Source organism: Streptomyces tritici (genome assembly GCF_048500665.1).
In the GTDB taxonomy this organism is placed as follows: domain Bacteria; phylum Actinomycetota; class Actinomycetes; order Streptomycetales; family Streptomycetaceae; genus Streptomyces; species Streptomyces tritici.
Genome location: NZ_CP183183.1, coordinates 5,132,501 through 5,247,843, shown reverse-complemented (window position 1 = coordinate 5,247,843; position 115,343 = coordinate 5,132,501). Strand labels below are relative to the sequence as shown.

Here is a 115,343-nt window from a genome sequence, read left to right as displayed (position 1 = left end):
CCCCTCGGCGGCGAACCGGGCCAGCTCCTCGTCGACCGCGGCCTCGATCCGCGGCACCTCGACGCCGCCGGAGGTCTTCACGTCCAGCCAGCCGAGCGAGGGCGCGCCGGCCAGCCGGAGCAGCCCGAAGCCGGCCGCGACGGCCGTGCGGTCGCGGCGGACCAGCCGGTTGTGCAGCCGGGACGACTCGCCGCCGCCGAGGACCGTCAGGGCCAGGTCGGCCGCGTCGCACTCGCGGGTGCCGTCGTGCGGGAGCCGGTAGGCGGCCATCAGGGCGCGGGCCGGGACCTCCTCCTCGACGACCTCGCGCAGCTGCTCGCCGATGATGTCCGGGAGTGTGCCGTCGCGCGGCGGCTGCTTGCCGTCGTGGCCGGGGATCGAGCCGAAGTACTTCTCGATCCACGCGAGGGTCTGCTCGGGGTCGATGTCGCCGACGACCGAGAGCACCGCGTTGTTCGGCGCGTAGTAGGTACGGAAGAAGTTCCGCGCGTCTTCCAGGGTGGCGGCGTCCAGATCGGCCATGGAGCCGATCGGCGTGTGGTGGTACGGGTGGCCCGCCGGGTAGGCGAGCGCGGTGAGCTTCTCGAACGCCGTGCCGTAGGGCACGTTGTCGTAGCGCTGGCGGCGCTCGTTCTTCACCACGTCGCGCTGGTTCTCCATGGACTCGTCGTCCAGGGCGGCCAGCAGCGAGCCCATGCGGTCCGCCTCCAGCCAGAGCGCCAGCTCCAGCTGGTGGGCGGGCATGGTCTCGAAGTAGTTGGTGCGCTCGAAACTGGTGGTGCCGTTGAGCGAACCGCCGGCGCCCTGCACCAGCTCGAAGTGCCCGTTGCCCTTGACCTGCTTCGAGCCCTGGAACATCAGGTGCTCGAAGAGGTGGGCGAGGCCGGTGCGGCCCGGGACCTCGTGGCGCGAGCCGACGTCGTACCAGAGGCAGACCGCGGCGACCGGGGTCAGGTGGTCCTCGGAGAGCACCACGCGCAGGCCGTTGGCCAGCCGGTGCTCGGTCGCTGTCAGGCCGCCGGAGCCGGCTTCGGCCGTGGCCGTGTGACCCATGGGCATGTACGTCCCTTCGATCGCGATGTGGAAGAGTCCTGCCACTGTATGCAAGCGCACCGACACCTCGCGAAGTTCCCGCCGCATCGGACTGTCCCTCTTCCGGGTCGACGTCGGCGTTGTCGGTGCGACGGTCCACAATGGTCCGCGTCAGATCAACCATGTTGGTAAGGAGCCGCAGCCGCGATGGCCCGCCGCAGCACGAAGACACCGCCGCCGGACGACGCGTTCGAGGAGAGGATCCTCGACATCGACGTCGTCGACGAGATGCAGGGCTCCTTCCTCGAGTACGCGTACTCGGTCATCTACTCGCGCGCCCTGCCGGACGCCCGCGACGGCATGAAGCCGGTACAGCGCCGCATCGTCTACCAGATGTCGGAGATGGGGCTCCGGCCCGATCGCGGCTACGTGAAGTGCGCGCGCGTCGTCGGCGAGGTCATGGGCAAGCTGCACCCGCACGGCGACGCGTCGATCTACGACGCGCTGGTGCGCATGGCGCAGCCGTTCTCCATGCGGGTCCCCCTGGTCGACGGCCACGGCAACTTCGGCTCCCTCGGCAACGACGACCCGCCGGCCGCCATGCGGTACACCGAGTCCCGGATGGCGCCCGCGGCGCTGCTGATGACGGACTCGATCGACGAGGACACCGTCGACTTCGCCCCGAACTACGACGGCCAGGAGCGGGAGCCGGTCGCGCTGCCCGCGGCGTACCCGAACCTGCTGGTCAACGGCGCGTCGGGCATCGCGGTCGGCATGGCCACCAACATGCCCCCGCACAACCTGGGCGAGGTGATCGCCGCCGCGCGGCACCTGATCCGGCACCCGCACGCGGACCTCGACGCGCTGATGCGCTTCGTGCCCGGCCCCGACCTGCCGACCGGCGGCCGGATCGTCGGCCTGTCCGGCATCAAGGACGCGTACGAGTCCGGCCGCGGCACGTTCAAGATCCGCGCCACCGCCACCATCGAGAACGTCACGGCCCGCCGCAAGGGCATCGTGGTCACGGAGCTGCCCTTCACCGTCGGGCCCGAGAAGGTCATCTCCAAGATCAAGGACCTGGTCGGCTCGAAGAAGCTCCAGGGCATCGCCGACGTCAAGGACCTCACCGACCGCGCCCACGGCCTGCGGCTGGTCATCGAGGTCAAGAACGGCTTCGTGCCGGAGGCGGTCCTGGAGCAGCTGTACAAGCTGACGCCCATGGAGGAGTCCTTCGGCATCAACAACGTGGCGCTGGTCGACGGCCAGCCGCTGACGCTGGGTCTGAAGGAGCTGCTCGAGGTCTACCTGGACCACCGCTTCGACGTGGTCCGGCGGCGCTCGGAGTTCCGCCGCGGCAAGAAGCGGGACCGGCTGCACCTGGTCGAGGGCCTGCTGGTCGCCCTGCTGGACATCGACGAGGTCATCCGGCTGATCCGGCAGAGCGAGAACTCGGCGCAGGCCAAGGAGCGCCTGATGGAGCGCTTCTCGCTGAGCGAGGTCCAGACGCAGTACATCCTCGACACCCCACTGCGCCGGCTCACCAAGTTCGACCGGCTGGAGCTGGAGTCCGAGCGGGACCGGCTCACCGGCGAGATCGAGGAGCTGACGAAGGTCCTCGACTCGGACGCGGAGCTGCGCAAGCTGGTCTCGGCGGAACTGGCCGCGGTGGCGAAGAAGTTCGGCACGGAGCGGCGCACGGTCCTGCTGGAGTCGGCGGGCGCGCCGGCCACGGCCGTGTCCCTGGAGGTCGCGGACGACCCGTGCCGGGTGCTGCTGTCCTCGACGGGTCTGCTGGCCCGTACGGTGACGGAGGAGCTGCCGGCGGCCGGCGACGGCAAGCGCTCCCGCCACGACGTGATCGTCTCGTCGGTGGCGGCGACGCAGCGCGGCGACGTGGGCGCGGTGACCTCGGCCGGACGGCTGCTGCGGATCCAGGTGATCGACCTGCCGCAGCTTCCGGACACGGCGACCGCACCGAACCTTGCGGGCGGCGCGCCGCTGACGGAGTTCCTGAGCCTGGAGCCCGACGAGACGGTGGTGTGCCTCACCACGCTCGAGGAGTCCTCGCCGGGCCTGGCGCTCGGCACGCTGCAGGGCGTCGTCAAGCGCGTGGTGCCGGACTATCCGGCGAACAAGGAGGAGCTGGAGGTCATCACCCTCAAGGAGGGCGACCGGATCGTCGGCGCGACGGAGCTGCGCACCGGCGAGGAGGACCTGGTCTTCATCACCTCCGACGCCCAGCTGCTGCGCTTCCAGGCCGCGCAGGTGCGGCCGCAGGGCCGCCCGGCGGGCGGTATGGCGGGCATCAAGCTGAGCGCGGGCGCCGAGGTCATCTCCTTCACGGCGGTGGACCCGGCCGCGGACGCGGTCGTCTTCACCGTGGCCGGGGCGACGGGCAGCCTGGACGCCACGGTCGGCACGTCGGCGAAGCTGACCCCCTTCGACCAGTACCCGCGCAAGGGCCGCGCGACCGGCGGCGTCCGCTGCCAGCGCTTCCTGAAGGGCGAGGACGTCCTGGTCCTGGGCTGGGCGGGCGCGGCCCCGGCGCGGGCGGCCCAGCGGAACGGAACCCCGGCCGAGCTGCCGGAGCCGGACCCGCGCCGCGACGGCTCGGGGACGCCGCTGGCACAGCCGGTCGCGGTCCTGGCGGGGCCGGTCGGCTAACCGGCCGGCGCGGAGGGGTCCTGCTCCTCCGTGTGCTCCGTGTCCCGGACATACCGCAGGACACCCCACATCGACGGTTCGTCGGGGGTGTCCTGCGGTCCGTTCTGCTCGCAGTCGGCGAGGGCCTTGCGGAGCGCCGGGGCGTCGACGCCGGAACCGATGAGGACGAGCTGCGTGAGGCGTTCCTCGCCGGCCGGCCAGGGTTCCGGGTAGAAGCGCAGGAAGCGGCCGACGGCGTGCACCGTGTAACGGTTGGCCGGGTCGGCGGCGCCGAAGTCGACGAAGCCCTTGATGCGGTAGAGGCCCTCGGGGCGGGAGTCCAGGAACGCCATCAGACGGCGCGGGTGCAGCGGGACGTCCGTGGCGTGCGAGAGCGTCTCGTAGGCGGCGTGCGGGTGGGCGTGGGCGTCCTCGTCGCCGTACAGGACGTCCTCGATGGACATCTGACCCTCGATCTCGCCGTCCGGGACCACCCGGTCGAAGAGCAGTTCGGGGTCGACCCGTCCGTGCGCGGCGGTGACGACCGCGGCCCGCTCCGCGAGCCGGCCGACCGTCTCGCGGACGGCGGCGAGGTCCTGCTCGGCGACCCGGTCGGCCTTGTTGACGACGACGAGGTCGGCGAGGGCGAGGTGCCGGTCCGTCTCCGGGTGCCGTTCCCGGGTGGCGTCGAACTCGGCCACGTCCACGAGCTGCACCAGGCCGCCGTAGACGATCCGCTCGTTCTCACTGGCCAGCACCATCCGCACCAGTTCCTGCGGCTCGGCGAGCCCGCTGGCCTCGATCACGATCACGTCGAGCCGGAGCTCGGGCCGGGTCAGCACCTCCAGGTACTCGTCGAGCTCGCTCGCGTCGACGGCGCAGCACAGGCAGCCGTTTCCGAGCGACACGGTGGAGCCGACCTGGCCGGCGACGGTCATCGCGTCGATCCCGATGTCGCCGAAGTCGTTGACCATGACCCCGATCCGGGTCCCGCGGGCGCTGCGCAGCAGGTGGTTGAGCAGGGTGGTCTTGCCGGAGCCGAGGAATCCCGCGAGGACGACGACGGGAATCTGCTGCGTGCCCAAGAGCTGTGCCTTTCGGTGTCTGCCGCTGTGGTCCGCCGGCCGTGGACCGGCGGCTGTGGACCGGCCCACCAGGATAGGTCGGCGTGGATCTCCGGGGCCGGTGGACGGGCCCCCGGGCCTCGTCGCGGGAGGGTCGGCCGCGCTCCTGCGGCACGTGCGGCCCCGACCCCGGAATTTCCGGTCACCGTGGCGGGGCCTTTACCGTTCCTCCCATGAGTCCGTCCTCCGCCGCCGCCCCGCCGCGCCCCCTCCGGCGGCGTCGTCTGGGCTGGCCGCGGCGGATGTTCTCGCAGGTGCTGCTGATGCAGCTGGCCGTGGCGACGGGGGTGACGGTGCTGGCCACCGGCCTCTTCCTGGCGCCGCTCTCCGCCCAGCTGGACGACCAGGCGATGCGCCGGGCGCTGGCCATCGCCGAGACGACCGGGACCCCGCGCCTCGCCGCCGACGTCGTCCGCACGCCGCCGCGCGCGGACGGGCCGGTGCAGAGCGAGGCCGAGCGGATCCGCCGGGCCACCGGGGCCGAGTACGTGGTCGTCATGGACACCCGCGGCATCCGCTGGTCGCACACCGACCCCGCGCAGATCGGCCGGCGCGTCTCCACCGACCCGAGCTCGGCCCTCGCCGGCCACGAGGTGATGGAGATCGACAGCGGGACGCTCGGCCGCTCCGCCCGGGGCAAGGCCCCGCTGCGCGACGCCGGCGGCCGCATCGTCGGAGCGGTCTCCGTCGGCATCGAGTACGACAGCGTCCGCGACCGGCTCCTCGGGGCGATCCCTGGGCTGCTCGCGTACGCCGGCGGCGCCCTGGCCGCCGGCGCCCTCGCCGCGTACCTGATCTCCCGCCGTCTCCAGCGGCAGACCCGCGATCTCGCGTTCTCCGACATCGCCGCGCTGCTCGCCGAACGCGAGGCGATGCTGCACGGCATCCGCGAGGGCGTCGTCGCGCTCGACCGGGGCGGCAGGGTCCGGCTGATCAACGACGAGGCGCAGCGCCTGCTCGGCGTGGGCCCCGAGGCGGCCGGGCGGCCGCTGGACGAGGTGCTGGGAGAGGGCCGGACCACGGACGTGCTGGCCGGCCGGGTCACCGGCGAGGACCTGGTGACGGTACGCGGCCACCGCGTGCTGATCGCCAACCGCATGCCCACGGACGACGGGGGCGCCGTCGCCACCCTGCGCGACCGCACCGAACTGGAGCAGCTCGGCCGCGAGCTGGACTCGACGCGCGGCCTGATCGACGCCCTGCGCGCCCAGGACCACGAGCACGCCAACCGGATGCACACGCTCCTGGGTCTGCTGGAACTGGAGATGCACGAGGAGGCGGCCGAGTTCGTCACGGAGGTCGTCGGCGTGCACCGGGCCACCGCCGAGCAGGTCACCGAGAAGGTCCACGACCCGCTGGTCGCCGCGCTCCTCGTCGGCAAGGCGACCGTGGCCGCCGAGCGGGGCGTCTCGCTGCGGATCGCCGCGGACAGCCTGCTGCCGGACCGCGTCGTCGACCCCCGGGAGCTGGTCACCGTGGTCGGCAACCTGGTGGACAACGCCCTGGACGCGGCCGCGGGCACCCCGGACGCCTGGATCGAGGTGGCCCTGCGCGCCGAGGGCCGTACGGCGGTGCTGCGGGTGACCGACAGCGGCCCCGGTGTGCCCGACGAACGCCGGGAGCTGATCTTCACGGAGGGCTGGACGACGAAGGAGCCGCCCTCCCACGGCAAGCGCGGCCTGGGGCTGCCGCTGGTGCGCCGGCTCGCGGAGCGGCAGGGCGGCGGCGCGCGGGTCGGCGCGGCGGCCGACGGCGGAGCCGAGTTCACCGTCGTACTGCCGGAGGCGCTCACGGACGCGCCGGAGTCCCCGTCCCCGGACGGCTCGGCCCCGGACGGTTCGGTCGCGGACGGGTCGGTCCCGGGCGCCGGGGTCCTCGCGGCGGAGGAGTCCCGGTGATCGAGGTCCTGGTCGTGGACGACGACGTGCGCGTCGCGCAGATCAACGCGGCGTACGTCGGGAAGGTTCCCGGCTTCCATGTCGCCGGCACCGCCCACTCCGCGGCCGAGGCGCTGGCCCGCCTCGACGACACCCCGGTGGACCTGGTTCTGCTCGACCACTACCTGCCGGACGGCAACGGCCTCGCCGTGGTCCGGGAGCTGCGCCGCCACGGCCGGCACACCGACGTGATCATGGTGACGGCGGCCCGGGACGTCGCCACCGTCCAGGCGGCCATGCGCCACGGCGCGCTGCAGTACCTGGTCAAGCCGTTCACCTTCGCGGGGCTGCGCGCGAAGCTGGAGGCGTACGCGGCGCTGCGTCGCACGCTGGAGGGCGGCGGGGAGGCGGAACAGGCGGAGGTCGACCGGATCTTCGGGGCGCTGTCGGCCGGTTCGGCTGTGCCGGACCTCCCCAAGGGGCACTCCCCCACCACCGCCGAACTGGTCCGGCAGGTGCTGCTCGCGGCCGAGGGGCCGCTGTCCGCGCAGGACATCGCCGACCGGGCGGGCGTCAGCCGGCAGACCGCGCAGCGCTATCTCAAGCTGCTGGAGCGCGCCGGCCGGGTGCGACTGTCGCTCCGGTACGGGGAGACGGGCCGGCCGGAGCACCGGTACGCCTGGGTCGCCTCGCGCTGAGCCCGGGGCCGCTCACACGGCGCCCGCGCCGGTGAGCGCCCTGACCTCCGTCTCGGCGTGCTTGGCCGGGTCGGGGGCCTCGCCCGAGGTGACGGTCCCGAGCCAGCCGGCCAGGAAGCCCAGCGGGATCGAGACGAGCCCGGGGTTCTGCAGCGGGAAGACATGGAAGTCGACACCGGGGAACAGGGCCTCGGGGCCGCCGGAGACGACCGGCGAGAACAGCACCAGGAGGATCGCCGGGACCAGCCCGCCGTAGACCGACCAGACGGCGCCGCGCGTGGTGAAGTTCCGCCAGAACAGCGAGTACAGCAGCACCGGCAGGTTTGCCGAGGCCGCCACCGCGAAGGCGAGGCCGACCAGGAACGCCACGTTCAGATCGCGGGCGAGCAGGCCGAGCCCGATCGCCGCCAGACCGATCCCGGCCGCGGCGGCGCGGGCCACCGCGACCTCGCTGTACGGCTTCGCCCCGGCGCGGCGGCTGCGCAGCGAGGCGTACAGGTCGTGGGCGACGGAGGCGGACGAGGCGAGGGTGATGCCCGCGACGACGGCGAGGATCGTGGCGAAGGCGACCGCGGCGACCACCGCGAACAGCACCGTGCCGCCGGTCGAGCCCGCGCCGCCGCCCAGGTCGAGCGCGAGCAGGGGGACGGCGGTGTTGCCGGCGGTGTTGGAGGCGCGGACGGCCTCCGGGCCGATGATCGCCGCGGCCCCGAACCCGAGGACGATCGTCATCAGGTAGAAGCTGCCGATGAGTCCGATCGACCAGACGACCGAGCGGCGGGCGGCGGCCGCGGTCGGCACGGTGTAGAAGCGCGACAGGATGTGCGGCAGCCCGGCCGTGCCGAGGACGAGAGCCAGGCCGAGGCTGATGAAGTCGAAGCGCGCGGTCCAGTCCCCGCCGTAGCGCAGTCCGGGCGCGAGGAAGTCCGTGCCGTGGCCACTGCGCTCGGCGGCGGTGGTGAGCATCAGTCCGAAGTCGCCGTGGAAGCGGACCAGCACGAGGATGGTGAGCGTGATCGAACCGGCCATGAGCAGCACGGCCTTGACGATCTGGATCCAGGTCGTGGCGCGCATACCGCCGAGCGACACGTAGACGACCATCAGCGCTCCGACGCCGATGACGGTCCAGGAGCGCGCCGCCCCGCCCGTCTCGCCGAGCAGCAGCGCGACGAGGCTGCCCGCGCCGACCATCTGCGCCACCAGGTAGAGCACGGAGACGGTGACGGACGAGGTGCCGGCGGCGATGCGCACGGGCCGCTCGGCCATGCGCGCGGCGACGACGTCGGCGAGGGTGAAGCGGCCGCAGTTGCGGACGAGTTCGGCGACGAGCAGCAGCACCACGAGCCAGGCGACGAGGAAGCCGACCGAGTAGAGCATGCCGTCGTAGCCGAAGAGCGCGATCAGCCCGGAGATGCCGAGGAAGGACGCGGCGGACATGTAGTCGCCGGCGATGGCGAATCCGTTCTCCATGGGCGAGAACAGCCGGCCGCCGGCGTAGAACTCCTCCGCCGAGCCGTGCCGGTTGCGGCTCACCCAGGTGGTGATCGCCAGGGTGACCGCGACGAACACGCTGAACAGGATCAGCGCCAGGGTCTGGTGGTCGCCGCTCACCGGGTGGTCCCCCGCGTGGCTCCGTCGGTCGTCGCGTGCGCCGGGTTCGTCGCGTGCGCCGCCGCGGGGGTGCTTCCTCGTGCCATGCCTCGGGTCATCTCCTGGGTGTCCCAGCGCAGTTCGAGCGCCGCCGGGTCCCGGCGCAGCCGGGCGTGCCGGGCGTACGCCCAGGTCAGCAGGAAAGTGGTGAGGAACTGGGCGAGCCCGGCCAGCATCGCCACGTTCACCGCCCCGGCCACCGGCCGGCCCATCAGGCCGGGGGCGACGGTGGCGACGACGACGTACGCGAGGTACCAGAGCAGGAACGCGCCGGCCGCCGGGAAGGCGAAGCGCCGGTAGCGGGCGCGGACCTCGCGGAAGGCGGGGCTGCGCTGCACCTCCAGGTAGATGTCCGCGGCGGTGTGGGGCTTCGCCTGGCGGGGGATCCGCCCCGGGCCCGCGGCCGGGTCCTCGGCGGTCGCGGCGGCCGGGTCCTGGCCGGCCGCGGCGCCCGGTTCTCCCCAGCCGGACGCGAGCGCGTCGTACCAGGGGTCGTCGATGCGACCCGCCGGGGTGTTCGGCCCTTCCTGCTTCTCCACCGGTGAACTCTCCTTGTCAGCGAACCGTTTCGGCCGCGTGCCCAAGGATGGACAGAGCGGGAAGATCCCGGACTCTTCTCCCGGTCACTTCACCCCATCAGGTGATGGGGTCTCCCGGTGGCCTGACAACTCCGCGCTGATAGGCGTACCGGACCGCCTGGGCGCGGTCGCGCACCCCGGTCTTGGCGAAGAGATTGTTGATGTGGGTCTTCACGGTGGCCGTGGAAATGCGAAGCCGGCCGGCGATCTCCTGGTTGGAGAGCCCGTCCGCGACGAGCGCGAGCACCTGCGCCTCGCGCTCGGTGAGACCGTCCGGCGGCGCCGCGGCGCGCGGGCGGGTGCGCCTCGGGCCTCTCCGGCCGGTTCAGCAGCCGTTCCAGGAGGCGTCGTTGGACGGCCGGTGCGAGCCCGGCGCGTCCGTCGAGCACGTCGCGGACGGCGCGGGCGATCTCCTCGCCGCCGGCGTCCTTGGTGAGGTAGCCGCGCGCCCCGGCCCGCAGCGCCGGGAACAGCGAGTCGTCGTCGGCGTACGTGGTGAGCACCACGACCTCGGTGCCGGGGTGCTCGGCGCGGATCCGCCGGGTGGCCTCCACGCCGTCGCAGCGCGGCATACGCAGGTCCATCAGCACCACGTCCGGGGCGAGTTCGGCGGTCAGGGCGACGGCCTCCTCGCCGTCCCGGGCGGCGCCGACGACCTCGATGCCGGGGAGCAGCCCGAGCACGAGGACGATGCCCTCGCGCACCATGGCCTGGTCGTCGGCGACGAGCACCCGGGCGCTGCGCCCCCCTTCGTCCGTCATGCCGGCACCCTCAGCCGCACGGCGAAGCCGTCGCCCTCGGGGGCCGCCTCCAGCGTGCCGCCGAGGAGTTCGGCGCGCTCGCGCATGCCGAGCAGCCCGTAGCCGGAGCCGGAGGCCGCCAGGCCGCTCCCGCCGGAGGGGCCGGCGGCGGCCCGCGCCGCGGCGGGCGCGCCCGAGTCGCGTATCTCCAGGGCGATCTCACCGGACCTGTACGCCAGCAGCAGCCGCGTCCGGGCCCCGGGGGCGTGTTTGCGCACATTGGTGAGCGCTTCCTGCGCCACTCTGCGCACGGCCTGGGATGCCTCCGCCGGCAGCGGCCGGGGCTCGCCGGAGACCCGCACCTCCGCCCCGTCCTCGCGGGCCAGTTCCCGCAGGTAGTCCTCGACCGGCGCCAGGTCGCCGCGGAGCGCGGAGAGCGCCTGCCGGGTCTCGGCGAGCCCTTCGCGGGCCATGGAGCGGGCCGCGACGACCCGCCGGCGTATCTCCTCAGGTTCCGCGCCGGCGTCGATCTGGAGCCGGGCCGCCTCCAGGTGCACCAGCTGGGCGGAGAGGCTGTGGGCGAGGACGTCGTGGATCTCGCGGGCGATCCGGGCGCGTTCGGCGAGCGCCGCGGAGGCCGCCTCGGCGTCCCGGGCCGCCCGCTCCTGCGCGAGCAGCCGGAAACCCGCGCCGCGCGCCTGGGCGTCGAGCCGGAGCGAGTACCCGGTCAGGAGCACGGCCGCGGTGGTGACCGCCGCCCCGCGCGGCCCGGTCTCGTCGGCAGCGACGAACCCTCCGACGAGGACGGCGACGGTGAGCACCCCGGCGGCGAGCGGCAGCCGCTCCATCGCCAGCACCCCCGCCACGATCCAGGTCAGCGTCGCGGGCACGGGCGCGCCGGCCAGGTACGTGCCGAGGGCGCAGCCGGCGAGGACGCCGAGCAGGCCCAGCGAGGGAAGCAGCCGGTGGGCCAGGGTCGCGCGGCGGAAGGCGGCCACGGCCGCTCCGCACAGCGCCAGCCCGAGCGCCGGCAGGAGCCCGTACGCGCCGGGGAAGGCGCCGGAGAGGTGGGCGCTGATCAGCGCCCAGGCGCAGAGCGCGGTGAGCAGCAGCCCGTCCAGGACGAGGCGGCCCCGGGGCACGCCGACCCTGCTGAGCGCCTCGCGCGTCGGCCAGGCGAGCCACCGCCCGGCGGCCACGGTCCCGTCCAAGTCCGGCCCCCCTCCGTCGTCTCGATGCTACGGCGGAAGGGGGTTCGCGTGATCGGCCTGTGGACGGAGCCGGCCCCTCCACCCGCGGGTGGAGGGGCCGGCGGACCGGTGCCTGTGGATATCCGGCTCAGGCGTCGATGCGCGAGCGGTCCAGGGTCGCCGCGGAGCTGGTGATGAACTCCTTGCGGGGCGCCACGTCGTTGCCCATGAGCAGGTCGAAGACCTGCTCCGCCGCCTCCAGGTCGCCGATGTTGATCCGGCGCAGGGTGCGGTGGCGCGGGTCCATCGTGGTCTCCGCCAGCTGGTCGGCGTCCATCTCGCCGAGGCCCTTGTAGCGCTGGATGGCGTCCTTGTAGCGGACGCCCTTGCGCTGGAACTCCAGCAGCGTCTGCCGCAGCTCGTTGTCCGAGTACGTGTAGACGTACTTGTCCTGGCCCTTCTTGGGCTGGACGAGCTCGATGCGGTGCAGCGGCGGGACTGCGGCGAAGACCCGGCCGGCCTCGACCATCGGCCGCATGTAGCGCTGGAACAGGGTGAGCAGCAGCGTGCGGATGTGCGAGCCGTCGACATCGGCGTCGGTCATCATGATGACCTTGCCGTAGCGGGCGGCGTCGATGTCGAAGGTGCGGCCCGAGCCCGCTCCTATGACCTGGATGATCGCGCCGCACTCGGCGTTCTTCAGCATGTCCGAGACGGACGACTTCTGGACGTTGAGGATCTTGCCGCGGATCGGCAGCAGGGCCTGGAACTCGCTGTTCCGGGCGAGCTTGGCGGTGCCGAGCGCGGAGTCTCCCTCGACGATGAAGAGCTCGCTGCGCTCGACGTCGTCGCTGCGGCAGTCGGCCAGCTTGGCGGGCAGCGAGGAGGACTCGAGCGCGGTCTTCCGGCGCTGCGCCTCCTTGTGCTGGCGCGCGGCGATACGGGTCCGGGCGGCGGCGACGGCCTTCTCCAGGACCGCCCGGGCCTGCGCCTTGGCGTCGCGCTTGGTGGAGGTCAGGAAGGCCTTGAGCTCCTTGGCGACCACGTTGGCGACGATGCGCCGGGCCGCGGAGGTGCCGAGCACCTCCTTGGTCTGGCCCTCGAACTGCGGCTCGGCGAGCCGGACGGTCACGACGGCGGTGAGGCCCTCCAGGGCGTCGTCCTTGACGATGTCGTCCTCGGCGACGCGCAGCAGCTTCGCCGAGCGCAGCACCTCGTTGACCGTCTTGGTGACGGCCTGCTCGAAGCCGGAGACGTGGGTGCCGCCCTTGGGGGTGGCGATGATGTTCACGAAGGAGCGCACCGTGGTGTCGTACCCGGTGCCCCAGCGCAGCGCCACGTCGACGCCGAGTTCGCGGGTGACCTCGGTGGGCGTCATGTGGCCGCGGTCGTCGAGGACCGGGACGGTCTCCTTGAAGGTGCCCTGGCCGGTGAGCCGGAGCACGTCGCAGACGGCCTTGTCCTGGGCGAGGTACTCGCAAAACTCGCTGATGCCGCCGTCGAAGCGGAACGTCTCCTCGCTCTTGCCGATCCCGTCGAGGTCGCGCTCGTCGCGGACGACGATGGTGAGACCCGGCACGAGGAAGGCCGTCTGGCGGGCGCGCTGGTGCAGCGTCTCCAGGGAGAGCTTGGCGTCCTTGAGGAAGATCTGCCGGTCGGCCCAGTAGCGCACACGGGTGCCGGTGCGGGGCTTGGGGACGCGCTTGCCCTTGAGCAGGCCGCTCGACGGGTCGAAGGGGCTGTCGGGGCCCGGCTCGGTGAAGATGCCGGGGACGCCGCGGCGGAAGCTGATCGAGTGCGTCGCCCCGTTCCGGTCGACCTCGACGTCGAGGCGGGCGGACAGCGCGTTCACCACGGAGGCGCCCACGCCGTGCAGACCGCCGGAGGCCGCGTACGAGCCGCCGCCGAACTTGCCGCCGGCGTGCAGCTTGGTCATGACGACCTCGACGCCGGAGAGTCCGGTCTTGGGCTCGACGTCGACGGGGATGCCGCGCCCGTTGTCCCGGACCTCGACGGAGCCGTCGTCGTGGAGCACGACGTCGATGTGGTCGCAGTAGCCGCCGAGGGCCTCGTCGACGGAGTTGTCGATGATCTCCCAGAGGCAGTGCATCAGACCGCGGCTGTCGGTGGACCCGATGTACATTCCGGGCCGCTTGCGGACCGCTTCGAGCCCTTCGAGTACGAGCAGGTGCCGCGCGGTGTAGTTGGAACCGTCACGGTCTGCGGTCAGCAGCGCACTGGACGGCACGGACGTTTCGGCGGTCACGCGGTTCGCTCCTCGCTGAATTTGAATCTGGCCCTCTGGGGGTAAAGGCCCGGCGTCGGTCGCCGGTCAGAGGGTACCGAGGCCTGGTAGAGCCGTTCTCACGCCACCCTCGTGATTCGCCATGCTAGTCCAGAGTCGTAAGGATGTTCGATCACTCGGACGAGTGACGTGGACATCACGTTCCCTTCCAGGCATGAACCATTTAGGCTCCGGGCACGTCCTCATGAACAACCGGCAAGCCAGCCGGGGAGGACCGACCGACCTACAGCAATGCGAAACCCGTAGTGCGACGCAATACGGCCCATTCGCCGCCAACCGGCAGCAGACAGCCACCTCGGCCAAGAAATTTCGAGGAAAAGCCACGAGCGGGAACGTTTTCGGCCTGGTTGGATGTTGACCCTGGTACGACAGCTCGTCGAGCTAGAGAAGAGGCGACGTGACTACTGTTCTGACCCCCGCGAGCCCGCTGACGGCCGCTGACCGCTGCGACCGTTGCGGCGCCCAGGCGTACCTGCGCGTCGTCCTGACCAGCGGCGGTGACTTGCTCTTCTGCGCTCACCACGGGCGCAAGTTCGAGCCGGAACTCAAGAAGATCGCCGCAGAGATACAGGATGAGACGGACCGGCTCACCGACGTGCCGGCCCACACGGTCGACGAGGACCGCTGACATCTCGCATCCACCACTGGCACCACGACGAGCCAGAGCCGGTCCTGAACCGGACGCCGGGCGGCCGTCCCCGCATTCCAGGGGGACGGCCGCCCGTCCTCGTACCCTCCGGGCGTCAGCCCCGGGAGACCGTCTGCGGCAGCGGATCGGGCAGCACCGCCGAGATCCGGGTGTACACGCCGGGGTTCTCCGCCTCCGCGCAGCCGCTCCCCCAGGACACCAGGCCGACCAGCCGCCCCCTGGCGACCAGCGGGCCGCCGCTGTCGCCCTGGCAGGCGTCCCTGCCGCCCGCGGGATCGCCCGCGCAGAGCATGGTGGCGGGCTGGTAGTCCCCGCTCGTGTTCCCCGGGTACGCGCGCTCACAGGCCGCGTCCTCGAGCACCTGCACGCGCGCCGCGCGCAGTGAGGTCGCGTACGTGCCGTTCCCGGTCGTGTCGCCCCAGCCGTACACGGTCGCGATCGTGCCCGGCGCGTACGCCGAGTCGCCCGGCCCCGCCGTGGCGAGCACGTACGACTCCGGCAGCGGGCTGCTCAGGGTCAGCACGGCCAGGTCGCCGGCATTGGTCGCCGGCCGGTACGCCGGGTTGATCCACGTCTCGGCGACCCGGATCTCGCGGCCGCCCTTGTCCGTGAGCTCGGTGCGGCCCGCGATCACCGCGAGGTCGGACACGTCCTCCGGCGCCCCGCCGAGCACCTCCGGGCCCAGGCAGTGCGCCGCCGTGAGGACCTTCGTGGGGGCCACGACCACCCCGCCGCAGAACTGCCCGGCCCGCATACCGCCGAACCGGTCACGGCTGGACAGCGCCACGACCCAGGGCGTGTCGGCGACCTCGACCGGCTCACCCCCGACGATCACGCGGTCGGCGCTCGCGACCCCGGGCGCGGCCAGCGCTGCGGCGGCCGCAGAGACCAGGCCCAGGGCGCCGGTCACTGCTCGGGCGATGGAACGACGCATTGGCTCTCCTGACTCTCCGGGGTTCTCGGTTCACCCAGAGTCGTGCAGCTACCCAGCGCGCGCACCCGCGCACAGCCGAAGGGCCCGGTTCCCCCTTTCCGGGGAACCGGGCCCTGAAGACCGGCGCGCCGCGGCGCGTCGCGCTCCTAGTCGAGGTAGTCGCGCAGCACCTGCGAACGGGACGGGTGGCGCAGCTTCGACATCGTCTTCGACTCGATCTGGCGGATCCGCTCACGCGTGACGCCGTAGACCTTGCCGATCTCGTCCAGCGTCTTCGGCTGGCCGTCGGTGAGACCGAAGCGCATGGAGACCACGCCGGCCTCGCGCTCGGAGAGGGTGTCGAGCACCGAGTGCAGCTGCTCCTGGAGGAGCGTGAAGCTGACCGCGTCGGCCGGGACGACCGCCTCGGAGTCCTCGATCAGGTCACCGAACTCGCTGTCGCCGTCCTCGCCGAGCGGGGTGTGCAGCGAGATGGGCTCGCGGCCGTACTTCTGGACCTCGATGACCTTCTCCGGGGTCATGTCGAGCTCCTTGGCCAGCTCCTCCGGGGTGGGCTCGCGGCCCAGGTCCTGGAGCATCTGGCGCTGGACGCGCGCGAGCTTGTTGATGACCTCGACCATGTGCACCGGGATACGGATGGTGCGGGCCTGGTCGGCCATGGCGCGGGTGATCGCCTGACGGATCCACCAGGTGGCGTACGTGGAGAACTTGTAGCCCTTGGTGTAGTCGAACTTCTCGACCGCGCGGATGAGACCGAGGTTGCCCTCCTGGATCAGGTCCAGGAAGAGCATGCCGCGGCCGGTGTAGCGCTTGGCCAGCGAGACCACCAGACGGAGGTTGGCCTCCAGGAGGTGGTTCTTGGCGCGGCGGCCGTCCTCGGCGATGATCTCCAGCTCGCGCTTGAGCTTCGGGGCGAGCTTGTCGGAGTTCGCCAGCTTGTCCTCGGCGAACAGACCGGCCTCGATGCGCTTGGCGAGCTCGACCTCCTGCTCGGCGTTGAGCAGCGGGACCTTGCCGATCTGCTTGAGGTAGTCCTTGACCGGGTCGGCGGTGGCGCCGGCGACGGCGACCTGCTGGGCGGGCGCGTCGTCCTCGTCCTCGTCGGACAGGACGAAGCCCTTGTTCTCGCCCTCGGTGTCCTCGTCGTCGCCCTTGCCGGGCGCGACGTCCTCGAGCAGCTCCTCGCCCTCGAGGATCTCGTCGTCGTCCTTCTTGGCGGTGGTCTTCTTCGCCGCGGTCTTCTTGGCGACGGTCTTCTTCGCCGTCGTCTTCTTGGCCGCGGTCTTCTTCACGGCCGCCTTCTTGGCCGGGGCTGCGGCCTCCTCGGCGGTTTCCGCGCTCTCGGCCGCCGGGGCCGCCGGGGCGGCCGCGACGGTCCTGGTCACGGTCGTCTTGGCGGTGACGGTCTTGGTGGCGGTGCGCTTGGCCGGGCTCTTCGCTGCGACGCTCTTGCGGGCGCGCTTCGGCGACTCCGCTGCACTGACCATCAGCGTCACACCCTCTTCCTCGAGGATCTGATTGAGGCTGCGCAGAACATTCTTCCACTGGGTTGGCGGAATCTGGTCAGCCTCGAAGGCCCGACGCACGTCATCGCCGGCGATCTGCCCATCAGCCTTTCCCCGCTCGATGAGCGCCATCACAGACTCGGACTCGGCGATCTCCGGCGGGAGCGTACGGGATGTGCTGGCCGACACGAACAACCTCTCGGAACGATGGAAAACGGCTTCCGGCCCCGCCCATGATCGGGCCGGAGCCGACGACCGACGGCTGGGGATGTGCCGACGGCGCGGGCTGGACCGGGGAACTGCACAGCGCCTCGCGGGGCTGCTGTATTCCTTCCTCGGCTGTCACCTCTTAAGTCATCGCACTGCCTCGAAGAGCGTTACGCCCATTCCGCGTGGCCCGAGTCACACCCCAAAGGAGACGAACCGGTACAGACCGGTCGTTCACCCCATGATCGCGCCGCCGGAGCCCCTGACCGGCGCCTTCAGTGCTCGCGCGGGGCGGGCACGACGCCGCCGCCCTCCGGGTGGACCGTGAGCAGCTGCCGCATGGCCGTCTCGGCGCCCTGGGCGTCGCCGGAGGCGAGGCAGTCGACGATCCGGGCGTGGTGCGCGAGGCAGGACTCGCCGGGGCGCTCGCAGCCGGTCGCGGTGGCGCCGGAGACCTGGAGGGCGGCGCCGACGATCCCGGAGAGGTGCTCCAGCATGCGGTTGCCCGCGAGCTGGATGAGCAGGGAGTGGAACTCGGCGTCGGCCCGGGAGAAGGTGAGGCCGTCTCCCTGGGCGAAGGCGTGGCCCATGATCTCGACCATGTCGGCCAGGCGCTGCTGGACGTCCTCGCGGCCGTGTCCTGCGGCGAGCCGGGCGGCCAGGGGCTCGATGGTCCAGCGCAGCTCGTTGAGCTCACGGCGCTGGTCGTCGCGCTGCGGCCCGAAGGCGCGCCACTCGATGATGTCCGGATCGAGCAGGTTCCAGTCGCTGACCGGGCGGACCCGGGTGCCGACGTTGGGGCGGGCGCTGACGAGACCCTTGGCCTCCAGGACGCGCAGGGACTCGCGCACCACGGTGCGCGACACCTCGAAGCGCTGGCCGATCTCCTCGGGGACGAGGGGGCGGTCGGCACCGAGGTCGCCGGAGACGATCATCTGGCCGAGCTGCTGGACGAGTTGGCCATGCAGTCCGCGGCCGCGGCTTCCGGCACTGCGGCGGCCCACCCGGCCGAGGTCGGTGTCCGCGGTCTCCCAGGAGGGCGGGCCGACCCGCTCGGCGGGCGCCTCCGCGTAGGGGTAGCGGTCGAGATCGCCCGTGGCGGCCAGGCCGGAGTCGGCGGAGCGGGCGGCGGTCATCATGGTGTGCGCAAGGGTACTCACGCATCCTTTGTCGGCGCGGCTTCCACGCCCCTTGAGGTCTTTGGTGAAAAGCACACGAAAGGGTGATCGCCACCTCATGCACAATTGACGCTTAATCGGTGCTAACCGGGCATTTTCAAGGCAGTTGCGTCGAAAGATCGTCGGAAGTGGAGGCGATCATTCCAGAGGTGATCACCAACGGGCCCCTCGGCGAAGGCCGGTGAGCAGATACGCGCCCAGCAGCGACGCCAGCGACAGGACCAGAGCCACCCCGACGGGCTGCCCCACCACCCGCAGCGCCCCGTCGAGCCACCGGTCGCCTGCGGTCGGCCACTGCGTGGGCAGCAGTTCGCGCAGCCGCGCCGGGAGCCCGGTGACCGGCCGGGTCGGTACGCGGGTGAGCACGGCGCGCAGCGCGGGCACGACGGCCACCGGGACGGCCAGCACCGCGGCCACTCCGGCGGCGGTCGCCCGGAACACTCCGGCCCCGAGCACCCCCGCCCAGGCGCAGCCGACCGCGAGTCCGAGCCAACCGGCCGCGAGCGAGGGCCAGTTCCCGGGCACGGGAATCAAGTCGCCGCCGTAGACGAGGCGGAGGGCCTCGAGGTCGAGGACGACGGTGAGCACGCCGAGCAGCAGCGCGACGGCACCGCTGACGACGAGCTTGGCGACCAGCAGGCCGAGGCGGCGCGGCACGGCGCCGCGGCCCGAGGTGAGGGCGGGGTGGCGGTACTCGTCGCCGAAGGAGAGCGCGCCGAGCAGCCCGGCGCCGAGGGCTGCGGGCGGCAGCGGGGAGAGCTCGGGCCAGCCCGCCACGGCCACCGGGACCGGCGTGCCGCCGCCGCGGGCGAGCAGGACGGCGAGCACGGCCGAGACGACGAGCGTGGCGGCGGCGACGAGCCAGGTGGAGGGCAGGCCCAGGAGCCGGCGGATCTCGTAGCGGACGGGGCGGCGCGGGGCACGGACGGGGCGGCGCTGGGGTGTGGCGGGGAGGTCGGGTGCGGTGTGGCGGTTGGGGCGGGCCGTCGCCTCTCCCGGGCCTTCGGCCGCGGGTACGACCTCCGTCAGGGCGGGGGAGGCCGAGGGCGGGGTGGCGGGGACGCCGGTGTCGCCCACTTCTTCGGCGAGGCGGTGCACGAGGACGCCGTGCCGGAAGGCGGTGTCGCCGACGGCGGCGCAGTCGCTGCCGTAGACGGACAGCCGGCTGCCGCCCTCGACGACGACCTCGACGGCGCGGCGGGCGGCCCGGGCCTCCTGGTTCAGGACGGCGGCGAGGCGGGCGGCGTGCGGGGTGCGGACGGCGACCCGCGGACGCAGCCGCGTGCGCGCGAACTCGGCGGCCCGCTGGTCCGCCACGAGCCGGCCCGCGTCGAGCGTGACGACGCGGTCGGTGTTGCGCGCCGCCTCCTTGGGGTCGGCGGTGGTGAAGAGAACCGTTCCTCCGTTCTGTGCGTGGGCGCGCAGGAGTTCGTGGAGCCAGAGGGTCTCCCGGGCCGGCAGACCGGCGCCGGGGTCGTCGAGGAGCAGGGTGTGCGGGTCTCCCAACAGGGCGCAGGCCAGGCCGAGTCGGCGGTCCATGCCGAGCGGCAGGCCGCCGAGGCGCAGGTCGCCGGCGCCCGTGAGGCCGACCGCCTCCAGCACCTCGTCCGCGCGCGCGGCGGGGGCGCCGAGGGCGGCGCCGAGCATCCGCAGCTGGCCGCGCAGGGTGCGCGAGGGATGGCCGGGCACGTCGCCGAGGAGCACGCCGACCTCGCGGCCGGGGTGGGCGATCTGGCGCAGGAGCCGCCCACGGTAGTAGGTGAGACCCCGGCCGGGCTCGAGTTCGAGCATCAGCCGCAGCGCGGTCGTCTTCCCCGACCCCGCGGCCCCGAGCAGTGCGGTGACCTGGCCGGGCAGGGCCTCCACGCTGAGGTCGCGCACGGCGGGAGGGCGGTCGCGGCGGGGGGTGCTGGTGAGTCCGATGGCCTGGAGCATCGCTTCTCTCGCGGTAGGGAAGACCGCTGCGCGGCAGGGGCGGCTACCGCAGCAAGATAACGCGACATTTCAGACTTTTGGTGCAGGGTTGCGGCCTGCGGAGCCCGGGTGTCCGGCCGCGCGGGCGGCCGGACGGGCTCCTGCGCTCAGACCTCGGGACGCAGCATCGGCGGGTTGAGCAGGGTCGCTCCGCCGGGCCGGAACAGCTGGGCGGGACGCCCGCCCTGCCGGGTGGTGGTGCCTCCGGCCGGTACCAGGAAGCCGGGCGTGCCGGTCACCTTCCGATGGAAGTTGCGCGGGTCGAGCGCGACCCCCCACACCGCCTCGTACACCCGCCGGAGCTCGCCGACCGTGAACTCCGGCGGGCAGAAGGCGGTGGCCAGCGAGGAGTACTCGATCTTCGACCGGGCCCGCTCGACGCCGTCGGCCAGGATCTGGGCGTGGTCGAAGGCGAGCGGCGCGGACTGCTCGTCCCGCGCTCCCTCGCTCTCCTGCAGCAGCTCGTCGACCGGCGCCCAGCGCGCGCTGTTCGCGTCGCCGCCGGCACGCGGCGCGGGCAGGTCGGGGGCGAGGGCGAGGTGCGCGACGCTGACGACCCTCATCCGCGGGTCGCGGCGCGGGTCGCCGTAGGTGGCGAGCTGCTCCAGGTGCGCGCCCTTGACCGGGTCGGTGGTCGGAGCGCCGGGTTCGGCGACGCACAGCCCCGTCTCCTCGACGAGCTCGCGGGCGGCCGCGGTGGTGAGGTCCTCGTCCTCCCGGACGAAGCCTCCGGGCAGCGCCCAGCGTCCCTGGAACGGCTGCTCGCCCCGGCGCACGACCAGCGCGCACAGCGCGTGGTGGCGCACGGTGAGCACGACCAGGTCGACGGTGACGGCGAAGGGCGGGAAGGCCGACGGGTCGTAGGGAGACATGCCGCGATCATAGTCGTCTTCCTGACGATAAACACGCCCCTCTCCCGCAACGGGCCCGACTTCCGGCACTCGTGCCCCTCCGGACCCGGGCACCGGCTCAGACCCCCAACTGGAGGCCCTCGGCCGCCTGCTCGACGATGGCCGTGCCGAGCCTGCCGATCCGCACCGCGAACGGCTCCCCCGCCACCCGCAGCCCCGCCAGGAGGACCGCCCCCAGCGGGGCCGACCGCATCGGGCGCAGGGCCACGGTCCGCCCGGGCGCGTCGGGCCGGATGCCCGCGAGTGCCACCAGCGCGTGGACCGCCCCGGCGGCGGCGACCGCCGCCGGCCGGCAGGCCGCCGGATGCGGCACCGGCACCGCGCCCGCGGTGCGCTGCTCCCCCGCGTACATCTCGGGCAGCCGGTACCCGAACGCCTCGGCCGCGTCGAGCAGCCCCCTCAGCAGGGCCGCGGCCTCCCGTTCGTGTCCGGCACCGGCGAGACCGGCGACGGCCACCGCCGTCTCGTGCGCCCGTACCGCCCCGGACCGGTGCCCGAACGGGTTGTGCCCCGGCTCCTTCGCCCCGAGCCCGCGCAGCCCCCAGCCGGTGTCGAGCGCCGGCCCGCCGAGCAGCCGGGCCAGCTGGTCGGTCTGCCGCTTGTCCAGCAGCCCGGGCGCCGTACGGCCGCCTCCGGTGAGGCCGGTGTCGAGGAGGTGCGCGGCCCACGAGCCGAGGAGCGGCAGGGGCGTCCCGTCCGGGAGCAGCGCCGCGACGGGACGTCCGCCGCCGAGGTCCTCCCGCCAGAACTCCCGCCGGAACCGCTGCCGCAGGGCCGCCGCCCGGTCTCGCCACTCCGCCGCCCCGGGGCGGCCGCAGAGCTCCAGGAGGTCCGCCCCGAGCTCGGCGGCCCGGTGGGCGTGCGCCTGGGTCTCCGCGCGCCGCGGGCCGGCGGGGCCCGGGTCGGGCACGAACCCGTCCGGGTCCGAGGCGGCCCGCAGCCAGTCGAGGCAGCGCTCGGCCGCGGGCAGCAGCTCGGCGAGCTCCTGCTCGGGCAGTCCCCAGCGGGCGGCCTCGGCCAGGACGGCCGGGAAGGCGAGGGTCGCCTCGGTCCCGGTGCACCGGGGCGGCAGTCCGGGGCCGGAGTCCCGCAGCGGTCCCGGGATCCAGCCGCGGTCGGGACCGCCGCCGGCCCGCTGGCCACGGGCCAGGGCGCGGAGGGTTCCGGTAGCGAGCCGGACGCCGAGCGGCAGCGCCATCCGAGCCGCCCAGAGGGACTCGGCGGTGACCGGTCCACAGCGCCACGGCACCCCCGCCGCCGCGTGCACCTCGTCCGGCCGGGCGCGGTCCCGGAGCAGCAGGCCCCGCAGATCGCCGAGGGAGGCCCCGAGAAGCGCGCCGACTCGGGGGTCGTCCCCCTCCGCCCGCGCCTCGGCGAGCACCTGCCCGCCAGGGCCCGCGACGTCGCCGGCCACGGGCTCGGAGCGTCGCTCGGCGGGCCGGTCGCCACGGACGCGCAGCTCGATGGTGCGGGTGCCGCCGGGGGCGAGGTCGAGGTCCCAGCGGAGCAGGCCCGCCACGGCGAGGGAGTCCGTCGGCGGCGGCTCGGCAGTGACGCTCGCCCACCGGCCGTCGGGCGCGGCCCACCGCAGTCCCGCCGCGTGGACGCCGGCGGAGAGTTCGGGCCCGGGCCGGCCGGCCGCCACCGCGCCCAGATCCGCGAGATCCGTGCCCAGAGCGAGCTCCACGGGGAGCCGGAGCGGGCGGGCCGCCGAGCTGCGCAGGGTGATGCGCTCGGTGCCGTCGGCGCGGCGGACGCGCTCGACCGTGAGTCCGGGATCCGGGCCGACGTCCCCCGGTGTGCGCAGCACGCCGACGAACCGGATCCGGTCGGCGGCGGCCAACCGGCCCTGGACGGCGATCGGTTCGCGCCCGTAGACCCGCAGCACACTGCGGGAGAGCAGCCGGCGGCCTGCGTGGTAGATCCCGTCGAGTCCCTCGCCGGTGAGCCGGCCGTGCTCGCCGCAGAGCACGAGCCACGGCAGGGCGACCGCGACGAGCAGGGCGTGCACGGCCGGCGGTTCCCCCGGCGGCGCGCCGCGCTGCGGGGCGGGTCCGGCGGCGGGGTGCGGGGCGGTCGGCCGTCCGGCGGCCGGGTGGGCGGCCTGCACGGCGGCCGGGGCCGGGACGCGGGGGTCCATGAGTCGTGTCCTGCGCCTTCTGTGCGGTCCGGGCTGCCCGCACGACCCGCGCCCGTGACCGGGCCGAGGAGGTCGTACGACTCCGACACCGTGGTGAACGGCGCTCCGAGGAAACGGGTCACGGTCCGTCACCCCCTCCCCGATCCGCGCCCACCCCTGTGGGGCAGGGGGTTCGCCGCACGGGTCGGCCGGATCTCGCCCCGCCGGCCGCGCCCCGGACGCGTAGCCCGTCCGACCGCGGGCGGACGTACGGATCCCGGCCGGGCCCGCCGCACCCTCCGACGAGCCGACGCCGAACCAGAGCCGGAACCGGAGCCGGAGCCGGAGGCCGAACCGGAGGCAGAACCGGAGCCAGCGGCCGAAGCAGAGGCCGAACCGGAGCCGGAGGCCGACGCCGAACCGTAGGCCGACGCGGATTCCGGCGCGGACCCGGCGACCGCCGCCACGTCCGCGACCAGCGGCACGTCCGCGGCCGGCGCCGATTCCGCGGCAGCCGCCGCCGTACCCCGCTCCTCCGACCCTGCCCCGCTCGCGCCGCCCTCCCCCGGCGCCCGGTTCCTGGCGGACCGTTCGCTGCGCAGGCACTCCCGCAACGACTCCGGATCGAGCCCCTCGTTGCATGCCTGATGAAGCAGCCGGGCGAACCGGTAGTCGGGGTCGGCCTCCAGCGCGAGGCCGAGGGCGACGCGGGCGGTGGGTTCGTCGCCGGTCGACCAGGCGGTCCAGCCGGCGAGGGTCAGGGGCGCGGCGGCATGCTCCGTGTACGGGGCGACGCAGCGCCTGGCGAGCACCCGCCAGAGCCGCAGGGCCGCAGCGCCCTCGGCCCCCTCCATCCACTCCGCCGCCCGGTCACGGGTCTCCCGGTCCTGCAGGCCCATGATCACGTCGGCTGCCTCCCGGTCCGTGACGAGCGCGTCGTCGGCGGCGTCCCCGGCCGGGCCGCCGACCCGTTCGAACCGTCCGATCAACTTGCGGGCCAGCTTCAGCGTCTCCTCACGCAGCCGCTCCAGCGCACGCGCGTCGACGATGCAGGGGATCACCGCGGCGGAAGCCGCGTCGAGTGCCCGGCGCAGCGCGGGCGCCTGCCCGCGCGCGGGCGGCTTGAGGCCGGCTTCCATCTCGCGCAGCGTGCCGCGCACCCGGATTCCGGCGTACGCGGCAGCCGCCGCCATCACGGACGTGCCGGGCAGGGCGAGCGGAGTCCCTTCCGGGGGACAGCAGCGTGCGTCGGGGCAGCAGTAGGAGAAGTGGCGGCCGTCGGAGATGCACAGAGCTTCGTACACGGGCACGTCGAGGGCTCCGCAGGCGGTGCGCAGGCGCTGGGCGAACGGGCGCAGACGTTCCATCACGCGCTGTCCGCTCTCTCCGGGCGCCGGGTCCTGGCAGAGGAACACGAGGATGCCGTCGGGGCGTTCGCCGCGCCGCTCGCAGCCGTCGACGAGGCTTTCGGCGAGATGCTCGGCGGTGGCGGGCCAGTCCACCGGTGAACGCGGGATGCCGAGCCTGAGCCGGCCGCCGAAGCGTCCGCGCTCGCCGTGCAGGGCGACGAGGACGACGGAGTCCGTGGGGTGGAAGCCCAGGACGAACGGCAGGGCGTCGGCGAGTTCGGCTGGGCCGCGCAGGGTGATCTGGTGCTGGTCCGCCGGTCCGGTGGTTGCGTGGTGCTGGTTCATGGCGACGACGTTCCCGCGACCGCACCGATCTCGCGACCCCTGTGGATAACGCCGTTGTGGTTATCGGACCGGCCGCCCGGCCCTGACCGCGTTGTCCACAGATCCGGGTGCGCGGTCGCCCGCTGTCGGTGCCGTCGGGTTGCATGGAGGCATGCAGACCGGAGAGACCCGAGAGATCCGCATCCCCCTCGACGAGGCCGTGGCGGTCCTGCGGGACCTGAACGAGTTCGTGGTGTCCCTCGACCGGCTCGGATCCCGCATGGCGTCCGGAGCGGCCGACGAGCACACCCTCGGCAGATTCGTCGTCGAATGGGACGTCGCCCGGCGTCTGTCGCACGCTCGGCACGTCATCAGCACCGCGCTGGACGGGCAGTTGAGCGCGGAGGAGAACGCCCGGATCGACGACCTGTGCGAACAGGGCCGGTTCTTCCCCTGACCGGCCCGCCGTCAGCCCGAGGCGGCGAGCACCAGCGGAAGCACCGGCCCGCTGCCGGCCCGGCGGAGGAGACGGGCCGCCACGGCCAGCGTCCAGCCGGAATCGGTGAAGTCGTCGACCAGCAGGACGGGGCCGGCGGCGGCCGCCACGGCGCCCGCCAGCTCCTCGGAGACGGTGAAGGCGTCCGAGAGACCCTTGAGCCGCTGGGCGGAGTTGCTGCGCCGTGCCGCCCGGGCGCCGCCCGGCCCGGTGTACGTCAGCGTGCCGAGGAGGGGCAGGCGGCCGACGGACGCGATGCCCTGAGCGAGGGAGCCGACGAGCTGCGGCCGGGTGAGCGACGGCACGGCCACCACGCCCACCGGCCGTGCGGAGGCGTCCGGAATTCCGGCGGCCCAACCGCCGGGCGAGCGCGCCCAGTCGGCGAGGACGGCGACGACGGCCTTCAGCACCTCGTCGGGGACCGGTCCGTCGGGCGCGTTCTCGGCGAGCAGCGGGCGCAGCCGGTTGCCCCAGCCGATGTCCGAGAGCCGGCCGAGGGCCCTGCCGGTGGAGCACTGCTCACCGGCAGGGATGCGTCCCTTGAGCTCGACGCCGAGGGCCGGCATGCCGGTCGGCCACATGCGGCGGGGCTCCACCTCCACGCCGGGGCGGTCCAGTTCCCTCGTCGCGCCGGTCAACGCGTCGGCGGAGACGGAGGAGTCGATCCACGGGCCCGCGCAGTTGTCGCACCGGCCGCACGGGGCCGCGCCCTCGTCGTCCAGCTGCTGCCGCAGGAACTCCATCCGGCACTGGGAGGTGTCCACGTAGTCCCGCATGGCCTGCTGCTCGGCGGCCCGCTGCCGCGCCACCCACGCGTACCGCTCCGCGTCGTACACCCACGGCTGCCCGGTGCTCTCCCAGCCGCCCTTGACCCGCCGCACGGCCCCGTCCACGTCGAGCACCTTGAGCATCGTCTCCAGCCGGGTCCGGCGCAGGTCCACCGCCGCCTCCAGGGCCGGCACGGACAGGGGCCGCCCGGCGCCGGCGAGGGCCGTCAGGGTCTGCCTGACCTGCGCCTCGGGCGGAAAGGCGGTGTCGGCGAAGTAGCGCCAGATCGCCTCGTCCTCCTTGCCCGGCAGCATCAGCACCTCGGCGTGCTCCACGCCGCGGCCGGCCCGGCCCACCTGCTGGTAGTACGCGATCGGCGAGGACGGCGAACCGAGATGGATCACGAAGCCCAGGTCGGGCTTGTCGAAGCCCATGCCGAGCGCGGAGGTGGCGACGAGCGCCTTGACGCGGTTCGCCTGGAGGTCGGCCTCGGCCTGGAGCCGGTCCGCGTTCTCCGTACGGCCCGTGTACGAGGCCACCGGGAAGCCGCGTTGCCGCAGGAAGGCCGTGGCCTCCTCGGCCGCGGCCACGGTGAGGGCGTAGATGATCCCGGAGCCCGGCAGCTCGTCGAGGTGCTCGGCGAGCCAGGCCAGCCGGTGGGCGGCGTCCGGCAGCCGCACGACCCCGAGCCTCAGGCTCTCCCTGTCCAGCGAGCCCCGCAGCACCAGGGCCTCGCCGGCGCCGGTCCCCAGCTGCTCCGCCACGTCCGCGGTGACCCGGGCGTTGGCGGTGGCGGTCGTGGCCAGCACCGGCACGCCCGGCGCGAGGTCGCCGAGCATCGTGCGCAGCCGGCGGTAGTCGGGGCGGAAGTCGTGGCCCCAGTCCGAGATGCAGTGCGCCTCGTCCACCACGAGCAGACCGGTCGTCGCGGCGAGCTTGGGGAGCACCTGGTCGCGGAAATCGACGGAGTTGAGCCGCTCCGGGCTCACCAGGAGCACGTCGGTCTCGCCGTTCTGGATCTCCTGGTAGATCGTCTCCCACTCCTCGGGGTTGGCCGAGTTGATGGTGCGCGCCCGGATGCCGGCCCGTTCGGCCGCCTCCACCTGGTTGCGCATGAGCGCGAGCAGCGGCGAGACGATGACGGTCGGCCCGGCGCCGCGCCGGCGCAGCAGCGCGGTGGCGACGAAGTACACGGCGGACTTGCCCCAGCCCGTGCGCTGCACGACGAGCGCGCGCCGGCGCTCCTCGACCAGGGCCGCCACGGCCTGCCACTGGTCCTCCCTGAGCCGGGCAGTGCCTCCTGGGTCGGCGACCAGTTCGGCGAGAACGGCGTCGGCCTCGGTGCGCAGATCCAGCGTGTCCATACCCCCATGCAACCCGATACCCGGGCCTGGGGGCGAACTCACGCACTGCGACCGTGTCCCTCGCACGAGTGAGCAGAGTCGCTGCGGCCGCCTGGGCGCGGATGAGCCAGGGGGCGCACGGTTTTCGCCGGTGCTCGCCGCCGAGGGGTGATCACCGGTGAACGGGGGATGAATCATGGGACAACTGGGCAGGGATATCCACACCATTCCCGCTCATACCAGTCAGCGGCCTCAATTGCTCGTTGCCCGCTCCCGCGCCCGCCAGCAAGAATTGGAATCCGCCCCGCACGGCCCGTTCGGGGACCGGAAGGGCCTTGCCGTGCATGCCCTCACTCGACTCTGCCCGCGCCCGGGCCGTATCCGAAGGGAGGACCGTGACCTTCGGATTCCACTCGCCCGCGGCCGGCTCGATCGGCCCCTCGGCCGGGGCCGCAAGCCGGTTGAGAATGCTGGAGCCCGCCGAGTGGGCGGCGGCCGGGATTCCGCTGCTGCGCAATCCCCGCGAGGTCGTCACCGGCCTGCACACACGCCACCGTCCGACGCCCGCGACGGCGGTCGTCGCGGTGCTCGATCACGAGGAACGGCTCGCCGCCAGCGCCTCGTTCACCCGCCGCTCCGCGCCGGCGGACGGCTGGGAGTTCCGCAACGCGCTGCTCGCGCAGCTGCGCCGGGTGATCCCGCACGACCTCCGGCGACGCGCCCCGGTGCGTACGGCGGTGCTGCTCTACTGCCGTGAGGGCGACGAGCGTTGGACGGAGGAGGACGGGGCCTGGATGTGGGGCCTGCGGGACGCCTGCACGCTGCACGGGCTGCGCTGCGGCGCGTACATCACGCTCACGCGGAACGGCTGGCAGGTCTTCGGCGAGGGCCGCGGCGGCCGCCAGCCGGCCATCGGCTCGCGGCCGACGGCCCTGGGGGAGATATCCACCGAGTTCGGCTCGCTCGCGCCGCGCACGGCGGGCGGAGCGGCGGAACCCCTGCGCCGCACGGCGGCGCGCTGACGCGACGTACGGAGCCGAACGGGCCTGCGGCGCGCCGACGCGACACACGGAGCCGAAGGGGCCCACGGCGCACGGTCGTTGGACACACACCGCACGCGCCGCGGCCCGGCCGCCCGCGCGGGGCAGCCGGGCCCGGAATTCGGCGCCCGTCCGCGTGACGCCGGGGCGTCGGCGCGAACGGGTCAGACGCCCGCGCCGAGCACCGCGTTGATGCGCTGCGGGTCACCACAGACGATCAGCAGCGCGCTCGCGCGGCGCAGGGCCACCGGCAGGGCGCGGGCGGTGACGTCGTCCGCGCCGCCGTTGACCGCGACCACCACGACCGGCCGGGTCGCGGCCTGTTCGACGGCCGAGGCGTGGGCGAAGAACACGTCGTCGCCGGCCTCCTGCTGTGCCCAGTAGGCGGCCTCGCCGAAGGACAGCTCGTGCGCCGCCCACGGGTGCTGCTCACCGGTGGTGAGGACGAGGACGTCGCCGGGCGCGCGGCCGGAGTCGAGCAGCAGGTCCACGGCCTCCTCGGCGGCGTCGAGCGCGCCGTCCGCGGGGGCGGGGATCAGCTGGATCTGCGGGCCGCCCTGCTGTCCGGAACGATTCTCCGGACGAGACGGCGAGGACTGCCCGGCGCCGGGGGCGGGGCGCTGCGCCGGCGGCGCCGGCCGGGCCGGGCCGGGGCCCGGACGACCCGGGCGCGGCGTGGCCGCGGAGCGCGGACCGGGTACGGGACGAGGGGTCGGCGAGGGCCGGCCGGCCGGCGAGGCGGCGCGGGGACCCTGAGCACTCTCGTGAATCTGAGGCTCCTCGGGGATGAGAGGCATGGGTGGATGTCTATCAAATGCCCCGTGGCGGGGCATAGGCGGGTGGGCACATACGTGCGGCCCGGCCGGGAGACCGGGCGGTGGAGCGGCCGCCGGAGCGGCCCGCGCCGGGGCGGTCAGAAGTCGAAGCCGAGCTGTCCCCCGCTTTCCAGTGCGGCCGCCTCGGCGGAGAGCCGCACCTTCTTCAGGTGCCGCCATCGGGGCAGGGCGTCGAGATACGCCCAGGTGAGCCGGTGGTGCGGGGTGGGCCCCCATTCCGCCAGCGCCGCCTTGTGCACCGGCGACGGGTAGCCGGCGTTCGCGCCGAACTCGTACGCGGAGTACTCCCCCGTCTCCACGCCGAGTCCCGCCATCATGGCGTCGCGCCGCACCTTGGCGATCACCGAGGCGGCGGCGACGGCTACACAGCTCTGGTCGCCCTTGATCACCGTGCGGACCGTCCACGGGCCGCCGAGGTAGTCGTGCTTCCCGTCGAGTATCACGGCGTCGGGTCGGACGGGCAGGCCGTCCAGCGCGCGGCCCGCGGCGAGGCGGAGCGCGGCGGTCATGCCGAGTTCGTCGATCTCCTCGGAGGAGGCGTCGCCCAGCGCGTACGCGGTCACCCAGGTCTCCAGCTCCAGGGCGAGCTCGCCGCGGCGCTTGGGGGTGAGCAGCTTGGAGTCGGTGAGCCCGGCGGGCGGGCGGCGCAGTCCGGTGACGGCCGCGCAGACGGTGACGGGACCGGCCCACGCCCCGCGTCCGACCTCGTCGATCCCGGCGACGATCTTGGCGCCGGTGGTGGCTCGGAGCGAACGCTCGACGCTGTGAGTGGGTGGTTCGTAGGGCATGGCGCCTGACAGATTACGCCGATGCGCGCCGCGCGCGGAACCCGGTTTCCGGTCGCCCGCCGAGGTCCAGCCCGGAGGCGACGCGTCCGGTCCGTCCCGCGAGGGGCGGGACGGACCGGACGGGTGGCCGGATCGCGCGTCGGGGCGCGAGGTGCGGGTGCGCGTCAGGGCCCTGCGGACGCCTGAGCGTCAGGGAACTGCGGACGCGTGGCGTCAGGGAACTGCGGACGCGTGGGCGTCAGGGCGCTCCGTACGGGTCGGCCGTGCTGTACGGGTCGGTCGTCTCGTACGGGTCGGTCGTGCCGTACGGATCACCGTCGTTCTCCGGGTCGTAGTCGTCGTCCAGGACGTCCCGGCTTTTCATCCCGCAGGCGTCGGGGATCCATTTCACCTTCCGCTCGGAGAGGATCTCCCGGGCGCGCTCGCGGCTCCAACTGGTCCCGTACCAGGACTCCTCGGCGCGCAGCTGCCTCTCGAGGTGCACGAGGGCGCACGACCTCCGGGGCTCGGGCAGCCGGTCCAGGGCGGGTACGGCGTCGGCGGAGAGGCCGTCCAGGTAGTCGATGTCGATCTTCCCGGTCCGCTCGAAGCGGTCGACGTTGCTCTGCGCGATGACCGCGTCCGGCGAGATCAGGCCGAATCCGAGCACCGCGACCGCCGCGCTCGCGGCGACGGCGCGGGGCAGCAGCCGGGCCCCGAAGACACCGGCGGCCATGATCAGCACGATGACGACGCCGAGCCAGATCTCCATCGCCGTGACCGAGATCCGCAGCCGCGTCAGCCCGTACGCGTCGACGTACAGGTCCATCCTGCGCAGTGCCGACGCCACCACGACCAGGGTCAGCAGGCACAGCGCGCCGAGGACGGAACGGACCAGGGTCCGGTCGCGGGCGTCGGAGCGCGGGGCCCAGCGCAGCGCCAGGCCGATGACCAGGAGCGTCAGCAGCGTCGCGACGAGCAGTTGCCAGAAGCCCTGCCGGGCGTACTCGCTGTAGGTGAGCCCGGTCTCCTTCAGCACCTTGTCGTATCCGCCGAAGAGGACGGTCAGTTGGACCGTGATGAAGGCCGCGAACAGCAGGTTGAGGACGACCAGCGGAAGCGCCCACTCCATGCGGCCGCGGGCCCGGCCCGGCTTGACCTCCATGCGGTCCCAGCGCAGCGGCGCCGCGCCGGTGCGGGCGACGGCGATCGCGCCGAAGAGGCCGAGCAGGAACAGCGCGAAGCGCCACGGGGCCTGCTCCAGCGACACGTCCGGCATGAGCGAGCCGAGCAGGTCGGCGAAGGCGGCGTCGGCGCCCGCGAAGAGCGCGCCGAAGACGACGAGGAGCACGACGGCGACCAGGACGGGGCGCAGCACCGGCCCCCAGCGGCCGCGCGAGCCCTCGGCACGGGCGCGCAGGCTCTTCCAGGTCCACACGGTTCCCGAGCCCAGCGAATGGACCAGGCCGAAGGGGCTGAACAGGACGCTGGGCCAGCCGCGGCCGCCGTGCAGGGCGAACGCGGTGAGGGCGAGTGCGGAGACGATCGCGAGGAAGGTCGGCCAGCCGGCGTCCACCAGCGCGGGCACGGCCAGCAGGGCGAGGCCGCCGAGCGCCCAGACCAGGGTCCACGGGCGCAGGCGGCGGCCGGCGGCGCGGGCGGCGAAGCCGGCGGCGAGGACGGCCGGGACAGCGATGATCAGCAGGTTGACGCCCAGGCCGCCGTCCAGGAGGAGGGCGGTGAGCAGGCCGGTCGCGAGGATCGCCCACAGCGTCGGCAGGGTCGCCCGGGCGGGGGCGGGCGGGCGCAGCTTGTCGAGCGGGCTGTTCACCGGCCCCTGGCCCGGCGGCACCCACGGCTGGTAGGCGACGTGGGGGTACGGGGGCTGAGCCTGAACTCGGGCTTGAGCCTGAGCCTGGGCCTGCTGCGGCAGCTGCGCGCCGGCGGGAGGCTGCGACGGCCGGGACGATTGCGCGGCCTGCGACGGCTGGGACGGCGGCACGGGCTGCGACGGCGGTACGGGCTGCGCCTGCTGGGGCTGCTGCGACTGCTGTGCAGCCTGCGACGGCTCCCCCTCGGTCGGCTTCTGCGCCGCCGGTCGCACCTCTGCAGGCGCCGCAGCCGCCGGCTCCGTGGCCACCGGCTCCGCCGCTGACGGCTCTCCGGCCGCCGGCTGCGCCCCGGCCTGCCTCGGTTCTCCCGGCTCCGCCCCGGCAGGACGCCGGTCCTCAGGCGTCGGCTCCTCCGGCGGCGGCGGTATGGACTCTGTGTCGGACACGGGACCCCTCCCTCCCCCGGCACAACCGGCCGGGGGTGGGGCGACGCGGCGGCTGCGGTCCGGGGTCTCTTCGGCGCCCATTTCATGATCAGCGGCGCGCGGTGCCCGTCAGGCTAGCGCCGTGACACGTTTCCGGCCCCCGGCCGGACGGGCCCCGGCCCATGCTGTGGCAGGACCGTGACAGAGCTCAGGCGCCCACGCCGCCCGGCAGCCACGCCGGCAGGTCCTCGGTCTGCTCCAGCCACGCGGCCGGGGGCGCGCCCTGGGCCGTGGCCGCGACGACGCCGCCGGCGATGGCGCAGGTCGTGTCGACGTCCCCGCCGACCTGGGCGGTGGTCCAGAACATCTGCTCGTAGTCGCCGAGCGCCCGGGCGGCCGACCAGAGCGCGTACGGGACGGTGTCGTGGGCACTGGTGCGCCGCCCGCTGCCGAGCACCGCCGCGACCGTGGCGGCGTCCGCGTAGTCGAGCATGTCGCGCGCCCGGCGCAGCCCCGCGCCGACCGCGCTGCGCGGGATCAGGGCGACGACGCCGTCGAGCAGCGCCTCGGGCGTCGGCGGGCCGGCCGGATCCGCCGCGAGCGCGGCGGCGGCGGCCACCGCCATGGCCCCGACCACGGCCTCGCGGTGCTGGTGGGTGGTGTAGGCGGAGATCTCGGCCTGGTGCGTGGCCTGCTCGGGGTCGTCGGCGTACCAGGCGCCGAGCGGGGCGACGCGCATGGCGGCGCCGTTCCCCCAGGAGCCCTGGCCGTTGAACAGCGCCGCGGCGAGTTCTCGCCAGTCGCCGCCCTCGCGGATCAGGCGCAGCATGCGGTTCACGGCGGGGCCGTAGCCGCGGTCGAAGTCGTGGTGCTCGGCGAAGGAGTGGGCGAGGGCGTCCTGGTCGATGCGCTCGTGGGCGGCGAGCACGGCGAGGACGGAGCAGGCCATCTCGGTGTCGTCGGTCCACTGCCAGGGCCCGGCGGGCACCTCGCGTCGCTTCAGCAGGGGGTAGTTCACGGGGACGAAGTACTGGGAACCCAGGGCGTCCCCCACGGCCAGGCCGCGCAGGCTGGCGAGGGCGCGTGCGAAGCGCCGGTCGGGAGAGGAGTCAGCGGTCATCTCCCTCTCACTCTATCCGGTGCCGCCGTACGGTTCCGGGCTCCGCCAGCGGTCGAACGGCCGGTCCAGGGTGTAGCGCCCGTCCTCCCCCAGGAGCAGCGTCCGGGTCTCCCCGTTGCCCGGATTGGACAGCGACTCGAACTCGGCGACCGTCCAGTGGAACCACCGCATGCAGAACAGCCGCATGGTGAGCCCGTGGGTGACGAGGAGGACGTTCGGCGGGTGGTCGGGCGCCTCGAAGCTCCGGTACAGGCTCTCCAGGAACGCGCCCACCCGGTCGTACACGTCGGCTCCGGACTCGCCCTGGGCGAAGCGGTAGAAGAAGTGCCCGTACGCGTCGCGGTAGACCTTCTGGAGCCGCACGTCCTCCCGCTCCTGCCAGTTCCCCCAGTCCTGCTCGCGCAGCCGCGGCTCCTCCCGCACCCGCACGCGCGCGGGGTCGAGCCGGAAGGCGCGGAGGGTCTCGTGGGTGCGGCGGTACGGCGAGACGTAGACGCTGACGCGTTCGTCGCCGAAGAGCGCGCGCAGCCGCTCGCCGGTCCGCTCCGCCTGGCGCAGCCCGTTCTCGGTGAGCGCGAGCGCGTGGTCGGGCTCGCGCTCGTACACCGAGTCGTCGACGTTGCCGACGGACTCTCCGTGGCGGACGAGGACGATGCGCCGTGGTCGTGCCATGCCCCGACCCTAGTTCGACCGCTCCGGGGCGGCTCAGCCGGCCGGTCGGACGGGGTACGTCCTGGGTACGGCGTACGGCGAGGAGGCCGGGGTCCTACGGAACACGGGAGCGCCGGGGAGCGCGTGGGAGGCGCGGCGGGCGCGGCGGGCGCGGCGCCTCACACCGTCCAGGCCGGCTCCAGCGCGACCACGTCCCCCGACATCGCCGCGATGTCCGCCTCCGTCTGCGCCCGCAGGCCGAGCCGTTCGACGCGCTCGGTGCGGTACTTGCCGTGCTCGGCCGCCGAGTGCCACAGCGACAGGACCAGGAACTCGTGCCCGGGCGCCTCGCCGAACAGCCCGCGCAGCATCCCCGGCGACCCGGCCATGGCCGGGTTCCACACCTTCTCCTGCATCAGCGCGAAGTGCTCGACGCGCTCCTCGTGCACCCGGCAGTGCGCCACCCGGGCCACGTCCGCGTCGGCGAAGCCCGGCTCGAAGCCCGTCTTCACGTCGAAGCGGTGGTCGAACAGCTTGACCTGCGCGTCCTTGAACGTGCCGGCCTGCGAGGCCGCGAGCCGGTCGTGGGCCCGCGCCATGAAGGAGTCGTAGAACGCCCGGCTCTCCCAGAAGGAGAAGACATGGGCGACATCGGGCCGTCGGCGGCTCCAGCCCCCGCCCTGCCCCCGGAAGCCCGGCTCCCCCAGCAGCCCCGCCCACTTCCGCTGCCCCCGTTCGAACCCTCTACGGTCCACCACGGTGCAGCGAATCCACTTGACCAGCACCGCGCCATGGTACGGCTCAGGACGACGCCCCGTCAGAGGTCCGCGGAGCGATCACCCGATAAGCGAATGCCGGCGCCCGCGCAGGCTCGCACAATGATCCGCATGACGGCACTGCACACCAATCCCCTTTTTTCCCGGCTCGGTTCGGCCGAGCGCGTCCTGGTCGCCGGGGCCGGCGGCGGCTTCGACGTGTACGCGGGACTGCCGATCGCCCTGTCGCTGCTCCACCAGGGCAAGGAGGTGCACCTCGCCAACCTCACCTTCAGCTCGATCGGCGGGCTGCCGGAGGACGCCTGGCTCGCGCCCGACGTCGCCGTGGTCACCCCCGAGAGCTCGCCCCACCAGACCTACTTCCCGGAGCGCACCCTCGCCCAGTGGCTGAAGCTGCACGGCTACCCGGCGAAGGTGCACGCCCTGGAGCGGGTCGGGGTGCAGCCGCTGCGGGCCGCGTACCGGGCGCTGATCGAGCACTACGGGATAGACGCCGTCGTGCTGGCCGACGGCGGCACGGACATCCTGATGCGCGGCGACGAGTCGGGGCTCGGGACCCCGGAGGAGGACCTGACCAGCGTCGCGGCGCTCGCCGGGATCGACGACCTGCCCGGGCTGACCGAGCGGCTCGTCGTCTCGATCGGCTTCGGCGTCGACGCGTACCACGGGGTGAGCCACGGCCTGGTCCTGGAGAACATCGCCGCCCTGGAGCGCGAAGGGGCGTACCTCGGCGCGTTCTCGGTCTCGCGCGCCACCCGGGAGGGCGCGCTCTACCTGGACGCGGTCGCGCACGCCCGGCACCGGACCCCGGACCAGCCCAGCATCGTGAACGGCTCGATCGCGGCGGCGGTCCAGGGTTCCTTCGGGGACGTCCGGTTCACCGAGCGGACCCGCGGCAGCGAACTGTTCGTGAACCCGCTGATGTCCCTGTACTTCGCCTTCGAGCTGAGCGGGATCGCCGCCCGCTGCCTGTATCTGGACCGCATCGAGCAGACCGTTCTGCTGCGCCAAGTGGCCAGTGCCATCGCGGAGTTCCGGGACGAGGTGGTACGGCAGCGGCCGCCGGTGCGCTACCCGCACTGATCCAGATGCTCCGGGCCCGGCATGACACGATGAGCAACCTGCCCGCGACCACGGGCAGTCGGTCGCATCGAGAGAGGGGATTGACGGTGGGCGGTCTCAACAAGGGGGTCGGCAAGGTCGAGGTGACGCTCAAGTGGGACCCCAGTCCGATGGGAGCGCCGGAGCACGACCTCGACATCATCGCCGGCGTGTACGGCGCCGACGACCCGTACGGGGCGCCGGTCTATCTGGTCCATTTCGGCAGCCGCTCCCCCGACGGCACGATCACGCTGAACCGGGACAGCCGTACGGGCCAGGGTTTCGGCTACGACGAGGCGCTCACGGTCGAGCTGGAGCGGATCGCCCCGGCGTACGGGCGGGTCGTGGTGGGCGTGGCGATACAGCAGGGCGGGGGCCGCCGGACCTTCGGCGACATCGCCCACACGGGTGTCCTGGTCCGCGAGGGCCATGTGGAGCTGCTGAAGGACGACTTCGCCGCTCTGGGGGACGCGACGGCGGCAACGGTGGTGGAGTTCACCCGGGACGGCGCGAACGGCTGGGAGTACCGGGCGATCCCGCGCGGCTTCGACGCCGAGCCGCAAGAGTTCGCGGCGCTGATGGGCGCGCGGCAGGTTTAGCCGCGCGACGACGACGAAGAGGCGGGCCCGGTGCGTGCACCGGGCCCGCTCCTTCAGAGGGACTCCGTGCAGGGAAACTCCGCGCAGGGGGACTCCTCTCTGTGGGACTCCTCTCCGTGGGACTCCCCGCCCGGCGCGTCGCCGAGGTACGCCCGCAGACCGAGTTCCGGCGCCACGGAGTGCGCGAGCATCCCCAGCCACTCGTCACCGGCCGCCAGGCCCTCCCGGGCCGTCGCGCACCACTCCGCACGGTCCAGCAGGCCGAGGTACGCCTTCCGGACCGTGTCCCAACCGGCCTTCAGCGCCGGGCCATCGGTCCCGACCGGGGTCTCCACGCCCAGGTGGTGGGCGACGCTCGCCCCCGTGAAGTACCGCTCGACCGTCGGGTCCGCCTTCCCGAGGTGGCGGACGTGCGCCTCCAGCACCGCGAGCGCGTGCGGGTAGTGACGCAGAGAAGTCCCCATGCCCTCGGCGTACGTCATCACATGGAGGAGCCGCCCGGCGTGGTCCATCACGTCGGTGTCCCGTCCGTGCTGGACGACCGCCTCGTGGGGCGCGGTGACGCGCAGGACGTGGTCGACGACGTAGCTGTTGAGGAATTCCCCCCGGGCCAGCGCCTTCCGCAGCAGCCACGGCCGTACGGCCGGGTGGGCGTCCGCGTGCCGGCAGAGCTCGTGCACCACGTGGACCCGCCCCCACTCGGTGACGCGGTCCGCGAGCCACAGCAGCGCCTCGACACCGCCGGGGAGGCGTTCCAGGGCGACTGCGGCAAGGTGGCCGAAGGCGTTCGCGTGCAGGCCGATGGTCTGGATCCGCGGGATGTCGTGCGCGGTCCCGGCCTCCGCGAGCAGGGCGAGTCCGGCGCAGACGGCGCCGGGCCCGGTGCCGTGCCGGACCAGCCACCGGCCGGTCTGCCGGGCCTTGGCCGCAGGCGCCCGCGCCGCGGCGCGGCCGATGTGCTCGTCGGGGCCGTAGGCGGCCGGAAGGCCGTCGAGCCGGGCGGCCAGCGCGCGGGGCGGGACCCTCGGATCGGCGAAGTACCGGTCCAGCAGCGCCGCCACCTCGACGGCGGCGCGTGTGTGGTCCGGAAGCGGCCCCTCGTCGCCGCGTGGCCGGAGGGGGAACCGCGCCCCGCCGCGCGGCAGGGGCGCGTCCGGGTTCGTCCGGTGGTACCGGAGGGCGAGGTCGAACAGCGTGCGAGGGGCGCCGGACGGCGTGGCGCCGGGCGTCGCGCTCACCGGCGGACGGAGGACTCGATTCTCTTGATCATGAAGCGCACCCTGTCACGGCCGCCCCCTCACGACAAGAGGGCGGTGGCGCCGACGCATCGGCTCCACCGCCCTCCCCCCGGGGTCACCCCCGGGCTATGCCCTCATCAGCTGCAGCCGCTGGTCGAGCCGCAGCCCTCGCAGATGTAGCAGGAGCCGGCGCGCTGCATCTTGGTGCCGCAGGAGAAGCAGAGCGGGGCGTCGGCCTGGATGCCCAGCTGCATCTCCACCAGTTCGGCGCTGGTGTGCGCCTGCTTCGGGGCGGGCTTGACCGCCTCGGCCTCGACCTTCGGCGTGGCGACGGCCTTCAGCTCCTGGGTGCGGGGCGCGGACTGGGCCAGGCCCTCGACGTCGACCTCGTCGTCGGCGGGCTCGTAGGAGCCCGTCTCCAGGTGACGCTGGCGCTCCTCGGCGGAGTGGATGCCGAGCGCCGAGCGCGTCTCGAAGGGCAGGAAGTCCAGCGCCAGGCGGCGGAAGATGTAGTCGACGATCGACTGCGCCATCCGCACGTCCGGGTCGTCCGTCATGCCGGCCGGCTCGAAGCGCATGTTGGTGAACTTCGAGACGTACGTTTCGAGCGGGACGCCGTACTGAAGGCCGACGGAGACGGCGATGGAGAAGGCGTCCATCATGCCCGCGAGGGTGGAGCCCTGCTTCGACATCTTCAGGAAGACCTCGCCGAGACCGTCGTCCGGGTAGGAGTTGGCGGTCATGTAGCCCTCGGCGCCACCGACGGTGAAGGAGGTGGTGATCCCCGGGCGGCCCTTCGGGAGGCGCTTGCGGACCGGGCGGTACTCGACGACCTTCTCGACGGCCTCGCGGATCGTCGCCTCGGTCTTCGCGGTCACCTCGGCCTTCTCGTCCTCCTTCTTCTTGGCGGAGAGCGGCTGGCCGACCTTGCAGTTGTCGCGGTAGATCGCGAGCGCCTTGACGCCGAGCTTCCAGGCCTCGTAGTAGATCTCCTCGACCTCCTCGACGGTCGCCGTCTCCGGCATGTTGACCGTCTTGGAGATCGCGCCGGAGATCCAGGGCTGGATCGCGGCCATCATGCGGACGTGGCCCATCGGGGAGATGGCGCGCTCGCCCATGGCGCAGTCGAAGACCTCGTAGTGCTCGGTCTTCAGGCCGGGCGCGTCGATCACATTGCCGTGCTCGGCGATGTGGGCGACGATCGCCTCGATCTGCTCCTCCTGGTAGCCCAGGCGGCGCAGGGCCTGCGGGACGGTGCCGTTGACGATCTGCATCGAGCCGCCGCCGACGAGCTTCTTGAACTTGACCAGGGCCAGGTCGGGCTCGACGCCGGTGGTGTCGCAGGACATCGCGAGACCGATGGTGCCGGTCGGGGCGAGCACGGACGCCTGGGAGTTACGGAAACCGTTCTTCTCGCCGAGGCGCAGGACGTCCTGCCAGGCCTCCGTGGCGGCGGCCCAGACCGGGGTGTCCAGGTCGTCCATGCGGACGGCCGTGCCGTTGGCGTCGGCGTGCTGCTTCATGACCCGGTTGTGGGCCTGGGCGTTGCGGGCGTAGCCGTCGTAGGTGCCGACGACGGCGGCCAGCTCGGCGGAGCGGCGGTAGGCGGTGCCGGTCATCAGGGAGGTGATGGCTCCGGCCAGGGCGCGGCCGCCGTTCGAGTCGTACGCGTGGCCGGTGGCCATCAGCAGGGCGCCGAGGTTGGCGTAGCCGATGCCGAGCTGGCGGAAGGCGCGGGTGTTCTCGCCGATCTTCTGGGTCGGGAAGTCCGCGAAGCAGATGGAGATGTCCATCGCGGTGATGACCAGCTCGACGACCTTCTGGAAGCGCTCGGTCTCGAAGGACTGCTTGCCCTTGCCGTCGTCCTTCAGGAACTTCATCAGGTTCAGCGAGGCCAGGTTGCAGGACGTGTTGTCCAGGTGCATGTACTCGCTGCACGGGTTCGACGCGGTGATCCGGCCGGACTCGGGGCAGGTGTGCCAGTTGTTGATGACGTCGTCGTACTGGATGCCCGGGTCGGCGCAGGCCCAGGCGGCCTCGGCGATCTTGCGGAAGAGCGCCTTGGCGTCGACCTCCTCGATGACCTCGCCGGTCATGCGGGCGCGCAGGCCGAACTTGCCGCCCGTCTCGACCGCCTTCATGAACTCGTCGTTCACGCGGACCGAGTTGTTGGCGTTCTGGTACTGGACGGACGTGATGTCGTCGCCGCCCAGGTCCATGTCGAAGCCCGCGTCGCGCAGGACGCGGATCTTCTCCTCCTCCTTGACCTTGGTCTCGATGAAGTCCTCGATGTCGGGGTGGTCGACGTCGAGCACGACCATCTTCGCGGCGCGGCGGGTGGCGCCACCGGACTTGATGGTGCCGGCGGAGGCGTCGGCGCCGCGCATGAAGGAGACCGGGCCGGAGGCGTTGCCGCCGGAGGAGAGCAACTCCTTGGAGGAGCGGATGCGGGAGAGGTTCAGGCCGGCGCCGGAGCCGCCCTTGAAGATCATGCCCTCTTCCTTGTACCAGTCGAGGATCGACTCCATGGAGTCGTCGACGGACAGGATGAAGCAGGCGGAGACCTGCTGGGGCTGCGGGGTGCCGACGTTGAACCAGACGGGGCTGTTGAAGCTGAAGATCTGGTGCAGGAGGGCGTAGGCCAGCTCGTGCTCGAAGATCTCGGCGTCGGCGGGCGAGGCGAAGTAGGCGTACTCCTCGCCGGCCTTCCGGTAGGTCTTCACGATGCGGTCGATCAGCTGCTTGAGGCTGACCTCGCGCTGCGGGGTGCCGACGGCCCCGCGGAAGTACTTGCTGGTGACGATGTTGACCGCGTTCACCGACCAGAAGTCGGGGAACTCGACGCCACGCTGCTCGAAGTTCACCGAGCCGTCGCGCCAGTTGGTCATGACGACGTCACGGCGCTCCCAGACCACCTCGTCGTACGGATGCACGCCGGGGGTGGTGTGGATGCGCTCGATGCGCAGGCCCTTGCCCGCCTTGGCCCCCTTGGCTCGGGAACCTCGTGCCGGACCGCTCGCCGTCTCTGTCATGCCGCCTCCCATATACGGGCAAAACACCCTGCGGCGCCCAGATAATCCCAGGGCACCATCTTCTGTACTGCGTTCTGTACTGCTGCCACGGACTCCGCGCTCACGACGCCCGGGGCTGGTCTCTGTGTCCGGCCGCGTCGCGGCCGGGTCGCCGGGTCCTGCTCGGCCCGGCGCCGCCGGATCAGTCGGCGGCGGTGGCGGGAACGGGGACCTCGGGGGTCGCGCCGCGCCCGTGTTCCTCAGCGGGAGGCCGCTCGCGGAGTTCCGCGATGGCGGCCTCGAAGTCCTCCAGGCTGTCGAAAGCCTTGTACACCGACGCGAAGCGCAGGTACGCGACGAGGTCGAGCTCCTGAAGCGGGCCGAGGATGGCCAGGCCCACGTCATGGGTGGTCAGCTCGGCGCTGCCGGTGGCGCGCACCGCCTCCTCGACCCGCTGGCCGAGCTGGGCGAGGGCGTCCTCGGTGACGGGCCGCCCCTGGCACGCCTTGCGCACGCCGGAGATGACCTTGGTGCGGCTGAAGGGCTCGGTGACGCCCGACCGCTTGATCACCATGAGTGACGCCGTCTCCACCGTGGTGAAGCGGCGGGAGCAGTCGGGGCACTGGCGCCGGCGTCGGATCGACGTCCCGTCGTCGGTGGTGCGACTGTCGACGACTCGGCTGTCGGGGTGCCTGCAGAAGGGGCAATGCACGACTTTCGACCCTCCCTCACGGCACGACTGAATAGCCTCACCAGGCCCGGTCAAGGCCCTCGAAGCAGCCACCAGCATAGGCGATGCACGCGCCCCCGAAAGACCGGGGACCACAACTTCTGGGTGGCCGTCAGCATCCAACCACTAGATCTGGTGTCGGTCGCCAATTTCGGAGCATGCGCGTGTCGCGCGCCGCTCGGGACGCCGGGAACACCGGGGATCGGCGAAGAGCGTACGGGAAGGGCCCGGCGGACCGGAAAGCGGGCTCCACGGACGGCCCAGCCGCCACGCCACCGCGGCGCGCCGGGCCACGGTTCCGCGACCGCCGGGTGCCACACTGACCCCGACCCCGCCCCTCCGCGGGCCGGACACGCTCGGTACCGTCGGGGCCGTGAGACCTGCGGGCGCGGGCCCGCATATACACCCAGTCACGTACAGGCGTAAGGCAATCCGCGTTTTTTCACTCGAACGTGTGTTTGGCGCAACCTTTCGAAAGCCACTACCGTTGTCCAGCTAGGGAGACCATTCGAGAGGGGCCGACGACGTGACCACCACCGCAGACAGTGCCACCATCACTGCCCAGGACCGCTCCCAGAGCCGATTCGAGCCGGTGCATGCCATGAACGACGCAGCCACGAACCCGGAAGGCTCCGAGCCGCCGCGCCCCGCGCGCTCGCTGCCAGGACGACCTCCCGGCATCCGGGCGGACAGCTCCGGACTCACGGACCGTCAGCGCCGGGTCATCGAGGTCATCCGGGACTCGGTCCAGCGGCGGGGCTACCCGCCGTCGATGCGTGAGATCGGCCAGGCGGTGGGTCTGTCCAGCACGTCGTCCGTGGCCCACCAGCTCATGGCTCTGGAGCGCAAGGGCTTCCTCCGGCGCGACCCGCACCGCCCGCGCGCCTACGAGGTCCGCGGCTCGGACCAGCCGAGCAGCCAGCCCACCGACACCACCGGCAAGCCGGCCGCCTCGTACGTCCCCCTGGTCGGCCGGATCGCGGCCGGCGGCCCCATCCTCGCCGAGGAGTCGGTCGAGGACGTCTTCCCCCTCCCCCGCCAGCTCGTCGGCGACGGAGAGCTGTTCGTGCTCAAGGTCGTCGGCGACTCCATGATCGAGGCCGCCATCTGCGACGGCGACTGGGTCACCGTCCGCCGCCAGCCCGTCGCCGAGAACGGCGACATCGTCGCCGCCATGCTGGACGGCGAGGCCACCGTGAAGCGCTTCAAGCGCGAGGACGGCCACGTCTGGCTGCTCCCGCACAACGCGGCGTACCAGCCCATCCCCGGCGACGAGGCGACCATCCTCGGCAAGGTGGTGGCCGTGCTCCGGCGGGTGTGACCTCACCCCGCCGGCTCCGACCGGGCCCCGGGACCCACTGCGCCGGTCCCGGGGCCCTGCTGTGCCCACGGCCTGTCGCCGGCGTCCGCCGCGGGCCCGCTCGGGGCCGCAGCGGAAGTGCCGTCCCTCAGGCCCCCGCCGCCTTCGAGGCGGCGTCGATCGCCGCCAGGGACTTGCGGACCTGGTTCCGGTCCGTCGTGTACCAGAAATCCGGCATCGACGCCTTCAGATAGCTGCCGTACCGCGCCGTGGCCAGCCGCGGGTCCAGTACGGCGACCACGCCCCGGTCCCCCGTCGCCCGGACGAGCCGGCCGGCGCCCTGCGCCATCAGCAGGGCCGCGTGCGTCGCCGCCACCGCCATGAAGCCGTTGCCGCCCGCCTCCTCCACGGCCTTCTGCCGGGCGCTCATCAGCGGGTCGTCCGGTCGCGGGAACGGGATCTTGTCCATCACGACCAGCTGACAGCTCGGCCCCGGCACGTCCACGCCCTGCCAGAGCGACAGCGTCCCGAACAGACACGTCTTCGGATCGGCCGCGAAGTTCTTGATCAGCTCGCCGAGGGTGTCCTCGCCCTGCAGCAGCACCGGGTACTCCGGGATCCTGCCGCGCAGCTCCTCCGCCGCCAGCTGGGCCGCCCGCATCGAGGAGAACAGCCCGAGCGTCCGTCCGCCCGCCGCCTGGATCAGCTCCGTGAGCTCGTCCAGCATGTCCGTGCGGTCGCCGTCCCGGGCCGGCTTGGCCAGGTGCTTGGCGACGTACATGATCCCCTGCTTCGGGTAGTCGAACGGCGAGCCGACGTCGATGCCCTTCCACACCGGCAGCTCGTCGCCCTGCGTCCCCTCCGGGGCGAGCCCGAGCGAGGCACCCACCCCGTTGAAGTCGCCGCCCAGCTTGAGCGTGGCCGAGGTCAGCACCACCGAACGATCCGCGAACAGCTTCTCCCGCAGCAGCCCGGAGACCGACAGCGGCGCGACCCGCAGCGAGGCCCCGAAGCGGTCGTGCCGCTCGTACCAGACCACGTCGTACTCCGAGCCCTGGGTGATCCGCTCGGCCACGCCGTGCACGGTCTCCACCGAGGCGAGGGCCTGCTTGCGCACGGCGTCCTCGTCCTGCACGGACTTGTCGCGCGTCGTGCCCAGGGCGCTGATCACATTGCGCGAGGCGTCCCGCAGCGCCATCAGCGCGTAGCCCAGGTCCTCCGGGATCTCCTCCAGGCGGCCGGGCAGGGCCAGCTCCATCAGGCGCTCGAAGCCCTCGGCGGCGGTCTGCAGCTGGTCCGCGATCTTCTCGTCCACCAGCTTCGCGGCCCGCTTGACCGCCCGGTTCACCTGGCCCGGGGTGAGCTCGCCGGTGGCGACCCCGGTCACCCGGGAGACCAGTTCGTGCGCCTCGTCGACGATCAGCACCTCGTGCTGCGGGAGCACCGGGGCGCCCTCGATGGCGTCGATGGCCAGCAGCGCGTGGTTGGTCACCACCACCTCGGCCAGCTTGGCGCGCTCCCGGGCCGCCTCGGCGAAGCACTCCGCCCCGTACGCGCACTTCGTCGCGCCCAGGCACTCGCGGGAGGCGACCGACACCTGCGCCCAGGCCCGGTCGGACACGCCCGGCGTCAGGTCGTCCCGGTCGCCGGTCTCCGTCTCGTCCGCCCAGTCCCGCAGCCGCAGCAGGTCCTGGCCCAGCTTGCTGGTCGGCGCGGCGGCCTCGAACGGGTCGAAGAGCCCGTCCTCCTCGTCCTGCGGGACGCCCTCGTGGAGGCGGTGCAGGCACAGATAGTTCGACCGCCCCTTGAGCATCGCGAACTCCGGACGGCGGCGCAGCTGCGGATGCAGCGCCTCCACCGTCCGGGGCAGGTCGCGCTCGACCAGCTGGCGCTGGAGCGCCAGCGTCGCCGTGGCGACGACCACCTTCTCCCCCTGCGCCAGCGCGGGCACCAGGTAGCCGAGGGACTTGCCGGTGCCGGTGCCGGCCTGCACCAGGAGGTGGGAGTTGCCGTCGATGGCTTCGGCGACCGCCTCGGCCATGGCGACCTGGCCGGGCCGCTCCACACCGCCGACGGCGGAGACGGCGGCGTGGAGGAGATCGGGGAGGGATGGCTTCGTCATAGCGCGACCAGCCTACGGGGCGGCACTGACACTCCGATCACACGCGCCCTTCCGCGAACGGGCGCGCGAACCGATCAGGCCAGTGGATTGGCGACGGTGCCGTGGACCGCCGCGTGCGGGCGCTCGGGCCGGTCCCGGTAGCCGTCCAGGTGCAGCCGGTTACGGTTCAGACAGAGCCGCTCGATCCGCGGGGCGAGCAGGTCGAAGAGCTCGAACCGCTCCTTCAGCTCGGGGAAGCGGGCCTGGTGGCGCAGGATCTCGTCGCGGACCAGCTCCCAGAATTCACCCTCCGGGACGTCGAGTTGCTCCTCGCAGAGCGGGGCGAGGTAGCGGAAGACGCCGACGAAGAGCCCGGAGTGGATGAACTGGGTGAGGAAGCCCGGCTCCTCCGTGAGCAGCACCGCCCGGACGTCGTCCGGCAGGGAGTCGTGCTCGGGCAGCGGCTGGGCGCTGATGTTCACGTCGTCCACGAAGTCCTTGATGGCCAGGCGTACGGGGACGTCCCGGTCGTCGTACACCACGATCGCGTTCTCGCCGTGCGGCGAGAAGACCGTGCCGTACCGGTAGAGGAAGTGCAGCAGCGGCGGGAGCAGAGCGGCGAAGAGCCGCCGGAGCCAGTCCCGGGGCGCGAGCCCGGAGCGGGCGACCAGCTCGGCGACGAAGGCCCGGCCGTCCGGGTCGGTGTGCAGCAGGGAGGCGAGGGTGCGGGCCCGCTCGCCCGGCGGCAGCCGGAGCGGCTCGCGCCAGATCGCGCCGAGCAGCTCCTTGTACTGGTACGGGACCTCCGGCAGCCGGTCGTACAGCGGATGCTCGACGGTCACCGAGGCGACCTCGCCGAGCAGGATCACCCCGCACTCGTCGCGCAGGAACGGGTCCCCGTCGCGCAGGGCGTGGACCCAGGCGGTGACGGCGGGCGCGGCGAGGGTGCGCTCGGTCGGCAGGCCGCGCCAGACGAGCGTGTTGAGCACGGACAGCGGGAGCTTCACGGTGTGCCGGTCGGGCCGGCTGGTGTTGAGGAAGGTGCGGACGGACTGCTGCGGGAGGCGCAGGTCGTCGTCGGCGGGCAGCGGGACGATCGAGCCGTCCGCGATCGCGGGGGCGAAGAGCGGGAGCAGGATCTCGTCCCACTGCCAGGGGTGGACGGGCAGCAGGAGGTACCGGGCGGGGTCCAGTCCGCGTCCGCGCAGCACGGCGTCGAAGCGGTCGCGGACGGCCGGGTCCAGTTCGCGCGTGTAGAGCCGGTCGGGCGTGGCCAGGGCATCGGTGCCGCGGTACCGGGCGAGCGTGCGGGCGACCGCGATCCAGGGCAGCCGGGCCGGGCTCCGGGCCTCGGGGCTCCAGCGGGCGGCGTCCGTGGCGGAGAAGCCGATGCGGCCCTTGTTGACGACGATCCAGGGGTGGCCGGTCTGGTGGCCTTCGAGCGCGGCGTAGTCGAGGTCGGCGAGCCGGGCGGCGTCGAGGGCGGTGTGGCCGAGGCGGGCGTCGGCGGCGAGGGTGGTGGTGAGCTCGCGGATGAGGTGGCCGAGGGTCGCCCCGTCGAGGCCGAGGGCCTGGCGGGAGCGGACCAGGAAGTCCAGCGGGTCGGTGAGGGGCCGGCCGTCGCGGGTGACCGAACCGGGGTCCACGCCCCAGTGGCCGTAGGCGCCGCGGCGGGCGGCGAAGGCGAGCGTGGAGTCGTCGTCGAGGCGGAGGGTGTACGTGCCGGGGCCGGAGGGGCGCGGTTCGAGGATCTCCTCGTAGGCGAACTCGCCGATCATCTTGGCGAGGAGCCGGGCGGCGGCCCGCGTCCAGGCCTCCGGATTGAGCTCGGGCGGGGCGAGCAGCGGCGTGGGCGGGGGTGTGGAGTCGTGGGTGGCAGGGGACGTCGGCACGGGGACTCCTCAAGGTATGGACCGCTGTGGACAGGGCGGTGTGTGCACGTCGGGGGTTCGGTTCACAGCACGTGGCGGAGGGCGCGGTCGCGGACCATGAGCGCGGCGCGCTTGTCGGGGAGCTCCAGTTCCGCGGCGTAGCGGAATCCGGCGCTCAGGAAGGCGGAGACGGACGGGGTGTTGCGGACGTCCGGTTCGGCGACGACGCGGGTGCAGCGCGGGCGGTGGTCGAGGACGAGGTCGGCGACGGCCCGCAGCAGGAGGGTGCCGAGGCCGCGGCCCCGGTCGGCTCCGCCACCGATGAGCAGGTGCACGCCGGTGTCGTGCGGGCGGGCCGGGTAGTGCCGGGCCAGCGGGTCGAGGTCGGCGCGGTAGAGCTCGAAGTAGCTCATGGGCGTGCCGTCGAGCACGCCGAGGCAGGGCACGCTGCGGCCGTCGCCGTCGAGTTGGGCCGCGAGGTGCTCGGCGGTGACGGACTCGGGTCCGGCGAGCTCCCAGAAGGCGTCGACGGCGGGATCGTTCATCCAGCGGGCGACGGTCCGCAGGTCGCGGTCGAGCCGTACGGGGGCGAGACGGAAGGTACCGGCGAGGGTCGTGGCCGCGCCCCAGGCGCCGACCGAGTCGAGCAGGTCGTCGGCCTGGGGCGGACGGGACCGGGGCGGACCGGACCGCGGCGGACCGGACTCGGGCCGGCGGTCCGCCCGGCCCGCTCCGGGCGCGCCGGGCTCGGCCGGTCCGTCCGCGGTGTCCGCGAGCAGGGCGAGGAAGCCCGCGGGGAGCCGCAGTTCCAGCGTGGTGTCGTCGGCGCCCGCGGGGGACGGCGGACGGGGCGGGGCTCCGGTGCCGGTGCGCGCATCGGTGGGAGGCATGGGCGCTCTCCTCTCGGCGGGGGACAGAGGGTGGGGTCAGGAGCGGAGCGGGTTGGCGACGGTGACGTACACGGACTGGGTGTCGACGGGGCCGACGAGTTCGTCGAGTCCGTGCAGCCGGGTCAGCAGGTTGGCCTTGCAGCGCAGCGTCGCGGCCTCCAGGAGGCGGTGCGGCAGCGGCGAGCCCAGGCCGGTGACGGTGCCGAGGAACTGGCGGCACGCGGCGAGCAGGACGCGCTCGTCGGCGAGCCGCTGGGCGCCGAACGCGCCGATCAGGCCGAGGACGTTGTTGATCCCGAGGTAGTACGCGAAGCGCTCGTCGGTGACCTGGTCGGAGACGAAGGTGTCGCTGACGGTGCCGATGCCGGGCAGGCGCTTGTCCAGCTCGTCGCGGTGCGACTCGCGGAAGTAGTAGCCCTGGTTGTCCCGGTAGCGGCCGCCGACCGGCCAGCCGTCGGCGTCGAGCAGGACGAGGGTGTTCTGCTGGTGCGCCTCCAGGGCCACGCCGGCAGCGCCGTCGAGCCAGAGCACGGGGCGGACGACCTGGTCGAGGTAGCGCAGGAACCACTCGGCGGCGACGGCCCCGGTGGGCCGGCCGGTGCGCGCGGCGAGGCGGATGACCAGGTCGGCCAGGCGGGAGCGCATCCGGGTGCTGCCGGGCCAGGGGCGCGGGGCGGTGAGCGAGGCGATGCAGACGGCGTCGTCGTCCGGGCCGAAGGGGTTGTGGCGGATCATCACGTCGAACCCGGGGATCGGTTCGCCGTCGGCGCCGTCCACGGCGAGCCAGGCGGGGTCGCGGACGATGTCGAAGCCGGGGTGGGCGGCCTGCCACTGCTCGGCGAGTCCGGTGCGCAGCAGCCGGTGGACCTCGACGCCGCGGTGGAGTTCCTTGCGGAGGTTCTCCCGGCGGGAGTTGGTGATCCGCACGCCGAGCGAGAGCTTGAGCATGGCGCGGGCGTCGGGGCGGTGCACGGTGCGCACCGAGGAGGTGGGGTGCCAGGGCCGGCCGTACGGGCCGAGGTCGTGGACGAGTCCGGCGTCGAGGAGTTCGGCGACGGCGGGGCGGTGCCGCAGTTCGCGGGCCTGCCAGGGGTGCAGCGGCAGCGGGACGGTTCCCTCGGGGACGGGCAGGCCCTCGGCGAAGCCGGTGGCGAGGCGTGCGGCGGAGACGGGGCGGCCCTGTTCGGTCCAGGCCGAGTCGGTGGCGAGGACGGTGCGGTCGACGGCCATCCAGTGGAGCGGGAAGGCGCCGTGGAGTTCCGGCGAGTAGAGCCGGGCCTCGGAGTCGGAGAGTCCTTCGCGGCTCTTCGGGGTGGGGTGCAGGGGGTGGCCGAGGAGCAGGGACTGCTCGGCGGCGAGGAAGGGGTCGGCGGCCGGGGGCGGCCCGGGCCGGCGCCGTCGCTCGGCGATGAACCCGGCGGTGCGGCGTACGGAGTCGGCGACGCGGCCGACGAGGTCGGCGCCCTCGGGGCGGCCGCTCTCGCGGCTGAGGAGCGCGGCGACGGTGACGGCGTCGACGGGCGCTGCGCTGCGCGGGGCGCCGTCCAGGACGGGCGCGCCGAAGCGGTGCCAGCCGGTGGGCGACCAGTACCGGACGGGGACGAGCAGGGCGGTGCCGCTGGCGTCGAGCGGGATGCGCAGGGTGTCGCCGGGTGCGGGGAGGTTCTTCTCGCGGGTCCAGCAGCGCAGCAGGTTCTCGACGGCGGCGGCGTCGGCGGCGCGGTCGTGGTCGGGATGGTCGAGCAGGTCGTCGCCGAGCGCGGCGGACGCCTGCACCACGGCGGGCGCGGGCGGTTCGGCGGGCTCCGGCGGTTCGGGCGCGGGCGGTTCGGCGGTGGCCGTGGGCCGGGGGTCGTACGGGCCGTGGTGCTGGCGCGGGACGGTGGCCACGTCGACGGCGAGCGTGCCGCGGCCGGCGACGGGGGGACGGGCGTCGGGCGCTTCGGGTGCGGGACTGGCGTTCACGGGGCTTCCTTGGGCTGGGGCCGGGTTCGGTCCGGTTCGGTCCGGGGGCGGGGGGAGGTACCGGTGTCGGTCCGGTGCCGCCGGCCGCGCTCGGCGGCGGCCAGGGCGTCGGCGAACCGGTCGAGGACGGCCCCGGCCTGTTCGTCGGTGAGGGTGAGCGGGGGCAGGAGCCGGACCACGGAGCTGTACCGGCCGCCGAGTTCGACGATCAGCCCGCGCTCCAGGCAGGCCTGCTGGACGGCGGCGGCCAGGGCGGGCGCGGGCGGTGGCACGGCGTCGCCGACGGGGTCCGAGGCGCGGGGGCGCTCGGCCTCCGGGTCGACGAGTTCGACGCCGATCATCAGGCCCCGGCCGCGTACGTCGCCGATGCAGGGGTGGGCGGCGGCCAGGCCCTGGAGGGCGCCCAGCATGCGTGCGCCGAGGGTGGCCGCGCGCTCGGCGAGCCGGTTCTCGCGTACGTACGCGAGGGTGGCCGCGCCGGCGGCCATGGCCAGTTGGTTGCCGCGGAAGGTGCCGGCGTGGGCGCCCGGTTCCCAGGCGTCGAGAGTCGACTTGTAGACCACGACGGCGAGCGGCAGGGAGCCGCCGATGGCCTTGGACATGACCATGACGTCGGGCACCACGCCGCTGTGCTCGACGGCCCAGAACGCGCCGGTGCGGCCGACGCCGGTCTGCACCTCGTCGGCGATGAGCGGGATGCCGCGCTCCTCGGTGATCCGGCGCATCCGGCGCATCCAGGCGTCGGGCGCGGGGATGACGCCGCCCTCGCCCTGGACGGGTTCGAGGATCATCGCGGCCGGTGTGCCGGTGCCGCTCTTGGGGTCGTCGAGGAGGTTCTCGGTCCAGCGCGCCCCGAGTTCGGCCCCGCGCTCGCCGCCGACGCCGAACGGACAGCGGTAGTCCTGCGGGTACGGAAGCCGGGTGACGCGTACGTCGGGGGCGCCGCCGGAGGCGTCGAGGGCGCCCGCCGTCATGCCGTGGTACGCGCCGGTGAAGGCGAGCAGTCCGCTGCGGCCGGTGGCGGTGCGGACCAGTTTGAGGGCGGCCTCGACGGCGTCGGTGCCGGCCGGGCCGCAGAACTGGATGCGCGCGTCGTCGGCGAGCGGGCCGGGCAGGGTGGCGAACAGTTCGGTGGTGAAGGCGTCCTTGACCGGGGTGGCCAGGTCGAGGACGTGGAGCGGGGCTCCGGAGTCGATGACCTTCTTGATGGCCTCCAGGACCACCGGGTGGTTGTGGCCCAGGGCGAGGGTGCCGGCGCCCGACAGGCAGTCGAGGTAGCGCCGGCCGTCGGCGCCCTCGATGGTCAGGCCCCGGGCGCGGACCGGGACGATGGGCAGGGAGCGCGCGTAGGTCCGGGCCGCGGACTCGCGCAGCGACTGGCGCCGCAGGATGCCCTCGTACCCCTCGCGGGTCTCCGCTCGCGCCGGCGCGTTCCCCCCGCGTGGGTGCGGACGTACCGCCGGAGCTGGTTCGGTCACGGCCACGGTGTCGCGTCCTCCGCTGTCACAGTTGCGTTGCACATCGCTGTGTCCCCCGTACGTACCAACGACGCGGACTGCCGGGGGCCACGGCCCGGGGGCAACTTCCTGGGACCGTCCGGAACCGTGGACCGGGCGGGAACCGTCCCCACCGGCGCGGGCATAGTGGGGCCCTGCATTTGTCGACGTCGTCCCAGGGGGATCACTTCATGCGACCGATTCGTCCGCTGCTGGCCGCAGCCTCCGCCGTCGCGGCGCTGGCGCTGACGGCCACCGCCTGCGGCCCGACCGAGGAGAACGCGCAGAACAAGCCCAGCGCGTCGGCCCCGGCCCCGGGCACCGAGAAGATCCAGATCCCGCAGGACCTGAAGGACCGGCTCAAGGAGCACGGCATCGATCTGGACAAGTGGCGGAACGGGGAGTGGAAGAACTGGGACCGCGAGAAGTGGCTCCGTGAGGCCAAGGACTACGTCAACCCGATCATCGAGGACCTCTGGGACGCGGACCGGATGCGGGACGCCGAGCGGCCCGACAAGCCGGTCGAGGAGGAGGACATCTCCGGCGACGCGGGCGTCACCGACCCGACGCCGCGGCCGGTGCTGGCGCGGAAGGTGAAGACGCCGTACCACGACAACGCGCCGGAGGCCGGGAAGGTCTTCTTCGACGGTCCCGAGGGCTCGATGGTCTGCTCCGCCACGGTGATCCAGGACCCGGCGCACCCGGGCAAGTCCAACCTGGTGTGGACGGCGGGGCATTGCGTGCACGCGGGCAAGAAGGGCGGCTGGTACCGCAACATCGTCTTCGTGCCCTCGTACAACGACGCCGGCCTGCCGACCTCGGAGCTGAAGAAGGCCTCGCGCGAGCAGGTCGCTCCCTACGGCGTGTGGTGGGGCGACTGGGCGAAGACCTCCGAGCAGTGGATCGCCCAGGGCGCGGCGACCGGCGGCCAGGGCGCGCCGTACGACTTCGCGGTCATCCATGTGACCCCGGAGAAGGGCAGCGGCGGCAAGTCGCTGGAGGAGACGGTCGGTTCGGCGCTGCCGGTGGAGTTCAACGCCCCCGCGGTGCCGAAGATCGCCTCGATGACGGCGACCGGCTACCCGGCGGCGCCGCCGTACGACGGGCAGAAGCTGCTGCAGTGCAAGGACAAGCCGGGCCGCCTGACCCTCAAGGCCGACCAGCCGACGATGTACCGGATCGGCTGCACGATGACCGGCGGCTCGTCCGGCGGCGGCTGGGTCGCCACGGGCAAGGACGGCAGGCCGGCGCTCGTGTCCAACACCTCCATCGGTCCGGTGACGGCGGGCTGGCTGGCCGGTCCGCGGCTGGGCAAGGAGGCGAAGGCGATCTTCGAGTCGGTCAGCGCGAAGTACGCGGGCCGGTAAACGCCCGGCCGGTGAAAGATCGGTGAAAGAGGCGGCCCCGGGCCGGGCCCAGTGGCTCGGGGCCTCGCCCGGCCCGGCATACTGGGCGCCAAATCATGACGCGTCCATGGCATTCAGACGCGCGCACGTCTTCTCAGGGGGATTTCGACTCATGCGTTCCGTACGTCCGCTGCCGGCGATACTCGTCGGCGGCCTGGCCCTGACGCTGGCGTTCACCGCCACCGCCTGCGGCCCCACCGAACCGCCCGCCGACAAGCCCGCCGCCGGGGCGTCCAGCCCGGCCGCCGGCGGCGAGGGCGGCGGCGCCACGCTCCCGAAGGACCTGGCCGACAAGCTGAAGAAGCACGGTCTGGACCCGGAGGAGTGGAAGAACGGCGCCTGGAAGAACTGGGACAAGGAGACCTGGCTCCGCGAGGCCCAGGACTTCGTCAACCCGGTGATCGAGGGGCTCTGGGACACCGAGCGCATGAAGTCGGCGAAGAGCCCCGACCCGGAGTTCACGGCCCAGGCGGGCAGCACGGGCGGCGTGACCGACCCGACCCCGCGCGCGGTCCGCGCGCAGCGGGAGAAGACGCCGTACCACAAGAACGCGGCGCCGGTCGGCAAGATCTTCTTCGACACCCCGCAGGGCTCGGCGGTCTGCTCCGGCACGATCGTGAAGGACCCGCGGCGGCCCGGCAAGTCCAACCTGGTCTGGACGGCGGGCCACTGCGTGCACGCCGGCCAGAAGGGCGGCTGGTACCGCAACATCACCTTCGTCCCGGCCTTCAACGACCTCGGCAAGTCGGCCGCGGCGCTGAACAACGCCAAGCCGCACGAGGTCGCGCCGTACGGCCAGTACTGGGCCGACTGGGCCGTGACCTCGGGCGACTGGATCAACCGCGGCGGCACCAACGCGGCCTGGCCGTACGACTACGCCGTGCTGCACGTGAAGCCGGAGCGCGGCCGCAAGTCCCTGGAGGAGACCGTCGGCGTCGCGCTGCCGATCGACTTCTCCGCTCCGACGACGGCCCAGGCGGGCTACATGGGCGCCTGGGGCTACCCGGCGGCCCCGCCGTACAACGGCCTGATCATGCACAAGTGCATCGACCGGCCGACCCGTCTGTCCACCGCCCCGGCCACGCCGACGATGTACCGCATCGGCTGCACCATGACCGGCGGCTCGTCCGGCGGCGGCTGGATCCGCACCATGCCGAACGGCAAGCCGGCGCTGGTGTCGAACACCTCGATCGGCCCGGCCGGCAGCAACGGCTGGCTCGCCGGTCCGCAGCTCGGCCGCGGCGCCAAGGACGCGCACGACATGGTCAGCAAGAAGTTCGCCCGCTGACCTCGGGCCCGCCCGGGCACGACGCACACACGAAGGCCCCGCTTCCTCCTCGCGAGGGGGAAGCGGGGCCTTCCGCTGTTCTGCTCCGGTCTGCGGGGCGTCAGTGCGCGGCGGGGACGAACGGCGCGAGCATCGCCGCCAGTTCCTCGTGCACCCGGGCCTTGAGCAGCGTGCCCTCCGGCGTGTGCTCTTCCGAGAGCAGCTCGCCCTCGGCGTGCACCCGCGAGACCAGCCCGCCCTGGGTGTACGGCACGAGCACCTCGATCTCGACCTGCGGGCGCGGCAGTTCGGCGTCGATCAGCGCGAGCAGCCGGTCGATGCCCTCGCCCGTACGGGCGGAGACCGCGATGGCGTGCTTCTCGATGCGCAGCAGGCGCTGCAGCACCAGCGGATCGGCCGCGTCCGCCTTGTTGACGACGACGATCTCGGGCACGTCGACCGCGCCGACGTCCCGGAACACCTCGCGCACGGCGGCCAGCTGCTCCTCCGGGGCGGGGTGCGAGCCGTCCACCACGTGGAGGATCAGGTCGGAGTCGCCGACCTCCTCCATGGTGGAGCGGAACGCCTCGACCAGGTGGTGCGGCAGGTGCCGGACGAAGCCGACGGTGTCGGCCAGGGTGTACACCCGGCCGCCGGGCGTCTCCGCGCGGCGGACGGTCGGGTCGAGGGTGGCGAACAGCGCGTTCTCCACCAGCACGCCCGCGCCGGTCAGCCGGTTCAGCAGGGACGACTTGCCCGCGTTGGTGTAGCCGGCGATCGCCACCGACGGCACCTTGTTCCGCCGGCGCTCCTGGCGCTTGATGTCGCGGCCGGTCTTCATCTCCGCGATCTCCCGGCGCATCTTCGCCATCTTCTCGCGGATCCGACGCCGGTCGGTCTCGATCTTGGTCTCACCGGGACCACGGGTGGCCATGCCGCCGCCACCGCCGCCGCCCATCTGCCGGGAGAGCGACTGACCCCAGCCGCGCAGCCGCGGCAGCATGTACTGCATCTGCGCGAGCGCGACCTGGGCCTTGCCCTCTCGGGACTTGGCGTGCTGGGCGAAGATGTCGAGGATCAGGGCGGTCCGGTCGACCACCTTGACCTTGACGACGTCTTCGAGGTGGATGAGCTGGCCGGGGCTGAGCTCACCGTCGCAGACCACCGTGTCCGCGCCGGTCTCGAGCACGATGTCACGCAGTTCGTTCGCCTTGCCGGAGCCGATGTAGGTGGCCGGGTCCGGCTTGTCGCGGCGCTGGATCACGCCGTCGAGTACGAGGGCGCCCGCCGTCTCGGCGAGGGCCGCGAGCTCCGCGAGGGAGTTCTCCGCGTCCTGCACCGTCCCCGAGGTCCACACGCCGACGAGCACCACGCGCTCCAGGCGCAGCTGCCGGTACTCGACCTCGGTGACGTCCTCGAGCTCGGTGGAGAGGCCCGCCACGCGGCGCAGCGCGGCCCGGTCGGAGCGGTCGAACTGGTCGCCGTCCCGCTCTCCGTCGATCTCGTGGCTCCAGGCGACGTCCTCTTCCATCAGGGCATCGGCCCGAAGGCTCTCGGTGCGGCTGGTGTCCGCGAAGCTCTGCTCGTCCTGGGAAGGGGATGAAGAGGAGGTCATTGGATCCTTTACGTCGATGGAAGTCGTTACGTCGATCACAACGGGTCACGGCCCGGAAAGATTCCCGGCCGTCCGGCCGCGTCGCCGACCCGACGATGGTGACACGGCCGGACGGCGGGCGTCATCCCGGTTTCGCGGCGGTGGCGGGCGCGCTGCGCCAGTCGGGGTGGCCGGGCATGGGCGGGGTCTTCTCGCCGTACAGCCAGGCCCGGAAGAACGCGGTGAGGTCGCGGCCGGCGAGTTCCCCGGCGAGACGGACGAAGTCGTCGGTGCCGGCCGTGCCGTCCTTGTGGTCCGCGACCCAGCGCCGCTCCAGCTCCTCGAAGGTCTCCTTGCCGATCTCCTGGCGCAGGGCGTAGAGCACCAGCGCGCTGCCGTCGTAGACCACGGGCCGGAACAGGCTGATCTTCTGGCCCGGGGCGGGCGGCTCGGGGGCGGCCGGCGGGCCGCCGTTCGCGCGCCAGCGGTCGGAGGAGGCGTACGCGGCCTTCATGCGCCGCTCCAGGGACTGGCCGGCCTTCTCGTCGGCGTACAGGGCCTCGTACCAGCTGGCGTGTCCCTCGTTGAGCCACAGGTCCGACCAGCGGCGCGGGGTGACGCTGTCGCCGAACCACTGGTGGGCGAGCTCGTGCACCATGATCGCCTCCACCAGCCAGGCGGGGAAGCGCTCGTCGGTGAAGAGCCGGCGCTCGAAGAGGGAGAGCGTCTGGGTCTCCAGCTCGAAGCCGGTCTCGGCGTCGGCGACGAGGACGCCGTAGTTCTCGAAGGGGTACCGGCCGACCTTGGCCTCCATCCACTCCATCTGCTCCGGCGTCTTGCGCAGCCAGGGCTCCAGGAGCTTCGCGTCGGCCGCCGGCACCACGTCCCGCACCGGCAGGCCGTGCGGTCCGGTGCGGTGCAGGACCTTGGAGCGGCCGATGGACACCTGGGCGAGTTCGGTGGCCATGGGGTGGGTGGTGCGGTACGTCCAGGTGGTGGTGGCGCCGTCCTCGGTGCGCTCGACGGGCAGGCCGTTGGCCACGGCGGTGAGCTCGCTGGGCGCGGTGACGCGGAAGGTGAAGTACGCCTTGTCGGCGGGGTGGTCGTTGGAGGGGAAGACCCGGTGGGCGGCGTCGGCCTGGTTGGCCATGGCCAGGCCGTCGGAGGTGCGCACCCAGCCGCCGGCCTCGCCGGGTCCGGACGGGTCGCTGGTGTGGCTGACCGTGATGTCCAGGGTGTCGCCGCTCTCGATGCGCTCCTTGGGTGTGATCACCAGGTCCTCGCCGCGGGTCGTGTACGCGGCGGGGGCGCCGTTGACGCGGACCGCGCCGACCGTGCCGTGCGTGAAGTCGAGGTTGAGCCGGTCGAGGTCCTCGGTGGCGACGGCCTGGATGCCGGTGACCGCCTTCAAGGGCTCGGTGTTCCGGCACGGGTAGGTGAGGTCGAGCTCGTAGGCGAGGACGTCGTAGCCCGGGTTGCCGAGGTGCGGGAAGAGCGGGTCGCCGATGCCGAGCGGGCCGGGCGCCGGCAGGGCGGCGGCGACCAGGCCGGCGGAGGCGGCGGCGAGCACGGCGGCCCGCAGCAGCCGGCGGCGGCGTACGGAGGGTCGGGGGGTGAGCTGCATGGATTACCGCTACCAGGGCGCCGACCGGCGCCCGGGGCGGCGCGCGCACCCGCCACCCGAAGGAGGTCAGCGCACGGCCGACCCGGCCGGGGGGCGGACGCGGCTGACGTCGTAGACGCCGGGGACGTCGCGCATGGCCCGCATCAGGGCGGGCAGCCCGGCGGCGTCGGGCAGCTGGAGGGTGTACGTGTGGCGCACCCGCTGCTCGGTGGGCGGCTCGACGGTGGCGGAGACGACGGCGGCGCCGGCGGTGGCGATGGCCTCGGTGAGGTCGGCGAGCAGCCGGGGACGGCCGAAGGCCTCGGCGACCAGGGTGACCCGGCAGGCGGCGGTGTCGCCCCAGCGGACCGGGAGCGGGGTGCGGCCGAGGGCGGCCATGCGGTCGGCGCCGGGACACTCCGCGCGGTGGACGGTGACCGCGCCGCCGCGGACCTGGAAGCCGGTGATGGCGTCGGGTGGTACGGGGGTGCAGCAGCCGGCGAGCCGTACCTGCGCGCCGGGCAGGTCGACGACGGCGCCGACGGCCCCGCCGCGGTCGGCGGTGAGCGCGGACGGCGGCCGGGGGGTCACCGCCGGGGCCTTGGCGCTCTCCGGGTGGGCCTGGAGCCAGGCGGTGATGGCGAGCCGGGCGGCGGGGGTGCGGGCGTGCTCCAGCCAGTCCGGGGAGGGGCCGGAGGCGGAGTCCTGGGCCAGCAGCAGCTGGACGGTGTCGCCGTCGCCGAGGACGGTGCTCAGGGTGGCGAGCCGGCCGTTGACGCGGGCGCCGAGGCAGGCGTGGGCGGCCTCGCCGTGCTGGGCGTAGGCGGCGTCGACGCAGGTCGCGCCGGCGGGCAGGCCGAGCGTGCCGCCGTCGGGGCGGAAGACGGTGATCTCGCGGTCCTCGGCGAGGTGGTCGCGCAGGGAGGTCCAGAAGGTGTCCGGGTCGGGCGTGGAGCGCTGCCATTCGAGGAGGCGGGCGAGCCAGCCGGGGCGGGTGGGGTCGGCCCGCTCGCCGTCCTCGGCGGCGTCGGCGGGCTCGGCGGTCGCGTGGGGGCTGCCGAGCGCGACGACCCCTGCCTCGGCGACCTTGTGCATCCGGTGCGTGCGGATGAGGACCTCGGCGACGGCTCCGTCCGGCCCGGCGACGGCGGTGTGCAGCGACTGGTAGAGGTTGAACTTGGGCGCCGCGATGAAGTCCTTGAACTCGGAGATCAACGGCGTGAAGCAGGTGTGGAGTTCGCCGAGCACGGCGTAGCAGTCGGCGTCCTCGCCGACCAGGACGAGCAGCCGGCCGAAGTCGGTGCCGCGCAGCTCGCCGCGCTTGAGGCGGACCCGGTGGACGGAGACGAAGTGCCGGGGCCGGACGAGGACCTCGGCGGCGATGCCGGCCTCGCGCAGCACGGTGGAGACGTTCTCGGCCATGGCGGCGAGCGCGTCCCCGGCGTCGCTGTTCTCCGCGATCAGGGCCCGGGTGGCCTCGTACTCCTCGGGGTGGAGGATGGCGAAGACGAGGTCCTCCAGCTCGGTCTTGAGGGCCTGGACGCCGAGCCGCTCGGCGAGCGGGATGAGGACGTCGCGGGTGACCTTGGCGATCCGGGCCTGTTTCTCGGGGCGCATCACCCCGAGGGTGCGCATGTTGTGCAGCCGGTCGGCGAGTTTGATCGACATCACGCGGACGTCGTTGCCGGTGGCGACGAGCATCTTGCGGAAGGTCTCGGGCTCGGCGGCAGCCCCGTAGTCGACCTTCTCCAGCTTCGTGACGCCGTCGACGAGGTAGCAGACCTCGTCGCCGAACTGCTCGCGGACCTGATCGAGCGTCACCTCGGTGTCCTCGACGGTGTCGTGGAGCAGCGCGGCGGTCAACGTGGTGGTCTCGGCCCCGAGTTCGGCGAGGATCAGGGTGACGGCGAGCGGGTGGGTGATGTACGGCTCGCCGCTCTTGCGGAACTGGCCGCGGTGCGAGGACTCGGCGAGCACGTACGCCCGGCGGAGCACGGCCAGGTCGGCGTCGGGATGGTGGGCGCGGTGCGCCTCGGCGACGTGTCCGATGGCGTCGGGCAGCCGGTCCCGGGCGGCGGGTCCGAGGAGTGCGGCGCGGCCCAGCCTGCGGAGGTCGATCCTCGGGCGGGCGCGGCGGCGGCTGGGGGCGTCAGGGTTGGTGGCCTCTGCGCTCATGGGGCACCTCCGGCGGCGTCGACCGGCGGTGGACGGGCAGGGCGTGCCCGGGGGGCCGGTGCTTGATGCTACCGACCCCACCACGGGCCGCAGTCCCGCTCTCGCCCAGCGTGAACCGGATCACCCATTCGAGGGATGGAGAGCGGGTGGGCCGTTTGCTTCCTGTGCGATTCGGGCCCGGCCTGCTACGCCTCCGGAGGCCCAGGCCCCGGGCCCCCGCCCCGGTTCAGGCCCGGGCGGCGAGCCAGGACGGGTCGACGACGCCCTCGGCGACGATCACGGCGGGGCCGGTCATGTCGACCCGCCCGTCCGGGTGCTCGGTGATCGTCAGCGTTCCGCCGAGCACGTCCACGGTGTACGTGACGGGCGTGCCGGTCTCGGCGGGGTCGACGCCGTCGCGGCGGGCCGTGGCGACGGCGACGGCGCACGCGCCGGTGCCGCAGGAGCGGGTCTCGGAGGCGCCGCGCTCGTGGACGCGCATGGCGACGTGCCGGGGGCCGCGGTCGACGACGAACTCGATGTTGACGCCGTCCGGGTAGACCGAGGCGGGCGCGTACGGGGGCTCCTCGCGCAGGTCGCCGGCGTCGTCGAGGGAGTCGACGAACGCGACGGCGTGCGGGTTGCCCATGTTCACGTTGCGGGCGGGCCAGCTGCGGCCGTCGACGGTGACGGTCACGCCTTCCTCGGGGAGCGCGGCGCGGCCCATGGCGACGGTGACGGAGCCGTCCTTGTCGAGGTGCACGTGCTTGACGCCGCCCCGGGTGGCCACGGCGACCTCGCCGGCGGTGACGTGACCGGCGTGCTCCAGATAGCGGGCGAACACCCGCACCCCGTTGCCGCACATCTCGGCGACCGAGCCGTCCGCGTTGCGGTAGTCCATGAACCACTCGGCCTCGCCGGCCTGATCCTTCGCCTCGGGGTGGGCGGCGCTGCGCACAACGTGCAGGAGTCCGTCGCCGCCGATCCCGGCCCGGCGGTCGCAGAGCCGGGCGACGGCCGCGGCGTCGAGCTCCAGAGCGTTGTCCGGGTCGGGGACGATCACGAAGTCGTTCTCGGTGCCGTGTCCCTTGAGGAAGGCGAGCGGCGCGTTCTCGGTGCTGGTCACGCGATCCATCGTACGGGCGGGGTACGACGGCCGGCCGGGTGCCGGGTACGGGCCTGACCCGCCGGACGGGCCCCGGGCTCCGCGGCGCTCAGCGCAGCCGGGCGACCCGCCAGACCGCGAGGGCCACGAGCACGGCGCTGATGCCCACGTACAGGGCGAGGACGCGCCAGTCGGGGCGCTCGCCGGAGCCGCGGGCGGGCAGTCCGGGCCAGGTGTGGCCGACCTTGCGGGCGGCCATCATGCCCCAGCCGGCGGCGCAGCAGCTGATGAGCAGGCCGAGCATGGCGACGACCGGTCCGCCGTCGCCGGAGCCGAAGGCGAGCGGGAAGGCGAACATCAGGGAGCCGAGCGCGGCCAGTCCGACGATGGGGGCGAGCTGCCAGATCCGCAGCCGGCGCTGGGGGCGGAGCTCGACCTCGACCTCGTCGGGGGCGACCTCGATCGAGGAGCCCTCGGCGTCGTCCGGGCCGTCCGGGGTCAGGCCCGGCGCGTCGGCGTCACGGGCGCCGCCGCGGATCGCGCCCAGGGCGCCCTCCCGGGCGTCCTGTGCCTCGTCCTGTTCTCTGTCGCGAGGGCCGGCCTCCATCGCCACGCGCCCTCCCCACTCGGACTCCACTTGGTCGATCGATGCTCGATGATGGCACGCCCCCGACCCCCGAAATGACGGGCAGTGCGTCCCGATGCCATCACGTGATCAGGCTGTAACCGCTCGTTCGACCAACGTCAGCGCCCGACGCGGGAGTTCCCCGCGGTCCTCGGCGGCGCCGCTGAGCCAGTGGACGCGCGTGTCGCGGCGGAACCAGGAGTCCTGACGGCGCGCGAAGCGCTTGGTGGCGCGCACGGTCTCGGCGCGCGCCTCGTCCTCGGTGCACTCCCCCGCGAGCGCGGCCAGCACCTGCTGGTAGCCCAGGGCGCGGGAGGCGGTGCGCCCCTCGCGCAGTCCGGCGGCCTCCAGGGCGCGGACCTCGTCGACGAGTCCCGCCTCCCACATCCGGTCGACGCGCCGGGCGATCCGCTCGTCGAGCTCCGGGCGGCCGACGTCGACGCCGATCTGGACGGTGTCGTAGACCGAGTCGGGGCCCGGCAGGTTGGCCGTGAACGGCTTGCCGGTGATCTCGATGACCTCCAGGGCGCGGACGATCCGGCGGCCGTTGCCGGGCAGGATCGCGCGGGCGGCCTCGGGGTCGGCGGCGGCCAGCCGGGCGTGCAGGACGCCGGAGCCGCGCTCGTCGAGCTCGGCCTCCAGACGGGCGCGGACGGCGGGGTCGGTGCCGGGGAACTCCAGGGCGTCGATGGCGCCGCGCACGTACAGGCCGGAGCCGCCGACGAGGACGGGGGTGCGGCCCGCGGCGAGCAGCCGGTCGATCTCGGCGCGGGCGAGGCGCTGGTACTCGGCGACGCTGGCGGTCTCGGTGACGTCCCAGATGTCGAGGAGGTGGTGCGGGATCCCGCCGCGCTCCTCCTCGGTCAGCTTGGCGGTGCCGATGTCCATCCCGCGGTAGAGCTGCATGGAGTCCGCGTTGACGACCTCGCCGCCGAGCTGCCGGGCGAGGAAGACGCCCAGATCGGACTTGCCGGCCGCGGTGGGGCCGACGACGGCGATGACCCGCGGGGCGGGAGTTGCGCTTCTCACCGGCCCAGTCTCCCAAACCTTCGGCGTCGCATGGTCCGCCCGCACGAGTACGCTGTGTATTCCGCACGATTTGGGCGTTTTCAACACCGAGGGCGGTGACCCGATGGGCTTCATGGACTCACTCAAGGCCAAGCTCACCCCGGCGAAGGACAAGGTGTCCGAGCTGGCTCAGCAGCACGAGAAGAAGATCGACGAGGGGCTGGACAAGGCCGCCCGCATGGTCGACGCGAAGACCAAGGGCAAGTACAGCACCAAGATCCACTCCGGCACGGGCAAGGCCAAGGGGGCCGTCGGGCGGCTCGCCCACAAGGAGCACGACGACGGCGGCACCCCGCCGCCGACCCCTCCGACCCCTCCGGCCGGCTAGGGCGTCACGTCCAGGCGGCCACGAAGTAGCCGACGCCGTACGGGGCGTCCTCGTGGAGCAGGCGGCCGTCCAGGCCCGCGCCCTCGGCCGCGCCGGCGAGCACCTGCCAGGGCGCGCGGCCGGCCGCGCGCAGTTCCCGCGCCAGGCCCTCGTCCAGGCCCAGCAGGGCGGCGGTGTCCGCGGCGGCCAGCGCCCGGGCCACGTCCGCGTCGAAGGGCGCGGCGCGCTCGTCGAGGTAGCCGGGGGCCTTCAGCGTGCGGCAGGCGCTGCCGTCGCCCATGACCAGCAGCGCCACGCGCTCGGCGGCGCCCGCCAGCTCGCGGCCGTCGGCCGCGCAGTCCGCGGTGCCGCGCCCTTCGCCCACCCCGAGCCCGGTCACGGGTGCGGCGGCCCACCGCTCGCGCTCCAGGAGCCAGGCGGCGACGGCGAGGGAGGCGGGCAGCGCGCGCTCCCCCTCGGGCCCCGCGCCGAGCCGTACGGTCAGGTCGACCCCGAAGCCCGCGAAGGAGCCCGCCGCGCCCTGCGGGTACTCGGTCCGGTCCGCGCCGGCGGCCGGCCCGACGACGTACAGCCGGTCCGGGCGGGAGGCGGCGAGCACGCCGACCGCGTCCGCGCAGGCGGTGCGGGCGGCGTCCAGCTCCGGCGCGGCTCCGGCCGCGACCTCGGGGACGAGCAGGGGCGGGCAGGGGCACACGGCGGCGGCGACAAGCATGATCCGCAGCCTACTGCGCCACGCCCGCCGTCAGAGGCTGCCGCGGGCCGTCTGCAGCGGCCCGCGCCGCTCGTGCCCGCCCGCCGTCAGTGGCTGCCGCAGGCCGGTGCGGAGGCGGCCGGCAGCGGCTCCGGGACGCCGATCTTCGGCAGGCCGAGCAGCACGCCGGCCGGCTTGGCCGCGGCGGCCTCGTGGCGCTTCTGCCAGGCGTCGCCGGCGCGGGTGCGGCGCACGGACGCGACCGGGCCCTCGGCGAGCAGGTGGTGCGGGGCCGCGTAGGTGATCTCGACGGTCACCACGTCGCCGGGGCGCACCTCCTCGTCCGGCTTGGTGAAGTGGACCAGCCGGTTGTCGGGGGCGCGGCCGGAGAGGCGGTGGGTGGCGCCGTCCTTGCGGCCCTCGCCCTCCGCGACCATGACCTCCAGGGTGCGGCCGACCTGCTTCTTGTTCTCGTCCCAGGAGATTTCCTCCTGGAGGGCGACCAGGCGCTCGTAGCGGGCCTGCACGACCTCCTTGGGCACCTGGTTCTCCATCTCGGCGGCCGGGGTGCCGGGGCGCTTGGAGTACTGGAAGGTGAAGGCGTTCGCGAAGCGGGCCTCGCGGACCACGTGCATGGTCTGCTCGAAGTCCTCCTCGGTCTCGCCGGGGAAGCCCACGATGATGTCGGTGGAGATGGCCGCGTGCGGGATGGCGGCGCGGACCTTCTCGATGATCCCGAGGAAGCGCTCCTGCCGGTACGAGCGGCGCATCGCCTTCAGGACCGTGTCCGAACCGGACTGCAGCGGCATGTGCAGCTGCGGCATCACGTTCGGGGTCTCCGCCATGGCGGCGATCACGTCGTCGGTGAAGTCGCGCGGGTGCGGCGAGGTGAAGCGGACCCGCTCCAGGCCCTCGATCTCGCCACAGGCGCGCAGCAGCTTGCTGAAGGCCTCGCGGTCGCCGAGGTCGGAGCCGTACGCGTTGACGTTCTGACCGAGCAGGGTGATCTCGGAGACGCCCTCGGCGACCAGCGCCTCGATCTCGGCGAGGATGTCGCCGGGCCGGCGGTCCTCCTCCTTGCCGCGCAGCGCCGGGACGATGCAGAAGGTGCAGGTGTTGTTGCAGCCGACGGAGATCGAGACCCAGGCGGCGTACGCGGACTCGCGCCGGGTCGGCAGCGTGGAGGGGAACGCCTCCAGCGACTCGGCGATCTCGACCTGTGCCTCCTCCTGGACCCGGGCGCGCTCCAGGAGCACCGGCAGCTTGCCGATGTTGTGGGTGCCGAAGACCACGTCGACCCACGGGGCCTTCTTCACGATGGTCTCGCGGTCCTTCTGCGCCAGACAGCCGCCGACGGCGATCTGCATGCCGGGGCGCTTCGCCTTCTTGGGGGCGAGGTGGCCGAGGTTGCCGTACAGCTTGTTGTCGGCGTTCTCGCGGACCGCGCACGTGTTGAAGACAACGACGTCGGCCTCGCCGTCGGACCCCTCGGGGGCCCGCACGTAGCCGGCGTCCTCCAGCAGACCGGAGAGCCGCTCGGAGTCGTGGACGTTCATCTGGCACCCGTAGGTGCGCACTTCGTAGGTTCGCTGGACGTCCACTGCCTGGCTCCGGTCGCTGATGGTCATGCCACAAGGGTAGGCGGTCCCACGCCATGGCCTGGCCGTCACGGGGAGTGAGGTGGCAGGATCGCGGCATGCCGCGCTCACTGTCCCGTTTCGCCCGCCGCCGGGCCGTCCAGGTGTCGGCCGCGCTGGCGGTGGTGTGCGCGCTGCTGGCCTGGTGGCTGCTGCCGCCGGGGAACCCCGGGCCCAGCGGGCGGATCACCTTCAGCACGGGCGTGCCCACGGGCGTGTACCAGCGCTACGGCAAACTGCTCCGGGAGGCGCTGGCCCGCGATCTTCCCGAGGTGAAGATAACGCTGCGCGACAGCGAGGGCTCGCAGCAGAACCTGGCGCGGCTCGCCTCGGGCGAGGCGGACTTCACCGTGGCCACGGCGGACGCCGTCGCCCAGTACCAGCGCGCCGGCATGCCCGGCGCGAACCGGCTGCGCGGGCTGGCCCGGCTCTACGACGACTACGTCCAGCTGGTCGTCCCCAAGTCCTCGAAGGTGACCTCCGTCGCCCAGCTCAAGGGGCTGCGGGTCGGCGTGGGGCAGGAGGGCTCCGGCGTCCGGCTGATCGCCGACCGGGTACTGAAGGCCGGGGGGCTGCGCCCGGACGCGGACGTCGTCCCGGTCTCGGCGGGCATCGACACCATGCCGGGGCTGCTGGAGCACGGCAAGCTGGACGCCTTCTTCTGGTCCGGCGGTCTGCCCACCCATGCCGTGCAGGAGCTGTCCGAGCGGCATCCGGTGCGCCTGGTGCCGCTGGACGCCCCCCTGATCGCCCGGATGCACGACGCGGGCGCGGAGACCCGGTACTACCGCTCCGCGGTGATGCCGGCCGACGCCTACCCCCGCGCCCAGGAAGGTCCGGTGGAGACGCTGGCGGTGACGAACCTGCTGGTCACCACGGACCTGACGGACCCCGCGATGGCCGAGGGCCTGACGCGCACGGTGATCCGGAGCCGTGACCGGATCGGCAGCCAGGTCCACCCGGCCCAGCTGGTGGACCTGCGGACGGCGATCTACACGGACCCGCTCCTGCTGCACGACGGCGCCCGGGAGTACTACCGGTCCGTGAAGCCCTGACCCTCAGGGCCTCTCCGGTCCTGATCCTTCGGACACGCCCTACGCGGCCGGGCCGGGCGGCCCGCTGCGCGGGAGGGTGACCGTCACGGCCAGCCCGTGCGGCTCGTTGTGCGCGTACGCGATGGTGCCGCCGCCGGCGGCGAGCAGGGCGCGGGTGATGGACAGGCCGAGCCCCGAGCCCTTCACGTTCTGGTGGCGGCCGCTGCGCCAGAAGCGGTCGCCGACGCGGGTCAGCTCCTCGTCGGTGAGTCCCGGGCCCCGGTCGGTGACGACGACGGTCGAGGTCGTGCCGTCGGCGGCCGTCCGGACCGTGACCTCCTCGCCCTCGGGGGTGAACTTCAGCGCGTTGTCGATCACCGCGTCCAGCGCGCTGGACAGCGCCACCGGGTCCGCCCAGGCGGTCACCGCGCCGCCCTCGTGCACCAGCCGCACGCCCTTCTCGTCGGCGAGCGGCCGCCAGGCGGCCACCCGCTCGGCGGCCAGCTCGCCGATGTCGGTGAGCCGCAGGTCGGCGGCGGCGTGCTCGGCGAGCGCCAGGTCGAGCAGGTCGTCGAGGACCTGCGCGAGCCGCTTGCCCTCAGTGCGCACGGAGGCGATCTCCTCGTTGCCCTCGGGGAGTTCGAGGGCCAGCAGCTCGATCCGCAGCAACAGTGCCGCGAGCGGGTTGCGCAGCTGGTGGGAGGCGTCGGCGACGAACGCCCGCTGCTGCTCCAGGACGTCCTCGACGTTGTCGGCCATCTCGTTGAACGACTTGGCGAGACGGCGCAGTTCGGGCGGGCCGCCGGCGACGGCGACCCGGGAGTTCATCCGGCCCGTGGCGATGTCGTGGGTGGCCGCGTCCAGCACCCGTACCGGCCGCAGGACCCAGCCGGTGAGCCGGAAGGCGGCGCCGACGGCGACCAGCATGGCCGCCACCTCGCCGGCGGCGATGAGCAGCCAGCCGTGCAGGATCCGCGAACGCAGCTGCCCGGTGGGCGAGTCGGTGACGACGACGGCGACGACGTCCCCGTCCCGGACCACGGGCGAGGCGATCGGGAGCCGGGCGTCGGTCTGCCACGGCCAGACCTGCGGAGGGTCGTGGCTGCGCCGGCCGAGCAGCGCCTCCTGGAAGGCGCGGCGGCCCTCGCCCTCCTTGGGCACGGTCCAGCCCTCCGGGGCCGAGGCCATGGCGCGGTTGTCGCGGAGGAAGACGCCGGCCCGGATGTCGTACACGTCGTGATAGCTCGTCAACTCGCCGGTCAGCGTGGCCCGTCGCTCGTCGATGCCGGGGTCGTTCTCGGTGACGAACTGGGCCAGCGCGGCGAACCGGGCCGCGTCGTCGAGCCGGTCGACGACCACCCGCTGCTGCTCGGCGGCGGCCAGGCTGGCGGCCAGCGGGAAGCCGAGGGCCAGCAGCACCCCGGCCATCAGCACGATGAGCAGCGGAAGGAGACGGGTGCGCACGGAGGGTTACGCCGCCGGCACGACGAGTCGGTAGCCGACGCCCCGTACGGTCTCGATCAGGGCCGGCATCCGCAGCTTGGAGCGCAGGGAGGCGACGTGCACCTCCAGCGTGCGCCCGGTCCCCTCCCAGCTGGTGCGCCACACCTCGCTGATGATCTGCTCGCGGCGGAAGACCACCCCGGGCCGCTGGGCGAGCAGCGCGAGCAGGTCGAACTCCTTGCGGGTGAGCGGCACAGGCGCCCCGTCGACGCTGACCCGGCGGGTGGGCAGCTCGATGGTGACCGAGCCCAGGCGCAGCGCGGTCTCCTCGCCGGCCGGCCCGCCGTCCTCGCCGGCGGCGGTGCGCCGGCTGACCGCGTGGATCCGGGCCAGCAGCTCGCCGGTGTCGTACGGCTTGACCACGTAGTCGTCGGCGCCCAGGTTCAGCCCGTGTATGCGGGAGCGGACGTCGGAGCGCGCGGTGACCATGATCACCGGCGTGGAGGTCAGCTTCCGGATCTTTCCGCAGACCTGGTAGCCGTCCTGGTCGGGCAGACCCAGGTCGAGCAGGATCACGCCGAACGAGGGGCGCTCGCCGTGCGCCGCGGGCAGCACCGCCTGCAGCGCCTCCTCGCCGTTGCGTGCGTGCGTGACGGCGAAGCCGTGCCGGGCGAGCACCGCGGACAGGGCGGCGGCGACATGATCGTCGTCCTCGACGAGCAGCAGTCTCATGGCCCCCCTCCGGTGGCGTGGCAGTGGTCGGTGGTCCCCGTATGCACGAGTGGATGCATACCTATGTATCAGGCATGAACGCCGATCGTCGGCGTCACAGTCAAGTGTCCCCCGCTCGCGCCCGGGTTTCTGTTATCCACCCGGTACGCCGTCGGCGGCACGGTTCACGCAGTGTGTCCGGTTGCGGCCGGATCGTTATGCTCAATTTCCGCTCAGATGTGATGACGGTCATCCCGCCGTGTCTCTAGTGTCCTCCCCAACCGAGGAGGACGGAGCTAAAAGCCGATGAGCGGAGTGTCAGTGACGAAGGGTTCGGCGGACGCCGTGCCGGCGGCCGATGACCTGGTCGTACTGTCCGACGTGAACAAGCACTTCGGCGCGCTGCATGTGCTCCAGGACATCGACCTGACCATCGCCCGGGGCGAGGTCGTGGTCGTGATCGGGCCCTCCGGGTCCGGCAAGTCCACGCTGTGCCGCACCATCAACCGCCTGGAGACGATCGACTCCGGCACCATCACGATCGACGGAAAGCCCCTGCCCCAGGAGGGCAAGGAGCTGGCGCGGCTGCGCGCCGACGTCGGCATGGTGTTCCAGTCGTTCAACCTGTTCGCGCACAAGACGGTGCTCGAGAACGTGATGCTGGGTCAGGTCAAGGTCCGCAAGGCGGACAAGCAGGCCGCCGAGACCAAGGCCCGTACCCTGCTCGACCGGGTCGGCGTCGGCACCCAGGCGGACAAGTACCCCGCACAGCTCTCCGGAGGACAGCAGCAACGCGTCGCGATCGCACGGGCGTTGGCGATGGACCCGAAGGTCATGCTGTTCGACGAGCCGACCTCGGCCCTCGACCCCGAGATGATCAACGAGGTCCTCGAGGTGATGCAGCAGCTGGCGCGCGACGGGATGACGATGGTCGTCGTCACCCACGAGATGGGCTTCGCCCGTTCCGCCGCCAACCGCGTCGTGTTCATGGCCGACGGCAAGATCGTCGAGCAGGCGACGCCGGACGAGTTCTTCAGCAACCCGCGCAGCGACCGGGCCAAGGACTTCCTGTCGAAGATCCTGCACCACTGACGACGGTCCCCGAGAATGACCAACGACCTACGACACAAGGGATGTTCACCATGAAGCTCCGCAAGACCGCGGCCGTGGCCGCCGTTGCTGTGCTCGCGCTGACCGCGACCGCCTGTGGTGGCAAGGAGGGTTCGGCCGGCGACAAGCCGACGAACGTCAAGCCGGGCGAGTCGGGCGCCCCGCAGCTTCCGACCTACACCGTCGCCAAGGACGTGAAGATCGACTCGAAGGTCCTCAAGGAGGCCCAGAAGCGCGGCAAGCTGATCATCGGCTCGAAGGCCGACCAGCCGTACCTCGGCTTCGAGGACCAGGCCACCAAGAAGCGCTCCGGCTTCGACATCGAGATCGCCAAGATGGTCGCCGCCGACCTGGGCTTCTCCGAGGACCAGATCGAGTGGAAGACGGTCGACTCCAAGCTCCGTGAGACCGCGATCTCCACGGGCCAGGTCGACTACTACGTCGGCACCTACACGATCAACGACAAGCGCAAGGCGCAGGTCGGCTTCGCGGGCCCGTACTACAAGGCCGGCGCCGACCTCCTGGTCCGCAAGGACGAGACCGCGATCACCGGCCCGGAGACCCTGAAGGGCAAGAAGGTCTGCTCCATCACGGGCTCCACCCCGCTGCAGGAGATCAAGAAGCCGCAGTACGGCGCCCAGACCACCGAGCTGGCGAAGTACTCGGACTGCGTGCAGCAGCTGCTGACCAAGCAGGTCGACGCCGTCACCACCGACGACTCGATCCTCAAGGGCTACGCGGCCGCCAACGCCGGCAAGCTCAAGGTCGTCGGCAAGCCGTTCACCGAGGAGCCCTACGGCATCGGCATGAACAAGGACGACAAGGCGCTCCGCGACGCGATCAACACCTCGCTGGAGAACCACATCAAGGACGGCACGTACAAGAAGATCTACGAGGCGACCCTGGGCCTGTCCGGCTCCGCCTTCGTCGAGCCGCCGGCGATCGTCCGCTACTGATCACCGCGCGGTGACCGGGGACCGCTCGCCCCGAGCGCCGATCACCGTCCTGTGAGAGCGCCCCGTACGCACGACCGTACGGGGCGCCCCTCCCCCTGCCCGTACGCCTTCCCCGTAGGCCGCTGACCGCCGACACGGAGTCCTCATGAACGTACTGCTCGACCATTTCGCGGAGTTCCGCGACGGGTTCATAGGAACCGTGTCGATCACCGCAGTCAGCACGGTGATCGCACTGGTCCTCGGCATCGTCGTCGCCGGTTTCCGCGTCTCGCCCGTCCCGCCGCTGCGCTGGTTCGGCACCGCGTGGGTGACGCTCCTGCGCAACACCCCGCTGACGCTCCTGTTCCTCGTGGCGATGTTCATCGTCCCCGAGATCCTCTTCCCCGGCATGAGCGCCTTCGTGCTCGGCTCGCTCGCGCTGGGCTTCTACACCTCCGCCTTCGTCTGCGAGGCGGTCCGCTCCGGCATCAACACGGTGCCGCTCGGCCAGGCCGAGGCCGCCCGCTCCCTGGGCATGACGTTCTCGCAGACCCTGCGTCTGATCGTGCTGCCGCAGGCCACCCGGACCGTGCTGCCGCCGCTGAGCTCGATCCTCATCGCGCTCACCAAGAACTCCGCCATCGCGGGCGCCTTCAGCGTCACCGAACTCTTCGGCTGGCAGACGCTGATGAGCGAGCAGGGCTACGCGATCGCCCCGATCTTCCTCTGGGTGGCAGCGGCCTACCTGGTCATCACCTTCACCATCAGCGGCGTCTTCCGCCTGCTGGAGCGCCGCCTGGAGGTCGCCCGATGAGCGCCAGCGTTCTCTACGACGCCCCGGGGCCCAAGGCCCGCGTCCGCAACCGCGTCTTCGGCGTGATCGGCTCCCTCGCCATCGTGGGGCTGATCGTCGTCAGCATCATGAGGCTGGAGGAGAAGGGCCACCTCGACTATGCGATGTGGGACATCTTCAACTACGCGGGCATCCGGCAGAACATCGCCGACGCGCTGCTCGCGACCCTGAAGGCGTTCGCCATCGCCGCGGTCGGCTCGCTGGTGCTCGGGGTGCTGCTGGCCGTCGGCCGGCTCTCCGACCACCGGCCGATCAGCTGGCTCTCCACCGGCTTCATCGAGCTGTTCCGCTCGATCCCGCTGCTCATCACGATCTACGCGGTGTGGGTCGCCTTCCTCACCGACTACTCGATGTGGGCGCTGGCGCTCGGCCTGTCGATCTACAACGGCTGCGTCCAGGCCGAGGTGCTGCGCGCCGGCATCAACTCCGTGCCCAAGGGGCAGCGCGAGGCGGCGTACGCGCTCGGCATGAGCAAGACCCAGGTGATGACCTACGTCCTGATGCCGCAGGCGGTCAGGGCGATGCTGCCGACGATCATCAGCCAGCTCGTGGTGACCCTCAAGGACACCTCGCTCGGCTTCATCATCCTCTACCCCGAGCTGCTCTACTCGGCGCGGCTGATCGCCTCCAACACGCAGGTCAACGGCCAGTACCCGTACGTCTCCGTGATCGTGGTCTTCGGCGCCATCTACATCGCGCTGTGCCTGGCGCTGTCGGCGCTGGCCACGTGGATCGAGAAGCGGGGCCGGAAGGCGAAGACCGGGATCAAGGTGGCGGGCGCCGAGCCGCCCACCGCCGACGGCGCGGCGAACGCGGGCGGCACGGGAATCCTGATCACCGGTGCCGACGGTTCCGCCGACGGGGGCGGCGGACCCGGGAACTGACACCATGTGACATCATCCGGGGGCAGTGGCGATCGCGCCGCTGCCCCCGTCGCTTGACGCATGCTTCCGCACTGGGTTGCATACGTTCTGTGACCAGACACCGGGCTCGCGCCACTCGCCTTCGTGCATTCCGCCTGACCGTACGGGCTTCTGGAGTAGCGCCGTGGACCCGGTGATCATCGTCGGCGCAGGGCCCGTGGGCCTTGCGCTCTCCCTTTCCCTGGCCGCCCAGGGCGTGCCGAGCGTCGTCCTGGACGAGGGCGACGGCGCGGAGGAGTCCCGTCCGGCCCGGACGGTGGTGCTGCGCCCGGACATGGCCGCGCTGGTGGAACGGCTCGGCTGCGCCACCCTGCGTGACGAAGGGGTCAGGTGGGCCGGCTGGCGTTCCCTGCGACGCAAGCAGCAGATGCGGCGGATCGAGCTCACCGGGGACGGCGGCCGGCTCGCCCCGCTGCACCTCCCCCAGCACGCCCTGGCGCGCGGGCTGCGCGCCGCGATCGCGCGGCAGGAGCTGGTCCAACTGGTCCCGCGGGCCCGGCTCGACGGGATCGAGCAGGACGGCGGCGGAGTGGTCGCGCACACCCGGGGGCCGGGGGCGACCTGGTGGCGCGGCAGCCATCTGGTGGGCTGCGACGGCGCCCGCTCGACCGTGCGCAAGCTGCTCGGCATCCGGTTCCCGGGGCGCACGGCGGTGGAGCGGTACGCGGTGGCCGCGCTGCGCACCGAACTTCCCTGGCACGGCGAGGCCCTGTTGCACCGTCAGCCACCGTGGCGGGGCAGCGGCGAGGAGATCACCGCCCGTCCGCTGCCGGACGGGGTGTGGCGGATCGACTGGCTGCTGCCGCCGCGCGGCGAGCTGGTCACCCCGGAGACCCTGGTGTCGCGGGTCCGGGACACGCTGTCCGGCTGGTGCGACGACTCCACCCCGCTGTACGAGCTGCTCGACACCGGGGTGCACACCCTGCACCACCGGCTGGCCCGACGCTGGCGGGTGGACCGGGTGTTCCTCGCGGGCGACGCGGCCCATCTCCTCGGCGCGGCCGGCACGCAGGGGGTGGACGAGGGGCTGCGGGACGTGGACAACCTGGCCTGGAAGCTGGCGCTGGCCTGGCATCACGGGTGTTCCGAGACGCTGCTCGACAGCTACCAGAGCGAGCGGCGGGCGGCGGTGGCGTCCCGGCTGCGGGCCGCGGACCAGGCGCTGTCCGTGCTGCGGGGCGGCGGGGGGCTGCGTACGTACCTGCCGGGCAGCGCGCGCGGGCACGACAGTCTGCTGACGGACGGCCACCTGGGGCGCGGCCCGCTCGGCGCTCCCCCCGCGTACCCGCACTCCCCGCTCGCGCCGCGGGAGGTCGCGGAGGGGCGGATCGGGGTCGGCACGGCCGACGGGGCACCGGTGGACGACGTCCGGGTGACCGCGCCGGACGGCACGACGGTACGGCTGCGGGACCGGCTCGGGCGCGGGCGGCTGCTCGTGCTGCTGGTCGCGCCGGGCACGGCGGTGTGGGACCGGCGGCACTGGCAGTCGGCCGGGGTGATGCCGCAGCTGGCGGCGGCGGTGGACGCGCTGCCGGCGCGGGCGGAGCTGCTGGTGACGGAGGCGTACCCGAGGGCGGCCGCGCACACCGTGCTGCTGGTGCGGCCGGACGGGCATCTTGTGGCGGCGTTCTCCGGCGTGCGGCCCGAGGGGCTGCACGCGGCGGCGGACGCGGCGCGGGGCGGCGGCCCCGCGGAGTCGGAGCCGGCCGCGCGAGCGGGGGCCCGGCAGGGCGACGCCCGTACGGCGGACGTCAATTGACCGTCGCGGGCGCGCGTGGTGTACTCCGGCTCATGACCGACACCGATGTGCGCCTGTGGCGGAGGGTCCATATGGACCTCGTCCGTTACGCCGGCTGCGTGTGTCGCCGTTCCTGCTGAATTCGCCCCTTCCCTCACGTGCGCGCCCGTGCGCCCGGCCGTCGGCCGTGGCCCGGCGCGCGCGTCCCCCGCGAACTCCAGGACGGTTCTCCGTGTCGTACTCCTCGCGTGCCTCCGTGTCCGCGCGCGCCTCCGTGTCCCCGCCTGCCTCCGCGTCCCCGCCTGCCTCCGCGTCCGCGGGTGTGTCCGCCTCCGAACTGCTCGACTTCGTCCGCCGCGCCGCCGCGGACTCCGCACTGATCGACTCGCTGCCCCTCGATCCGGAGGGCCGTACCTGGGTGCGGCTGGACGGGCCCGGAGGCAGCGAGGCCTGGCTGATCGGCTGGCCGCCCGGGACGGGCACCGGCTGGCACGACCACGCCGAGTCGCAGGGGGCGTTCGCCACCGCGCGCGGCACGCTGCGCGAGAACGCGCTCGCGGCGCGTTTGCCGGCGAGCGGCTGGAAGACCCTGGAACTGGCCGACGGGGTGGACCGGGAACGGGAGTTGACGGCGGGGCAGGGCCGGGCCTTCGGCCGGCACCATGTGCACGAGGTGTTCAACGCCTCGCAAACGGAGCACGCGGTGTCGGTGCACGCGTACCATCCGCCGCTGCCGTTGCTGCGGCGTTTCAGCCGGACGGGCGCGGTGCTGCGTCTGGAGCAGGTCGAGCGGCCGGAGGACTGGCAGTGACGGCGGTGACGGGGATCGACGAGCTGCTGGAGCGGGTGCGGGCCGGGCTGGACCGGATCGCGCCGCGGGACGCCTTCGCGGCGTACGAGGAGGGTGACGCGCTGCTGGTCGACATCCGGTACGCGGCGCTGCGGGACCGCGACGGGCTGGTGCCGGGGGCGCTGGTCGTCGAGCGCAACGAGCTGGAGTGGCGGCTCGATCCGCTGGGCAGCCACCGTCTCCCGGAGGCGGTGGACCACGACGTGCACGTCGTGGTGCTCTGCAACGAGGGGTATGCCTCGTCCCTGGCGGCGGAGTCCCTGCAGCGCCTCGGGCTCCACCGCGCCACCGACCTGATCGGCGGCTTCCAGGCATGGAAGGCCGCCGGCCTCCCCGTCCTGCCCCCGCGGCCGACGACGGGCTGAGACCCGGGGGCCGACGGGCCGAGGCCCGGGACCCGTGCCGTCCGTCTCCGCTACGCGTACGGTTCGTCCAGGTCCTCGGTGTCCTCGCCCTCGGCCTCCAGGGCCTGGCGGACCACGCGGAGCGCGAGGCCCTCGGGGTAGCCCTTGCGGGCCAGCATTCCGGCGAGACGGCGCAGCCTGCGGTCCCGGTCGAGGCCGCGGGTGGCGCGGAGCTTGCGGGCGACGAGCTCGCGCGCGGTGGCCTCCTCCTGCTCGGAGTCGAGCTGCCCGACCGCCTCGTCGATCAGCGCCGCGTCGACGCCCTTGGTGCGGAGCTCTCGGGCGAGGGCGCGGCGGGCCAGGCCGCGGCCGTGGTGCCGGGACTCCACCCAGGCGCCCGCGAACGCGGCGTCGTCGATCAGCCCCACGTCCTCGAAGCGGGAGAGGACCTCCTCGGCGACCTCGTCAGGGATCTCGCGCTTGCGCAGGGCGTCGGCGAGCTGCTTGCGGGTACGGGGGGTCCCGGTGAGCAGGCGCAGGCAGATCGCCCGCGCCCGCTCAGCCGGATCCTGGGGCGACAGCTCCTTCTCGGCCCTCGACGAGTCGGGGCTGTCACCCGGCCATTCGGTACGACCGGTCACCGCGTCAGCTCTTGGCCGCCGTGGCCTTGGTCGCCTTGGCGGCCTTCACCGCCGGGGCCGGGACGGACTTGGCCGCCTCGTCCGCGCCCGCGGCGGGCGCCGCACCGGCCTCGGTGGCCGCCGGCTCGGCCGCGGGGGCCTCCGGGCGGACGCCGACGCCCAGCTTCTCCTTGATCTTCTTCTCGATCTCGTTGGCGAGGTCGGGGTTGTCCTTCAGGAAGTTGCGCGCGTTCTCCTTGCCCTGGCCGAGCTGGTCGCCCTCGTAGGTGTACCAGGCGCCGGCCTTGCGGACGAAGCCGTGCTCCACGCCCATGTCGATCAGACCGCCCTCGCGGCTGATGCCCTGGCCGTAGAGGATGTCGAACTCGGCCTGCTTGAAGGGCGGCGCGACCTTGTTCTTGACGACCTTGCAGCGGGTGCGGTTGCCGACCGCCTCCGTGCCGTCCTTCAGGGTCTCGATGCGGCGGATGTCGATGCGCACCGACGCGTAGAACTTCAGGGCCCGGCCACCGGTCGTGGTCTCCGGCGAGCCGAACATCACGCCGATCTTCTCGCGGAGCTGGTTGATGAAGATCGCGGTGGTCTTGGACTGGTTGAGGGCGCTGGTGATCTTCCGGAGCGCCTGGCTCATCAGTCGCGCCTGCAGACCGACGTGCGAGTCGCCCATCTCGCCCTCGATCTCCGCCTTGGGCACGAGCGCGGCGACGGAGTCGATGACGATGAGGTCGAGGGCGCCGGAGCGGACGAGCATGTCGACGATCTCGAGCGCCTGCTCGCCGTTGTCCGGCTGGGACAGGATGAGGTTGTCGATGTCCACGCCGAGCTTGCGCGCGTACTCGGGGTCGAGGGCGTGCTCGGCGTCCACGAAGGCGACCTGGCCGCCGGCCTTCTGCGCGTTCGCCACGGCGTGCAGGGTCAGGGTCGTCTTGCCGGAGGACTCCGGGCCGTAGATCTCCACCACGCGGCCGCGCGGCAGACCGCCGACGCCCAGGGCGACGTCGAGCGCGGTGGATCCGGTCGAAATGACCTCGATCGGCTCCTGGGTGCGGTCGCCCATGCGCATCACGGCACCCTTGCCGAATTGCCGTTCAATCTGTGCGAGCGCGGCTTCGAGAGCCTTCTCGCGGTCGGTTCCTGCCATGGGTTCCACCCGGGTTGCTTGAGTCGATCGCTTCATGGGAAAGACGCTAACCCCTGCCACTGACAACGGGCCCCGGCGTCTCTCCGACCTGTGGAAAACCCATGAGAATGGATGTTCGATTTTGGTGTCAAGCGCGCCACGCGCGACGCCTGAACCGGGCCCGGTAGTCCCTCGGCCGCTCCCCGGTGTGCCTGACGAAGACGCCGCTGAAGGACCCGGCGTCGCCGTAGCCGACCTCGGCGGCGACGCTCGCCACGGTCCGGTCGGTGGTCTCCAGGAGGTGCCGCGCCCGGCGCACCCGGGCCGACTGCAGATACGCGAGCGGCGTCTCGCCGGTCTCCTCGCCGAAGCGGCGGAGCATGGTCCGCGTGCTGACGTGGAACGCCCGGGCGAGGGCGGACAGGTCGTAGCGCGCGGCGAGGTTCAGGTCGAGCCACCGCTTGACGGCCGACGAGAACTCCTCGCCCGCCGCCGGAACGAGCGCCGGGTCCACGTACGGCGCCTGGCTGGTGCGCGCGTCGTCGACGAGCGCGATCCGCGCGGTGCTGCGGGCGACCGCGGGGCCGTGGTGCTCGCCGATGAACCCGAGCGCGAAGTCGTACATGGCGCTGAAGGCCGCCGTGGTCGTCACCCCCCGGTCGGTCACGACCAGGCGTTCCGCCCGGAGCCGCACGCCCGGGTACCGGCGGGCGAACCGGTCCGCGAAGAGCCAGGACGTGGTCGCCTCCCGCCCGTCGAGCAGCCCCGCTTCGGCCGGCAGGAAGGCGCCCACGCAGATCGAGACGACGGCTGTGCCCGAGGCTGCCGCGGCGCGCACCGCCGCCACCTCGGGGCCGAGCCGCGCGAGCGTCGCGTCGAGGTCGGCCGCGGGCGCGCACGCGAAGCCCGGCACGATCAGGACGTCCACCGGGCGCAGCGCCGAGACGTCGAGGACCGGTCCACCGGCCGCGGTCACCCGTCGCCGGGGCGAGAGGACCGTCACCTCGTGGGCCGGCGCGGCCTGTCCCCGCGCCGCGGCGACGTGGGCCGCCATGGCCAGCAGGTCGGGGACCCCGTACACCTCCGAGGCGAAGCAGCCGGGATAGGCCAGGACACCGACGCGCAGCGGGTTCACGGGCGGCGATCCTACCCGCGCCCCTGGCGGGATCACCCCCGTACCTGGCGATCTCGCCGCTTCCGGTGGGCGCCCACCGCTCGCCATGCTCCCGGCATGACCGACACACCAGCAGGCCGCGGCCACCCCTTGGACGATCCCCTGGACGACTTCGCTCGGCGCACCGTCACCGTCGACGGGACCGGCAGGACCGTGTACGTGACCGGCTCGGGGCCCGCGGTGGTCCTGATGCCGGAGATGCCGGGCATCAGCCCCGACGTGGCGCGGTTCGCGCGGTGGATGCGCGAGGCGGGGCTCACCGTGTACGTGCCCTCCCTCTTCGGCGTCGACGGCGCCCACCCGCTCGCCGAGGCGGGCGAGGCGATCGCCCGGCGGGCCTGTGTCAGCGCCGAGTTCCGGGCGTTCGCGGGCGGCGGCACCAGCCCGGTCGTCTCCTGGCTCCGCGGGCTCGCCCGCCTGGCCCACGAGGAGTGCGGCGGTCCCGGTGTCGGCGCGGTGGGGCTGTGCTTCACGGGGAACTTCGCCCTGTCCATGACCCTCGAACCGGCCGTGATCGCGCCGGTGGTCAACCACCCGTCGCTGCCGCTCGACGACCCCGGCGGGCTGGAGCTCGGCGCGGAGGACGCCGCCGCCGTGGCCGAGCGGGTGGCGCGGGACGGCCTGAAAGTGCTGGCGTACCGCTTCGAGAACGACAGATGGTGCACCGGCCGGCGGTTCGCGGCCTACCGGGCGCTGCTCGGGGACGCGTTCGACGGCCGGGTGCTGCCGGCCGAGTCGGCGAACCCGAGCCCGCCGCCCTTCTTCCGGGACGTCGTCGGCTGCGCCCACAGCGTCGTCACGGCGCACCTCGTCGACCGGGACGGCCACCCGACGGTGCGGGCCCGCGACGAGATCCTCGCCTATCTGGCCGAGCGGCTCGTGAACCGTCCGGAGCCCCGCTCACTCGCCTGAGTGGGATCTCCTCACCCACAGGGTCCAGTGCTGCGAGCCGCGCGCCCCGCGCCCCCGGCGGCCGCCCAAGCTGTGCTTCCGTCACTGACAGTGGCCGACTTCGTGCGGCCCGATGCGGAGAGTGAGCACATGGCCAGATTCCATCCCCGTCGCGGGCGCGCCCCGGGTCTCGTACGGCGAGGGGCGGGCGGCGGTCACCGCGCCGCGGCCGCCCTCGCCACCGGTGGCCTCGCCCTGTCCCTGGTCCTCGCGCTGCCCGGCACCGCGGCGGCGGCGCCCGGCGACCTGGACCCGAGCTTCAGCGGGGACGGCAAGGTCGTCACGGACGTCGCCAACCAGGAGTACAGCCAGGACGTCGTCATCCAGCCCGACGGCAAGATCGTCACGCTGGGCAACGGCGCCGACTTCGAGGGCCCGCACGACTTCGTCCTGGTGCGCTACAACACCGACGGCAGCCTGGACACCACCTTCGGCGGCGGCGACGGCATCCTCTTCACCGACTTCGGCGGCCACGAGGAGGGCCGGGCGCTGACCCTGGCGAGCGGCGGCAGGATCGTCGCCGTCGGTCACAGCGACTCCCTCGAGACCGGTGCGCGTCAGCTCGCGGTCGCCCGCTACAACGCGGACGGGTCCCTGGACACCACGTTCAGCGGCGACGGCATGGTCCTCTCGACTCTGGGCGGCACCACCCCGACCAGTGCGGGCGCGGTCGTGATGGGCACCGACGACAAGATCATCGTCGGCGGGAACCAGGGCGGCAGCGGTGTGGTGGCCAACTTCACCGCCGCCGGCGACCTGGAAGCCGGCTGGGGCCTGGACAGCACCGGCAAGACCGTGTTCCCGGGCATCTCGTCGGTCAACGACCTGAAGATCTACGGCGGCGAGACGATCGTCGGCGCCGCCACCGGCCCGACCGGCTTCGCGGCCGTCCGCTTCTACGAACCGTCCGGCGGCCCGGACGGCACCTTCGGCAACGACGGCGTGGTCACCACCGCCTTCGGCACCGGCGCCGAGAGCGTCGGGCTGCAGGGTTTCGACATCGTGCTCGCGGGGTCCCACGGCAGCGGCATCGGCTCGCAGTTCGCCCTCGCCCGCTACGACGGGAACGGCACCCTGGACCCGTCCTTCGACGGCGACGGACTGGTGACCACGAGCTTCGGCGGGAACGGCGCGGCGGGCCGGGACCTGGCCGTGCAGGAGGACGGCAAGCTCGTGGTGGTCGGCGCCGCCAACGCCGACTTCGCGCTCGCCCGCTACGAGGTGAACGGCGCCCTGGACACGACGTTCGGCGGCGACGGCCGGGTGACCACGGACTTCGAGACCTTCTGGGACGAGGGCCAGGCCGTGGCGCTGCAGGCCGACGGGAAGATCGTCGCGTCCGGCAACGGCAGCGACAACCACGCCGTGGCCCGCTACCTGGTCAGCGGCGACCCGACCCCGCCGCCCACCGTGGATCTGTCGGTGAACAAGACCGGTTCGACGACGGTCAGTCTCGGTGACCAGGCCGTGTACACGATCACGGTGACGAACACGAGCACGACGACCACGGCGACGGGTGTGTCGGTGTCCGACAGCATCACCGGCGGCTCGGGCACCATGATCTCGGCCACGCCGAGCCAGGGCGGCGCGTGCACGCTGACCGCGACCACCGCCACCTGCCCGCTGGGCACCATCGCGCCGGGCGCGTCCGCGAGCTTCACGCTGCGGGTCGAGCCCCGCGCCACCGGCACCCTGTGGGACGGCGCGGCGATCGGCGCGGTCGACCAGGACGACCCCAACACCGCCAACGACAGCAGGGTCTTCGCCACCACCGTCAACAACGCCCGGGGCTGCACGATCGTCGGCACCAGCTCCTTCGAGACGATCAACGGCACCGCCGGCAACGACGTCATCTGCGCCCTCAGCGGCAGCGACACCGTCAACGCCGGCGGCGGCAGCGACACCGTCTACGCCGGACCCGGCAACGACCTCGTCAACGGCGGCAGCGGCAACGACCGCCTGATCGGCCAGAGCGGCAACGACCGCCTCAACGGCGACGCCGGCAACGACACCCTCGACACCCGCGACGGCGTCGCCTCCAACGACGCCGCCTACGGCGGCTTCGGCTTCGACACCTGCACCACCGACCCCGGCGACATCCGCAACAGCTGCCCATAACTCCCGCAGCCGGGAACGAGCGCCGTGGCCGGCCGGGCCACGGCGCTCGCCCATGTCCCGGCCGCCCCGGCCCGCCCGGCCTATCCTTCGTGGCATGGCCCTCCCCTCCCGTGCCCTCGGCGGCCGTGTGTCCCCGCGGGCGGCCGACGCCGCCGTGGCGCTCGTCGTGGCGCTGGTCGTGGTGGTCTGGGTGCTGGTCCAGAGCCGGCACACGACCGAGTCGCCGGTCCGCACCCTGCTCGGCTGGGCGCTGATCGCGGCCGGCTGCGGGGCCCTGTGCTTCCGGCGCCGGGCGCCCGTCACGGTCGCCGTCGTGACCCTGGCGGCCTGCGCGGTCTACTACCCGCTGAGCGCCTACGACGGGCCGCTGATGATCGCCTTCGCCCTCGCGCTCTACACCACGGCCGCGGAGGGCCGTTTCGCCGCGGCCGTGGCGCTCGCCGCCGTCACGCTGCTCGCCGTCGGCCTCGGCGAGATCCGGCAGCGGCCCGGGCACCGGCAGATCGACGACACCTCGCTGGCGATGCTGGCGGGCTGGCTGATCAGCCTGGTCGCGATCGGCCGCGCCCAGCGCACCCGGACCGCCTATCTGCACGAGGTGGAGCAGCGCGCGCTGGCCGCCGAGCGCGAGCAGGAGGCGCGGGCCCGGCAGAGCGCGACGGAGGAACGGCTGCGGATCGCCCGCGAGGTGCACGACGTGCTCGGGCACAGCATCAGCCTGATCAACGTGCAGTCCGGGGCCGTGCTGCACCGGCTGAGCAAGAGGCCGGACCCGGAGGTCGCGCTGGCCGCCGCCGAGGAGGCGTTGCGGGCGGTCCGGGCGACCAGCAAGGACGCGCTGCGCGAACTGCGCTCCACGCTCGGGGTGCTGCGCCGGGCCGACGAGGCCGCGCCGACGGCGCCCGCGTCGGGGCTCGGGCTCCTGGGCGAGCTGGTGGCGCGTGCCGGTGCGGCCGGCCTCGACGTACGGACGGAGGTGACGGGCGCGCCCGTCCCGCTGCCGCCGCCGCTGGACCTGGCCGCGTACCGGATCGTGCAGGAGTCGCTGACCAACGTCACCCGGCACTCCGGGGCCCGGACCGCGCTGGTGTCGCTCGACTGGGGCCCGCGCGAACTGCGGCTGCGGATCGAGGACGACGGCGAGGGCGCGCCGGAGGCCGAGCCGCTGGGCAGCGGCATCCGGGGCATGGCCGAACGCGCCCGTGCCTTCGGCGGCGAGCTGACCGCCGCGAACACCGCCGCCGGTTTCCGGGTGGACGCCCGGCTTCCGCTCACCGTTTCCGAGGGGGACCTTCGATGATCCGCGTCGTGCTCGCCGACGACCAGACGCTCGTCCGGGCGGGTTTCCGGTCCATCCTGGCCGACGAGGACGACATCGAGGTGGTCGGCGAGGCCGCGGACGGCGAGCAGGCCGTGGCGCTCGCCCGTGAACTGCGCCCGGACGTCGTTCTGATGGACATCCGGATGCCGGGGCTGGACGGGCTTGAGGCGACCCGCCGGATCACCGCCGACCAGCGGCTCGAAGGGGTCCGGGTGGTCATCCTGACCACCTTCGACGTGGACGACTACGTGTACGGGGCGCTGCGCGCCGGCGCGTCCGGGTTCCTGGTGAAGGACACCGAGCCGGAGGAACTGCTGCACGGCGTACGGGTGGTGGCGCGCGGCGACGCGCTGCTCGCGCCCGGTGTGACGCGGCGGCTGATCGCGGAGTTCGCCGGGCGGAGCCGGCAGCCCGATCCGAGCCCGCGGCTGAACGCGCTCACGGAGCGGGAGCGGGAGGTGATGGGCCTGGTCGGGGCGGGGCTCTCCAACGACGAGATCGCGCAGCGGCTCGTGCTGTCCCCGGCCACGGCGAAGACGCACGTCAGCCGGATCATGACGAAGCTGGACGTGCGGGACCGGGCGCAGCTGGTGATCCTGGCGTACGAGTCGGGGATGATCACGCCGGGCTGGCTCGCCTGACGGCGCCCCCGTAGAGGGCGTGACCCGACGGCGTACCCCTAGGGGTACGGGATCCCGTTCCGCAACTTCCGTGGTACGCCCGCGTCCCCGCTCGCAACCGGCGGGGTACGCCCGCTGACCACCCCGGGCCGACGCGGCGCCATGAGGCGTACACCGACGCTGACCGGGTGAATGACGACGTCCTCGACCTCGCGCGGCTGCAGTTCGCCCTCACGGCGGGCGGGCACTTCCTCTTCGTCGCCCTCACCCTGGGGCTGGCGACGGTGGTGGCCGTCCTCCAGACCAGGGCCACGTTCGGCGGCTCGACGCTCGACGCCCGGCTGGTGCGCTTCTGGGGCCGGCTCTACGTGATCAACTACGCGGTCGGCATCGTCACGGGCATCGTGATGGAGTTCCAGTTCGGGATGAGCTGGAGCGGGCTGACGCACTACGCCGGCAATGTCTTCGGCGCCTCGCTGGCGGTGGAGACGATCGTCGCGTTCTTCGTCGAGTCGACCTTCCTCGGCCTGTGGATCTTCGGCTGGCACCGGTTCGACAAGCGGGTGCACCTGGCGACGATCTGGGTGGTGACGCTCACCGCGTACCTCTCGGCGTACTGGATCCTCGTCTCCAACGGCTTCCTCAACAACCCGGTGGGGCACCGGGAGGAGGGCGGCGTGCTGGTCCTGGACGACCCGGTCGCGCTGCTGACCAATCCGTCGGCGCTGCTCGCCTTCGGGCACATCCTGGGCGGTGCGCTGCTGACGGCCGGGTTCTTCATGGCCGGGGTGAGCGCGTACCACCTGTTCCGGCGCTCGCCCGAGTGGGAGTTCTTCGGAAGGAGCCTGCGGATCGGGGTGTGGCTGTCGGCGCCCGCGCTGATGGTGACGGCGGTCCTGGGCGGGCTGCAGTTCGCGGCGCTGCGGGACTTCCAGCCCATGAAATCGGCCGTGTTCAGTCAGAAGACGGCAGAGATCGCCCGGATCCAGGCGGACATGGTCGCGCGGTTCGGTCCCGGCGACTACGTGCCCTCCGAGGCGTGGACCCGGGGCGCGGGCCTGGCCATGCTGATCGCCTTCGCGCTGATGATGTACCTCAGCCTGGGCGGCGCGGTCCTGGCCTGCTTCAGGAAGGTCGTCTACCGCTTCCGCCTCTGGCACGTGCTGCTCATGGCCGCGGTGCCGCTGCCGTACCTCGCCATGATCAGCGGCTGGGTGTTCCGGGAGGCCGGCCGGCAGCCCTGGGTGGTCTACGGGCTGCTGCGCACCGAGGACGCCGTCTCCGGCCTCTCCCCCGGCTCGATGCGCCTCTCCCTGATCGTCTTCACCACGCTCTTCGCGCTGCTCGCCGTGCTCAACGCCTGGCTGCTGGTCCGGCACGCCCGGCGCGGCCCGGTCGAGGCCGGCCTCGGCCACGACGAGCGCGCCGAGGACGAGGACCCCGCCGACGCCCTGACCGCCGCACGCTACTGAGGAGCGACCTCTCGTGGAGATCCTTGCGCTCGTCCTGCTCGCCTTCTTCGCGACCGGCTACTTCGTGCTGGCCGGCGCGGACCTCGGCACGGGGATGCTGCTGCCGTACCTCGGCCGGGGCGACCGCGAACGGCGGCTGGTCATCGCCTCGTTCGCCCCGTTCTTCCTCGGCAACGAGGTGTGGCTGGTCGCCACGGCCGGCATCCTCGTGGGCTGCTTCCCGGACCTGGAGGGGGAGTTGCTGACCGGCCAGTTCCCGGTGCTCGTCCCCCTGCTGACCGGCTGGATCGTCCGGGACGTCGGCCTGTGGTCGCGCAGCCGCGGACCGGGCCGCCGCTGGCGGGCGCTGTGCGACGGGGCGGTGGTGTGCGGCAGCTGGGCGGTGGTCCTCGCCTGGGGCTGGCTGCTCGCGGGGCCGCTCGCCGGCGCGCCGTACACGCCCGCCGGCGGGCTGCCCGCCGTGCTGACCGCCCTCGCCACCGCCGCCCTGTTCGGCGCGCACGGCCTCGGCTTCGCGACGCTGCGGCTGACCGGCGCGCCGTACGAGCGGGCCCGCCGGCTCGTGGGCCGCACCAGCGGCTCCTGGCACTCGTTCGCCCTCACCGCCATGCTGCTGGCGGTGCTGACGCTGCTCGCCGGGACGGCCCTGTCACCCGCCGGCGCGACGGCCGACGGGGCGACGCTCGCGTTCCTGGTGCCCGCGCTGCTCGTGCTCACGCCGCTGCTGGTCGCCGGGCAGGCGTGGACCTGGTGGACGTTCCGGCACCGGGTCACCCGGCCCTCGTACCTGTGAAGCCCGAGTGGGCCGGGCGCCGCACCCGGCCCCGCGGCTCAGGCGTCGTCGTCCCCCGCCGGGGCGTTCTGGTCCCTGCGGCCCGGCTGCAGCGCCTGCTGGAGCCGGGCCACGACCGCCTCGCCGTATCTGCGGTGGCCGTGCACCCGCGGGTCGTCCGTGACGTCGTACCGCTTCACGTACGCGCCGAGGAAGGCCTGCAGGGTGGCCACCGCCGGGATCGCGATCAGCGCGCCGACGGCGCCCAGCAGGGCGGTCCCGGCGACGACCGAACCGAACGCCACGGCCGGGTGGATGTCGACCGTCCTGGCCGTGAGCTTGGGCTGCAGGACGTAGTTCTCGAACTGCTGGTACACCACGACGAACGCCAGCACCCACAGCGCGTACCAGGGGTTCACCGTGAACGCGATCAGCATGGGCAGGGCCCCGGCCAGATACGTGCCGATGGTCGGGATGAACTGCGAGACCAGACCCACCCACACGGCGAGCGCGGGCGCGTACGGCACGCCCAGGATCTCGAGCAGCACATAATGCGCGACACCGGAGCACAGCGCCATCAGTCCGCGCGAGTAGAGATATCCGCCGGTCTTGTCGACCGCGATCTCCCAGGCCCGCAGCACCTCGGCCTGCCGGTGCGGCGGCAGCACGGAGCACAGCGCGCGCCGCAGCCGCGGCCCGTCGGCGGCGAAGTAGAACGAGAACAGGAAGATCGTCAGCAGCCGGAACAGCCCGCCGAGCACGGTCGCGGAGACGTCGAGGACCCCGGTCGCGCTGTTCTGGACGTACTTCCGGAGCCAGTCCGAACGCAGCACGCTGTCCTGGACCTCGACCCGGGACAGCTCGGTGTGGAAGGTCTGGTTGATCCAGTGGATCAGCGAGTCGAGGTACTGGGGGAAGTCCTCGACCATCTCGACGATCTGGCCGGCCAGCATCGAGCCGAGCAGCACGACGAAGCCGATGCCGACGACCGCGACGGTGAGGAAGACCAGGAAGGTCGCCAGTCCGCGCCGCATCCCGCGGGCCGCCATCCGGCCGACGGCCGGCTCTATGGCCAGGGCCAGGAAGAACGCGATCAGGATGTTGATCAGCAGCCCGACGAGCTGGTGGAAGGCCCAGCTGCCGAGCTGGAAGCAGGCGTAGAGCGCGAGCGCCAGCAGCATGGCCCGGGGCAGCCAGCGCGGCATCCGCGCCGAGCCGGCCGCCGCCGGCGCCGGGGAGCCGGCCGGCCGCGCGGGCGCGCCGGCGGCGGGGACGTCCTCCGGCGCGGGTCTCCCGCCGGCGCCGGAGGCGGGCGCGATCACGGCCGTCTCGGCGTCCGTGGGGGTGTGAAGGGTCTGCCGTTCGTTCCGGTCGGTCTCGTCAGTCGGGGCCACCCCGCCAGTCTCGCGCACCGCGCGGACATCCGGTCCCCACCCCCGGGGCCGCGTGCGGGGTCAGCGCTTGTCGGCGGGGACGTCCATGGCGGTGCAGACCGCCCGCCAGACGTCCTTCGTCTCCCAGCCGGCGGCCAGCGCCTCGCGCACCGTACGGCCGCCCAGCTCCGCCATCACATGGTCCCGCGCGAAGGAGTCGGCGTACGCCTCGCCGAAGTGCTCGGCCATCCGCTCCCAGAAAATCGTCAACCGCATGCCACCAGTATCCCGCTCCTGAGAGTGCAGCCTGCGGCGCAAAGGGTTCACCGGAGGCGGATCGGTCCTAACGTCGGACCATGGCTGGAACTCCCACACCGCTCGCCCGCGCCGAACAGTTCGTGTGGCTAACCGCCCGCGTGCTCGAACAGCGCCGGTTCGCCTACCACTTCCTGCGCGGCGGCGCCGAACCGGTCGAGGCCGCGCTCAACGCGTACCTCAACGAGGACGGCGGCTTCGGCCACGGCCTCGAACCCGATCTGCGGGGCCCGGTGAGCCAGCCGCTGCACACCGCGCACGCCCTGCGGGTCCTGGACTCCGTCGGGCGCTGCGGCGGGCTGCGGGTGGAGCGGATCTGCCGGTACCTGACCGACGTGTCCACCCACGACGGGGCGCTGCCCGCGATCCACCCGTCCCAGCGGGGCTACCCGTGCGCCCCCTTCGTCCCGGTCGTCGACCACCCGCCGAGCTCCCTGCTCGCCACCGGCCCGGTGGTCGGGCTGCTGCACCGCAACCAGGTCTGGCACGCCTGGCTGTTCCGCGCCACGGACTTCTGCTGGGACGCCGTGGAGAACCTCCGTACCTCCCATCCGTACGAGGTACAGGCCGCGGTCGCGTTCCTCGACGGGGTCCCGGACCGCTCGCGCGCCGAGAAGGCGGCCGACCGGCTGGGCCGGCTGGTCCGCGAGCAGCGCCTCGCCGTGCTCGACCCGGAGCGCCCCGAGGCGTACCCGGTGGCCCCGGGCTACGCGCCGGGCGAGCACCACTACCCGCACGACTACGCGCCGGTGCCGGACTCACTGGCGCGGCAGTGGTTCACCGACGAGGAGCTGAGCCGCTCGCTGGACCACCTGGAGGCGGCCCAGCAGGACGACGGCGGCTGGCCGATCCTGTGGCGCCAGTGGGCGCCGGGCTCGGCCCTGGAGTGGCGTCCGATCGTGACGATCGAGGCGCTGCGCACCCTGCGGGCGCACGGCCGGAAGGTGGACTGACCGGACCGGGGCCGGTCAGCCGCCGAGGGCGCGGACGCCGGCGGTCACGGCGACGGCCGCCGCGACCACCACCAGGAACGGGGCCCGCAGCAGCAGCGCAACGGCCGCCGCGCCGACGCCGGCGGCCCGGGCGTCGAGCACCAGCGCGCCCTGCGCGCTGAAGGTCTGCTGCGCCGTGAGCGCGGCGAGCAGGGCCACCGGCATCAGTGCGGCCAGCCGGCGGACGAGCGGCCGCTCCAGGGTGTGCGCCGGGACGAGCAGGCCGAGGAGCTTGACCAGGTAGCAGCCGGCGACGGTCAGGCCGATCGCGATCCAGACGGTCGTGGGGTTCATCGCGCGTCCTCCTCGTGGTGCGCCGCCTTGTGCGCCGCCTCCTTGGCCGCCTCCTTGTGCGCCGCCTCGGGTGCCGCCTCCTTGTGCGCCGCCCGGCGGCCCTGCGCCCACAGCACCGCCGGCGCGGCCAGCGCCGCGACCAGGACGGGCACGCCCGCCGGCAGCACGGGCAGCAGCCCGAGGCCCAGCAGGACGGCGAGCCCGGCGGTGGCCCGTTCGGTGGTGGTGCGCAGCATCGGCGCGAGCAGCGCCAGGAAGACGGCCGGACCCGCCGCGTCCAGCCCCCACGCGGCGGTGTCGCCGATCGCCTCCGCGCCGAGGGCGCCGAGCAGGGTGGTGAGGTTCCACAGCACGTACAGGGTGAGGCCGGTCACGGTGAACCCGAGGCGGGCCGCGCGCCGGGTCGGCTGGGCCAGGGCGACGGCGGTGGTCTCGTCGATCACCCAGTGCGCGGCGAAGGGCTTCGCGGCGCGCGGCAGAGCCAGGAGCTGGGAGAGCCGCAGCCCGTAGAAGGCGTTGCGGGTGCCGAGGAAGAAGGCCCCGGCGGCCGCGGTGAACGGGTTGCCGCCCGCGGCGAGAGCGCCGACCAGGGCGAACTGGGACGCTCCGGTGAACACCAGGAGGCTGAGCGCGCAGGTCTGGAGCAGGGTGAGTCCGGAGCCGGCCGAGGTCACGCCGAAGGCGAAGCCGGAGAGCCCGACGGCGATGCCGACGCCGAGGGCGTCGCGGACGACCGCGGAGTCCGGCTTGGTCCGCTCCGGTATGACGGGGGGTGCTGTCTGTTCTGCCACGTCGAGGACGTTACGGCCCCGCCGGCCTGCGGTCTTGTACGTTCTTGCGCGCCGGGGCCGGCCCCGTCAGCCCAGGGCTCCGCGCTCCCGCTGGTACGCGCCGGGCGGGACGCCGACGCTCCGCACGAAGTGCCGGTTCAGATGAGGCTGGTCGGTGAAGCCCACCGCGACGGCCGCCTCGGCCGGGGGCGTGCCGGCGTCCAGGAGTCGCCGGGCCCGCCGTACCCGCGCGTCGGTGAGCCAGGTGTGCGGCGGCATGCCGTACGCGTCGCGGAAGGCGCGCAGCAGCGCGAAGGGGCTGGTGCCCAGCTCGGCGGCGAGCTGCTCCAGGGTGGGCGGGTCGGTCATCCGCTCCTCCAGGAGCGCCCGGGCGCGGGCCGCGTTGCGGGCGCCCGCGGAGCGCGGCCGGAGCGGCTGCGCGAGGCCGCCGTGGCTGCGCAGCATCCGGGCGGTGACCAGCCGCAGCAGGCTGTCGGCGGCCAGGGCGTTGCCCTCCTCGGCGGCCCGGTGCACGCCGACGACGAGCCGGGCGGCGTACGGGTCGTCCACGACGGGCTGGGTGAAGCCGACCGCCCCGCGCACGGGCAGGACGTCGGCGGCGATCGACTGGACGAGCCCGGCGTCGGGGTAGATCGTCCGGTACGTCCAGCCCTCCGGGACGCCCGCGTGGCCGGTGTGCACGGTGTCGGGGTTGACGAGGGCGATCTGGCCGGGACCGGCGTGGACCAGCTCGTCGCGGTAGTGGAAGGCCTCCACGCCCTCGGTGATGGCCGCGTAGACGAAGGTCTCGTGGGTGTGGCGGGAGAACGTCTTGCGGACGTAGTGCGCGTGCAGCAGATCGACGCCGGGCAGCTCGGGATACTGCCAGTACCGCGCCCTCTCCGGTGTCGCCATGACCCCATTCTCCCAGCTCCGGGCGGTTGTCAGTGGCCGGGTGCAGGATGGGGGGCATGGCCGGCTCCGCACTCGACTCGTTCTCGCCCGCGACCCGTGGATGGTTCACGGGCGCCTTCCACGCGCCCACCGCGGCGCAGGAGGGCGCGTGGAAGGCGATCGGCGAGGGCTCGGACGTGCTGGTCGTCGCGCCGACCGGCTCGGGCAAGACGCTGGCCGCGTTCCTGGCCGCCCTCGACCGGCTGGCGTCCACACCGCCGCCGGCGGAGTCGAAGAAGCGCTGCCGGGTGCTGTACGTGTCGCCGCTGAAGGCCCTCGCGGTGGACGTGGAGCGGAATCTGCGCTCGCCGCTGACCGGGATCCGGCAGGAGGCGGTGCGGCTCGGGCTGCCGGAGCCGGAGGTGCGGGTCGGGATCCGGTCCGGGGACACCCCGGCGGCGGAGCGGCGGGCGCTGGCGACCCGGCCGCCGGACATCCTGATCACGACGCCGGAGTCGCTGTTCCTGATGCTGACCTCGGCGACGCGGGAGGCGCTGTCCGGGATCGAGACGGTCATCCTGGACGAGGTGCACGCGGTCGCCGGGACGAAGCGCGGCGCGCATCTGGCGCTGTCCCTGGAGCGGCTCGACGAGCTGCTGCCGCGCCCGGCCCGCCGCATCGGCCTGTCGGCGACGGTCCGGCCGGTGGACGAGGTGGCCCGCTATCTGTCGCCGCAGCGCCGGGTGGAGATCGTCCAGCCGGCGTCCGGCAAGGAGTTCGACCTGTCGGTGGTCGTGCCGGTGGAGGACCTGGGCGAGCTGGGGGGCTCGCCGGCCACCGAGGAGCGGGAGGGCGGCGAGAAGCCGTCGATCTGGCCGCACGTGGAGGAGCGGATCGCCGATCTGGTGCAGGCGCACCGCTCCACGATCGTCTTCGCCAACTCGCGCCGGCTCGCCGAGCGGCTGTGCAACCGGCTGAACGAGATCGCGTACGAACGGGCCGTCGGCGAGGCGCTGCCCGAGGGCGCGCCGCCCGCGGAGATCATGGCGCAGTCCGGCGCGGCGCAGGGCGCTCCCCCGCTGCTGGCCCGGGCGCACCACGGCTCGGTGTCCAAGGAGCAGCGGGCCCTGGTGGAGGAGGACTTGAAGGCGGGGCGGCTGCCGGCGGTGGTCGCCACGTCCAGCCTGGAGCTGGGCATCGACATGGGCGCGGTGGACCTGGTCGTGCAGGTGGAGTCGCCGCCGTCGGTGGCCTCGGGCCTGCAGCGGGTGGGCCGGGCGGGCCACCAGGTGGGCGCGGTGTCCACGGGCGTGGTGTTCCCGAAGTACCGGGGCGACCTGGTGCAGGCGGCCGTGGTGACCGAGCGGATGCGGACCGGCGCGATCGAGTCGCTGCGGGTCCCGGCCAATCCGCTGGACGTGCTGGCGCAGCAGCTGGTGGCGATGGTCGCGCTGGACTCCTGGCAGGTCGACGACCTGCTGGCGCTGGTCCGGCGGGCCGCGCCGTTCGCCTCGCTGCCGGAGTCGGCGTTCACGGCGGTGCTCGACATGCTGGCCGGCCGCTATCCGTCGGACGCGTTCGCGGAGCTGCGGCCCCGGGTGGTGTGGGACCGGGTCGCGGGGACGGTCACGGGGCGGCCGGGGGCCCAGCGGCTGGCGGTGACCTCGGGCGGCACGATCCCGGACCGCGGCCTGTTCGGGGTGTTCCTCGCCGGGGCGGACCCGAAGAAGGGCGGGGGCCGGGTCGGGGAGCTCGACGAGGAGATGGTGTACGAGTCCCGGGTCGGGGACGTGTTCACCCTGGGCACCACCTCCTGGCGGATCGAGGACATCACGCGGGACCGGGTCCTGGTCTCGCCCGCGCCCGGGGTGCCGGGACGGCTGCCGTTCTGGAAGGGCGACCAGCTGGGCCGGCCGCTCGAACTGGGCCGTGCGGTCGGCGCGTTCCTGCGCGAGGTCGGTTCGCTGGGCGAGGAGGACGCGCGGCTGCGGCTGCTGGCCGCCGGGCTCGACGCCTGGGCGGCGGACAACGTGATCGCGTACCTGGACGAGCAGCGCCGGGCCTGCGGCCACGTGCCGGACGACCGGACGATCCTGGTGGAGCGGTTCCGCGACGAGCTGGGCGACTGGCGGGTGGTGATCCACTCCCCGTTCGGCGCGCAGGTGCACGCCCCGTGGGCGCTGGCGCTCGGGGCCCGGCTGGCGGAGCGGTACGGCATGGACGCGCAGGTCATGCACGCCGACGACGGGATCGTGCTGCGCCTGCCGGACGCGGATCTGATGGGCCTGGACCTGCTGGACCAGGACCCGGTGCACCTGGACTCCACGTTCGACTCCGAGCAGGCCCCCGTCGCGGCGGCGGACGTGGTGTTCGACAAGGGCGAGGTCTCCCAGATCGTCACCGACCAGGTCGGCGGCTCCGCCCTGTTCGCCTCCCGGTTCCGCGAGTGCGCCGCGCGCGCCCTGCTGCTGCCCAAGCGGAACCCGGGCAAGCGCACACCGCTGTGGCAGCAGCGCCAGCGGGCGGCCCAACTGCTGCAGGTGGCGAGCGAGTTCGGCTCGTTCCCGATCGTCCTGGAGGCGGTGCGCGAATGCCTCCAGGACGTGTTCGACGTGCCCGGGCTCACGGAGCTGATGGGCGATCTGGAGTCGCGCAGGGTGCGCCTGGTCGAGGTCACCACTCCGGAGCCCTCGCCGTTCGCCCGCTCGCTGCTCTTCGGGTACGTGGCCCAGTTCCTGTACGAGGGGGACTCGCCGCTGGCCGAGCGGCGGGCCGCGGCCCTGTCCCTGGACTCGCGGCTGCTGGCGGAGCTGCTCGGCCAGGCCGAGCTGCGCGAGCTGCTGGACGCGGACGTGCTCGCCGAGCTGGAGCGCGAGCTGCAGTGGCGCACGGACGACCGCCGCGTCAAGGACGTGGAGGGCGTCGCCGACCTGCTGCGGGTCCTCGGGCCGCTCACCGACGCCGAGCTGGCCGAGCGGGGCGCGGAGCCGGGCTGGGCGGAGGAGCTGTCCCGGGCCCGCCGGGCGATCCGGGTGCGGATCGCGGGCGCGGACCACTGGGCGGCCGTCGAGGACGCGGGCCGGCTGCGGGACGCGCTGGGCACGGCGCTCCCGGTGGGGGTCCCGGAGGCGTTCACGGAGCCGGTGAAGGACCCGCTGGGCGATCTGCTCGCCCGGTACGCCCGTACGCACGGCCCGTTCACGTCGGCCGAGGCGGCGGCCCGCTTCGGCCTGGGGGCGGCCGTCACCGACGGGGCGCTGCAGCGCCTCGCCGGCGCCGGCCGGGTCGTCCAGGGCGAGTTCCATCCGGCCGGGATCGGCCAGGAGTGGTGCGACGCGGCGGTGCTGCGCCGGCTGCGCCGCCGCTCGCTGGCGGCGCTGCGGCACGAGCTGGAGCCGGTGCCGCCGGCCGCGCTCGCGACCTTCCTGCCCCAGTGGCAGCACCTGGGCGGCGGCGGGCTGCGCGGGATCGACGGACTGGCCCGCGCGGTCGAGCAGTTGCAGGGCGCGCCGGTCCCGGCGTCCGCGCTGGAGAAGCTGATCCTGCCGTCCCGGGTGATGAACTACGACCCGGGGATGCTGGACGAACTCACCACCACCGGCGAGGTGCTGTGGGCGGGCGCGGGCGCGCTGCCCGGCAAGGACGGCTGGATCTCGCTGTACCTCGCCGACGCGGCCCCGCTGCTGCTGCCTCCGGCGCATCCGCTCGAACTGACCGGGCTGCACGAGTCGGTGCTCACCGCACTGGCCGGCGGCTACGGGCTGTTCTTCCGGCAGATCGCCGACCAGGTGCGGGCCACCACGCATCCGGACGCCACCGATCCGCAGCTGGCCGACGCCCTGTGGGACCTGGCCTGGTCGGGCCGGCTCACCAACGACACGCTGGCGCCGCTGCGTTCGCTGCTCGGTTCCGGGCGGACGGCCGGCTCGACCGCGCACCGCGCCCGCCGCACGGTGCCGCGCGGCCGGTACGGCAGCCTGACGGCGGCGGCCCGCCCGGCCTCGCGCTCGGGCCCGCCGACGGTCAGCGGCCGCTGGTCGCTGCTGCCGCCCGCCGAGCCCGATCCGACGCACCGCGCCCACGCCCTGGCCCGTACGCTGCTCGACCGGCACGGCGTGGTCACGCGGGGGGCGGTGGCGGCCGAGGGCGTGGAGGGCGGCTTCTCGGCGACGTACCGCGTCCTGTCCGCCTTCGAGGACAGCGGCCAGGCCCGCCGCGGCTATGTGGTCGAGGGCCTGGGCGCGGCGCAGTTCGCGATGGACGGCGCGGTGGACCGGCTGCGGGCGGCCGCGACGGCGCGGGACCGCGGCACGGAGGCCGGCGACGGCCCGCGAGCGGTGGTGCTGGCCGCCGCCGACCCGGCGAACGCGTACGGGGCGGCCCTGTCCTGGCCCGAGCCGCCGGCCGGCGCGAGCCACAAGCCGGGCCGCAAGGCCGGCTCGATGGTCGTCCTGGTGGACGGGGAGCTGACGCTGTACATGGAGCGCGGCGGCAAGAGCCTGCTGTCCTGGCCCGACGACCCCGACGACCCGGCCCTGACCGCCGCCGCCGGAGCCCTGGCCGCCTCGGCGCGGGCCGGCGCCCTGGGCACGGTCACCGTCGAGCGGGTCAACGGGACGGCGGCCCTGACGTCCCCGCTGGCCCGGGCCCTGGAGACGGCCGGCTTCCACGCCACCCCCCGCGGCCTGCGCATACGCCCTTAGGGAGTGCCGCGGGCCATGATGGAGCCATGCCCGAAGGAGACACCGTCTGGCACACCGCCCAGCAGCTGCACACCGCGCTGGCCGGCCGCGTCCTGACCCGCTCCGACCTGCGCGTCCCCCGGTACGCGACGGCCGATCTGACCGGGCGGGAGGTGCTCGACGTCACCCCGCGCGGCAAGCACCTGCTCACCCGGATCGGCGGCGGACTGACCCTCCACTCGCATCTGCGGATGGACGGCGCGTGGCACGTGTACGCGCCCGGCGAGCATTGGCGGGGCGGCCCGGCCCACCAGATCCGGGCGATCCTCGGCACCGCGGAGGCGGTCGCGGTGGGCTACCGGCTGCCCGTGCTGGCGCTGATCCGCACCGCCGACGAGGCCGAGGTCGTCGGCCACCTCGGCCCCGACCTGCTCGGCCCGGACTGGGACGCGCGGGAGGCCGTGCGCAGGCTCACCGCCGATCCGGCGCGCCCGCTCGGCGAGGCCCTGCTCGACCAGCGGAACCTCGCCGGGATCGGCAACGTCTACAAGGCGGAGCTGGCCTTCCTCGCCGCCGTGACCCCGTGGCTCCCGGTCGGCGAGCTCGGCCCGGACGTCCCCGAGCGGCTGGTCGCCACCGCGCACCGCCTCCTGGAGGCGAACAAGGACCGCTTCGGCCGGCGCACCACGACCGCCCGCGCGGGGCGCGTCCCGCTGTACGTGTACGGCCGCGAGGGCCGCCCGTGTCTGCGCTGCGGCACGGCGGTCCACAAGGACGAGTCGGGCGACCGCATCACCTACTGGTGCCCCGGCTGCCAGCGGGGCCCCGCGCCCGCGGCACACGCCCCGACGACGGCCACTCCCACCGATTGACGGTCCGTCAGATCCGGTCGTACGGTCCGCTCATGCCCCTCACCGCGTACGACCTCACCGGCCGCACGGCCTTCGTCACCGGCGCCGCGAGCGGCATCGGCCGCGCCACCGCCGTGCTGCTCGCCGAGGCGGGCGCCACCGTCCACTGCGCGGACCTCGACGAACCGGGCCTGCTCCGGACCGCCGCCCTGGTCCGCGAGCGGGGCGGCCGGGCGTACCCGCACGTCCTGGACGTCACCGACGGCGCGGCCGTGGACGCGGCGGTCCGCGCGGTCGGCCCACTGCACGTCATGGCCGCGATCGCGGGCATCATGCACACGAGCAGCGTCCTGGAGACCCGCGAGGAGGACCTCGACCGGGTGTTCGCCGTGAACTTCAAGGGCGTCTTCCACGCGGCCCGCGCCGCCGCCGCCTCGATGGTCGACGCGGGCGTGCGGGGCTCCGTCGTCACCATGGCCTCTGGCGCCGTCGACACCGCCGGCCCGGGCCTGCTCTGCTACAGCGCCGCCAAGGCGGCCGTCGTGCAGCTGACGAAGACCCTGGCCGCGGAGGTCGGCCGGCACGGCATCCGCGTCAACGCGGTCGCCCCGGGCTGGATCCGCACCCCCATGACCGACCGTCACGAACCCGCCGCGCAGGAACAGGCCGAGGCGGCCATGGTCCGGATCTCCCCCCTGGGCCGGGTCGGCGAACCGGAGGACATCGCGCACGCGGTGCTCCACCTCGCCTCCGACGCGTCGTCGTTCACGACGGGTCAGATCCTCCGCCCCAACGGCGGCGTCGCGATGCCGTGGTGACCCGCCCCCGCGCGGCCCGCTCCCCCCGCCGCGCACGCTCCTCAGGCATTCCCGCCACATGCACCGGCAGCAGACTCAGCCCCCAGCCGCCGGCCGCGACAGCCCCCTCCACGAGCCCCGTCTGACCGGGCGCCAGCAGCAGCCGCAGCACCGCCCAGAACCACAGGCAGCCCAGCGTCACCGCGAGCACCGTCAGCGGGACCCGTCGCCGTACCATGGCCGCCTCCTCCGGACGACGCTAGACCGCCCGCCCGTCCGGGGGCAGGGCGCACCGGTCGCACCCCCGGCGCACGGCGCGACGTCGAGCCGTCACCTCACCATGACACGGCCCACCGACACCCGGCATCTCGGCGGCGAACCCGACCGCCGCACACGCGCCTCACGCGCCGCACGTGCGCCCGCGCACCACCCGCGCCGCCCGCACGCACGGAAAAGCCCCGGCCGCGCCCTGTTCGGGCGGCGACCGGGGCGATTCCCTGTCACAGATCAGGCGGCGACGACGTCCACCGCCTCGGCGGGCGCCTTGATGGTCACCCGCTCGGTCGGCACACCTGTCACCGACGTCACCGACACGGAGTTGAGCATGGGGCGCACCGGTGCGGGCACCGGGTCGCTCGACGCCGCAGACTCGGCCAGTTCGGCCAGCGACAACTCGTCGCTCACTTCCCTCATGAGCTCGGACATCCGTACGTCAAGCGCGTCGCAGATCGCGGAGAGCAGCTCGGAGGAAGCCTCCTTCTGCCCCCGCTCCACCTCGGAGAGATAGCCGAGCGATACTCGGGCGGACGAGGAGACTTCGCGCAGAGTACGGCCCTGGCGCTGGCGCTGCCGACGCAGCACGTCACCCAGCAGGCGACGGAGCAGAATCATCGGTGGCTCCCTCCTCGGACCGCGTAGCCGCATCCTTCACGCCCCACCGTACCGCCTTGCGCCGCGGCCGTGCGGGGAGCGATGTCGTGTTCACTCAGGGCTGCAAACATCAATTCCCCCCGTTCTGTTCCGTATCCTGTGCCCGCGCATTTCCGGAGAGTTCGCCGCCGAGCAGTTCCAGCACGCTCCGCACACTCTCTCTACGGATTTCCGCACGATCGCCGTTCAATCGCAACGAGGCCACTTTCCCGGCTCCGACCGGTCCCGCGACGGCCACGTAGACGGTGCCGACGGCCTGTCCGTCCTGGGGTTCCGGGCCCGCGACGCCCGTGGTCGCGATGCCCCAGTCGGCGCCGAGCCGGTCCCGCACACCCTGCGCCATCTGCAGCGCGACGTCCGGGTCGACCGCGCCGCGCTCCGCCAGAAGAGTCCCGTCCACCCCGAGCAGCTGCTCCTTCAGGGCCGTCGCGTACGCCGTGACGGACCCGCGGAACATCCGCGATGCTCCGGCCGCCCCGGTGAGCTCCGCGGCCACCAGACCGCCCGTGAGGGACTCCGCGACGGCCAGTGTCTGGTCGCGCTCCACGAGCAGTCCCAGGACCTGGGCGGCCTCTTTCATGCCGTCGTCCTCGCTCCCGCCGCGGCCGCCGCGCGCTCCGCGGCCAGTCCCCTGCGGCGCAGCACCACCGCCTGCCGCACATAGTCCAGACCGGTGACGACCGTCAGCACGACGGCGGCCGTCATCACCCAGAAGCGGAACGTGGCCAGCGGCCCGGTCAGCACCAGGACGTACATGCCGACCGCGGTGCCCTGCGCGAGGGTCTTCAGCTTGCCGCCGCGACTGGCCGGAATCACTCCGTGCCGGATCACCCAGAACCGCATGAGCGTGATTCCGAGCTCCCGGAAGAGGATCACCCCGGTCACCCACCAGGGCAGGTCACCCAGGGACGACAGACAGATCAGCCCGGCCGCCATGATCGCCTTGTCGGCGATCGGGTCGGCGATCTTCCCGAAGTCGGTGACCAGGTTGTACGCGCGGGCCAGGTGCCCGTCGAAGACGTCGGTGATCATCGCGACGGCGAAGGCCGCCCACGCCCAGGCCCGCCAGACCGGGTCGTGCCCGCCGTCCTGCAGCAGCAGGACCACGAAGGCCGGCACGAGCACCAGACGGATCATGGTCAGGATGTTCGCGATGTTCCACAGGCTGGCCTGGTCGACGGCCGCAGCGCCCAGCTTGCCGCGGGGCGCCGGCCTACCGGTCCCGCCCGCCGCGGATGCCGGCACTCCGGTCATCTGCCCGCCTCCTCGATCAGACATTCGGCCACCAGGTCGACGCCCTCGGTGCCGACGACCTTGGCCCTGACCATAAGGCCGGGAGCCAGGTCCTCGCCGCCGGCGCCGTCCGTGGTGAGCATCACCTGGCCGTCGGTCTCGGGCGCCTGGTGGGCGGCCCGGCCGATCCAGCCGTCCTCCTCGTCGAAGGACTCCACCAGCACCTCCAGGGTCTCTCCGAGGCGCTCCTCCGCGCGCTGCGCGGTGAGCTCCTCGGCGAGCCGGGACAGGTGGGCCAGGCGCTCGTCGACGACCTCCTGGGGCAGCTTGTGCTCGTACGTGGCGGCCTCGGTGCCGTCCTCGTCGGAGTAGCCGAAGACGCCGATCGCGTCGAGCCGGGCGTGCGTGACGAAGCGTTCCAGCTCGGCGAAGTCCGCCTCGGTCTCGCCGGGGAAGCCGACGATGAAGTTGGACCGGGCACCGGCCTGCGGGGCCTTGGAGCGGATGGTCTCCAGGAGCTCCAGGAAGCGGTCGGTGTCGCCGAAGCGGCGCATCGCCCGCAGCACGTCGGGCGCGCTGTGCTGGAAGGACAGGTCGAAGTACGGGGCGACCTTCTCGGTCGAGGTGAGCACGTCGATCAGGCCGGGGCGCATCTCGGCGGGCTGCAGGTAGCTGACCCGGATCCGCTCGATCCCGTCGACGGCGGCCAGCTCGGGCAGCAGCGTCTCCAGGAGGCGGATGTCGCCGAGGTCCTTGCCGTACGAGGTGTTGTTCTCGGAGACCAGCATGATCTCCTTGACGCCCTGCTCGGCGAGCCAGCGCGTCTCGCCGAGCACGTCGGAGGGACGGCGGGAGACGAAGGAGCCGCGGAAGGACGGGATGGCGCAGAACGAGCAGCGCCGGTCGCAGCCGGAGGCCAGCTTCACCGAGGCGACCGGGCTGGTGTCCAGCCGGCGGCGCAGCGGGGCGCGCGGCCCGGAGGCCGGGGCGACGCCCTCGGGAAGGTCCGTGAGGTCGGCCGGGGCGCTCTCGGGGGCGTCGCCGTGGCCGGGCAGGGCCACCTCGGCGGCGGCCTTCTGGCGCTCCACCGGGGACAGGGGCAGCAGCTTGCGGCGGTCGCGGGGCGCGTGCGCCTCGACGCTGCCGCCGCTGAGGATGGTCTGGAGCCGGCCGCTGATGTCGGCGTAGTCGTCGAAGCCGAGCACGCCGTCGGCCTCGGGCAGGGCGTCGGCGAGCTCCTTGCCGTAGCGCTCGGCCATGCAGCCGACGGCCACCACGGCCTGGGTCCGGCCGTGATCCTTCAGATCATTGGCTTCGAGCAGGGCGTCGACCGAGTCCTTCTTGGCGGCCTCGACGAAGCCGCAGGTGTTGACGACGGCGACGTCCGCGTCCTCGGCGTTCTCGACGAGCTCCCAGCCGTCCGCTGCCAAGCGGCCTGCGAGCTCCTCCGAGTCCACCTCGTTACGGGCGCAGCCAAGAGTGACAAGGGCGACGGTACGGCGTTCGGGCATGGACTCAAGACTACTTCGTCCCGGCCGCTCCCCCGCCGCGCAGGGTTCACCCGCGCACGGGTCGGAACGACCGGGACGTCATCCGGGGCCGGAATCAGCCGGTCGCCGGGTCACCCTTGCTGTACGAGAGCCGTTCGACGGCGCCTTCCTCGAACTTCTCGTCGATCTTCTTCCCGTTCACCCAGAGCTCGATCGGCCCGGCGTTGCCGAGGACCAGATCGACGCGCTCGTCGTCCTGGAAGGTCTTCTTCTCGCCCTCGTCGAGGAAGCCCGCGAAGAGCGTCTGGCCGTCCTTGCCCTTGGCCGAGATCCAGCTCTTGTCCTGGGCGACCACGATCACGGTGACCTTGTCCGCCGGGACGGCGGCGATGGCGCTCTCGGAGGGGACCGGCTTGGGGTCGGCGGCGGGCTTGGTCGGCGTGGGCTTCGGACTGGTCTTCGCCGGCGCCGGGCCCTCGGCGACGGTGCCGCCGGAGCTGTCGGCGTCGGTGCCGCTGAACATGGTGAAGCCGACGAAGCCGACGACGGCGACGATGGCCGCGACCATGGCGGCGGTCCAGTTGGGCCGGCGCGGTTCGGGGCGGATGCGTTCCGCCTCGAAGAGCGGGGCGGCGGGGGTCGGCGCGGGCCGGCCGCCGTGCTCGGCGTCGTACTGGTCGACCAGCGGGGCGGGATCGAGACCGACGGCGCGGGCGAGCGTGCGGATGTGACCGCGCGCGTACACCGCACCGCCGCAGCGGGAGAAGTCGTCCTCCTCGATCGCGTGCACGATCGGGATCCGGACGCGCGTGGACGCGCTGATCTCGTCGACGGTGAGACCGGCGGCGACGCGGGCCTGCTGGAGGACGCGGCCGATGGAGGGCCGGTCGTCCGGCGGGTTCCGGTCGTCGGCCGGCGGGTTCCGGTCTTCTTCGGGGGAGTTGCCGATGGACACGAGGGCGCCTTTCGAGCGTGTAGCCACCTGCTGGACGTTCAGTCTATGGGTGGTACGAAAGGGTGGGGCAACCGGGCGGCCGCGATCTGTACGCCATCGGAATGGCCGAGCGCGCCCGCCTGAACGGCGGAGGGACGGGGAGGGGCGGAGTGACGTTCCTGTCCACTCCTCCAACTGGACGTACGAGCAAGGGAAACGGTTGCCCCGTAAACCCTTACGAGTGAGACTCCCCGCGGATCTCGGCCAGCACTCCGTCCAGCTCGTCCGGTTTGACGAGGACGTCCCGCGCCTTGGAACCCTCGCTGGGGCCGACGATGTTGCGGGACTCCATCAGGTCCATCAGCCGGCCCGCCTTGGCGAAGCCGACGCGCAGCTTGCGCTGGAGCATCGAGGTGGAGCCGAACTGCGTGGAGACGACCAGTTCGGCGGCCTGGCACAGCAGGTCGAGGTCGTCGCCGATCTCCTCGTCGATCTCCTTCTTCTGCTTGGAGCCGACGGTGACGTCGTCGCGGAAGACCGGCGCCATCTGGTCCTTGCAGTGCCGGACGACGACGGCGATCTCCTGCTCGGTGACGAACGCGCCCTGCATGCGCGTCGGCTTGTTCGCGCCCATCGGCAGGAACAGCCCGTCGCCCTTGCCGATGAGCTTCTCCGCGCCGGGCTGGTCGAGGATGACACGGCTGTCGGCCAGCGAGGAGGTGGCGAACGCGAGCCGGGAGGGCACGTTGGCCTTGATCAGGCCGGTGACCACGTCGACCGACGGCCGCTGGGTGGCGAGCACGAGGTGGATGCCGGCGGCCCGGGCGAGCTGGGTGATGCGGACGATCGCGTCCTCGACGTCGCGCGGGGCGACCATCATCAGGTCGGCCAGCTCGTCGACGATGACCAGCAGGTACGGGTACGGCTGGAGCTCGCGCTCGCTGCCCTCGGGCAGTTTGACCTTGCCCTCGCGGATGGCCTCGTTGAAGTCGTCGATGTGCCGGAAGCCGAAGGCCGCCAGGTCGTCGTAGCGCAGGTCCATCTCGCGCACCACCCACTGCAGCGCCTCCGCGGCCCGCTTCGGGTTGGTGATGATCGGGGTGATCAGGTGCGGGATGCCCTCGTACGCGGTGAGCTCGACCCGCTTGGGGTCGATCAGCACCATCCGGACGTCCTCGGGGGTGGCCCGCATCATGATCGAGGTGATCAGGCAGTTGATGCAGGACGACTTGCCGGAGCCGGTGGCGCCGGCGACCAGGACGTGCGGCATCTTCGCCAGGTTGGCCATCACGTAGCCGCCCTCGACGTCCTTGCCGAGCGCCACCAGCATCGGGTGCTCGTCGCCGGCCGCGTCGGCGAGGCGCAGCACGTCGCCGACGTTGACCATCTCCCGGTCGCTGTTGGGGATCTCGATGCCGACCGCGGACTTGCCGGGGATCGGCGAGATGATCCGCACGTCCGGGGAGGCGACGGCGTACGCGATGTTCTTGGTCAGCGCCGTGATCTTCTCGACCTTCACGGCGGGGCCGAGCTCGACCTCGTAGCGGGTGACCGTCGGGCCGCGGGTGAAGCCCGTGACGGCCGCGTCGACCTTGAACTCGGTGAAGACGTTGGTCAGCGAGTCGACGACGGCGTCGTTGGCGGCGCTGCGGGTCTTGCCCGGCCCGCCGCGCTCCAGCAGGTCCAGCGAGGGCAGCGCGTACGTGATGTCCCCCGACAGCTGGAGCTGCTCGGCGCGCGGCGGCAGGTCGGTGGGGTCGGGGGCGGGCTTGGTGAGGTCGGGTACGGCGCCGGGGCGCTCGGACCCTCGGGCCGGCGGCACGGCGGGCTCGGCTGCCGTGCCGGCCCGCTCGGCAGCCGTGCCGGACCGGTCGCCGGCTCCGGTCCGCTCGCCCACCGCGGCGGCGCGCTCCCGGTCGGCGGTGACGTCCCGGGTGAGGTCGGCGACCAGCGGGGACGGCGGCATGCCGTTGAGCACCGCCCCGTCGAGCGCGGCGGCGGCCGCGGCGGCGACGTCCACGGCGTCCAGGGGCCGGTCGAAGTCCGGCTGCGCGCCGCGGCGCGGCCGCTTCCGGCTGGTGAGCGCCTCCTCCTCGGCCCGGTCGGCGTCGTGCGGCTCCGTGGCCGCCGCGCCGCGGCGGCGGGCCGGGCGGGCGCGCCGGGCCTCGGCGTCGCGCCAGGCGTCCTCGTCGTACGCCCCGGCCTCCTCCGGGTCCGCCTCCGCCTCGACCAGGCCGAGCCGGACGCCGAGCGCGCGCAGCCGCTGCGGGATGGCGTTGACGGGGGTGGCGGTGACCACGAGCAGGCCGAAGATCGTGAGCAGGACCAGCAGCGGGACGGCGAGGACCTCGCCCATCATGAAGATCAGCGGCTGGGAGGCGGCCCAGCCGATGAGCCCTCCGGCGTCCTGTATCGCGTCGCTGCCCTGGCCCCGGCCGGGCGAGCCGCAGGCGATGTGGACCTGGCCGAGCACGCCGACGACCAGGGCGGACAGGCCGATGACGATGCGCCCGTTGGCCTCGGGCTTCTCCGGGTAGAGGATCAGCCGGATCGCGATGGCGCCGACGAGCAGCGGCACCAGCAGGTCGAGCCGGCCGAACGCGCCGGTGACCAGCATCTCGACCAGGTCGCCGACGGGCCCGCGCAGGTTGGACCAGGTGCCGGCCGCGACGATCAGCGCGAGGCCGAGCAGCAGCAGCGCCAGGCCGTCCTTGCGGTGGGCCGGGTCCAGGCCCTTCGCGCCGCGCCCTATGCCCCGGAACATCGCGCCGACGGCGTGCGCGAGGCCGAGCCAGACGCCGCGGGCGAGCCGGTACACGCCTCCGGTCGGCGACGGGGCGGGCTTGGGCGCGGCCTTCTTCGCCGCGGGTTTGCGGGCGGGGGCCTTCTTGGCCGCGGTCTTCTTCGCAGGGGGCTTGGCGGCCGCCGCCTTCTTCGCGGCGCCCGTCGTACGGCCGGCACGCGGCTTCGCGGTGCCCGCCGTGCCCTGGGAACCCTTGCCGGACGTACGTGAGGCCATGATGCTGAGGTTACCGGTGGAGACGGCGGTGAACACTCCTGCCCACCGCTTCACCCGTCCGTGTCGTCCGCAACCGGCCCGGAAACTGACGTCCGTTCACCGCGGACGGCTCCGCATGACGGAACGTCAGGTCTGAGCGGGGAGGCTCGGGGCGCCGCCCGTACCCGGCTCCAGCGCGTCGAGCGCGCGGCGCAATCCGGTGAGCTTGCGCTCCAGATGGGCCGCGGTCGCGACGGCGGCCGCGTCCGCGGAGTCGTCGTCCAGCTGCTTCGACAGCGCCTCGGCCTGCTCCTCGACGGCCGCAAGGCGGGCGGACAGCTCGGCGAGCAGCCCGGCGGACTCCTTGGCGGGGCCGGCGCCGCCCTCCAACTGCAGCCGCAGCAGTGCGGCCTGCTCGCGCAGCTGGCAGTTCTTCATGTACAGCTCCACGAACACCGAGACCTTGGCGCGCAGCACCCACGGGTCGAACGGCTTGGAGATGTAGTCGACCGCGCCGGCCGCGTACCCGCGGAAGGTGTGGTGCGGGCCGTGGTTGATGGCGGTGAGGAAGATGATCGGAATGTCCCGCGTCCGCTCCCGCCGCTTGATGTGCGCGGCGGTCTCGAAGCCGTCCATACCGGGCATCTGGACGTCCAGCAGGATGACCGCGAAGTCGTCCGTCAGCAGCGCCTTGAGCGCTTCCTCCCCGGACGATGCCCGCACCAGTGTCTGATCGAGCGCGGAGAGGATGGCCTCCAGCGCCAGCAGATTCTCCGGCCGGTCATCGACCAGGAGGATCTTGGCCTTCTGCACCATGCCCCGTCCTCCTCGCCCCGGCGCGGGCTCCCCCCGGCCGGTCGTGCCGAGGGACGCACCGGGGGCCGCCCCAGATGACGACTCCCATGCGCCGTCCGTCCTTGTGCCGGTCATGGTAGCCGCACCCCGCCTGTCGCCACACCCTGTCACCGTGATGTCACTGTGCACATAGCAGAAACGCTGTGAGAGAGGAGAAGGTTCCCCGTGGACCGGCCTCCCACACGCCGCCGCGCCCGGCCGCTCCGCTCACTCCCCGCGCATCCAGTGCTCCATCACCGCCAGCAGGTGGTCGGGGTCCACCGGCTTCGTCACATAGTCCGAGGCCCCGGACTCGATCGCCTTCTCCCGGTCGCCCTTCATCGCCTTCGCGGTGAGCGCGATGATCGGCAGCCCGGCGAACTGCGGCATCCTGCGGATCGCCGTCGTCGTCGCGTACCCGTCCATCTCGGGCATCATGATGTCCATCAGCACCACCGTCACGTCGTCGTGCTGCTCCAGGACTTCGATGCCCTCCCGGCCGTTCTCCGCGTACAGCACCGACAGGCCGTGCTGCTCCAGGACGCTGGTGAGCGCGAAGACGTTGCGGATGTCGTCGTCGACGATCAGCACCTTCTCGCCGCCGAAGGAGAAGGTGCGGCGCGGCTCCTCCTCTTCCTCGGCCGCCCCGTACGCCTCCTGCCCCGGTACGGCCCCGGCCGGCAGCCCGCCCGCCCGGCCGCCCGCGGCCCACCCGGCGGCCTTGCGGCGGTGCCGGAACAGGGCCGCGGCGCCCGAGCGCGCCTCCACCGGCGGCATGGTCGGCGCCCGCGGGGCCTCCAGGGCGAGCGGAGCGTCGTCCCCCGCCTCGATGCCCTCGGGCTGGGCGTCGGACTGCGGGTAGCCGTTGGCCGGCAGCTCGATGGGGTGCAGCGGCAGGTACAGCGTGAACGTCGAACCGCGGCCGGGCTCGCTGGCCGCGTAGATCTCGCCACCGAGCAGCCGGGCGATCTCCCGGCTGATCGACAGGCCGAGGCCGGTGCCGCCGTACTTGCGGCTGGTCGTCCCGTCGGCCTGCTTGAACGCCTCGAAGATCACCCGCATCTTGCCGGCCGCGATGCCGATGCCCGTGTCGGTCACCGAGAACGCGATCAGCTCGGCGTCCGCCTCGCGCAGCGAGCCCGCCTCCAGCAGCTGCTCCCGGATCGACTGCGGCACGTCCGTGCCGGCCGGGCGGATCACCAGCTCCACGGCGCCGGTGTCGGTGAACTTCACCGCGTTCGACAGCAGGTTGCGCAGCACCTGCAGCAGCCGCTGCTCGTCGGTGTGCAGGGTCGCGGGCAGCTCCGGAGAGACCCGTACGGAGAAGTCCAGGCCCTTCTCCGCGGTCAGCGGACGGAACGTGGCCTCCACGTAGTCCACGAGCTGGACCAGCGCGATCCGGGTCGGGGAGACGTCCATCTTGCCCGCCTCGACCTTCGAGAGGTCCAGGATGTCGTTGATGAGCTGAAGCAGATCGGACCCGGCGCCGTGGATCGTCTCGGCGAACTCGACCTGCTTGGGCGTCAGATTCGCCTCGGCGTTGTCCGCGAGCAGCTTGGCCAGGATCAGCAGCGAGTTGAGCGGGGTGCGCAGCTCGTGCGACATGTTGGCCAGGAACTCGGACTTGTAGCGCATGGAGACCGCGAGCTGCTCGGCCCGCTCCTCCAGGACCTGCCGGGCCTCCTCGATCTCGGTGTTCTTCACCTCGATGTCGCGGTTCTGCTGGGCCAGCAGTTCGGCCTTCTCCTCCAACTCCGCGTTGGTGGTCTGCAGTTCCTTCTGCCGGTGCTCCAGCTCGGCGGACCGCTCGCGCAGCTGCTCGGTCAGCTCCTGCGACTGCTTCAGCAGCACCTCGGTCTTGGTGTTGACGCTGATGGTGTTGACCGTCGTCGCGATCATCTCCGCCAGCTGGTTGAGGAAGTCCCGCTGGATCTGCGTGAACGGCTGGAAGGACGCCAGCTCGATCACGCCCAGCACCTTCCCCTCGAACAGCACCGGCAGCACGATCACGTGGGCCGGGGACGCCTCACCGAGGCCGGAGGAGATCTTCAGGTACCCCGGCGGCACGTTGACCTGGATGGTCCGCTTCTCCTCCGCGGCCGTGCCGATCAGCGTCTCGCCCGGCCGGAAGGACGTGGGCATCGAGCCGGCCGAGTACCCGTAGCTGCCGCGCATCCGCAGCTCGTACTGGCCCTCCTCCTGCTCCCCCACCTCGGCGGCGCTCGACGCGCCCACCGGCATCGCCACGAAGAACGCGCCGTGCTGCGCGGAGACCACCGGGGTCAGCTCGCTCATGATCAGCGAGGCCACGTCGTCGAGGTCCCGGCGGCCCTGCATCAGGCCGGAGATCCGGGCCAGGTTGCCCTTGAGCCAGTCCTGCTCCTCGTTGGCGAGGGTGGTGTCGCGCAGGTTGACGATCATCGTGTTGATGTTGTCCTGGAGGGCCTGGATCTCGCCGGCCGCGTCCACACCGTCGATCTTCAGGTTGAGGTCGCCGCGGGTCACCGCGGTGGCGACGGCGGCGATCGCGCGCACCTGCCGGGTCAGGTTCCCGGCCATCTCGTTCACCGACTCGGTGAGGTCCCGCCAGGTGCCGTCGACGTCCCGGACCCGTGCCTGACCGCCCAGCTGCCCGTACGTGCCCACCTCGCGGGCCACGCGGGTGACCTCCTCGGCGAAGTTGGACAGCTGATCGACCATCGTGTTGATGGTGTTCTTCAGCTCCTGGATCTCGCCCCGGGCATCGATGTCGATCTTCCGGGTGAGATCGCCCTTGGCGATGGCGGTGGTGACGGTGGCGATCTGCCGCACCTGGCCGGTGAGGTTGTCGGCCATGACGTTCACCGAGTCGGTGAGGTCCTTCCAGGTGCCCGAGACGCCGGGGACGCGGGCCTGGCCGCCGAGGATGCCGTCGGTGCCCACCTCGCGGGCCACCCGGGTCACCTCGTCGGCGAACGACGACAGCGTCTTCACCATCGTGTTCACGGTCTCGGCGAGCTCGGCGACCTCGCCGCGGGCCTCGACCGTGACCTTCTTCGACAGGTCGCCGTTGGCGACGGCCGCCGAGACGCGGGAGATGTTCCGCACCTGACTGGTCAGGTTGTTGGCCATCAGGTTGACGTTGTCGGACAGGTCCTTCCAGGTGCCCGTCACGCCGCGGACCCGGGCCTGGCCGCCGAGGATGCCCTCGGTGCCCACCTCGCGGGCCACCCGCGTCACCTCGTCGGCGAAGTTCGACAGCTGGTCGACCATCGTGTTGACGGTGGTGACCAGCTCCAGGATCTCGCCCTTGGCGTCGACGGTGATCTTCTTCGACAGGTCGCCGCGCGCCACGGCGGTGGTGACCTCGGCGATGTTGCGCACCTGACTGGTCAGGTTGTTCGCCATGAAGTTCACCGACTGGGTGAGGTCCTTCCAGGTGCCGGAGACGCCCTGCACCTCGGCCTGGCCGCCCAGGATGCCCTCCGTGCCCACCTCGCGGGCCACCCGCGTCACCTGCTCCGCGAAGTTCGACAGCTGGTCGACCATCGTGTTCAGGGTGTTCTTCAGCTCCAGGATCTCGCCGCGGGCGTCCACGTCGATCTTCTGGGACAGGTCGCCGCGCGCGACCGCGGTGGCGACCTGGGCGATGTTGCGCACCTGCGCGGTCAGGTTCCCGGCCATGCCGTTCACCGAGTCCGTCAGGTCCCGCCACACGCCGGCCACGCCCGGCACCTGCGCCTGGCCGCCGAGGCGGCCGTCGGTGCCCACCTCGCGGGCCACCCGGGTCACCTGCTCGGCGAAGGCGCTGAGCTGGTCGACCATCGTGTTGATGGTGTTCTTGAGTTCGAGGATCTCGCCGCGGGCGTCCACGTCGATCTTCTGCGACAGGTCGCCGCGGGCCACGGCCGTCGTCACCTGGGCGATCTGGCGCACCTGCGAGGTGAGGTTGCCGGCCATGAAGTTGACGGAGTCGGTGAGCTCCTTCCAGGTGCCCGAGACGCCGTCGACGCGGGCCTGACCGCCGAGGCGGCCCTCCGTGCCCACGTCGCGCGCCATACGGGTCACCTGGTCGGCGAAGTTCGACAGCTGCGACACCATCGTGTTGACGGTGTTCTTCAGCTCCAGCATCTCGCCCGCGACGTCGACGGTGACCTTCTGCGTCAGGTCGCCGTTCGCCACCGCCGTCGTCACCTGGGCGATGTCCCGCACCTGGCCGGTGAGGTTGCGGAAGGCGTTGTTCACCGAGTCGGTGAGGTCCTTCCACGTGCCGGCCGCCCCCGGTACGTGCGCCTGGCCGCCGAGCAGACCCTCGACGCCGACCTCCCGGGCCACCCGGGTCACCTCGGAACCGAAGGCGGACAGCTGGTCCACCATCGTGTTGACGGTGTTCTTCAGCTCCAGCATCTCGCCGTTGACGTCGACGGTGACCTTCTGCGACAGGTCGCCGTTCGCCACCGCCGTCGTCACCTGCGCGATGTCCCGCACCTGCGTGGTGATGTTCCGGAACACCGTGTTGACCGAGTCGGTGAGGTCCTTCCAGGTGCCGGCCGCGCCGGGCACCTGCGCCTGGCCGCCGAGCACACCGCCGGCGCCGACCTCGCTCGCCACCCGGGTCACCTCGTCGGCGAACACCGCGAGGGTCTCGGTCATCTGGTTGATGGTGTCGGCGAGTTGGGCCACCTCGCCGCGGGCGCTCACCCGGACCTTCTGCGACAGGTCGCCGTTGGCGACGGCCGTCGTCACCTCGGCGATGCCGCGCACCTGGCTCGTCAGGTTGCCCGCCATCGTGTTGACGGAGTCCGTCAGGTCCTTCCAGACGCCCGCCGCGCCCGGCACCTCGGCCTGGCCGCCCAGCTCGCCCTCGGTGCCCACCTCGCGGGCCACCCGGGTCACCTCGGAACCGAAGGCCGAGAGCTGGTCCACCATCGTGTTGACGGTGTTCTTCAGCTCCAGCATCTCGCCGTCCACATGGACGGTGACCTTCCGCGACAGATCGCCCTTGGCGACCGCCGTGGTCACCATGGCGATGTCGCGCACCTGCGCGGTGAGCCGGTACGCCATCGTGTTGACGGAGTCCGTGAGGTCCTTCCACGAACCCGACATACCGCGCACCTGGGCCTGACCGCCCAGCTTGCCCTCGGTGCCGACCTCCAGCGCGACCCGCGTCACCTCGTCCGTGAACGCGGAGAGCTGGTCGACGAGGTTGTTCACCGTACGGGCGACCTTCAGGAACTCCCCGCGCAGCGGCCGCACCGAGCCCTCGGGACCCTCCGAGCGCAGCTCCATCCGCTGCTCCAGGTCGCCCTCCGCCACCGCGGACAGCACCCGGCCCACCTCGGAGACCGGCCGCGTCAGATCGTCGACCAGCTGGTTGGCGGCCTCCACCGCTGCCGCCCAGGTGCCCTCGCTGGGCCCGACCTCCAGCCGCTCCGAGAGCTTCCCCTCGCGGCCGACCATCCGGCGCACCCGGGAGAGCTCGCCGGTCAGGTGCAGCTGGCGGTCGGCGACCTCGTTGAACACGGCGGCGATCTCCGCCATCGTGCCGTCGCCGTTCACCGTCAGCCGGCGGCGGAAGTTCCCGTCCCGCATCGCCACCAGTGCCGCGAGCAGCCGCTGCAGCGCCGCCGCGTCCACCTGCACCGTCCCATTGCTCCGGGACCGTCCGCCCTTCGCGCGCGTGCCGCTGCCGCGTCGCGCCGTCACGCCAGACTCCACCGTGTCCCTCCCGCAGGGATCGACCCGTACCGCTCCGCGCAGCACCGCTTCCGCCGTACCGGAAGCCTTCCCAGTGTTTCACCGCAGCCGAACCCGGCCATAACAGTTCGGCGACTTCGCATAGCGTCCCCGACTCCTGGGGACGGAAACAGTGACGACCGGCACCCGCCCGGACTGCGAAGGTAAGTAACCTGGCACCGGACTGTCCAACCGCCCCGCTCCGCCCGGCCGGGGCGGTGTGACGCGCAGCACGACCACCGGGCACCGGGAGGGGCAGCCGACCATGGCAGAGCCGGGCGTCGATACGCGTACGAGGAGTTCTGTGATCACCGCGCGGGCCGCCGCCAGTTTCGATCCCGTCGGCCGGTCCGTGGCGACCGCCCGCGCCTTCGTCCGCGACACCCTGCAGGGCTGGGGACACGCCGACGTCGTCGACGACGCCGTCGTCCTCACCAGCGAGCTCGTCACCAACGCGGTGGTCCACGCCGGCACCGCCGCCGACGTGCTGTGCCTGCGCACCGACCAGGGCGTACGGGTCGAGGTGTCCGACCACTACCCCGAGCGGGAGATCCCGGTCCAGGGCGCCCAGAACCTCGGCAGCCCGGACCGCGAAAACGGCCGCGGGCTGCTGCTCTGCGCCGCGCTCGCCACCCGCTGGGGCGTCGACTACACCGCCACCCGCAAGAAGGTCTGGTTCCAACTCGACCTGCCCGCCCGGCCCGTGGGCACCCGCACCGCCGGGCCCGCGCTGCCCGTCGACCTGCTTCCGGCGGCCGAGGACCGGGTGCGGGTCGCCGTCGTCCAGATCGACGGCGTCGGGTCCATCACGTCCTGGAACGAGGACGCAGCACATCTGTTCGGCTATTCACCCGAACAGGTGCTGGGCAAGCCCCTCGCCGACCTCGCCGCCTGGCCCCACACCCCCGGGATCGGCACCGGCCTCGCCGAAGCCCTGCAACTCTCCCGCTGGGAGGGCAGCTACGGACTCCGCGGCGACGACGGCCGCGTCGTCCCCGTCTACGCCTCCCACCTCCGCGTCCGCGACACCCACGGCCACCCGTCCACGGTCTGCCTCCTCGTCCGCGACCACGAACGCGCCGTCCTCCAGACGCCGCTGCGCCCGCCGGCCGCCGACTCCGGCTCGGAGAGCCACGCCGCCGACCCCTTCGAGGTCTTCATCGGCTCCCCCGCCCCCGACGACCTCGACGGACTGCTCCAGCGCACCGTCGAACGCGCCCGCGACATGCTCGACGGCGACTCCGCGTTCCTGCTCCTCGCCACCGACGACGAGACCGAACTAGAGGTACGGGCCACCACCGGACTCCCCTCCGCACGGCAGCGCTTCGCCCGTGTCCCCGTCGAGGCGGGCGCCGGCCGCTACGGCTCCGCCCGCATGCCCGCCGTCCACGAGGACCTCTCCGCCGTCCCCGGAGCCGTACCGCTCCTCGACGGCACCGGCATGCGCTCCGTCGTCACCGTGCCGCTGAAGGTCGAGGGCCGGCTGACCGGTTCGCTCGGCGTCGCCGCCGAGGCCGCCGGCCGGTACTCCAACGAGGAGGCCCTGCGCCTGCAGTTCGCCGCCGACCGGATCGCCCTGGCCGTCGAATCGGCCCGGCTCGGCGAACTGGAACGGCTCCGCCGCGGCTCGCTCAGCTTCCTCGTCGAGGCCTCCGACCTGCTGGCCGGCACCCTCGACCACGACCAGACCCTGGCCCTGATGGCCCAGATGACCGTGCCGACGCTCGCCACCTGGTGCGCCGTCTACACGATCGCCGACCAGACCTCCGAGCCCAGCCTCTCGTACGTCCTGCACGAGGACGAGGACCGCATCGACGGCCTCAAGGCGCTGCTCTCCTCCATCGCCCCGCCGGACCCGGTGCCGACCCCCGGCGCCCGCGTCTGGCCAGCGCCGGCCGAGGCCGCGCACCGCGCCGCGCTCGCCACCTCGATGGCGGACCTCGGCCAGGACCACACCGGCCCGCTGTCCTCCGGCATCGACGCGACGCTGGCCACCGCGGCCGTCGTCGGCGGCGAGACCGTCGTCCTGCCGCTGTTCGCCCGCAACCGCGTCATCGGCATGCTCACCCTCGGCAAACCCTCCGACGACCACTTCCGCCAGGAGATCCTGGAGCTCGCGGAGGACCTCTCCCGCCGGGCGGCCCTGGCCCTCGACAACGCGCGCCTGTACTCGGAGCGCATGGCCATCAGCCGCTCGCTCCAGCGCAGCCTGCTGCCGCCGGGCCTGCCCCAGATCCCCGGCGTCGAGGTCGAGGTCATCTACCGCGCCGCCGGCGAGGGCAACGAGGTGGGCGGCGACTTCTACGACCTCTTCCCGATCCGCGACGGCGCGTACGGCTTCGCCATCGGCGACGTCTGCGGTACGGGCCCGGAGGCCGCGGCGGTGACCGGCCTCGCCCGGCACGCCCTGCGGCTGCTCGCCCGCGAGGGCTTCGGCGGCCCGGCGGTCCTGGAGCGGCTGAACGCGGCGATCCTCGACGAGGGCGCCCGCAGCCGCTTCCTGACGCTCCTTTACGGGGAGCTGTGGCCGCAGGAGGACGGCTCGGCCGTCATGAAGGTGGTCTGCGCCGGGCACCCGCTCCCGCTGCGCCTGCGCCAGGACGGCACGGTCGAACCGGCCGCGGACCCGCAGCCGCTGCTCGGCGTCATGGACGACCTGGAGCTGTACGAGCAGACGGTGACCCTCGACCCGGGTGACGTCCTGCTGTGCGTCACGGACGGCGTCACGGAACGCCGCGAGGGCACGCGGATGTTGGGCGACGACGGTCTCACGGAGGTCCTGACGACCTGCACGGGCCTGACAGCCGGTGCGGTCGCCGCACGCGTGCTGCGCGCGGTGGAACGCTTCGCGGTGGAACCGGCCTCGGACGACATGGCGATCCTGGCGATGCGCCTCCCGGAGCCCATCAAGGGCGAATGAGTGCCAGGGGCAGGAGGGCCGGCGCCGAAGGCGCCGGCCTTGTCGTTCCGCGCCTTGCCATTACACGCTGGGTCCGGAAAACAAAGAAGGCCCCCGCCAATTGGCGGGGGCCTTCTTCTCTGAGCCCTTTAACGGAATCGAACCGTTGACCTTCTCCTTACCATGGAGACGCTCTGCCGACTGAGCTAAAAGGGCGGGTTGTTCGGCGGCGTCCTACTCTCCCACAGGGTCCCCCCTGCAGTACCATCGGCGCTGAAAGGCTTAGCTTCCGGGTTCGGAATGTAACCGGGCGTTTCCCTAACGCTATGACCACCGAAACACTATGAAGTTGAACTCAAGCCGGCGATGGCGAGTTCGTTACTTCAGAACTAACACAGTGGACGCGAGCAACTGAGGACAAGCCCTCGGCCTATTAGTACCGGTCAGCTCCACCCATTACTGGGCTTCCACATCCGGCCTATCAACCCAGTCGTCTACTGGGAGCCTTACCCTCTCAAGGAGGTGGGAATACTCATCTCGAAGCAGGCTTCCCGCTTAGATGCTTTCAGCGGTTATCCCTCCCGAACGTAGCCAACCAGCCATGCCCTTGGCAGGACAACTGGCACACCAGAGGTTCGTCCGTCCCGGTCCTCTCGTACTAGGGACAGCCCTTCTCAATATTCCTACGCGCACAGCGGATAGGGACCGAACTGTCTCACGACGTTCTAAACCCAGCTCGCGTACCGCTTTAATGGGCGAACAGCCCAACCCTTGGGACCGACTCCAGCCCCAGGATGCGACGAGCCGACATCGAGGTGCCAAACCATCCCGTCGATATGGACTCTTGGGGAAGATCAGCCTGTTATCCCCGGGGTACCTTTTATCCGTTGAGCGACGGCGCTTCCACAAGCCACCGCCGGATCACTAGTCCCGACTTTCGTCCCTGCTCGACCCGTCGGTCTCACAGTCAAGCTCCCTTGTGCACTTACACTCAACACCTGATTGCCAACCAGGCTGAGGGAACCTTTGGGCGCCTCCGTTACCCTTTGGGAGGCAACCGCCCCAGTTAAACTACCCATCAGACACTGTCCCTGATCCGGATCACGGACCCAGGTTAGACATCCAGCACGACCAGAGTGGTATTTCAACGGCGACTCCACAACCACTGGCGTGGCTGCTTCAAAGTCTCCCACCTATCCTACACAAGCCGAACCGAACACCAATATCAAACTGTAGTAAAGGTCCCGGGGTCTTTCCGTCCTGCTGCGCGAAACGAGCATCTTTACTCGTAGTGCAATTTCACCGGGCCTATGGTTGAGACAGTCGAGAAGTCGTTACGCCATTCGTGCAGGTCGGAACTTACCCGACAAGGAATTTCGCTACCTTAGGATGGTTATAGTTACCACCGCCGTTTACTGGCGCTTAAGTTCTCAGCTTCGCCGACCCGAAAGTCAGCTAACCGGTCCCCTTAACGTTCCAGCACCGGGCAGGCGTCAGTCCGTATACATCGCCTTACGGCTTCGCACGGACCTGTGTTTTTAGTAAACAGTCGCTTCTCGCTGGTCTCTGCGGCCACCCCCAGCTCACGGAGTAAATCCGATCACCAGGTGTGGCCCCCCTTCTCCCGAAGTTACGGGGGCATTTTGCCGAGTTCCTTAACCATAGTTCACCCGAACGCCTCGGTATTCTCTACCTGACCACCTGAGTCGGTTTAGGGTACGGGCCGCCATGAAACTCGCTAGAGGCTTTTCTCGACAGCATAGGATCATCCACTTCACCACAATCGGCTCGGCATCAGGTCTCAGGCTATGTGCTGTCCGGATTTGCCTGGACAACGCCCTACACCCTTACCCCGGGACAACCACCGCCCGGGCTGGACTACCTTCCTGCGTCACCCCATCGCTTACCTACTACAGATCTGGTTCGTCGGCTCCACCACTCCCCTTTGCCCGAAGGCTCCGGGGCGGCTTCACGGACTTAGCATCGTCTGATTCGATATTGGGCGTTTCAAAGCGGGTACCGGAATATCAACCGGTTGTCCATCGACTACGCCTGTCGGCCTCGCCTTAGGTCCCGACTTACCCTGGGCAGATCAGCTTGACCCAGGAACCCTTAGTCAATCGGCGCACACGTTTCTCACGTGTGTATCGCTACTCATGCCTGCATTCTCACTCGTGAACCGTCCACAACTCGCTTCCGCGGCTGCTTCACCCGGCACACGACGCTCCCCTACCCATCACAGCCTCCGTTGGGAGTATTGCTGCAATGACACGACTTCGGCGGTACGCTTGAGCCCCGCTACATTGTCGGCGCGGAATCACTTGACCAGTGAGCTATTACGCACTCTTTCAAGGGTGGCTGCTTCTAAGCCAACCTCCTGGTTGTCTCTGC

The 115,343-nt window shown here is 72.8% G+C and carries 86 protein-coding genes, 1 tRNA gene, 2 rRNA genes and 1 pseudogene (2 of these 90 running past the window's edge); 32 read left to right on the top strand and 58 right to left on the bottom strand.

Annotated elements, in window-relative coordinates:
* On the bottom strand, positions 1–1,059 hold the 5' portion of the coding sequence (locus ACNJ93_RS24340) for a M16 family metallopeptidase (protein ID WP_418961513.1). It extends 306 nt beyond the left edge of the window; only the first 1,059 of its 1,365 coding nucleotides appear in the window; its start codon is at positions 1,057–1,059; its stop codon lies beyond the left edge, outside the window.
* 180 nt (positions 1,060–1,239) lie between these two features.
* Between ACNJ93_RS24340 and ACNJ93_RS24335 the strand changes: the two genes are divergently transcribed.
* A complete protein-coding gene (locus tag ACNJ93_RS24335) occupies positions 1,240–3,696 on the top strand; it encodes a DNA gyrase/topoisomerase IV subunit A (RefSeq protein ID WP_418959551.1) in 2,457 nt (818 codons plus the stop codon).
* On the opposite strand, the gene ACNJ93_RS24330 is transcribed toward ACNJ93_RS24335, so the two are convergent.
* Positions 3,693–4,760 (bottom strand): CobW family GTP-binding protein, encoded by a 1,068-nt coding sequence (locus ACNJ93_RS24330; RefSeq protein WP_418959550.1) that lies wholly within the window; start codon positions 4,758–4,760, stop codon positions 3,693–3,695. The two genes, ACNJ93_RS24335 and ACNJ93_RS24330, sit on opposite strands and share 4 nt — an antisense overlap.
* A gap of 212 nt (positions 4,761–4,972) precedes the next feature.
* Here ACNJ93_RS24330 and ACNJ93_RS24325 point away from each other — a divergent pair, with 212 nt between their 5' ends.
* The gene (locus ACNJ93_RS24325) at positions 4,973–6,697 is read left to right on the top strand and encodes an ATP-binding protein (protein ID WP_418959549.1); all 1,725 of its coding nucleotides are present in this window, start codon (positions 4,973–4,975) and stop codon (positions 6,695–6,697) included.
* Complete coding sequence (locus ACNJ93_RS24320; protein ID WP_418959548.1) at positions 6,694–7,374, top strand: DUF7342 family protein; 681 nt, start codon at positions 6,694–6,696, stop codon at positions 7,372–7,374. The genes ACNJ93_RS24325 and ACNJ93_RS24320 overlap by 4 nt, the downstream gene beginning before the upstream one ends.
* Positions 7,375–7,386: 12 nt before the next feature.
* On the opposite strand, the gene ACNJ93_RS24315 is transcribed toward ACNJ93_RS24320, so the two are convergent.
* The 5 genes and pseudogenes from ACNJ93_RS24315 to ACNJ93_RS24295 form a co-directional block, all read right to left on the bottom strand.
* On the bottom strand, positions 7,387–8,985 hold the full coding sequence (locus tag ACNJ93_RS24315) for a cation acetate symporter (RefSeq protein WP_418959547.1): 1,599 nt from the start codon (positions 8,983–8,985) through the stop codon (positions 7,387–7,389).
* A complete protein-coding gene (locus ACNJ93_RS24310) occupies positions 8,982–9,563 on the bottom strand; it encodes a DUF485 domain-containing protein (RefSeq protein WP_418959546.1) in 582 nt (193 codons plus the stop codon). The genes ACNJ93_RS24315 and ACNJ93_RS24310 overlap by 4 nt, the downstream gene beginning before the upstream one ends.
* Before the next feature lie 97 nt (positions 9,564–9,660).
* Positions 9,661–10,363, bottom strand: a pseudogene (locus tag ACNJ93_RS24305) (response regulator).
* Entirely contained in the window at positions 10,360–11,553 is a 1,194-nt protein-coding gene (locus ACNJ93_RS24300; protein ID WP_418959545.1) for a sensor histidine kinase, read from the bottom strand. The pseudogene ACNJ93_RS24305 and the gene ACNJ93_RS24300 overlap by 4 nt, the downstream one beginning before the upstream one ends.
* Positions 11,554–11,680: 127 nt before the next feature.
* Entirely contained in the window at positions 11,681–13,798 is a 2,118-nt protein-coding gene (locus tag ACNJ93_RS24295; protein WP_418959544.1) for a DNA gyrase/topoisomerase IV subunit B, read from the bottom strand.
* Between the two features lie 436 nt (positions 13,799–14,234).
* Between ACNJ93_RS24295 and ACNJ93_RS24290 the strand changes: the two genes are divergently transcribed.
* Complete coding sequence (locus tag ACNJ93_RS24290; protein WP_318102687.1) at positions 14,235–14,465, top strand: DUF7455 domain-containing protein; 231 nt, start codon at positions 14,235–14,237, stop codon at positions 14,463–14,465.
* A gap of 115 nt (positions 14,466–14,580) precedes the next feature.
* Here ACNJ93_RS24290 and ACNJ93_RS24285 read toward each other — a convergent pair whose 3' ends face one another.
* The 7 genes from ACNJ93_RS24285 to ACNJ93_RS24255 all read right to left on the bottom strand — a co-directional run bounded on the left by ACNJ93_RS24285 (position 14,581) and on the right by ACNJ93_RS24255 (position 25,008).
* Positions 14,581–15,420: a S1 family serine peptidase gene (locus ACNJ93_RS24285; protein WP_418959543.1), complete on the bottom strand. Its 840-nt coding sequence runs from the start codon at positions 15,418–15,420 to the stop codon at positions 14,581–14,583.
* Positions 15,421–15,566: 146 nt separating this feature from the next.
* Entirely contained in the window at positions 15,567–17,114 is a 1,548-nt protein-coding gene (locus ACNJ93_RS24280) for an RNA polymerase sigma factor (RefSeq protein WP_418959542.1), read from the bottom strand.
* 293 nt (positions 17,115–17,407) lie between these two features.
* Positions 17,408–18,292 (bottom strand): FadR/GntR family transcriptional regulator, encoded by an 885-nt coding sequence (locus tag ACNJ93_RS24275; RefSeq protein WP_418959541.1) that lies wholly within the window; start codon positions 18,290–18,292, stop codon positions 17,408–17,410.
* Positions 18,293–18,463: 171 nt separating this feature from the next.
* Entirely contained in the window at positions 18,464–20,245 is a 1,782-nt protein-coding gene (locus tag ACNJ93_RS24270; protein ID WP_418959540.1) for an ATP-binding cassette domain-containing protein, read from the bottom strand.
* 146 nt (positions 20,246–20,391) lie between these two features.
* A complete protein-coding gene (locus ACNJ93_RS24265; RefSeq protein ID WP_418959539.1) occupies positions 20,392–21,156 on the bottom strand; it encodes an NUDIX hydrolase in 765 nt (254 codons plus the stop codon).
* Positions 21,157–21,253: 97 nt separating this feature from the next.
* Complete coding sequence (locus tag ACNJ93_RS24260) at positions 21,254–23,335, bottom strand: glycogen debranching N-terminal domain-containing protein (RefSeq protein ID WP_418959538.1); 2,082 nt, start codon at positions 23,333–23,335, stop codon at positions 21,254–21,256.
* Between the two features lie 128 nt (positions 23,336–23,463).
* On the bottom strand, positions 23,464–25,008 hold the full coding sequence (locus ACNJ93_RS24255) for a DUF4192 domain-containing protein (protein ID WP_418959537.1): 1,545 nt from the start codon (positions 25,006–25,008) through the stop codon (positions 23,464–23,466).
* A gap of 151 nt (positions 25,009–25,159) precedes the next feature.
* Between ACNJ93_RS24255 and ACNJ93_RS24250 the strand changes: the two genes are divergently transcribed.
* On the top strand, positions 25,160–25,444 hold the full coding sequence (locus tag ACNJ93_RS24250) for a hypothetical protein (protein ID WP_418959536.1): 285 nt from the start codon (positions 25,160–25,162) through the stop codon (positions 25,442–25,444).
* Between the two features lie 11 nt (positions 25,445–25,455).
* Here ACNJ93_RS24250 and ACNJ93_RS24245 read toward each other — a convergent pair whose 3' ends face one another.
* Complete coding sequence (locus ACNJ93_RS24245; protein ID WP_418959535.1) at positions 25,456–27,615, bottom strand: RecQ family ATP-dependent DNA helicase; 2,160 nt, start codon at positions 27,613–27,615, stop codon at positions 25,456–25,458.
* 374 nt (positions 27,616–27,989) lie between these two features.
* On the opposite strand from ACNJ93_RS24245, the gene ACNJ93_RS24240 reads away from it, so the two are divergent.
* Positions 27,990–28,616 carry a hypothetical protein gene (locus ACNJ93_RS24240; protein WP_418959534.1) on the top strand — a complete coding sequence of 209 codons (627 nt, stop codon included), beginning with the start codon at positions 27,990–27,992 and terminating at the stop codon, positions 28,614–28,616.
* A gap of 182 nt (positions 28,617–28,798) precedes the next feature.
* Here ACNJ93_RS24240 and ACNJ93_RS24235 read toward each other — a convergent pair whose 3' ends face one another.
* From ACNJ93_RS24235 to ACNJ93_RS24210, 6 genes are all read right to left on the bottom strand, one after another.
* On the bottom strand, positions 28,799–29,431 hold the full coding sequence (locus tag ACNJ93_RS24235) for a hypothetical protein (protein ID WP_418959533.1): 633 nt from the start codon (positions 29,429–29,431) through the stop codon (positions 28,799–28,801).
* A 116-nt stretch (positions 29,432–29,547) separates the two neighbouring features.
* Positions 29,548–30,258 carry a ribonuclease HII gene (locus ACNJ93_RS24230; protein WP_418959532.1) on the bottom strand — a complete coding sequence of 237 codons (711 nt, stop codon included), beginning with the start codon at positions 30,256–30,258 and terminating at the stop codon, positions 29,548–29,550.
* Positions 30,259–30,496: 238 nt separating this feature from the next.
* Positions 30,497–32,377, bottom strand: a complete 1,881-nt coding sequence (locus ACNJ93_RS24225; protein ID WP_418961512.1) for a DUF4153 domain-containing protein — start codon at positions 32,375–32,377, stop codon at positions 30,497–30,499.
* 325 nt (positions 32,378–32,702) lie between these two features.
* Positions 32,703–33,614: an ADP-ribosylglycohydrolase family protein gene (locus tag ACNJ93_RS24220; RefSeq protein WP_418959531.1), complete on the bottom strand. Its 912-nt coding sequence runs from the start codon at positions 33,612–33,614 to the stop codon at positions 32,703–32,705.
* Positions 33,615–33,626: 12 nt separating this feature from the next.
* Positions 33,627–34,286 carry a histidine phosphatase family protein gene (locus tag ACNJ93_RS24215; RefSeq protein ID WP_418959530.1) on the bottom strand — a complete coding sequence of 220 codons (660 nt, stop codon included), beginning with the start codon at positions 34,284–34,286 and terminating at the stop codon, positions 33,627–33,629.
* A gap of 158 nt (positions 34,287–34,444) precedes the next feature.
* On the bottom strand, positions 34,445–35,050 hold the full coding sequence (locus ACNJ93_RS24210; RefSeq protein ID WP_418959529.1) for a YdbC family protein: 606 nt from the start codon (positions 35,048–35,050) through the stop codon (positions 34,445–34,447).
* Positions 35,051–35,152: 102 nt separating this feature from the next.
* On the opposite strand from ACNJ93_RS24210, the gene ACNJ93_RS24205 reads away from it, so the two are divergent.
* Positions 35,153–36,124 (top strand): DUF1152 domain-containing protein, encoded by a 972-nt coding sequence (locus ACNJ93_RS24205; RefSeq protein ID WP_418959528.1) that lies wholly within the window; start codon positions 35,153–35,155, stop codon positions 36,122–36,124.
* An 86-nt stretch (positions 36,125–36,210) separates the two neighbouring features.
* The gene (locus ACNJ93_RS24200) at positions 36,211–36,741 is read left to right on the top strand and encodes a TerD family protein (protein WP_418959527.1); all 531 of its coding nucleotides are present in this window, start codon (positions 36,211–36,213) and stop codon (positions 36,739–36,741) included.
* Positions 36,742–36,794: 53 nt separating this feature from the next.
* Here the strand turns inward: ACNJ93_RS24200 and ACNJ93_RS24195 are convergent, their stop codons facing one another.
* From ACNJ93_RS24195 to nrdR, 3 genes are all read right to left on the bottom strand, one after another.
* Complete coding sequence (locus ACNJ93_RS24195; protein ID WP_418959526.1) at positions 36,795–37,979, bottom strand: hypothetical protein; 1,185 nt, start codon at positions 37,977–37,979, stop codon at positions 36,795–36,797.
* Positions 37,980–38,116: 137 nt separating this feature from the next.
* Positions 38,117–41,011, bottom strand: a complete 2,895-nt coding sequence (locus ACNJ93_RS24190; RefSeq protein WP_418959525.1) for a vitamin B12-dependent ribonucleotide reductase — start codon at positions 41,009–41,011, stop codon at positions 38,117–38,119.
* Between the two features lie 181 nt (positions 41,012–41,192).
* Positions 41,193–41,702 (bottom strand): transcriptional regulator NrdR, encoded by a 510-nt coding sequence (nrdR, locus tag ACNJ93_RS24185; protein ID WP_418959524.1) that lies wholly within the window; start codon positions 41,700–41,702, stop codon positions 41,193–41,195.
* 544 nt (positions 41,703–42,246) lie between these two features.
* On the opposite strand from nrdR, the gene lexA reads away from it, so the two are divergent.
* Entirely contained in the window at positions 42,247–43,041 is a 795-nt protein-coding gene (lexA, locus tag ACNJ93_RS24180; RefSeq protein ID WP_418959523.1) for a transcriptional repressor LexA, read from the top strand.
* A 127-nt stretch (positions 43,042–43,168) separates the two neighbouring features.
* On the opposite strand, the gene ACNJ93_RS24175 is transcribed toward lexA, so the two are convergent.
* From ACNJ93_RS24175 to ACNJ93_RS24155, 5 genes are all read right to left on the bottom strand, one after another.
* Positions 43,169–45,142, bottom strand: a complete 1,974-nt coding sequence (locus ACNJ93_RS24175) for an ATP-dependent DNA helicase (RefSeq protein ID WP_418959522.1) — start codon at positions 45,140–45,142, stop codon at positions 43,169–43,171.
* A gap of 74 nt (positions 45,143–45,216) precedes the next feature.
* The gene (locus ACNJ93_RS24170) at positions 45,217–47,013 is read right to left on the bottom strand and encodes an IucA/IucC family protein (RefSeq protein WP_418959521.1); all 1,797 of its coding nucleotides are present in this window, start codon (positions 47,011–47,013) and stop codon (positions 45,217–45,219) included.
* Positions 47,014–47,075: 62 nt separating this feature from the next.
* Positions 47,076–47,882 carry a GNAT family N-acetyltransferase gene (locus ACNJ93_RS24165; RefSeq protein ID WP_418959520.1) on the bottom strand — a complete coding sequence of 269 codons (807 nt, stop codon included), beginning with the start codon at positions 47,880–47,882 and terminating at the stop codon, positions 47,076–47,078.
* Between the two features lie 36 nt (positions 47,883–47,918).
* Positions 47,919–49,847, bottom strand: coding sequence for an IucA/IucC family protein (locus tag ACNJ93_RS24160; protein WP_418959519.1), 1,929 nt, complete (start codon positions 49,845–49,847; stop codon positions 47,919–47,921).
* Positions 49,844–51,331 carry a diaminobutyrate--2-oxoglutarate transaminase family protein gene (locus ACNJ93_RS24155; RefSeq protein ID WP_418959518.1) on the bottom strand — a complete coding sequence of 496 codons (1,488 nt, stop codon included), beginning with the start codon at positions 51,329–51,331 and terminating at the stop codon, positions 49,844–49,846. The genes ACNJ93_RS24160 and ACNJ93_RS24155 overlap by 4 nt, the downstream gene beginning before the upstream one ends.
* Before the next feature lie 203 nt (positions 51,332–51,534).
* Here ACNJ93_RS24155 and ACNJ93_RS24150 point away from each other — a divergent pair, with 203 nt between their 5' ends.
* Positions 51,535–52,710, top strand: coding sequence for a trypsin-like serine peptidase (locus ACNJ93_RS24150; protein ID WP_418959517.1), 1,176 nt, complete (start codon positions 51,535–51,537; stop codon positions 52,708–52,710).
* Positions 52,711–52,861: 151 nt separating this feature from the next.
* Positions 52,862–54,037 (top strand): trypsin-like serine peptidase, encoded by a 1,176-nt coding sequence (locus tag ACNJ93_RS24145; RefSeq protein WP_418959516.1) that lies wholly within the window; start codon positions 52,862–52,864, stop codon positions 54,035–54,037.
* Positions 54,038–54,137: 100 nt separating this feature from the next.
* On the opposite strand, the gene hflX is transcribed toward ACNJ93_RS24145, so the two are convergent.
* The 6 genes from hflX to miaA form a co-directional block, all read right to left on the bottom strand.
* Positions 54,138–55,631: a GTPase HflX gene (gene hflX / locus ACNJ93_RS24140; protein WP_418959515.1), complete on the bottom strand. Its 1,494-nt coding sequence runs from the start codon at positions 55,629–55,631 to the stop codon at positions 54,138–54,140.
* Between the two features lie 121 nt (positions 55,632–55,752).
* Positions 55,753–57,234, bottom strand: coding sequence for a M1 family metallopeptidase (locus ACNJ93_RS24135; RefSeq protein WP_418959514.1), 1,482 nt, complete (start codon positions 57,232–57,234; stop codon positions 55,753–55,755).
* Positions 57,235–57,300: 66 nt separating this feature from the next.
* The gene (locus ACNJ93_RS24130; protein ID WP_418959513.1) at positions 57,301–59,388 is read right to left on the bottom strand and encodes a RelA/SpoT family protein; all 2,088 of its coding nucleotides are present in this window, start codon (positions 59,386–59,388) and stop codon (positions 57,301–57,303) included.
* A 226-nt stretch (positions 59,389–59,614) separates the two neighbouring features.
* Positions 59,615–60,502 (bottom strand): diaminopimelate epimerase, encoded by an 888-nt coding sequence (gene dapF / locus ACNJ93_RS24125; protein WP_418959512.1) that lies wholly within the window; start codon positions 60,500–60,502, stop codon positions 59,615–59,617.
* A gap of 79 nt (positions 60,503–60,581) precedes the next feature.
* Positions 60,582–61,079 (bottom strand): hypothetical protein, encoded by a 498-nt coding sequence (locus ACNJ93_RS24120; RefSeq protein WP_418961511.1) that lies wholly within the window; start codon positions 61,077–61,079, stop codon positions 60,582–60,584.
* Between the two features lie 108 nt (positions 61,080–61,187).
* Positions 61,188–62,126 (bottom strand): tRNA (adenosine(37)-N6)-dimethylallyltransferase MiaA, encoded by a 939-nt coding sequence (miaA, locus tag ACNJ93_RS24115; protein WP_418959511.1) that lies wholly within the window; start codon positions 62,124–62,126, stop codon positions 61,188–61,190.
* 103 nt (positions 62,127–62,229) lie between these two features.
* Between miaA and ACNJ93_RS24110 the strand changes: the two genes are divergently transcribed.
* Positions 62,230–62,493 carry an antitoxin gene (locus ACNJ93_RS24110; protein WP_418961510.1) on the top strand — a complete coding sequence of 88 codons (264 nt, stop codon included), beginning with the start codon at positions 62,230–62,232 and terminating at the stop codon, positions 62,491–62,493.
* 4 nt (positions 62,494–62,497) lie between these two features.
* On the opposite strand, the gene ACNJ93_RS24105 is transcribed toward ACNJ93_RS24110, so the two are convergent.
* Entirely contained in the window at positions 62,498–63,205 is a 708-nt protein-coding gene (locus tag ACNJ93_RS24105) for a class III extradiol dioxygenase subunit B-like domain-containing protein (protein ID WP_418959510.1), read from the bottom strand.
* 86 nt (positions 63,206–63,291) lie between these two features.
* A complete protein-coding gene (miaB, locus tag ACNJ93_RS24100; protein WP_418959509.1) occupies positions 63,292–64,812 on the bottom strand; it encodes a tRNA (N6-isopentenyl adenosine(37)-C2)-methylthiotransferase MiaB in 1,521 nt (506 codons plus the stop codon).
* A gap of 68 nt (positions 64,813–64,880) precedes the next feature.
* Here miaB and ACNJ93_RS24095 point away from each other — a divergent pair, with 68 nt between their 5' ends.
* Complete coding sequence (locus ACNJ93_RS24095; RefSeq protein ID WP_418959508.1) at positions 64,881–65,876, top strand: TAXI family TRAP transporter solute-binding subunit; 996 nt, start codon at positions 64,881–64,883, stop codon at positions 65,874–65,876.
* 39 nt (positions 65,877–65,915) lie between these two features.
* Here ACNJ93_RS24095 and ACNJ93_RS24090 read toward each other — a convergent pair whose 3' ends face one another.
* Together ACNJ93_RS24090 and ACNJ93_RS24085 are read right to left on the bottom strand one after the other, a co-directional pair.
* A complete protein-coding gene (locus ACNJ93_RS24090) occupies positions 65,916–67,319 on the bottom strand; it encodes an ATP-binding protein (RefSeq protein WP_418959507.1) in 1,404 nt (467 codons plus the stop codon).
* A gap of 6 nt (positions 67,320–67,325) precedes the next feature.
* Entirely contained in the window at positions 67,326–68,030 is a 705-nt protein-coding gene (locus ACNJ93_RS24085) for a response regulator transcription factor (RefSeq protein WP_418959506.1), read from the bottom strand.
* Positions 68,031–68,315: 285 nt separating this feature from the next.
* Here ACNJ93_RS24085 and ACNJ93_RS24080 point away from each other — a divergent pair, with 285 nt between their 5' ends.
* The 8 genes from ACNJ93_RS24080 (at position 68,316) to ACNJ93_RS24045 (ending at position 74,783) form a co-directional block, all read left to right on the top strand.
* Positions 68,316–69,101, top strand: coding sequence for an amino acid ABC transporter ATP-binding protein (locus ACNJ93_RS24080; RefSeq protein WP_418959505.1), 786 nt, complete (start codon positions 68,316–68,318; stop codon positions 69,099–69,101).
* Positions 69,102–69,151: 50 nt separating this feature from the next.
* A complete protein-coding gene (locus tag ACNJ93_RS24075; protein WP_418959504.1) occupies positions 69,152–70,075 on the top strand; it encodes a glutamate ABC transporter substrate-binding protein in 924 nt (307 codons plus the stop codon).
* 145 nt (positions 70,076–70,220) lie between these two features.
* Entirely contained in the window at positions 70,221–70,868 is a 648-nt protein-coding gene (locus tag ACNJ93_RS24070; RefSeq protein ID WP_418959503.1) for an amino acid ABC transporter permease, read from the top strand.
* Positions 70,865–71,791 (top strand): amino acid ABC transporter permease, encoded by a 927-nt coding sequence (locus ACNJ93_RS24065; RefSeq protein ID WP_418959502.1) that lies wholly within the window; start codon positions 70,865–70,867, stop codon positions 71,789–71,791. Before ACNJ93_RS24070 ends, ACNJ93_RS24065 begins: the two co-directional genes overlap by 4 nt.
* 163 nt (positions 71,792–71,954) lie before the next feature.
* Complete coding sequence (locus ACNJ93_RS24060) at positions 71,955–73,589, top strand: FAD-dependent monooxygenase (RefSeq protein WP_418959501.1); 1,635 nt, start codon at positions 71,955–71,957, stop codon at positions 73,587–73,589.
* A gap of 32 nt (positions 73,590–73,621) precedes the next feature.
* Positions 73,622–73,708: a putative leader peptide gene (locus ACNJ93_RS24055; protein ID WP_418961509.1), complete on the top strand. Its 87-nt coding sequence runs from the start codon at positions 73,622–73,624 to the stop codon at positions 73,706–73,708.
* Positions 73,709–73,842: 134 nt separating this feature from the next.
* Positions 73,843–74,379: a cysteine dioxygenase gene (locus ACNJ93_RS24050; RefSeq protein ID WP_418961508.1), complete on the top strand. Its 537-nt coding sequence runs from the start codon at positions 73,843–73,845 to the stop codon at positions 74,377–74,379.
* Positions 74,376–74,783: a rhodanese-like domain-containing protein gene (locus ACNJ93_RS24045; RefSeq protein ID WP_418959500.1), complete on the top strand. Its 408-nt coding sequence runs from the start codon at positions 74,376–74,378 to the stop codon at positions 74,781–74,783. Before ACNJ93_RS24050 ends, ACNJ93_RS24045 begins: the two co-directional genes overlap by 4 nt.
* Positions 74,784–74,833: 50 nt before the next feature.
* Here the strand turns inward: ACNJ93_RS24045 and recX are convergent, their stop codons facing one another.
* The 3 genes from recX to ACNJ93_RS24030 form a co-directional block, all read right to left on the bottom strand.
* Positions 74,834–75,403 carry a recombination regulator RecX gene (gene recX / locus ACNJ93_RS24040; RefSeq protein ID WP_418959499.1) on the bottom strand — a complete coding sequence of 190 codons (570 nt, stop codon included), beginning with the start codon at positions 75,401–75,403 and terminating at the stop codon, positions 74,834–74,836.
* A 4-nt stretch (positions 75,404–75,407) separates the two neighbouring features.
* Positions 75,408–76,544: a recombinase RecA gene (recA, locus tag ACNJ93_RS24035; protein ID WP_418959498.1), complete on the bottom strand. Its 1,137-nt coding sequence runs from the start codon at positions 76,542–76,544 to the stop codon at positions 75,408–75,410.
* Positions 76,545–76,671: 127 nt separating this feature from the next.
* Positions 76,672–77,658: a GlxA family transcriptional regulator gene (locus tag ACNJ93_RS24030; protein ID WP_418959497.1), complete on the bottom strand. Its 987-nt coding sequence runs from the start codon at positions 77,656–77,658 to the stop codon at positions 76,672–76,674.
* 96 nt (positions 77,659–77,754) lie between these two features.
* Here ACNJ93_RS24030 and ACNJ93_RS24025 point away from each other — a divergent pair, with 96 nt between their 5' ends.
* The 6 genes from ACNJ93_RS24025 (at position 77,755) to ACNJ93_RS24000 (ending at position 84,972) form a co-directional block, all read left to right on the top strand.
* Positions 77,755–78,609 carry a dienelactone hydrolase family protein gene (locus ACNJ93_RS24025; RefSeq protein WP_418959496.1) on the top strand — a complete coding sequence of 285 codons (855 nt, stop codon included), beginning with the start codon at positions 77,755–77,757 and terminating at the stop codon, positions 78,607–78,609.
* 129 nt (positions 78,610–78,738) lie between these two features.
* Positions 78,739–80,766, top strand: a complete 2,028-nt coding sequence (locus ACNJ93_RS24020) for a calcium-binding protein (protein WP_418959495.1) — start codon at positions 78,739–78,741, stop codon at positions 80,764–80,766.
* Between the two features lie 94 nt (positions 80,767–80,860).
* Positions 80,861–82,066 (top strand): sensor histidine kinase, encoded by a 1,206-nt coding sequence (locus ACNJ93_RS24015; RefSeq protein ID WP_418959494.1) that lies wholly within the window; start codon positions 80,861–80,863, stop codon positions 82,064–82,066.
* Positions 82,063–82,728: a response regulator gene (locus tag ACNJ93_RS24010; protein WP_418959493.1), complete on the top strand. Its 666-nt coding sequence runs from the start codon at positions 82,063–82,065 to the stop codon at positions 82,726–82,728. The genes ACNJ93_RS24015 and ACNJ93_RS24010 overlap by 4 nt, the downstream gene beginning before the upstream one ends.
* 167 nt (positions 82,729–82,895) lie before the next feature.
* Positions 82,896–84,179: a cytochrome ubiquinol oxidase subunit I gene (locus ACNJ93_RS24005; RefSeq protein WP_418959492.1), complete on the top strand. Its 1,284-nt coding sequence runs from the start codon at positions 82,896–82,898 to the stop codon at positions 84,177–84,179.
* 13 nt (positions 84,180–84,192) lie between these two features.
* Positions 84,193–84,972 carry a cytochrome d ubiquinol oxidase subunit II gene (locus tag ACNJ93_RS24000; protein WP_418959491.1) on the top strand — a complete coding sequence of 260 codons (780 nt, stop codon included), beginning with the start codon at positions 84,193–84,195 and terminating at the stop codon, positions 84,970–84,972.
* 38 nt (positions 84,973–85,010) lie between these two features.
* Here the strand turns inward: ACNJ93_RS24000 and ACNJ93_RS23995 are convergent, their stop codons facing one another.
* Together ACNJ93_RS23995 and ACNJ93_RS23990 are read right to left on the bottom strand one after the other, a co-directional pair.
* On the bottom strand, positions 85,011–86,270 hold the full coding sequence (locus ACNJ93_RS23995; RefSeq protein ID WP_418961507.1) for an AI-2E family transporter: 1,260 nt from the start codon (positions 86,268–86,270) through the stop codon (positions 85,011–85,013).
* Positions 86,271–86,405: 135 nt separating this feature from the next.
* The gene (locus tag ACNJ93_RS23990; protein WP_418959490.1) at positions 86,406–86,600 is read right to left on the bottom strand and encodes a DUF3046 domain-containing protein; all 195 of its coding nucleotides are present in this window, start codon (positions 86,598–86,600) and stop codon (positions 86,406–86,408) included.
* Positions 86,601–86,680: 80 nt separating this feature from the next.
* Here ACNJ93_RS23990 and ACNJ93_RS23985 point away from each other — a divergent pair, with 80 nt between their 5' ends.
* On the top strand, positions 86,681–87,592 hold the full coding sequence (locus ACNJ93_RS23985) for a hypothetical protein (RefSeq protein WP_418959489.1): 912 nt from the start codon (positions 86,681–86,683) through the stop codon (positions 87,590–87,592).
* 15 nt (positions 87,593–87,607) lie between these two features.
* Here the strand turns inward: ACNJ93_RS23985 and ACNJ93_RS23980 are convergent, their stop codons facing one another.
* From ACNJ93_RS23980 to ACNJ93_RS23970, 3 genes are all read right to left on the bottom strand, one after another.
* Entirely contained in the window at positions 87,608–87,925 is a 318-nt protein-coding gene (locus ACNJ93_RS23980; RefSeq protein WP_418959488.1) for an AzlD domain-containing protein, read from the bottom strand.
* Positions 87,922–88,716: an AzlC family ABC transporter permease gene (locus ACNJ93_RS23975; RefSeq protein WP_418959487.1), complete on the bottom strand. Its 795-nt coding sequence runs from the start codon at positions 88,714–88,716 to the stop codon at positions 87,922–87,924. The genes ACNJ93_RS23980 and ACNJ93_RS23975 overlap by 4 nt, the downstream gene beginning before the upstream one ends.
* A 66-nt stretch (positions 88,717–88,782) precedes the next feature.
* Complete coding sequence (locus tag ACNJ93_RS23970) at positions 88,783–89,610, bottom strand: AraC family transcriptional regulator (protein ID WP_418959486.1); 828 nt, start codon at positions 89,608–89,610, stop codon at positions 88,783–88,785.
* A 56-nt stretch (positions 89,611–89,666) separates the two neighbouring features.
* Here ACNJ93_RS23970 and ACNJ93_RS23965 point away from each other — a divergent pair, with 56 nt between their 5' ends.
* From ACNJ93_RS23965 to ACNJ93_RS23955, 3 genes are read left to right on the top strand one after another with little or no spacing between them, the layout of a single operon-like run.
* On the top strand, positions 89,667–94,292 hold the full coding sequence (locus ACNJ93_RS23965) for an ATP-dependent helicase (RefSeq protein ID WP_418959485.1): 4,626 nt from the start codon (positions 89,667–89,669) through the stop codon (positions 94,290–94,292).
* Positions 94,293–94,318: 26 nt separating this feature from the next.
* On the top strand, positions 94,319–95,143 hold the full coding sequence (locus tag ACNJ93_RS23960; protein ID WP_418959484.1) for a DNA-formamidopyrimidine glycosylase family protein: 825 nt from the start codon (positions 94,319–94,321) through the stop codon (positions 95,141–95,143).
* 32 nt (positions 95,144–95,175) lie between these two features.
* Positions 95,176–95,940 carry an SDR family NAD(P)-dependent oxidoreductase gene (locus ACNJ93_RS23955; RefSeq protein WP_418959483.1) on the top strand — a complete coding sequence of 255 codons (765 nt, stop codon included), beginning with the start codon at positions 95,176–95,178 and terminating at the stop codon, positions 95,938–95,940.
* Positions 95,941–96,426: 486 nt separating this feature from the next.
* On the opposite strand, the gene ACNJ93_RS23950 is transcribed toward ACNJ93_RS23955, so the two are convergent.
* From ACNJ93_RS23950 to ACNJ93_RS23915, 8 genes are all read right to left on the bottom strand, one after another.
* Complete coding sequence (locus ACNJ93_RS23950) at positions 96,427–96,810, bottom strand: helix-turn-helix domain-containing protein (RefSeq protein ID WP_418959482.1); 384 nt, start codon at positions 96,808–96,810, stop codon at positions 96,427–96,429.
* A 109-nt stretch (positions 96,811–96,919) separates the two neighbouring features.
* Entirely contained in the window at positions 96,920–97,429 is a 510-nt protein-coding gene (locus tag ACNJ93_RS23945; RefSeq protein ID WP_418959481.1) for a CinA family protein, read from the bottom strand.
* Complete coding sequence (gene pgsA / locus ACNJ93_RS23940; protein WP_418959480.1) at positions 97,426–98,103, bottom strand: CDP-diacylglycerol--glycerol-3-phosphate 3-phosphatidyltransferase; 678 nt, start codon at positions 98,101–98,103, stop codon at positions 97,426–97,428. The genes ACNJ93_RS23945 and pgsA overlap by 4 nt, the downstream gene beginning before the upstream one ends.
* The gene (gene rimO / locus ACNJ93_RS23935; RefSeq protein WP_418959479.1) at positions 98,100–99,593 is read right to left on the bottom strand and encodes a 30S ribosomal protein S12 methylthiotransferase RimO; all 1,494 of its coding nucleotides are present in this window, start codon (positions 99,591–99,593) and stop codon (positions 98,100–98,102) included. The genes pgsA and rimO overlap by 4 nt, the downstream gene beginning before the upstream one ends.
* Positions 99,594–99,687: 94 nt before the next feature.
* Complete coding sequence (locus ACNJ93_RS23930) at positions 99,688–100,527, bottom strand: RodZ domain-containing protein (RefSeq protein WP_418959478.1); 840 nt, start codon at positions 100,525–100,527, stop codon at positions 99,688–99,690.
* A 214-nt stretch (positions 100,528–100,741) separates the two neighbouring features.
* Entirely contained in the window at positions 100,742–103,525 is a 2,784-nt protein-coding gene (locus ACNJ93_RS23925) for a DNA translocase FtsK (RefSeq protein ID WP_418959477.1), read from the bottom strand.
* Between the two features lie 126 nt (positions 103,526–103,651).
* Positions 103,652–104,320 carry a response regulator gene (locus ACNJ93_RS23920; RefSeq protein WP_418959476.1) on the bottom strand — a complete coding sequence of 223 codons (669 nt, stop codon included), beginning with the start codon at positions 104,318–104,320 and terminating at the stop codon, positions 103,652–103,654.
* 246 nt (positions 104,321–104,566) lie between these two features.
* Positions 104,567–110,035 (bottom strand): HAMP domain-containing protein, encoded by a 5,469-nt coding sequence (locus ACNJ93_RS23915; protein ID WP_418959475.1) that lies wholly within the window; start codon positions 110,033–110,035, stop codon positions 104,567–104,569.
* Positions 110,036–110,318: 283 nt separating this feature from the next.
* Here ACNJ93_RS23915 and ACNJ93_RS23910 point away from each other — a divergent pair, with 283 nt between their 5' ends.
* Entirely contained in the window at positions 110,319–112,973 is a 2,655-nt protein-coding gene (locus ACNJ93_RS23910) for a SpoIIE family protein phosphatase (RefSeq protein WP_418959474.1), read from the top strand.
* A 122-nt stretch (positions 112,974–113,095) separates the two neighbouring features.
* On the opposite strand, the gene ACNJ93_RS23905 is transcribed toward ACNJ93_RS23910, so the two are convergent.
* The 3 genes from ACNJ93_RS23905 to ACNJ93_RS23895 all read right to left on the bottom strand — a co-directional run.
* Positions 113,096–113,168 (bottom strand) — tRNA-Thr (locus tag ACNJ93_RS23905).
* A gap of 5 nt (positions 113,169–113,173) precedes the next feature.
* Positions 113,174–113,290, bottom strand: a 5S ribosomal RNA gene (gene rrf / locus ACNJ93_RS23900).
* Between the two features lie 75 nt (positions 113,291–113,365).
* Positions 113,366–115,343, bottom strand: a 23S ribosomal RNA gene (locus ACNJ93_RS23895) (it continues 1,139 nt past the right edge of the window).

Coding starts and splice junctions, on each gene's coding strand:
- ACNJ93_RS24015 (WP_418959494.1), top strand. CDS start 80,861: ATGGCCCTCCCCTCCCGTGCCCTCGGCGGCCGTGTGTCCCCGCGGGCG.
- ACNJ93_RS24230 (WP_418959532.1), bottom strand. CDS start 30,258: ATGCCCTACGAACCACCCACTCACAGCGTCGAGCGTTCGCTCCGAGCC.
- ACNJ93_RS24130 (WP_418959513.1), bottom strand. CDS start 59,388: ATGAGCGCAGAGGCCACCAACCCTGACGCCCCCAGCCGCCGCCGCGCC.
- ACNJ93_RS23945 (WP_418959481.1), bottom strand. CDS start 97,429: ATGAAAGAGGCCGCCCAGGTCCTGGGACTGCTCGTGGAGCGCGACCAG.
- ACNJ93_RS24070 (WP_418959503.1), top strand. CDS start 70,221: ATGAACGTACTGCTCGACCATTTCGCGGAGTTCCGCGACGGGTTCATA.
- ACNJ93_RS24175 (WP_418959522.1), bottom strand. CDS start 45,142: ATGACGAAGCCATCCCTCCCCGATCTCCTCCACGCCGCCGTCTCCGCC.
- ACNJ93_RS24285 (WP_418959543.1), bottom strand. CDS start 15,420: ATGCGTCGTTCCATCGCCCGAGCAGTGACCGGCGCCCTGGGCCTGGTC.
- ACNJ93_RS23985 (WP_418959489.1), top strand. CDS start 86,681: ATGGCTGGAACTCCCACACCGCTCGCCCGCGCCGAACAGTTCGTGTGG.
- ACNJ93_RS24080 (WP_418959505.1), top strand. CDS start 68,316: ATGAGCGGAGTGTCAGTGACGAAGGGTTCGGCGGACGCCGTGCCGGCG.
- ACNJ93_RS23920 (WP_418959476.1), bottom strand. CDS start 104,320: ATGGTGCAGAAGGCCAAGATCCTCCTGGTCGATGACCGGCCGGAGAAT.
- ACNJ93_RS24190 (WP_418959525.1), bottom strand. CDS start 41,011: ATGACAGAGACGGCGAGCGGTCCGGCACGAGGTTCCCGAGCCAAGGGG.
- ACNJ93_RS24245 (WP_418959535.1), bottom strand. CDS start 27,615: ATGGACACGCTGGATCTGCGCACCGAGGCCGACGCCGTTCTCGCCGAA.
- ACNJ93_RS24150 (WP_418959517.1), top strand. CDS start 51,535: ATGCGACCGATTCGTCCGCTGCTGGCCGCAGCCTCCGCCGTCGCGGCG.
- ACNJ93_RS23950 (WP_418959482.1), bottom strand. CDS start 96,810: ATGATTCTGCTCCGTCGCCTGCTGGGTGACGTGCTGCGTCGGCAGCGC.
- ACNJ93_RS24055 (WP_418961509.1), top strand. CDS start 73,622: ATGACCGACACCGATGTGCGCCTGTGGCGGAGGGTCCATATGGACCTC.
- ACNJ93_RS23955 (WP_418959483.1), top strand. CDS start 95,176: ATGCCCCTCACCGCGTACGACCTCACCGGCCGCACGGCCTTCGTCACC.
- ACNJ93_RS24215 (WP_418959530.1), bottom strand. CDS start 34,286: ATGGCACGACCACGGCGCATCGTCCTCGTCCGCCACGGAGAGTCCGTC.
- miaB (WP_418959509.1), bottom strand. CDS start 64,812: ATGACCATCAGCGACCGGAGCCAGGCAGTGGACGTCCAGCGAACCTAC.
- hflX (WP_418959515.1), bottom strand. CDS start 55,631: ATGACCTCCTCTTCATCCCCTTCCCAGGACGAGCAGAGCTTCGCGGAC.
- recA (WP_418959498.1), bottom strand. CDS start 76,544: ATGGCAGGAACCGACCGCGAGAAGGCTCTCGAAGCCGCGCTCGCACAG.
- ACNJ93_RS24165 (WP_418959520.1), bottom strand. CDS start 47,882: ATGCCTCCCACCGATGCGCGCACCGGCACCGGAGCCCCGCCCCGTCCG.
- ACNJ93_RS24065 (WP_418959502.1), top strand. CDS start 70,865: ATGAGCGCCAGCGTTCTCTACGACGCCCCGGGGCCCAAGGCCCGCGTC.
- ACNJ93_RS24335 (WP_418959551.1), top strand. CDS start 1,240: ATGGCCCGCCGCAGCACGAAGACACCGCCGCCGGACGACGCGTTCGAG.
- ACNJ93_RS24105 (WP_418959510.1), bottom strand. CDS start 63,205: ATGCTTGTCGCCGCCGCCGTGTGCCCCTGCCCGCCCCTGCTCGTCCCC.
- ACNJ93_RS24095 (WP_418959508.1), top strand. CDS start 64,881: ATGCCGCGCTCACTGTCCCGTTTCGCCCGCCGCCGGGCCGTCCAGGTG.
- ACNJ93_RS23925 (WP_418959477.1), bottom strand. CDS start 103,525: ATGGCCTCACGTACGTCCGGCAAGGGTTCCCAGGGCACGGCGGGCACC.
- ACNJ93_RS24075 (WP_418959504.1), top strand. CDS start 69,152: ATGAAGCTCCGCAAGACCGCGGCCGTGGCCGCCGTTGCTGTGCTCGCG.
- pgsA (WP_418959480.1), bottom strand. CDS start 98,103: ATGACCGGAGTGCCGGCATCCGCGGCGGGCGGGACCGGTAGGCCGGCG.
- ACNJ93_RS24265 (WP_418959539.1), bottom strand. CDS start 21,156: ATGTCTCCCTACGACCCGTCGGCCTTCCCGCCCTTCGCCGTCACCGTC.
- ACNJ93_RS24145 (WP_418959516.1), top strand. CDS start 52,862: ATGCGTTCCGTACGTCCGCTGCCGGCGATACTCGTCGGCGGCCTGGCC.
- ACNJ93_RS24025 (WP_418959496.1), top strand. CDS start 77,755: ATGACCGACACACCAGCAGGCCGCGGCCACCCCTTGGACGATCCCCTG.
- ACNJ93_RS24235 (WP_418959533.1), bottom strand. CDS start 29,431: ATGCCTCTCATCCCCGAGGAGCCTCAGATTCACGAGAGTGCTCAGGGT.
- ACNJ93_RS23965 (WP_418959485.1), top strand. CDS start 89,667: ATGGCCGGCTCCGCACTCGACTCGTTCTCGCCCGCGACCCGTGGATGG.
- dapF (WP_418959512.1), bottom strand. CDS start 60,502: ATGGATCGCGTGACCAGCACCGAGAACGCGCCGCTCGCCTTCCTCAAG.
- ACNJ93_RS24120 (WP_418961511.1), bottom strand. CDS start 61,079: ATGGAGGCCGGCCCTCGCGACAGAGAACAGGACGAGGCACAGGACGCC.
- ACNJ93_RS24325 (WP_418959549.1), top strand. CDS start 4,973: ATGAGTCCGTCCTCCGCCGCCGCCCCGCCGCGCCCCCTCCGGCGGCGT.
- ACNJ93_RS24220 (WP_418959531.1), bottom strand. CDS start 33,614: ATGACCGCTGACTCCTCTCCCGACCGGCGCTTCGCACGCGCCCTCGCC.
- ACNJ93_RS23980 (WP_418959488.1), bottom strand. CDS start 87,925: ATGAACCCCACGACCGTCTGGATCGCGATCGGCCTGACCGTCGCCGGC.
- ACNJ93_RS23970 (WP_418959486.1), bottom strand. CDS start 89,610: ATGGCGACACCGGAGAGGGCGCGGTACTGGCAGTATCCCGAGCTGCCC.
- ACNJ93_RS24255 (WP_418959537.1), bottom strand. CDS start 25,008: ATGAACCAGCACCACGCAACCACCGGACCGGCGGACCAGCACCAGATC.
- ACNJ93_RS23960 (WP_418959484.1), top strand. CDS start 94,319: ATGCCCGAAGGAGACACCGTCTGGCACACCGCCCAGCAGCTGCACACC.
- ACNJ93_RS24135 (WP_418959514.1), bottom strand. CDS start 57,234: ATGCAGCTCACCCCCCGACCCTCCGTACGCCGCCGCCGGCTGCTGCGG.
- ACNJ93_RS24085 (WP_418959506.1), bottom strand. CDS start 68,030: ATGAGACTGCTGCTCGTCGAGGACGACGATCATGTCGCCGCCGCCCTG.
- rimO (WP_418959479.1), bottom strand. CDS start 99,593: ATGCCCGAACGCCGTACCGTCGCCCTTGTCACTCTTGGCTGCGCCCGT.
- ACNJ93_RS24110 (WP_418961510.1), top strand. CDS start 62,230: ATGGGCTTCATGGACTCACTCAAGGCCAAGCTCACCCCGGCGAAGGAC.
- ACNJ93_RS23910 (WP_418959474.1), top strand. CDS start 110,319: ATGGCAGAGCCGGGCGTCGATACGCGTACGAGGAGTTCTGTGATCACC.
- ACNJ93_RS23990 (WP_418959490.1), bottom strand. CDS start 86,600: ATGCGGTTGACGATTTTCTGGGAGCGGATGGCCGAGCACTTCGGCGAG.
- ACNJ93_RS24020 (WP_418959495.1), top strand. CDS start 78,739: ATGGCCAGATTCCATCCCCGTCGCGGGCGCGCCCCGGGTCTCGTACGG.
- ACNJ93_RS24260 (WP_418959538.1), bottom strand. CDS start 23,335: ATGGACCCCCGCGTCCCGGCCCCGGCCGCCGTGCAGGCCGCCCACCCG.
- ACNJ93_RS24250 (WP_418959536.1), top strand. CDS start 25,160: ATGCAGACCGGAGAGACCCGAGAGATCCGCATCCCCCTCGACGAGGCC.
- ACNJ93_RS24010 (WP_418959493.1), top strand. CDS start 82,063: ATGATCCGCGTCGTGCTCGCCGACGACCAGACGCTCGTCCGGGCGGGT.
- ACNJ93_RS24270 (WP_418959540.1), bottom strand. CDS start 20,245: ATGCTCCAGGCCATCGGACTCACCAGCACCCCCCGCCGCGACCGCCCT.
- ACNJ93_RS24205 (WP_418959528.1), top strand. CDS start 35,153: ATGACGGCACTGCACACCAATCCCCTTTTTTCCCGGCTCGGTTCGGCC.